Here is a 115,343-nt window from a genome sequence, read left to right as displayed (position 1 = left end):
ATTATTATGAATTGAAACTATAGGAGGCTCTTAATGAATCCTTTTTTTCAGCAGGTGGTTAAACAACATATTGCTCAGATGACACCTCAGGATGTTATGGCTTACGGCCAGCAATATGGGGTAACAGTAAGCAGAGAGGAAGCAGTTAAGCTCCTGACACTTGTAAAAACAGAGCCATGGGATTTTAATGATAAGCAATCACTTCATGCTGTGCTTCATAAAGCAAAGAGCAACGTTTCACCGGCAACTGGAGAACTGCTTGAAGCCCTTTTTGCTCAGTATATCCAATAATTGTGGAGTCTTTTTTCCGAAGAATCCTGATTTTCCCAGTGTCATCCTGGCATGCAATAGATAGTGAGGCTTTCGGTTCCCCCTGATGCCTAGCGCGGCATAGAAGACACCGTGAATGCGAATGAAATGAAGCTTGAACGGATGTCGCACTTGTGCCTTTTAGGTGCATAGAAGACACCGTGAATGCGAATGAAATGAAGCTTGAACGGATGTCGCACTTGTGCCTTTAGATGCATGCCAGTGTATATTTGAACAATCAACCAATAGATTACTGAAACAAAAAGAGCTCCCACCGATTTGGTGAGGGCTCTTCCCTTTCGCTGGTTTTTGTCCCTGTCTCTTTTTCTTTAACAACATGACGTTATTCGCTTTACTGGTTAAATACTTCGTCTTTTAAATTTTCATTAAATGCTTTTTCCTTCAGCATATTGATTTCAAATTTGTAAGGTGGTTTTTTATTTTTCTTGTCTGTTCCAACATAAGGAGTTTCAAGGATCTTAGGAACCTCTGTAAAGGAGGGGTGATGAACAATATAATTCAACGCCTCAAATCCTATATAACCGCACCCTATGTTTTCATGACGGTCCTTTGCTGCCCCGCACTCATTTTTGCTGTCGTTGATGTGTAGAACTTTTAACCGGTCAATACCGATCATTCGGTCAAACTGATCTAAGACTCCATCGAAATCATTTACAATGTCATAACCTGCATCATGAGTGTGGCATGTATCAAAGCATATGGACAATCTCTCATTATGAGTAACTCCGTCAATAATCTGAGCCAGCTCCTCAAAAGATCGGCCGCATTCAGATCCTTTCCCTGCCATGGTTTCCAAAGCAATCTGTACCTTACTCTGCGGATCAATCACTTCATTTAGTCCCTCTATAATTTTCTTTATTCCTTTGTCTGCTCCTGCTCCCACATGTGCACCCGGATGAAGGACAATCTGGGTAGCCCCAAGAGCTTCCGTCCTTTCTATTTCCGAACGAAGAAAGTTGACGCCAAGTTCAAAGGTTTCAGGCTTTGATGTATTCCCAATGTTGATTATATACGGGGCATGCACCACTACCTCGTTTACCCCGTGTTCAGCCATATGCGCTACTCCAGCCTCAATATTAAGTTCTTCTATTGGTTTTCTTCTTGTATTTTGAGGAGCTCCTGTATAAATCATCATAGCCGTTCCACCATAGGATGCGGCTTCCTCACTTGATCCTAAAAGCATCTTTTTCCCGTTCATTGACACGTGTGATCCTAAAAGCATAGTTATCTCTCCCGTTTCACTGTAAACCTGTATTATTTTTTGTTGTTTCTCTTCGTTTCAATTCTTCTTTGTCGTTTAGCCTCTTGTGCAAATTGCTGCTTCGCTTTTTTCTTATATCCAGGCTTAACCTTTTTCGGTTTTTTTGTGCCCGTGGCCGGTTTCATGCCGGCGGCCGGTGAAGCTGTTGACCTTGTCCGGTTTTTCTTTGTCACAGTCATATTTTCTACAGAGACCCATTCTCCCCGTCTTAAATCTTTATACTCAAATGAGATTCTCTTTTTAGCGAGCTTTTGCAGAGGCTCCTGCTCATTTTTTTCTACAAGAGTATACGCTTCCCCTGTATGACCGGCTCTAGCTGAACGTCCAACACGGTGGACATAAAATTCAAGCTCCTTTGGAAGAGCATAATTGATGACATGAGTGACCCCTTTAATATCGATTCCACGGGCCGCTAAATCAGTAGCAACCAGATACTGAACCGAAGCATCATTCACCCGCTTCATCACTTGTTTTCGTTGACGGGGGGCAATCCCGCCGTGTAGCAAGTCCACATTCAGCCCTTCTTCTACCATCGCAGCAAACACTTCATCGGCTTCTTCTTTTTTATTCGTAAAAACGATGGCAAGATAAGGATTTAACGACGCTGCAACCTTCACTGTCAATTCCGTCCGGTCCCTATGGCGGAGAGGTACTAAATAATGATCGATTTTTGCTGGAGTGGCTTCCTCGGGCTTCACGTGAACATGACGTGGCTGGCTCATATATTTTTTCAAAAATGGCTGAAGCTTTTCAGGAATAGTAGCTGAGAAGACCATCATCTGTAAATCTTCTGGCATACTGGAAGCAACCTGATCCACCTGTTCAATGAAACCCATGTCCAGCATTTGATCAGCTTCATCTACAACATAGAATTTTGTTTTATGAACATCCAGAGCCTGGCTTTTGACCATATCATGAAGACGCCCTGGTGTACCAACAACGATATGGGGCTGATTTTTCAATTTATTCATTGTACGAAGTCGGTCAGTTCCGCCTACCACCAGCCTTGATGAAATTTTCTCCTCCTTGTCTTCTCCAAGAAGCTTCAGTAATTCATCGTACAGCTGGCCGGCAAGCTCTCTTGTCGGAGCTGTGATTACAGCTTGTGTATAATTGTGTTTTGTATCAATTTCAGATACAAGCGGAAGCAGAAAGGAAAGGGTTTTTCCTGACCCCGTCTGCGACTGCCCTATAACATCCTTGCCATTTTTGATAGCAGGAATCAGCCTCTCTTGTATTTCTGTCGGTTTTTGAATGTTTTGTTTTTGTAACGCTTGTATTAGAAATGGGGGTAAGCCAAATCGTTCAAATGCTTTCACTTTGTTTCCGCCTTTCTTTTTCAATACCTATATTTCTCACTATAACCAGGTCATGTCACGTTCCTGTAGGCATCATCATATTTTATCATAAACCATCTTTAAACACAGCAATTGTCTACGTAATCTGTAACTTGAAAGGGTGAAATTCATCATGTACCCGTCACCATTTTATTTTCCCTCGCCGTTTCCTGCCTCCCCGGTAACTTCACCTCATACAATGGCAGGGTTTTTACCTCCAGCAGCAAGGTCCCTTCCTTTTGGAAAATTGCTTTCTGGTCTTGGCTTTAATCCAGCTATGGGTGGAGGAATGATGGGCGGTGGAGGGATGGGACCAGCAATGATGGGAGCTGCTCAAGGCGGAGGGATCATGCCTTGGATTCAATCTGCCCAAAAGATGTTAGGTATGATGCAGACTGTAACTCCAATGGTCCGCCAGTACGGCCCGATTGTCAGACAGCTTCCTGCCATTTGGAAGGTAATGAACAGCAGTCCTCCTGCAAACCCATCCGAAGAAGCAGAGCCTATAGATAAGGAAGAAACCGCTTCTTCCCCAATGACACCAACGACACAAGAAATACCGGTAAAGTGGGAAGAGAAAGAAGTTTCCTCTTCTTATTCGTCTACTGTGCCCCGGCCTAAGTTATATATTTAAGTTTTTAGCCTGATCCTTAAATTTGTGAGGCATCATAACCAGGTAGAATCCAAGACTGAACAGAAGAAAAAAAGACAATTTTCTCCTAATAACTTTCTTTCAGCCTCTATCCTTTCATTTTTATTATGCAAATAGTATAATGACCCTAGTCTAAAAAGGATAACTCTTTTTAAGAGGAGGCAGTTATGAAAGTACTAAAAATTTCTCCCCGCGGATATTGTTATGGTGTGGTAGATGCAATGGTTCTCGCACGCCAAACAGCTAATAACCTGGATTTGCCAAGGCCCATCTATATTCTGGGGATGATTGTTCATAATAAGCACGTTACTGATGCGTTTGAAGAAGATGGCATTATTTCTCTGGACGGACCTAACCGTTTAGAAATTCTTCAAAAAGTTGACAAAGGCACTGTAATTTTTACAGCCCATGGTGTATCCCCTGAAGTAAGGGAACTTGCACGTAAAAAGGGACTGACTACTGTCGACGCTACATGCCCTGATGTTACACGAACCCATGACCTGATTAAAGAAAAGAAAGCAGAAGGTTACCAGGTAGTGTATGTCGGTAAAAAAGGCCACCCGGAGCCTGAAGGTGCCATTGGTGTTGCACCTGATATTGTCCACTTAGTCGAATCGGTGGAGGATGTAGAAAAGCTGAATCTTGATTCTGAAAAAATTATCGTGACCAACCAAACCACAATGAGTCAATGGGACGTTTCTGATATTATGAATAAAACGCTTGATAAGTATCCCCACGCTGAGATACACAATGAAATTTGCATGGCTACTCAGGTAAGGCAAGAAGCAGTAGCTGAGCAAGCGAAAGAAGCAGACTTGCTTCTTGTAATTGGGGATCCGAAGAGCAATAATTCCAACCGTCTGGCACAGGTTTCTAAGAAGATAGCGGGCACGGAAGCATACCGCATTGCAGATGTTTCTGAAATTAACCTGGATTGGTTTGAAGGTGTAGAAACTGTGGGTGTTACCTCAGGAGCTTCAACTCCTACACCAATTACAAAAGAAGTCATCAGGTTCCTCGAACAATACGACAAAAATGACCCATCAACATGGGTAACTGAAAAGAAAGTACAGGGAACCAAAATTCTCCCGAAAGTAAAGGCTAAAAAGTAAAGTAATAAGAGGGCTGCCCCATTCTGGGCAGCCTCCTTTTTTTCCTATTACCCTTTTTATAAAAAGGTAAATGGATCTGTATTTACGTCAGAAGCCAACACTTCAACTTCATAACCTTTCTTTTGCATTTCTTCTTTCAATCGCTTTTGAACCCCGACCTTCATCACTTTTTCAACATTATGGCCTGGATCAATCATTTTCAAACCGCTCATCATGGCATCATGGGCTACATGGTAATATACATCTCCTGTTAAGTAGACATCAGCTCCCATTCTTTTTGCATGACTCCAATATTTGTTCCCATCTCCTCCTAAAATAGCCACCTTTTTCACCTTGCTGTCTTTCTCCCCGACTGCTCTTACGGTGTTTACATCAAAAGCATCCTTAACATGAGAAGCAAAATCTCCAAGGGTCATTTCATTCTCCAATGAACCTATACGCCCAAGGCCCAGAACTTCTCCCTCCATGTCTGATGGATAAAGATCATATGCCGGTTCTTCATATGGGTGTGCTTTGATTAAAGCATTTACAACCTTTTTGACTTGTGATTCGGCCAGGATGGTTTCAATTCGTTTTTCTGAAACAAATTCCATTTTCCCCTGCTCTCCAATATATGGATCCGCCTCATCCCCAGGCATAAAAGCTCCTGTCCCCTCTGAGGTAAAGCTGCAATGACTATACTCGCCAATATGGCCGGCGCCCGCGTCCCCTAAAGCGTGTCTCACTGCTTCAAGATGATCCTCCGGGACAAAGGCGACCAGCTTTTTCAGTTTATCTTCCATAGTAGGCACAAGCACTTTCGTATCTTTAAGGCCAAGAGCTTCGGCCATCATATCGTTTACTCCGCCTTTAGCAACATCAAGGTTAGTATGAGCAGCATACACAGCAATATCATGCTTAATACATTTTTCAATGATAGGACCTTGTCCTGTTTTTGTATTAATGTGCTTTAAGGGTTTAAAGATCAGCGGATGATGAGCTATGATAAGATCAACTTCCTTTTCCACAGCTTCATCAATAACTTCTTCTAAAACATCTAAGGCGATCATTACCTTTTTTACCGGCTTATCCAGTGTTCCTATCATAAGGCCAATTTTATCTCCCTCGACAGCTAAGGACTTAGGCGACCAGCTTTCAAAGCTTTGTATGACAGTTTGACCATTGATCGTTTTTTTCATGATAATACCTCCTCTGTAAGCTTAATTTTTCTTTCAACTTCTTCCTTTCTGGCTGTGATTCTGTTTTCATCCGAAGCTTTCTCCAGTTCCCGAAGAACTCTTCTCCAATTATTTAATTCCCTGCTCCATTTTTTAATAAAAGCATCATTTCTTTCTTTTAATAAAAAAGGTCCCAGGAGCAAAGCAGCCTCTTTGTTTATGTCTTGGTAAGGCTTTTCGCACTCACCACATTCTGCAACGATGATTTCATATATTCTGTTATCTTCTTCTAGTATATGTTCATTTTTAATTTCCCAGCCTTCTTTAAGAAGCCACTCCCTGACATATAGAGCGTGGATGTTCGGCTGAAGAATAAGCCTTTTTACTCCAGGTAACTTTTCTTTTCCTTCCTCAAGGATTGCAGAGATAAGAGAGCCACCCATCCCGGCAATCACTATGGTATCTACGTTGTCTTCTTTTTTTATAACAGAAAGCCCGCTTCCAAGGCGTGGAATGACAACACCCCCGCAAGACGAGGTTTCTATTTGATTTTTTGCTGCTTCTAAAGGTCCCTCGTTCACATCCCCGGCAACCGCTTTTTTAATTTTCCCCTGACTGCACAAATAAACAGGTAAATAACCGTGATCTGTGCCTACATCCGCCAGAACTGCTCCCTCCTGCACTTCATCGGCAATAAATTGCAGGCGCTTTGACAACACGTCCTTATTCATGTTCAGGTCGTCCTTTCTTTGCATAATAAAAAGGAGGGGCTCCCCCTCCTTTTTTATTGGTTACTCTGAAATAGAAAGCAAGTATTCACCAATGGCTTCAGCATCTTCACCTTCAGCCCAGCCACCAGGCATGGATCCAATTCCATTTTCAGCAATATCAGCAATTTCTTCTACAGTAAAGTCTCCTTCGAGATTATCAATGGCAGGCCCCTGACCGCCTTCAAGATTGTCACCATGACAAGAAATACAGTTTGAATTTACGAGCTCTTCACCATGAGCAATTGGATCTTCAATCTCTGTTTCTTCTTCGCCATTTTCACCATTCTCTTCATCTTCGATGGAAGCTTGCTGGTCAAGTCCAACTAGAGATAGAGATAACATTAAAAGGATTCCAACTACAGCTGTTATAAAAAACGGAATAAGCGGACTTCTCTTCATCTTTATTTCCCCCTTTCCCTTCAACTTTGTACATGTCGTGGACTATGTAACCGTATCCCTTGTATATTTTACTGTAAAAACCCTTTTTAGAAAAGGCAAAATAGAATCTTTTGCTTATTTTGTCACCTGCTGTTCAATATTTCCTCTTGGCAGCAATCAATTTCCGCCTGTTCTTTTTTATTACATTTTCTACTATTGCTTTATTCCTTACGTAATATGTGTCTGTCCTACAGCTTTAACGGAAAATGAAATTTGCAATAGTAGAAGAAACTGAGTAAAATAAATATCAATTACAGCTTCCAAAAATTTGAACTTAAACAAGAACATGAAAAACGGCTACCCTTTATATAAGGGTAACCGCAATAGAAAGGTCTTACTCAAGAAAATCCTTCAGACGCTTACTTCGGCTTGGGTGTCGAAGCTTACGAAGTGCTTTCGCTTCGATCTGACGGATTCGTTCTCGCGTAACGCCAAATACTTTTCCTACTTCCTCCAGCGTTCTGGTTCTGCCATCATCAAGGCCAAACCGAAGCCGGAGAACATTTTCTTCCCGATCCGTTAGAGTGTCAAGGACATCTTCCAATTGCTCTTTAAGCAGCTCATATGCTGCAGCGTCGGAAGGAGCAAGTGCTTCCTGGTCTTCAATGAAGTCCCCTAAATGGGAGTCGTCTTCTTCACCGATCGGAGTTTCTAAAGAAACAGGTTCTTGAGCTATTTTCAAGATCTCTCGAACCTTATCAGGAGTCAGGTCCATTTCCTTTGAGACCTCCTCCGGTGTGGGCTCTCGGCCTAAATCCTGAAGAAGCTGACGTTGCACACGAATGAGCTTGTTAATCGTTTCAACCATATGGACAGGGATCCGAATGGTACGGGCCTGGTCGGCTATGGCACGAGTTATAGCCTGACGTATCCACCAGGTAGCATACGTACTGAACTTATAACCTTTATTGTAGTCAAATTTTTCAACAGCTTTTATAAGACCCATATTTCCTTCTTGAATTAGATCAAGAAACAGCATTCCGCGCCCTACATAACGTTTCGCAATGGATACGACGAGCCTGAGGTTAGCCTCAGCCAAACGACGTTTAGCTTCCTCATCACCATCCTCAATTCGCTTGGCAAGCTCTATTTCCTCCTTCGCAGACAAAAGAGGAACGCGGCCAATCTCCTTTAGATACATCCGTACAGGGTCATTAATTTTAATTCCAGGAGGCACGCTTAAATCGTTTAGATCAAGCTCTTCTTCTTTTTCTACTTGATCCATGCTTGGTACTTCTTCTCCTTCGTTGAGAATATCAACACCTTGCTCTCCCAGATATTCAAAAAACTCATCCATTTGGTCAGAGTCTTGATCATAAGGGGCAAGCTTCTCAGTAATTTCAGCGTACGTAAGCACTCCCCGTTTTTTTCCAACCTCTAATAATTGTTCTTTTACTTGATCGATGGACATTTCACCTTCCGCCAACGGGCGTATTGGTTTCTCAGCCATTCGATCCCCTCCTTCCATTCTGCACAACACTACTTGTCAGTTACCTTCCATTTATCTCTACAAAAATAATCAAAGAAGAATACTCTTCTTTATCGTGCATAAAAAAATAAATTACTAATATAAGAAATAAGAACTGGCTTCAATCTACAAACATCGACACTCTCACTTGCTTTTTAATGCTTTTTTCATTTCGACCAGTTCATTTGCTAATTGCAAGGCATGTTGGAGATCGTGCCTGCGCTCCGCCTCTTTCATTTCTTTTTCTTTTTCTTCTATTTCTACCCACTTTGGATAGTTCTTAATCTGTTTTATATAATCAGCCAACTCATTTTCTGTCAAGTTTCGATTAATGTCAAGCATTGAGAGCTCTGCAGCCAGTTTCATTAAGCTTTCATCCGTAAGACTGTGGATAAAATCGGAGCTGTTCCCATCATTGCCTGCCCCGTAAAAGGCATATAAATGTGCCGCAAGAGCGATGTGATTCTCTACATTAAACTCTCCTCCCACTTCATCTGCTACCTGATCTGTAATTTCCTTACTGGAAAGCATATGGGCAAGAAGGATTCTTTCCGCATTCAAAAAGGCAGGACGGAGTCTTTGTTCCGTCATGTATTGACTGGCTCTCCTTTTTGAAGAGTCACTTGAATGACTTGTACCTGAATTTTTATTTTGTTGTTTATTCGCTCTGAATAGCCTGTATTGTTCTTGCTTAAGAGCTTCTAAGGAAAGATCAAATTCATCGGCAACCTGCCTCAAATAATGATCTCTTTCAACAGCTTTAGATATTTTGCTTATTTCACCTACTATTTCTTCTATATACTGAAGTCTATCTCCTTCATGTTGCAGGTTTTTCTCTTTTTTAAGCTTTTGCATTTTAAAGCTCATCAATGTAAAGGGGGCTTTAATAATTTCATTCACAAATTTATCTTTGCCATGGTTCTTAATGAAATCATCTGGATCGCTGCCCTCAGGAAGTAAAGCAACCTGTACCTGGCAGCCTTCCTGTTCAAGAAGCTCCGCGCTTCTCAAGGCAGCTTCCTGTCCTGCTTTGTCTCCGTCATAACATATAATCGCCTGTTCGGCGTTACGCCGGATAATCTTAGCCTGACGGGCAGACAGCGCTGTTCCCAGTGTAGCCACACCATTGTTTACACCTGCATTCCAGGCTGAAATAACATCTGCGTAGCCTTCAAAAAGTATCGCTTTGTTTTCTTTTCGAATCGCTGGGCGTGCCTTGTGAAGAGCATACAAGGTTTCATTTTTATGGAAGATAGGAGTTTCCGGACTATTTAAATATTTCGGCTGTCCTTCTTGAAGAGCTCTGCCGCCAAAAGCAATAACTCTACCCTGATTGTTCATGATGGGAAACATCACACGGTTTCTAAAGCGGTCCATGTACTTCCAGCTGCTTTCCTTGCGTAAAAGCAGACCAGCTTCTTCCATTTCACTTTCCTCAAATCCTCTCTTTTCCAGGAGAGCTTTAAGTGCCGCGGGATTATCAGGAGCGTAGCCTATCTGAAAAGCACTGATCATATCATGGGTAAAGCCTCTATCAAGTAAGTAATCATAGGCAGCCTTGCCTTGTTCTGTCGTTGTTAATAAATGATGATAAAATTTAGCAGCAAGCTCGTGACCTAGTATTTTATTTTCATGCTTTTTTCCACTTTCATTCCCTGAAACACCTTTCACGTATTCAGGAAGAGCCATTTCAACACGTTCAGCCAGCTTCTCAACTGCCTGGATAAAATCTGCACCTTCCATTTCCATCACAAACGTAATGACATTTCCACCTGCTCCACAACCAAAGCAGTGATACAGCTGTCTTTCGGGAGAGACAGAAAACGAAGGTGTGTTTTCACCGTGAAATGGGCATAAACCTAAATAATGGCGTCCTTGCTTTTTAAGCTGAACATGGTCGCTGATGACATCCACGATGTCATTTTTATTCCGGACTTCCTCGATCATTTCTTCCGGTATTCGTTGCTTCACTACTTTCCTCACCTGATCTTCTTAAGATTCACTCTTTAAGTATCCTGCTTAACGTCTCAGTAAAATTGTTCCGGTCTGATTGGCTAAAAGGCGGAGGTCCTTTCAATCTCATCTTCTTTTGTTTTTTTGCCTGAATTCCCTGAAGCCTTCCAAGCAAAAGAGCATCTGTATCTTCATTCTTCCACTCTTTGCCTCGAAATGAAATCACCTTGATTCCATTGTGTAATAGCATAGCAGCCAGACCATTATCCTGAGTTATTACTACATCGTTTTTCTTTGCATGGTTAACGATATATAAATCAGCAGCCTCAGGTTCAGCGTCTACCGTGATAAGTTTTCCTTTATACTTATCAGACGAAAAATGAGAATAGCTGGCCACAAAAACGGCTTCCGCGTCATGCTCCACCGCTAGCTTATCAATTTCTTTTTTTACAGGACAAGCATCAGCATCAACATAAATGGTTATCGATTTTTGTCGCATTTCAGAGTATTCTACAATTGTAATGGAAATCCTCCTTGTTATTGGAAAATTACTTTTTTGATTTTACTTACTTTACTTACTTATTATCTCATTACACACAACATTTCATTATAATTTAAAAAGTGAAAAAATACCACTAGAAATTATATTATGTGTAATAAATTTTCTTAATTTTTTTTTGAAGTGAAAAGAGTGCAGAACTTGTCTTCTGCACTCTTACTTTTCTTAGGATTTTTGAAACATATTTGAAATTAAGTTAGCAGTTTCTTCTACTGCCTTATTGGATACATCAATAACCGTACAACCAATCTTATCCATGATTTTAGAAGAATATTCTAATTCATCTTTAATTCTTTCGATATTTGCATAATTAGCTTCAGCTTTTAACCCAAGTGATTTCAACCGTTCTGAACGAATCCCATTTAATTTTTCCGCACTGATTTTTAAACCTATACATTTTTTTGGAGATACGTTAAAGAGCTCTTCTGGTGGTTCAACTTCAGGAACAAGCGGAACATTCGCTACTTTTAACCGCTTGTGAGCTAAATATTGGGACAAGGGAGTTTTGGAGGTTCGCGACACACCAATCAAAACAATATCAGCTCGTATAATCCCTTTTGGATCACGGCCGTCATCATACTTCACAGCAAATTCTATCGCCTCTACTTTTCTAAAATAATCTTCATCAAGGCGATATACCAGACCTGGTTCATATTTGGGCTCACTATTTGTAATTTTGCTCATTTTCTTGAGCACAGGCCCCATAATATCTACGGTTTCTACTCCCTCTTCATTAGCTCTTCTCTGGAGATATTTGTTTTTCTCAGGGATGACCAATGTAAAGGCAATAAGAGCCTGGGCTTCTTTTGCCAGTAATATAACCTCTTCAATGGTGCCTTCATCTTCCACGTATGGAATTCGGCGAACTTCCATCCCTTTATCACCAAATTGGCTTGCAGCGGCTTTTACTACCAATTCAGCTGTTTCGCCCACTGAATCTGAAACCACGTAGACAATGGGGCGTTGATTAATCTCCTCCATTGAAATCCTCCTCATTTTTCACTATCCATCATTCATTCCTTCTATATAAGCTCATCATATGCTAAATCAACGAGCACTTTCGTAATGTTTGTTTTTGTTAATCTCCCAATAACTTCAACCTTCGTTCCTTTGTCCACTTCCTTGACCACTGGCAAAGCATCTATTTGCTTATCTATCAGCTTTTGTGCCACATCAATAATAAGATCATCTTTTTGGCACACTGTAATATTTGGCATACGTGTCATGATAATACTCACAGGCACGGCTTCCAAATCCTGTTTCCCCAGGCTGGTGCGAAGCAAATCTTTTCTTGAAAGCACCCCTATTAGTGTGGAGTATTCATCCACAACAAACAGCGTGCCAACATCCTCTAAAAACATCGTACAGATCGCATCATATACCGATGAGGACTGATTTACCACGACTGGAATTGATTGATATTCCTGCACGGTAATCTGCTTTACCTTTTCTGTTAAAAGCTGTGAACCAGTTTTGCCTGTATAGAAATAACCGACGCGCGGTCTTGCGTCCAAAAATCCAGACATAGTTAAAATGGCTAAATCTGGACGCAATGTGGCTCGCGTCAGAGACAGTTTCTCTGCAATCTGCTCCCCGGTAATAGGGCCGCTGTTTTTCACAATATCAATAATCTGTTCTTGTCTCCCTGTCAGTTCGATTTTCATCACCGCCTTCATAGCACAATGTGTTATGCTATTTCTTCATATATTATATCTTATTGAGCAGGGAGTTAAAAACTTTTCGCTTATTTTATTTTAGAAGGACATTTGTTTTTAGTTTATGGAAAGACAATATGTTGAAAGGAAGCAAACTTTTTGATTTCTTCAGACAGATGATTCATCTGGGTCAGTCTGTTTTCTTTCACCGTTTCATTTTCAGTCATAACCATTACATTATCAAAATAGTTATTAATGGTCTCTTCCAACGAAGACAACTGCTCATAAGCTTCCTCAATACGCCCTTCCTTCAAAAGGCCTGGCAGCGTAACCTTTAGCTTTTGATAAGCGGTGTATAAGGTTTTCTCTTCCTCACTTTCAAATAGGTCCTCCTCAATGGAGTTCTCAAAATGTTGAGCTTTTTTAGCGATATTGGTGATTCGGCTTAAAGCTTCAACCGTTTGTTTGAACTCGTCTTCATCTGCTTTTTTATTTAGAAACTCTGCTTTGCTGAGAAGAACATCAAGCTTTCCGTATTGCCCGGGAAGTACGGCATCAACAATATCATAACGAACTCCACGTTCAGTAAGCAGATTTTTGATACGCAGGCCAAAGAATTCAAGTACTTCTTTTGCTGTGACTTTACGATCCATTTTTAAAAGTCCTGCCTGCTCTGCTGTAGTAAGAGAGAGCTGGATAATTTCCTCTAAATTAAGATCCAGGCGGAATTCTACCGCGGTCTGGACAACACCTGCCGCCTGTCGTCTCAAACCATAAGGGTCCTGGGAACCGGTAGGAATTAACCCTATACCGAAACATCCAACGATGGTATCAATCTTATCAGCAATCCCTACCAATGCTCCCTGAATACTTTTTGGCACGCTGTCACCGGCAAAGCGAGGACTGTAATGCTCGTTTACAGCAGCGGCGACTTCCTTTTCTTCTCCTGCCAAGAGAGCATACTTTTCGCCCATAAATCCCTGAAGTTCAGGAAACTCATCTACCATATGAGTTACCAGGTCAAACTTGGCCAGGTGAGCCGCTCGTACCGCCTGGCTGACTACAGTGTCGCTGAGATTAATGCCATTTCCAAGTGCAGATGTAAGTTTTTCGACTCGGCTGACTTTATCACCGATTGAGCCTAAGTCTTCATGGTAGACAATATTGTCTAATTGCTCTACACATTGGTCAGGCTTCTTTTTCTGATCTTCTTTATAAAAGAAAGCAGAATCTGAAAGTCTTGCCCGGAGTACTTTTTCATTTCCTTTTTGTACATTCTCCAGGTGTTCATCATTCCCATTTCTCACTGTAACAAAATGGGGAAGGAGCTTTCCTTCTTGATTCTCCACTGAAAAATATCGCTGGTGCTCTCGCATTGATGTAATCAGGACTTCATCCGGTATTGCCAGAAAATCTTCATCAAAACTTCCGTACAGTGCTGTTGGATATTCAATTAAATTATTGACTTCTTCAAGCAACTCTTCTTTAACAGGAATCTTCCAGCCTTTTTCTTCTTCGATCATTTTTATTTGCTTTCTGACAGCTTCTTTTCTTTCTTGTGGATCAGCGATGACAAATTCGCTTAATAAGGCTTCTTTATATTGTCCGGGCTCTTCGATAACTTTCTCATTCCCCAAAAAACGATGTCCTCTAGTCATGTTTCCTGTTTGTACATCTGTAATAGAGAAAGGAATCACTTCAGCGCCATATAAAGCAATAATCCAATGGATCGGCCTTACATAACGTAGTTTTTGTGTTCCCCACTTCATATTCTTTGGAAAATTCATACCTGTAATTAAACTTTCCATCTGAGAAAGAAGCTCTTTTGTTTCTTTGCCTGCAATTTCTTTTTTGGCAAATAAGTACTCCGTGCCTTTTACTTCTTTTACAAATAATTGATCAGGATCTACCCCTTGACCTCTGGCAAACCCTTGTGCTGCTTTCGTCCAGCTTCCGTCTTCAGCCACAGCTATTTTCTTCGCTGGTCCTCTTGCTTCTTCGACTACATCTCCCTGCCTGTCTGCAAGGCCGGTTACCACAACAGCAAGACGCCGAGGAGTAGAGAAAGCCTGGACCTCGGAAAATTCCAGCCGTTGTTCATTCAGCCAGTCAGAAACTTTTTCTTTTAATTGATACATTGCTCCGGTTACAAAACGGGCCGGCATTTCCTCTAGCCCGATTTCTAATAAAAAATCTTGATTACTCATAAGTTGTCCCCTCCTTATCGTTTAACAAAGGAAACCCTAAACGTTCTCTTGCCTCTAAATGAGTTTTTGCGCATTTCCTGGCAAGATTTCTTACTCTCCCTATATAACCGGTTCTTTCCGTCACAGAAATGGCTCCGCCTGCGTCTAGAAGGTTAAACACATGGGAGCACTTTAAAACGTAGTCATAGGCCGGATAAACCAGACCTTCCTGTAATGCTCTTTCGGCCTCTTTTTCGTATGTGGTAAATTCATTAAAAAGCATTTCATGATCAGCAATTTCAAAGGTATATTTAGAATGTTCATATTCAGGCTGCAAAAAGATATCCCCATAGGTGAATCCGTCCACCCACACCAAATCAAAAACGTTTTCTTTATCCTGAATATACGAGGCGAGCCGCTCAATACCATACGTTATTTCCACAGCGACAGGGTCAGCATCAACTCCGCCTACCTGTTGAAAATATGTAAATTGAGTGATTTCCATTCCATCAAGCCATACTTCCCATCCTAGTCCCCAGGCACTCAAAGCAGGGTGTTCCCAGTTATCCTCAACAAAGCGAATATCATGTTCTCTTGGGTTGATACCCAGCTGTTCCAGGCTTTGCAAGTACAGTTCCTGGATATTGGATGGAGAAGGTTTCATAATTACTTGGAATTGATGATGCTGGTAAAGCCTGTTAGGATTTTCTCCATACCTACCATCCGCAGGACGTCTAGATGGCTCTACATAAGCCACATTCCACGGTTCCGGCCCTATGCTCCGCAAAAAAGTCATTGGATTTAGCGTGCCAGCGCCTTTTTCTACATCATATGCCTGCATTACGAGGCAATTTTGTTTAGACCAAAAGTTCTGCAATGTTAAGATCATATCTTGTACATTCATCGCTATCCCTCCTTAAGGGGTATATTTATACTCATACGATGGAGTGGCTGTTACTTGGCACTCTCCTGAAATAGAGTTCTGTCATCACAAAAAACCCGTCCCTATGCCAAATCATGGCATAGGGACGGGTTTCGTCTCGACCCGCGGTTCCACCCTACTTGCTGTTTCATCAGAAAACAGCCGCTTCTCATCGTCTGTGCTCAAGAACGCCTTCACTACCATTTACCGCGCGGCTTCCACCATCCCACGCTCGCTTTTAGGTAAAGAGGGTACTTACTACTCTCTGTCTTCGCACCAATATGAATTTATTTGAATCATACTTGAAAGGTTCATAGGCTGTCAAGTTTTCTTATAAGTCCTTACAGCTTCCATTTTTCAAGTTGATTAAGAAACCTTTTGCTCTTTAAGTGAAGCCCGGAGTATTCGTCATAATATGTCTCAAGTACAGTCTTTAGCTGATCCTTTGTTTCCTGCTTTAAAGAAACTGTGCCAAGCCTTGCGATATCCATATAAAAGAAAAGACGCAGCAGCCTGACGGTCTGCTGGCTGATAGGAATTTTCTTTTCATCAATATGAACACACTGTCTGCAAAGAAAGCCTGCTTCCTTAACGGAAAATGAAAACTCCCCTTCTTTGCTCTGGCAGCTTGCACAATGGTCTAATTCAGGTTTTATTCCAGCAACTGCTGTCATTTTTGTTTCAAAGATGCGCATCAGCACTTCTTCATCCATTTCTTCATTTAAGTATTGAAGCAGCTGCAGAAGCAATTCGAACAAATAAGGATTTCTTTCCTTCTCTTCGGTGAGTTTATCGACCATTTCTACAAAGTAAGAGGCATAGGCAGTTTTATTAATATCTGCCCTGACCAGTTTAAAGGAATTCACAGGATCACCTTGGCTTAACGTACTCATTCCAGATCCTTTGTAATATAAAAACATTCCATACATAAAAGGCTGAGTAATGGAGGCAAGCCTGCTTTTTGGCTTTTTTGCCCCCTTAGCCATTACGGCTATTTTACCTGCTTCCCTCGTGAACAACGTGACTATGACATTTGATTCCCCATATGAAATGGTGCGAAGAACTATTCCTTCCGCTTTATCAAGCATAAACTACTTCTCCTCATTCTTCGTAAGTGACGGCAAACGAGGGTTAATTCGGTGTACTATCAAGTGGTGTGTTTTCCTCACTAAGAGGCAGGGCCTCCTCAGTTCCCATGTCTTGTTCAATCTCCTTAATCAATAGGTACGTATCTACATTCCCAGTTATGGAAAATACCTTCCAAGAGAAATCCAACATGTTCTTAACACTCCTTTTTTGAAGCAGTTAAAAGTAAGCCTGCACTCTTAGGATGACCTCGTTTACCTGTAACAATGTTATGGAAAAATTGACAACTTTACTTGCGCATAAAATACAGAAAAAAGAATAACATATAATGTTTGATAAGTTGATGGTTTCTTATTTCCCTATTTGTATAGTTTTACACCAAAATACAAAAAATTTTGAAAACAAAAAAGTATTACTATCAATGTTTATTTAACATTATCATAATAATTTTTTTATAAAAAGACAATGGCATCCAAATGTTGCCATTGTCTTTTTTCTCTTAATATTCGTCTTCACGATAGCCATGCTCACTTAAATGGAACTTTTTATTACGCCAATCTTTTTGTACTTTTACCCATAAATCTAAAAATACTTTCGAGCCAAGGAGAGCTTCAATATCCTCCCGTGCCCTCTGGCCTATTTCTTTAAGCATTTTCCCCTGCTTTCCTATAATGATTCCTTTTTGAGAGCTTCTTTCCACAATAATGGTGGCAGCAGCATAAATTGTGCCTTCCTCCCGCTCTTTCATTTCTTCGATTCCTACTGCTATGGAATGGGGGATCTCATCTCTTGTTAAATGAAGAACCTTTTCTCTGATTAACTCACTGACCACAAACCGCTCTGGATGGTCCGTAATTTGATCGGCGGGATAAAATTGAGGCCCCTCCTCAAGGTAGGTTTTTATTTGATCAATGAGAGTAGGAACATTGTTTCCTTGCAGAGCAGAGACAGGAATGACCTCTGCAAAGGGGAAACGATCCTTATAGGATGCTATTTTTTCAAATAGTTCGTCAGGGTGGATTAAATCAATCTTATTAATAACTAAAAACACCGGGGTTGAACTGCTTTCCAACCGGGACAAGATAAATTGCTCCCCCGAGCCAAACGGTTCTGTTGCATCGACGAGGAACATAACCAGATCCACTTCTTTGATTGTTGTGGTAGCTGCTTTTACCATGAAGTCGCCAAGTCGATGTTTGGGTTTATGAATTCCTGGTGTATCTATAAAAATAATTTGAGCATCGTCTGAAGTATAAACTCCCTGGATTTTATTTCTGGTTGTTTGCGGTTTATCGCTCATAATGGCAATCTTTTGTCCAATGACATAATTGAGAAGCGTTGATTTACCAACATTAGGACGACCAATCAATGCTACAAATCCAGATTTAAATGGCTGGTTACTCATAAAAATCCTCCGCTCCAAAAGCTCCTGGCAGCAGCTCATTGATCGTGGTCGTTTCTGTGTCTCCCTTTAAATTGGTTAATATAACCTTACCATTTGGAGGGAGAAATTCAGATAGCACCTGGCGACATGCCCCGCAAGGCGAAACAGGACCATCCGTATCTGCCACAACGGCTACTGTTGTAATATTGCTGCTTCCCTCTGAGACCGCTTTAAAGACTGCCGTACGTTCTGCACAATTTGTTAAACCAAATGAAGCATTTTCAATATTACAGCCAATATAGACTTCTTTATTTTCAGTCAGCACAGCAGCACCTACAGGGAAATGTGAATAAGGGACGTATGCATTATTTCGTGCTTCGATTGCTTTTTGGATAAGTTCTTTATCATTCATCGCGATTTCTCCTTTCTTTCTTGCCCTTCACGTTAATGACTAACCTTTTGTTTTTTAAATCTTCTTCAACGTAAGTATCTCTTTGTGGCGTCTCTGGGTCAGGAGGAACAACGACACCTCCTGAAATAATAAATTTTAACCCTTGTTCCACTGTCATTTCAAGAATTTTCACATCTTCTTTTGGTACAAGGACAAGCCAGCCCGATGTTGGATTTGGTGTAGTAGGGAGAAAAACATTAATGCACTCTTTATTTGTCAGCCTCTGAACCTCTCCCTTTGATTCCCCGGTTAAAAATCCAAGGGTATATAAGCCTTTTCTGGGGTACTCCAACAGAACAACCCGCTGAAACGAAGAGCGTTCCTGGGCAAACGCATGGACGACCTGCTCCACCGACGTGTAAATGGAGCTTGCAATCGGTATCTTTCTAAACGTACGGTCAATGGAAGTAAATACAGGGGCTCCCTGGCCTTTGATACGCATCGAACCGATCCACGTGATTAAAATGATTGTCAACACAAAGCCTATACCGAGAAGACGTTCTGTGAAGGGAGTGTAAATTCCCAGAAAATGAATGCTTCCATCTTCTACTGTTATGACGTTCAACGTCCGAAGGACATCAGTGATAAATGAACCGAGAAAAGCATCAATTAAAGAAAAAAGAAATTGCAGGACGTATATTGTAGCAATCGCAGGCAGTAGAAATATCAAGCCGGCAAGAATATTTTTTTGAAAGCTTTTCCACATGAATGTTTTCTCGACTCCTCTCCCTTTATCGTAACAGCAGCTGATCTTATACTTTTATAGCTCTGTGAACGCTTGTACGCTTCACATTTGCTGCATTCTGTCTCTTTTTACGGACAGGGAGGGATAACAGCAGGACTGCACAAGAACAAAACAAATACCTTTCACAGAGCTTACTTTATAAATAAATTTCTAAGCGGCTCCAGGAAGATCACGATACCAACAATGACAGCTATCAAGCTAAAAACAAATACTCCGGCTGCTGCAATGTCTTTGGCGGCTTTTGCCAATGGATGATACTCATCGGTAACCAGGTCTACTGTTCGTTCTATGGCCGTGTTTAATATCTCTAAAGACCAGACTCCTCCTATAGTGAGGAGTAACAGTAACCAGTGAACTTTTGGGATCCCTAACAAAAAACCTGCGAGCAAAACTAAGATACCAGCTGCCAGGTGAATCCTCATGTTTTGTTCGTGTATGATTACATGCTTTATCCCGTAGGAAGCAAATCTAAAAGAGTGAAATAGTCGCCGCCACCTTATGTTGCCTTTACCTTTCAAGCCCATAAGCATTCAGTATTTCTTCCTGACGGGAAATCATTTTCTTTTCCTGTTCTTCAGTCTCATGGATGTAGCCTAATAGATGGAGCACCCCATGAACGGCCAGAAAGCCAAGCTCTCTTTCAAAGGAGTGCCCATAGGCGGCAGCTTGTTCCTCTGCTTTAGGAACACTGATGATTATATCTCCTAAAAGGTTGGGAACGGATGGATCAACAGGACCTTCTTCTCCTTCGTCTAAAGCAAAAGAAATAACATCTGTTGCGTAATCTTTTCCTCTGTATTCACGATTAATGTCTTGTATCGCCTGATTATCGACAAATGTTACCGAAACCTCTGTTTCAGCTGGAACGTTTTCCTGTAGACAGGCAGATTCAACTATTTGTCTCACCAGTTCCTGTTTCTCCTGAGCCAGGCTCTCCGTTTCATCTAATAGGTCTATGATGTAGGTCATTCTTTTCCTCCTTTGTCCTTGCCTTTATTCTTCCCTTCCTCTGGGTACTCAATGCGTGAATGGAAGGTTCCCTGAAGTGTTTCACAGATAGATTTAGCTATGAGGTCCAGCTCTTTTAACGTCAGATCGCATTCATCAAACTGGCCATCTTCAAGCCTTTCTCTAATAATTTTTTTAACGAGCTGTTCGATTTTATCAGGCGTTGGTTTTGTCATCGACCGGACAGCTGCCTCTATGCAATCTGCGATCCCTACAATAGCAGACTCTTTAAATTGTGCTTTAGGTCCAGGGTATCTAAATTGAGACTCTGGGACTTTCTGCTGACTTTGTTCATTTGCTTTGAAATAGAAGTACTTAAGCAGACTTGTGCCGTGATGCTGTTCTGCAATGTCTATTATTTCTTTTGGCATCTTGTACTCCTTAAGCATTTTCGAACCATCATATGGATGAGAAATGATAATCGTTTTACTTAATTGCGGTGAAATTTTGTTATGAGGATTGTCAATCTTCATCTGATTTTCAATAAAAAAGTGCGGGCGTCTCGTTTTACCTATATCATGGTAATACGCACCTACCCTGGCCAGGAGTCCATGTGCTCCAATAGCTTCACAGGCAGAATCCGCAAGATTTGCAACCATCACACTGTGGTGGTAAGTTCCTGGTGCTTCAAGCAGGATCTTACGCAGCAGGGGATGGTTAGGGCTGGAAAGTTCAATGAGCTTTGTTCTGGAAAGAATGCCAAACCCGGTTTCAAAAAATGGCATGAGCCCCAGGGTAAGCACTGCAGCAAAAAAACCTGAAATAAAAGCAAAGGAAATGACAGTTCCGTAATCAAACCAGCTGCCAAACCCTCCTTTCATCATGTGAAGGGCTGTAATAGTAATGATATTGATTAAGGATACAAACAACCCTGCTTGAAGGATTCTTACGATACGATTATCTTTTCCCAGAAAAAAAGCCCCGGCAAAACAGCTGAATAAGATATAAACCCCTATAGTAAAATTTAACGTCCCTACGGCACCATGGTTAAAAATGACACTGGCAACCAAAGCAAACATCATGCTGGTCATGAGGCCTACCCTAAAGTGGATAAGACTGGTGATTAACATACTGCCTACTGCTGCCGGAACAATTAGTTCCAGGGAGGCAATATCAAGATTTTCAAGGAGGCTTATTGATTTCATTACCACTACAGTCACTAAAAAAATAAGAACATACATTAATAAATGGCTGTTGTTATTCTGTAAAGTGGTATTAGCTTCTTTAAAATAATAAGCAAGGGTTCCAACAATCAGGAGAACAAATAAAGCCAGGCCGATGTATGGGAAAGAATTAAAGGTATCATCAAGAAGACCTGCAAGCCTCAGCTGTTCATAGACGCCATGATTAATAATTTCCCCTTCTTTAACAATCAGCTGACCCTCGCTTATCAATACCGGTTCAATAGATTGAACCATCTCCTGTCTCAGTTCCTCCGTTGCTTCATCATCGTATAAATAATTTGCTGTAATGGATATCCTGGCTGTTTCAAGCATAGCTTCATATAGCCGTTGATTTACGCTCGTGAGCGCTAGTTTTTCAGCAACTTCATCTCTTGCAGAGGAGATATCATCTAAAGCGATAACTCTGCTCATGGACTCATAGACAGCGTTCTTTACGGTTTCTCTGGCAATCTGCAGCTGACTGTCTGTAGCGTCTAAATATGTTTCCAGAGATTCTTCAGAAAGCCCCCGGTTAGACCCGGATGAAAGTATTTCTTGGATATAAGAGAGCTGGTCTTCTATTTGCGGATCTGTGACTGTTTCTCCATCAATAGTCAGCACTTCCTCAGTTCTAACTTGTTCAACGAGCTCAAACACATCATTAACCTTTTCTACTTGATTTTGAGCATAGTCACTCTTGTGGACGTACACAGGATCCACACTATTTAATGCTTCCTGATATTTAGACTCTGTCTCAGCTTTATTTTCCACAGTGACCGGAGAACGGATATCTTCCTCCGCAACACTCGACAGGCTCACTTCATAGGTGTCAGGGATCACGTTGCCGAGCATGGATACATACAAAACAACAGCCAATAAGACGTATAGCAAAATTCGTATATAGCGCTGATTTTTGACTTTTTTCCACCATCCAACATGTTCTATGGATGTTCTCTTTTTCAACCTTTTTCACCTCTTACCAAAAGCCTCTCCAAATAAACAGGCCAGTAGACAACAAACCATGTATCCCCGTCAATATGTAAGACGAGGCCGGCCCCAAAATGGAACCGGCCTTGTGAAAGATCATAGATGTTACTTTTCTTTTTTGGATTGGTCCGTAGTTTCATAAGCATCCAATATACGCTGGACTAACGTATGTCGCACGACATCAGCCTGCTTAAGATAAATAAACCCAATGTCTTCAATATTCTTTAAAATACCAATGGCTACCTTCAATCCTGATTGTTGACCTCTTGGAAGGTCAATTTGCGTTAAATCTCCGTTTACTATCATTTTTGAACCAAATCCAAGTCTCGTTAAAAACATCTTAATTTGCTCTTTTGTAGTGTTTTGAGCTTCGTCTAAAATAACAAAGGCATCTTCCAGCGTTCTTCCTCGCATATAGGCAAGAGGTGCAACTTCTATGGTTCCTCTTTCCATTAGACGAGCAGTATGCTCAACACCAAATATATCATGAAGAGCATCATAAAGCGGACGAAGATATGGGTCAACCTTTTCTTTTAAATCTCCTGGAAGAAAACCAAGGCTTTCCCCTGCTTCTACAGCAGGACGTGTCAGAACAATACGTTTAACATGTCCTTCTTTCAAAGCGTTCACTGCCATGACCACTGCAAGATAGGTTTTTCCGGTACCGGCAGGCCCAATACCAAAAACCATATCACGCTGTCGAATCGCTTGAATATACTCTTTCTGTCCAAGGGTCTTAACCACAATAGGTTTTCCCTTGGAGTTAACTGCTATCTTCTCCTGATAGAGATCAAGCAGCTGATCTAACTGCCCGGCCTGCTCAAGTTGAATAGCATAAACCACGTCTCTCTCAGAGACATTTACTCCCTTGCGTATCAATTCCACTAATGCTTCAAGTACATTTGAAACCAGACCTGCTTCCTCTTTCGTGCCGGCAACCATTAACGACTCTCCTCTGGTAATGAGCGTGACGTCTAGCTTTTCTTCTATACGCTTTAAATGTACATCACCAGGTCCAAATAACGCTTGAGCTTCATTACTATCTTTTACATCAAGCTGGATGACTTGTTTTTCCGTCAATATTCTCAATCCCCTTGAATGATCGGTGCTTCCGATGTAATATCTTCAATTACCTGATAGTGAATTACTAATTTCACTTTACCATTCTCTTCAATTTCGTGCAAAACTTTTTCCCCAATTATTTCCGCATCCTCTGGAAGCCTTGAATGTAATTCATGCCTGCCCATGATTTCAGCAACTTTTGATGCTTCTTCCTTGCTGTTTTCCTTTATAATCTGCTCTGTCTCCCTATATTTTATTTTTTGCCATGAGAAGGGAAGATTAAAACCTTTTATTGTTATTGTTGATTGATTTTTTTCTTCTTTCGCATTTTCAAATGCCTCTTTGCTTGTAAACCCCCACAAAGGGATGTCCACATCGAATGCTGTAATAAGGTACTTTCTTTTTTCCTCTCCTGTCAGCCCTTCCATGACAACTTTTTTTGGAACCTCCACCTCAGCCTTGTACCATATTTCTCCTAGAATCTGGCCTTTCGCTGCTACCAGGCTTGTGTATTCTCCCTTTCCAACAAATCCAGATACAAGCATATCCCCTTTGTTTACAAAGTCGTTTGGCTTTACCTGAGCCTGTCCGTGTTCAACAAATATATCGTGAACGACTGCTTTCTTTTTAGCAACCAAATGTCTTGGATTCACATATTGTGCTTCTTCAGGCAGAGTTTGCTCAACAACGTGAAAATGGTAGGTTGTGCCTTTGACTTCGACTCCTATCCATGTTGCTTCTTCAATGCCATTTGTGACTTGCAGCTGCAGTTCTTCAGGAGAGGGAAGTGTAAATTGAAACGCTCCCCTGGTGACTCCTATCTCTTCTGTCAACTTTCTTAATTCATGCTCTACTTGAGGGGAAGCCCCGTCAATTTGAACGTCCCATACCATATTTGATAATAAATACAGCAAAACTACAAATAAGCATGCTCCTGCAGTAAATCCCAGCCTTCTTCTGAACCATTGAAGCAAAAAAGGCAGCCCTTCTCTTTTTTGAAATTGGAAGCGGCACTCTGTTTCTTTTGCTATTTGTCTTAAATGCTTAATGTCCTTTACATTAACTTGACATGTTATCATCTCGTTGCCTGCTTTTGTAACAGACCAGACAGGAATACTGCGGTGCAGACAGCTGTTGATAAACCTCTCAGGGTGAAGACCCTCTACCTTAATCACAACCGTGCCGTTCCATTTCCTCTCTATCCATTGATTTTTCATTAGCGCTCCCCACCGTTTTGTTCAGTAATATATGTTACCTTATCTATTACTCCCTCTAACAACAGTTCTTCTGGAAGGATTGACTTAATCACAAACTCTTTCCCTTCTACCAAAAGCTCTCCCTGTGTTAAGCGGAGGCGGATTTGTGTCTTGGTAAAGTGGAGCACCCCGCGATGATTTTCTATATATAAATGCAGCTGACCAATCATAGTTATACGCGGAACGTCCATTAACACATCGGCAGGAAGGTCCATCTCTCTTGTAAGCCACTGTTTGAATGTCTGCTTCCATCGTTTCATGGTCCCCTCGCCCTCCTCTTCCACCATACTTATGTAAAAAAAACAGGACCTAGCACAATTATTAAACTGAGAGGGGATTTTCCTGCCCGGTTGTTGTGATCCCGCTTTTTTTTGTATATCGAAAGCAGAGAATAAAAAAAAGAAGCTAAGTCACTCGACTTAGCTTCTTCTCTGGCGTCTATAAAGAGATGCACTTCGATGGGGTTGATTTGCCCTTGGTTTCCCTAAAACCTCAGACCAAATCACGCCTTGCATAGCTTCTTTTTTGGAAATACGGCTGAATTGAAGATCCACCTTCGATTTTTGAGAAGAAGGGGAAGAAAGTTCATTTCCGAAAATAGGAGAATCCGAAATTTCACCTATTTTTTCTTCTGCTTGTTTCTTTCTACGCTGTATTTCTTCCAATCGCTGTTCATACTCACTTTTAGCATTTCGGGTCTCTTCCTCAACGCCTGCAGGATCTGAAGCAGCCGTTCGGCTGCCCTGCTGAGGACCTGAAGAACCGCCCGGGGGGGTAGGACGAGGGGAAGGCTGACCTCGTCCCGGATCATTTTCTTCCTGCTTGAAAATTTCTTTCCAATCTATTTCCCCCTGCTTGCGCTGCTCTCCCTGCCCTTGTCCTCTTTGTTGGTTCCCTCCACCCTGCCTGGAGATCATGCTGATGATTCCCCCGACAATTAAGAGAATAATAAAGAGGTTTGCAAAAATAAATTCTATGATCGCTTCCATATCCTCACCTCATTGCCCTTTCAGGGAAGGTGCTGCCCAACTTAGTAACGGCGATTTCCGCTATTAGAATCGCCGGAAGATGAGTTATTATCATCTTCTCCAGTTGCTTTACCGATATTTTCTCTCATGTCAGTATCGGCCATGACATTTTGGATATTCATATAATCCATTACGCCAAGGTTACCGGATCGAAGCGCTTCCGCCATAGCAAGAGGTACCTCTGCTTCAGCTTCCACAACTTTTGCACGCATTTCTTCAACGCGGGCTTTCATTTCCTGCTCATGAGCTACCGCCATTGCACGACGCTCTTCGGCCTTCGCTTGAGCAATTTTCTTATCTGCTTCAGCTTGGTCAGTCTGCAATTCAGCTCCAATATTTTTGCCGATATCAATGTCCGCGATATCAATGGAGAGAATTTCAAAAGCTGTCCCAGAATCCAACCCTTTAGACAATACTGTTTGTGAGATCCGATCTGGGTTTTCTAATACATCTTTATGTGCCTCTGAGGAACCAATCGTGGAAACGATCCCTTCCCCAACCCTTGCAATAATTGTTTCTTCACCAGCACCACCGACAAGACGGTCTATGTTTGCACGCACAGTGATACGCGCCTTAGCTTTCACTTCAATTCCATCCATTGCCACACCGGCAATAAAAGGTGTTTCAATTACTTTAGGGTTAACACTCATTTGAACGGCTTCTAGAACATCTCTTCCAGCAAGATCAATGGCTGCACAACGCTCAAAAGTCAGTTCAATGTTTGCTCTTTGTGCAGCAATTAACGCATTGACCACCCGATCCACGTTACCCCCAGCCAGGTAATGACCTTCTAATTTGTTCAGGGTAATCTTCAGCCCTGCTTTTTCTGCCTTGATCAGCGGGTTAACCACTCGCGCAGGGATTACCCGGCGGAGCCTCATTCCTACTAATTGAAAAATACCGATTTTTACGCCGGCTGCAAGTGCCGAGATCCAAAGCATTACTGGCACGAACGTAAATAGAACGGCTAATGCAATGATGACAAGAGCCACTACGATTAATAATGATAACTCTACTGGCATTTTCTTTCCTCCCAACTAAAATACAATTTATTCCTCGTCTTTCAACTCTCTTACCACAACACGTGAACCCGAAGTGGCGACTACCTTAACTTTCCTGCCCTGTTCAATATATCCTCCTTCCGACACAACGTCAAGGCGTTCATTGTTCATTACTACAGAACCTGACGGCCTTAATGGAGTTAACGTTCTTCCTGTCTGATTGATCAGCTCTTCTCTTGTAACACTTGAAATATAGCCTTCTTCCGTAGTCGTAGAATCATGTAATACCATTTTTTTCATTGGCCCTCTTTGACCAAAAAACTTAAAGAGCACTATAGCTGCTATGGCTGCCACTGCTACTGCAATCAAGATAGAAACAAGTATGTTGAATGTGGAGAACGAAGCAAGGATCATTCCACCAATCATTGAAGCAATACCAAGGATCCCAAATATCCCAAATCCGGGCACAAATATTTCAATAAGCATCAAAATGATTCCCGCCCCAAAAAGAATAAAGGTTTCCATCCCGGCAAAACCTGCAAACATATGGCCGAAAAAGAACAAGAGAAGCGCGGATATTCCCATAATCCCAGGTATTCCAAAGCCGGGAGAGTATAGCTCCAGTATGAGCCCTAAGCTTCCCATGGATAGTAAAATAGGGATAACAACTGGATGAGTTACAAACCGGGCCAGCTGTTCAGAAAAAGATACGTCCATTTCTTTTGCCACAACGTCTTCGATGCCCATCCATTCAACTACCTCTTCACGATTGGAAGCTACAGCTTCAGCATACCCTACCTCCAATGCTTCCGAAGCAGTGAGGCTCAGTAAATCCCCTTCCGGTGCCCTGTAATCAGGAAGGTCTACACGGGGATCGGCCATTGCTTGTGCATAAAGAGGATCTCTGTCGTTCAACTCTGCTGCACTAATCATGTTGGCTACCCAGGCAGACTGAGCCTTATCATCAGCAGCGTTGCCGGTTCCGTCTATTACCTGGGCAGCGCCCATTCTAGAACCTGGACTCATGACTATATGATCAGCATTCAATGAAATATAAGCTCCGGCTGACATTGCTTCTCCTGTAACAAAAGCAATAAGGGGAGTATCTGTTCCTTGAAGAAGATTAGCAATATTTCCTGCGGCATCAACGGCCCCGCCAGGAGTGTCGATTTCAAGCACGATGAATTCTGCCCCTTCTGCTTCTGCATCTTCAATGGATCGTTGTAAGAAAGCCTCTAATCCTCGTTCAACAGTCTGCTCTACTGGGATAAAATAAACAATTGGCCCTTCCTCATTTTGCTCCTCGTCTTCTGCCCATAAGCTTGCCGCCGGGTAAAAGAGTGCAGTCGCAATAAGAAGGAGATATATAAACAAACGAAGCATTTTAAACATATTTTCCCCTCGCTTTATCGCCATCACAAAGTTGTGTTATGACTCTTATTAACCTTACTATAATTTAATCATGAACAAAGCCTGTTCACAAGAAACTAGTAAGGCATTTTAGTGTCTCTACGGCTGACAGCAGATATTGTTTCACTTTATTATTAGATTGGGTATGAATAAAGGAAGTATGTGTCTCTAGATAAAAAAATTCATAAAACAGAAAACGAGGATGTGAAGGCATCGGAATCCTATCTTTTCAATATAGCACAAATGATACTTCATCTTTAAAAAAAGGCACCTCCATGGTGGAGATGCCTTTTTATTTTATTTTAAGATAACTGCTTCTGCACGAGTTGATTTACTTTGCCGCCATCTGCTTTGCCTTTTACTTTCGGCATGATGGCTCCCATGACCTTTCCCATATCGGCTTTGGTGCTGGCACCTACTTCATCAATTGTTTCCTTTATGACCGTTTCCAGCTCCTCATCAGAGAGCTGTTCAGGTAAATAGTCAGACAGGATTTCAATCTCGAGTTTCGCTTCATCTGCTAAATCATTTCTTCCTGCTTTTTCAAACTCATGGAGGGAATCTTTCCGTTGTTTCACTTCACGGTTCAAAACTGAAAGAGCATCCTCTTCACTAAGTTCTTTGCCTAACTTGATTTTTTCATTTTGCAAAGAAGATTTGACTCCGCGAATAACAGAAAGCCGTTTCTTTTCCTTTGCCTTCATGGCAGATTTCATATCTTCATTCAAGCGTTCCATGAGTTCCAATGATTAGCACCTCTCTTAAAACTTACGCTTTCTAGCCGCTTCAGATTTTTTCTTACGCTTAACACTAGGCTTTTCATAATGCTTGCGTTTACGAACTTCACCCATTGTGCCTTCTTTAGAAACCGTCTTTTTAAAGCGACGAAGAGCGGCGTCAATGGACTCATTCTTGCGAACACGGGTCTCAGCCATTTGATTCCCTCCCTCCGGACAACCAATACCACCAATAAACTCTAAAGAGTTTTTTTAGCAGAAACACCACTAAAATGTGATTGGATAGTTTATCAAAGTATAAAACAAAATGATATAAAATGCAATCATATGTCTACTATTTATTTCAGAAGCAGACTGTATTATTTTATACTGATTCACCAAGCATGACAAGCCTTTTCCTATCATAAAAATGAAAAGGAAGGGAGGATCTCATGTTTGATTGGGTGACGACACTATTTGTTTATATAGGAATTTTCCTATTTGGTATTGCTCTTTTGCGTACAGGATTAAATAATGCAGCAAAAAATAAGATAGAAAAACTGCTGCAAAAAGGGGTCTCCTCTCCTTTATCAGGCCTTATTTTAGGAACTGCTGTCACTGGGATTCTGCAAAGCAGTTCCGCAGTGATTGTCATGACTGTTGGTCTTGTTTCAGCGAAAATTCTAACTTTTCGCCAGTCTATCGGCATTATTCTTGGTTCAAATATCGGTACATGCCTCACCCTGGAGATGCTCGCCTTTTCAGTTGAGGAGATGGGCTGGATACTTTTGCTGGCAGCGGCTGTTTTGCTTATATTGCCTTCAGACAAAACCTTTCATCTTGGTACTGTATTGTTTGGTTTAGGCTGCGTTTTTGTTGCCATGCACAGCTTAAAAAATATAGGGCCTATGGTTTCCACTATGCCCTATTTTACGGATCTTCTCTCTCAGGCAAACGACCATTTGCTATGGGCTCTGGCAGCAGGAAGCAGTTTGTCTGCCATTATTCAATCAAGTACAGCTTCTACAGCGCTCATGATGACAGCCCTTGGTTCTGAATGGCTTACGCTGGACACGCGTATTACGGTAATGCTCGGCGCTAACATTGGCACATGCATGACTGCACTATTAGCAGCCCTACTTTCGTCAAAGGAAGCGAAATTAACCGCTCTTGCACATCTTTGGATTAACATAGCTGGTGTATTGGTTTTTATTCCGATTCTTCAGCCCTTTACCACTATTGTAACCTATTTAAGCCCGGATCCATCTGTACAGCTCGCTCATGCTGCTACACTGTTTAACGTACTGACTTCTATGCTGTTTCTCCCTTTTGCCTACAGAATTGCCCAGCTTATAGAATTCTTTCATAATGGATTGTTTAAACGCCTTTAACTTATCGGGCTCACAGTTTGTTTGAGTACTCGCACCTGCGAGTGCTCAAACATATAAGAGGTATCGTTAATAGTCTTTGCTGTCCCCACTCGTATTGGTCACGATAGCCACTCCAGAACTTGTCCCGATTCTGTCAGCACCTGCTTCTGCCATTTCAAGAGCTGACTTGTAATTTTTTACCCCTCCGCTTGCTTTTACTTTTGCTTTATTTCCTACTGCTTCTTTCATTACCTTGACATCGGCCACGGTAGCACCGCCCCCGGCAAATCCTGTAGAGGTCTTAACAAAATCAGCTCCTGCTTCAACAGCAAGTCTGCAGGCTCTTGTCTTCTCCTCTTCCGTTAACAGCACTGTTTCAATGATAACCTTGGTAAGAGCTTTTCCTTCGGCGGCCTCTACAACTGCAAGTATGTCTTTTTTTACCGCTTCATCTTCCCCCGCTTTTAAAGCTCCTATGTTGATTACCATATCTACTTCCTCAGCACCTCTTTTAATGGCATCCTCCGTTTCAAAGGCTTTCGTCTCTGAGGTAGAAGCGCCTAAAGGAAATCCTATCACCGTACAAACTTTCACCTCTGTTCCTGTTAATATCTCATAAGCTGTTTCTACCATAGCAGGATTCACACATACAGAAGCAAACTTGTGCTCTTTTGCCTCTTTTGCAAGGTCAATCACTTGTTCTTTAGTGGTTTCTGGTTTTAACAATGTATGGTCTATCATGGATGCTACGTTTATAGCCATATTTTCCACCCTTTCTGAATCTGAATTGTATCTTGTTATGTACTTCATTACCCTATCATATTTTCCTTGAAAGAAAAAACGTCATACCAAGGCACACAGACTGTCTGATTGTTTTCAAAGGTTTGTTTTGATGAGTACATCCATATCCTTTGTCAAAGACAAACACCCCAAACGTTAGGTTTATTACATCTAACATTTGGGGTGCAGCACCGTCTTATATCATTATAATAGATCTTTCCTTCTATAAGTGAGAGAGATGTTGTCTCTACCTGTTGTATGACGCTCTTTCATATGAAACTGTGCTTTATCCGGAAATCGTTTCAGGAGACACTTCACTCAATACCCTCACAAATTCACCTTCATTATATGGGTAGCCTGCTTTGATAATTTTCACCTTGACGAGCTTCCCGATCAAATCTTCAGTACCTGCGAACTTCACTTTCATATAATTATCGCTGTACCCTGTCAAAAGGCCGCTTTCTGGATTTTCTTTGTCCCTTTCTTCCGGGATGACCTCCAGCACTTCCCCTTCAAAACCTGAAGCATACTCTTTTGCCAGTTGATTAGACAGCTCAATCAAGCGATGGACACGGGTGTTTTTGATTTCCTCATCAACTTGATCGTCCATTCTTGCTGCTGGTGTTCCTGTCCGCTTTGAGTATGGAAACACGTGCAGTTCTGAAAACTTATGGGTTGAAATAAAATCGTATGTCTCCTGAAATTCTTCTTCTGTTTCTCCTGGAAAGCCAACAATAACGTCGCTCGTTACTGCAAGATCCGGAAGCACTTCTTTGAGTCGGTTTAACCTTTCCCCGAAAAATTCCATCGTGTACTTACGACGCATTCTTTTCAGTACAGTGTTAGACCCTGACTGAAGAGGTATATGAAGGTGATTTACAATCTTATTGGACTGATCAATCACCTCGATTACTTCGTCAGTAATCTGGCTTGCTTCAATGGAAGAAATGCGAATCCTTTTTAGCCCTTCCACTTTTTCAAGCTCCCGAAGTAAATCAGCAAGATTGTATTCTTTTAAATCTTCCCCGTACCCGCCAGTATGGATACCTGTTAAGACGATTTCCTTATAGCCGGCCTCCACAAGCTGTTTTGCCTGTGTAATAACATCTTCGGGGTTTCTGGAACGAAGCAGACCTCTAGCCCATGGGATAATGCAGAATGTACAGAAATTATTACAGCCTTCTTGAATCTTTAATGAAGCCCTTGTACGGTCTGTGAAAGAAGGAACTTCAAGTTCTTCATAAACGCGGGCTTTCATTATGTTTCCTACTCCATTGATCGGCTCACGCTCTTTCTTGAATTCCTCTATATAAGAAAGCATTTTTTTCCGGTCCTGAGTTCCAACTACAATGTCAACACCAGGAATATCCATTATTTCTGCCGGTGATGTCTGTGCATAGCAGCCTGTCACACAAATAATAGCTTCAGGATTTCTGCGTATGGCGCGTCGGATCACCTGGCGGCTTTTTTTATCCCCTGTATTTGTAACCGTACAGGTGTTGATAACATAGACATCGGACCGCTTTTCAAATTCTGCTTTCTCATAACCTTCTTCTTTAAACAACTGCCAAATTGCCTCAGTTTCATAGTGATTTACTTTACATCCTAATGTATGAAAAGCCACAGTTGGCATCTTCTTCACCTCGATATTTCAAAATGATACGAAATGGCTGATAAAATATATAATGGAGCCGTTTCACTTCTTACGATTCTCGGTCCCAGACTGACAGATAAAAATCCGTTTTTTTCAGCTTCCGCAGCTTCCTGGGGAGAAATTCCGCCTTCAGGACCGATAATAACAAATAAAGATTCCCCTTGTTTTACTTCTTGAAGGGCGCGAAACAGCACAGGATGCTTTCCTTCTTTTGCAGTCTCTTCATAAACAAGAAGCTTGTGGGCAAACTGCTTCCCTGTTTCTATAATCTCCTTGAATGTATGGTGGCCTTTTACTACAGGCATATAGTCTCGATGAGATTGTTCAGCTGCCTCTTTTGCTATCTTTTCAAGACGTTCCAGCTTTTTTGGTTCTTTTTTATCATCCCATTTTACCACAGAACGCTGAGCAGCAAAGGGGTAAAAACAGGAAGCACCCAGCTCCGTCCCTTTTTGGACGACCGTCTCTACCTTATCTCCCTTGGATAATCCATAAGCTATATGCACATTGACTGGAAGTTCATGGTTTACATTCAGCTGCTCAATGACCTTTGCTGTCACTTTTTCTTTGGAAAGCTCATTAAGCTCACACCTTGCTGAAAAACCGTCATTATCATTGCAGATAATCTGATCGCCAGGTTCCATGCGCATAACCTTTGAAATATGCTTTACATCCTCACCGGTTATAGTGACGACACCATCTGAAACGGCTTCTTTATTCACGAAGTATCTTTGCATGCCATCCTCCACATATTGACGATTATTGCCGAATTTATTTTACGATGTTTTAGCTATAAAAGCTACCCAATCTTCAAGCTCTATGGTTTCTTTAATTTCAAAGCCGCTGCTCTCAAGTTTGTTTTTTACTTCATCCTTCTTTGCAGCTATGATGCCTGACGTAATAAAAGTACCTCCCGGCTTAATAACCTTTCGGGCATCCTCAACCATGCGAATGATAATCTCTGCCAAAATATTTGCTACGACCACATCGTACTGTTCATCAATTGTTTTAAGAAGATTATTCTGTCTGGCAGATACAATGCTGTCTACTTTATTCACCTGAGCATTTTCCTGTGCAATGCTTACTGCCATATCGTCCACGTCAAGGGCTGTGACAGACGAAGCACCAAGCTTGGCTGCTGCTATGCTAAGAACTCCGGAGCCGGTTCCAACATCAACTACCGTATTGTTTTTCTTCACTTCTTTTTCCAGTGCCTGCAAACAGAGAACTGTAGTAGCGTGCGTGCCTGTGCCAAAGGCCATGCCAGGGTCCAGCTCAATAATATGTTCGTTTGCATCAGGCGTGTAATTCTCCCATGTAGGAACAATAGTGATCGTCTCTGTAACCTTGACTGGCTTATAGTATTTTTTCCATTCATTGGCCCAATCTTCCTCATCAACTTCGGACAATTCAATTTTACTGCTCCCGGCATCTATCCCATAATCCGTGAGCCCATTAATCTTCAATTTTATCTCTTCTATTGTCTCTTCCAATTTGTCATTTAGAGGAAAATATGCTTTCAGAACTGCACCTTCTGCAGGGTAGTTGGAAGGAGAAAGAGCAAAAATTTCATCTTCTGCCCCCTCCCATTTTTTTGTTAAGTCGGCAGTATCCTCTATCACCACGCCACTTGCTCCACTATCATTTAAAATACTTGATACCGGCTCGATTGCTTGTGGAGTCGTATGCACACTGCATTCCATCCATTTCATTATTATCAACTCCATATTTGCCCAGGATTATCAAAAGAAAATTCAAAGTGTCCTGGGGAATTCAGCACAGCTTTATAATAAAGAAAAATGCGGGCTCTCCCTTAAAACGCATGACGTTAAAGAAAGAGTGTTCCGCTTTTTCTTTGCTATCCATTTTCTGTTTAAAAGGCCTTTGTTTAGGTCTTGTAGTTGAATTTTGTTAAAAGACACTCCCTTATACTAAAGGGCAAGCTTCAGCTTTCTCGGGAAAAACCACCTTCGTGAACTCCGGCTCATGCCTAATACTCTCCCCGTAGGAACAACTTTTAAAAACTCAACCTTCCCCTTTCACAAAGCCTTTACTCTCCTCGAAAAGCTCTTTTTACTTTTGCGAAGAAATTATCATTTTGCTCATCGGCATGTGCATCACCGCTTATCTCTGAAAACTCTCTAAGCAGTTCCTTCTGCTTTTCTGTAAGCTTCTTTGGAGTAACAACCTGTACCTTCACAAATTGATCCCCGTATCCGCGGCCGTGAACGTTTGGCACTCCTTTTCCCCGGAGCCTAAATTGCACGCCGGACTGCGTGCCAGCAGGGATTTTCTGCTTGACTCTTCCATGAAGAGTCGGCACTTCAATTTCATCCCCCAAAGCTACCTGGGTAAAGGTGAGAGGCATATCACAGTATATATCGTCGCCGTCACGCTTAAAGAATTCATGGGGACGGACATTAAATACTACATAAAGATCCCCGGAAGGACCGCCATTTTTCCCGCCTTCTCCTTGACCGGCTACCCGGATTTGCTGGCCGTGATCCACGCCTGCCGGAACCTGGATATTGATCTTCTTGCGTCTGCGGACCTTACCTGCTCCACCGCAAGTGTTACATTTATCCTTGATTGTTTTGCCCGTACCTTCACATTGATCACATACTCTTCGGTTCACGACTCGTCCAAACGGTGTGTTCTGTTCAATGTTAAGCTGGCCGGCTCCGCCACATTTTGAACAGGTTTCTGGCTTGGTTCCCGGCTTTGCTCCAGAGCCAGAGCATGTATTACATGCTTCTTCCCTAGGAATCTCAATTTCGGTTTCTTTTCCAAATACAGCTTCTTTAAATTCAATCGTCATCGTATACTGCAAATCGGCTCCTTGGCGTGGTGCATTAGGATCCCGTCTTCCTCCTCCTCCGCCAAAGAACATATCGAAAATATCCCCAAAACCGCCAAAGTCTCCAGCTCCGCCTGCTCCTCCAAACCCCTGGTTAGGATCTGCATGGCCGAAACGGTCATAATTGGATTTCTTTTGAGGATCGCTTAACGTATCATAAGCTTCCTTAACCTCTTTGAACTTCTCTTCCGCATCTGGTTCTTTGTTTACATCCGGGTGATATTTACGGGCGAGCTTTCGATATGCTTTTTTCACTTCATCAGTAGATGCTTCCTTACTGACACCTAGAACTTCGTAGTAATCTCGTTTACTCATTCCTCAACACTCCCGTATTCTATTCCATAACGCTAATCATATCATTCTAACAAAAAGCCAATCAACCTGCTTAAAGGATTAGCCAGGTTTCCCTTTTGTGTTTGAATCTGCTAAGCGTCATGATACCTGAAAAAAGTCAAAGCCAAGAGACCCTGACTTTGACTTTTTACTTTTTCTATTTCCAGGATATTATTTATTGTTTTTATCGTCGTCGTTTACCTCTTCGTAATCTGCGTCTACTACATTGTCGTCTTGCTGAGCTCCGTCTGCTCCCTGCTCTCCTTGAGCTTGCTGGGCTTGCTGAGCAGCTTGCTCATACAACTTGGTAGACAGCTCCTGCACTACTTCTTGCAGTTCATCCTTAGCAGATTTAATCGCTTCAACGTCTTCTCCTTCAAGAGCAGTCTTAACTTTTTCCTTTGCGGCTTCCGCTTTATCAATTTCAGCCTGCTCAACGTTGTCGCCAAGATCCTTCAATGTTTTTTCAGTAGTGAAGACAAGCTGGTCTGCTTCATTTCTTACTTCCACTGCTTCTTTACGCTTTTTATCTTCTTCAGCATTTTCTTCGGCTTCCTTAACCATATTTTCGATTTCTTCATCAGAAAGGCCAGAAGAAGAAGTGATCGTGATAGACTGTTCTTTATTTGTTCCTAAATCTTTGGCACGGACATTAACAATACCGTTGGCATCAATATCAAATGTTACTTCAATTTGCGGCACGCCACGAGGAGCCGGAGGAATATCCGTCAATTGAAAACGTCCTAACGTTTTGTTATCCGCTGCCATTTCACGCTCACCTTGAAGAACGTGAATATCTACTGAAGGCTGGTTATCAGCAGCTGTTGAGAATACTTGAGATTTACTTGTTGGAATTGTTGTATTTCTTTCAATCAGTTTTGTATTTACTCCACCCATTGTTTCAATTCCTAAAGATAAAGGAGTTACGTCCAGAAGAACTACGTCTTTTACATCGCCGGAAAGCACCCCTGCCTGCACAGCAGCACCAAGAGCAACGACTTCATCAGGGTTTACACCTTTGTGTGCATCTTTTCCTGTCAGCTTTTTAATTTCTTCTTGTACAGCCGGAATACGAGTGGAGCCTCCGACTAAAATGACTTTGTCGATCTCAGATGCGCTCAAGCCTGCATCTTGCATTGCACGGCGGGTAGGTCCCATTGTTCTTTCAACAAGGTGGGAAGAAAGCTCTTCAAACTTCGCACGAGTCAATGAAAGCTCTAAATGTTTTGGACCGCTTGAATCAGCAGTAATAAACGGCAATGAAATTTGTGTCTGTGATACTCCGGAAAGGTCTTTTTTCGCTTTTTCAGCTGCGTCTTTTAAGCGCTGCATAGCCATTTTATCCTGTGAAAGATCAATCCCGTTTTCTTTTTTGAATTCAGCCACTAAATGATCAATGATGACTTGGTCAAAGTCATCTCCGCCCAGCTTGTTATCGCCAGATGTAGATTTAACTTCGAAAAATCCATCGCCAAGCTCTAGAACAGATACGTCAAATGTTCCGCCGCCAAGATCATAAACTAAAATGGTCTGATCTTCTTCTTTATCAAGACCGTATGCCAAGGAAGCAGCTGTCGGTTCATTAACAATTCTTTCTACTTCAAGTCCGGCAATTTTCCCTGCATCCTTTGTTGCCTGGCGCTGAGAATCATTGAAATATGCCGGTACAGTAATAACTGCTTTTGTTACCTCTTCGCCAAGGTAGCTCTCCGCGTCGTTTTTAAGCTTCTGAAGGATAATTGCAGAAATCTCCTGAGGAGTATATTCCTTGCCTTCTGCTTCTACTTTGTAGCCTGTGCCCATGTGACGCTTGATGGATTGGATCGTATTTGGGTTTGTAATGGCCTGGCGTTTTGCTACTTCTCCTACTTGACGCTCACCATCTTTGAAAGCCACTACAGAAGGAGTCGTTCGATTCCCTTCCGGGTTCGGGATAACTGTCGCTTCTCCACCCTCCATAACTGCTACACATGAGTTTGTTGTTCCTAAGTCAATTCCAATTACTTTACTCATTTTTATTCCTCCTGTCCATTTTCATCTATGTAATTATGCATTCACTTTAACCATTGAAGGCCGAATAATACGGTCCTTGAGCTTATAACCCTTTTGTAATTCTTCCACGATCTCATTTGTTTCAAACCCTGCTTCTTCTACTTGCATTACAGCCTGGTGAAGGTTAGGGTCAAACTGTTGGCCCTCTGTTTGGATAACTTCTACTCCTTCGTTCTCAAGAGCTTCTTTGAGCTGGCTGTACACCATGTTCATCCCTTGAAGCAGAGATTTCGCTTCTTCTCCATCAGGTTCAATTTGAAGAGCTCTTTCAAAATTATCAAGAGCAGGGAGTAGAGATTCCACTAAACTTTGAGCCTTATACTTGGCTGCTGTTTCTCTTTCTTCCTTAACTCTTCTACGGAAGTTATCAAGGTCTGCTTGGACACGCAATGTCTTGTTCTTCCATTCATTTACTTCATTTTCAAGCTGGATGAGGCGGTTGTCTTCCTGTTCTTCACCAGCATCATCTACTTTAAAGCCATCTTCAGCAGTCTCCGCTTCTTCTAATGGCTGCTCTTCCTCTTTTTCTTCATTGACATTTTGTTGTTCTTCTTTGGCCACTAGGTTCACCTCCTGTTGTGCTTACCTCTATCATTTCTCTGAATAAACAAGCGTCTTTTCATAAAGGAATGGGAGAGAGAACTCTCCCATAACCAATTGATAATATTACCATTAAGGACCTTTATGATACAAGTCAGTAAGAACTTTGGTTAAGTCTCTTGACAAATGATCCAATAATCCAATAACACGTGGGTATTCCATTCTTGTAGGCCCGAGAATACCAACTGTTCCCACTGGCTTTCCCCCTATGGAATAAGTGGCCGTAATGATGCTGCAGTCTTCAAATGCAGCTATATTATTTTCCTGGCCTATCTTCACTGTAATTCCATTATGCGAGGCGCGAAGCAAGCGATTTACAGACTCGTCTTGTTCCAGGAACTCAAGGAGAAGACGTGCTTTTTCTACATCCTTAAATTCAGGCTGTCCCAATAAGTTGGTTTTCCCACCATAAAAAACTTTCTCAGGTTTTCCTGTCTGCAGGGACCCTTCTAAAAAGGAAAGGACACTCTTATAGTTGTCTACATTATTCTTCAGAACATCCGCTACCTCGTGCATCAGCTTTTGTTTCATTTGAAACAACGGAACTCCTTGCAGCCGTTCGTTCAAAATGTTAACTACCTTTTCAAGATCTGAATTGTTCAGACTCTCTGGAAGTGTTACTGAATGCTTTTCCACATGCCCCGTATCTGTAACTAAAATGGCGATCGCAGTTTCATCACTTAATGGAATAATCTGCAAATGCTTTAACTTCGTATCAAATACTTCCGGGCCAAGGACGATTGAAATGTAGCTTGTTAATTCTGAAAGAATTTGTGCAGATTGCTGAATAACGTGCTCTGTTTCGAAAATCTTTTCAGCAAAAAGTGCTTTAATATCTGTTAATTCCTCCGTAGACAAATGGTGCGGCATGAGGAGGTGGTCCACATAATATCTATATCCCTGATGGGAAGGAATCCTTCCTGAGGAGCTATGAGGCTTTTCTAAAAAACCAAGCCCTTCAAGGTCTGCCATTTCATTTCTAACGGTAGCCGGACTGTATCCAACGTCCTCCCTTTTTGAAATGCTACGGGAACCAACGGGTTCTGCAGATCGTATATAGTCATTTATAATTGCCTGTAAAATAAAGAGTTGTCGTTTCGTCAACATCCCCTTCATCACCTCTGTTAGCACTCATTCATTACGAGTGCTAAATCTAATGTTAAATTATCAAATGCCTCTCTTTTTGTCAACGATGACCCTTCTTAATTTTATCAAATTAGGAGAAACCTTTCGAACACTTCGTTCCCTAACAGCTTACCTCTTTGTGTTAACCTTATCGTTTCCATCTCATTTGTGATTAAATCTTCTTCCTCCAAGGAAGAAAGCTGACGAGAAAAGACTTCCTCTATTGATTTCTGATATTTTCTCAAAAAACGCTGTTTATCCACGCCTTTATCCATTCTCAGTCCCATAAACATTTCCTCTTCCATTTTCTCTTGGAGAGTAACGTTATGCCTTTCTTTAATTGGAAGGTTCTTCTCTTGTACAGCCGATAGGTAATGTCGCAAAGGGCCGATGTTTGCATATCGGACTCCTGCTAAGTAGCCATGGGCCCCTGCTCCAAATCCGTAGTATTCTTCATTTGCCCAATACGTTTGATTATGGAGGCTTTCATAGCCTTCTTTAGCAAAATTGCTGATTTCATAGGGATGAAGAAGTGAGCGATTCATTTGATGCAAGAGAATCTCATACATTTCTGCTTCATCATCCTGAGGAACGAGTGACAGTTTTCCTTTTCTCATCATGTTATGAAAGATTGTCTTCTCTTCAATCTTTAGAGAGTAGGCAGAGACATGTGGAAGGTTGAGAGCCACTGTTTTTAAAATACTTTCTCTCCACTGCTCTATCGTCTGATTTGGGAGTCCAAACATTAAATCAATGGAAATATTACTAAAGCCGTTTTTCTTAGCTTCTTCTATTGTAAAATAAACATCTTTTTCACGGTGAGTGCGGCCGATTGCTTTTAGTAAGTCATCATCAAAGCTCTGAACTCCCAGGCTTAAACGATTTATACTGTACTGACTCATTACCTTCAGCTTCTCAGCATCCGCCCCTCCTGGATTTATCTCCACAGTATATTCCTTTACAGGCTGACCAGAAAGCATTTTATCTACCGCTCTTAACAGTTTATCCAACTGGGCCGAGGACAATGCTGTAGGAGTGCCTCCTCCGATATAAACGGTTTCAATCTGCTCAGGAGGCTGTGATAAAAACACCATTTCTATTTCGGTAATCAGCGCGTCAATGTAAGCATCAACTGGCTGATTTTCAACATATACCTTGTTAAAGTCACAATAAAAACAAATATGCTCACAAAAAGGAATATGAATGTATATTGATTTTGCCATACCTCTTAAACGCTTCCTTTGCTCATTAGTATTTTCTGATTTGGAAAAGCCGCAGGGTTTCCCTGCGGCAAGTGGCCTTACTTCTTATTGCTGTCGTCCATTTTCAGAACGGACATAAATGCTTCTTGAGGAACGTCAACCTTCCCGACACTTTTCATTCGCTGTTTTCCTTCTTTTTGCTTTTCCAGCAGCTTCCGTTTTCGAGAAATGTCGCCCCCGTAACATTTTGCAAGCACGTTTTTCCGCATGGCCTTAATTGTATTTCGGGCGATGATCTTGTTTCCAATACTCGCTTGAACTGGGACTTCAAACTGCTGCCTTGGTATCAATTCTTTCAATTTATCCACAATCGCTTTTCCTCTTTCATAAGCAAAATCCCGGTGGACAATAACCGATAAAGCGTCAACTGTTTCCCCGTTTAACAAAATGTCCATTTTTACAAGCTTGGAGGTCTTATAACCAATCAGCTCATAATCAAAAGAAGCATAGCCTTTCGTACTTGACTTCAGCTGATCAAAGAAATCATACACAATTTCGGTTAAAGGTATTTCATATACAATATTAACGCGGTTCTCATCCATATACTGCATATCAATAAAGTCGCCTCGTTTCCCTTGGCAAAGCTCCATGACTGCACCTACATACTCATTAGGGACCATAACCGTTGAACGGACATACGGCTCTTCCACACTGTCAATCTTTTGCTGGTCAGGCATTTTGGATGGATTATCAATTTCAAACACTTCTCCATCTGTTAAGTACACATGATAATTAACACTTGGAGCTGTTGTAATTAGATCAATACCATATTCTCTTTCAATTCTTTCCTGGATAATTTCCATATGAAGGAGCCCAAGAAAGCCGCAGCGAAAACCGAACCCAAGCGCCTGTGAGGTCTCTGCCTCAAATTGCAGAGAACTGTCGTTTAACTCAAGACGTTCCAGGGCATCTCGAAGGGGATTGTAATTGTTGGCATCAATCGGGTAAAGACCGCAGAAAACCATAGGGTTCATCCGCTTATACCCAGGGAGCGGCTCGGCAGCAGGTGAGTGTACATGGGTAATCGTATCCCCCACCCTGGAATCGCCAACGTTTTTAATGGCAGCCGTAATAAATCCAACGTCTCCGACCGTTAATTCATTACAGGCAACCGGTTTGGGTGTAAAAACCCCCACTTCCGAAACTTCAAACTCCTTACCGGTTGCCATCATTCTAATTTTCTGTCCGGGCTTTACCGTGCCTTCTACAATCCGGACATAAGCAATGACTCCCCGGTATGTATCATATAAGGAGTCAAAAATCATGGCCTGAAGGGGCGCCACTGGATCTCCTTCAGGAGGCGGTACCTTTTCTACAATCTGGTCAAGAATATCATCAATTCCAATGCCGCTCTTCGCAGATGCCAAAACCGCATCAGAAGCATCAAGACCAATAACATCTTCAATTTCCTGCTTTACTCTTTCTGGCTCTGCACTTGGAAGATCAATCTTATTGATAACAGGAATAATCTCCAAATCGTTATCCAGCGCAAGATAAACATTGGCAAGAGTCTGGGCTTCGATCCCCTGAGCAGCATCTACAATTAAAAGAGCTCCTTCACAAGCTGCCAGGCTTCGGGAAACTTCGTATGAAAAATCGACGTGGCCTGGTGTATCAATCAAATGAAAAATATATTCTTCTCCGTCCTTATGCTTGTGCTTAAGCTGGACGGAATTCAACTTAATCGTAATGCCTCGCTCTCTTTCAAGATCCATCGCATCAAGCATCTGGTCTTTCATTTCCCGCTGGCTTAACGCACTGGTGGATTCTAAAATACGATCGGCAAGAGTGGACTTGCCGTGATCAATATGAGCGATAATGGAAAAATTCCGTATTCTCTGCTGTCTTTCTAACTTTTCTTCCTTCTTCACTATAAATCACTCCCATGGTGGAATGAGCTCTTTGTCTCTATGTACTAAAGCACGATCAACCCGCTCTTTTCGGAAAGACTATCCTTTATTATAACAACCGCCCGTATTATATTCAATTGCTTGCCATGAAACTTTCTGTCCTGTTCCCTAATAGGAAATTATTTTCCTTTTTGTGTAAAAAAAAGACTCTCATTGTCCTGTGACATTGAGAGTTTTTCCTAATTTAGAGAAAAAGTTAACGGATCCTCTTTCCGCTACTTCTTCTTGCTTTTGTGTCAGGTCATCTGTGATTACTTGTCTTTCTATGCTTTTTTTCTCTTCCTTCTGTTCTCTTTCCTTCTTGGCTTGTTCGATCACAACCAATTCCCTTTCGTACTCGGCTATCTCTTTAAACTGTTCGTGCGCGTGATAATGCCCTACGAGCATTCCACTGATGAACAAGAGAGTGATAATTAACAGCCCGGCAATAATTTTCAAATTAATCATCTCCTTGTGAATCTACTTCCTCTCCATCCCAGTAAAATTCACTAATTACCTCGGCCATAATATCCGTTGAACGATAGACCTCGTCGAGGGAATTCTCAATTCCTCCCATTTCGATTAAAATCGATCGTTCCGAAAGGTCCTGATTATACCTGCCGTTGGAGCCGCCGCCGCCTTTCACAAGGACCCCCCGGCTTAATCCCGGGTAAGATTTCTCTAAACGGTTATGGAGATCTTTAGCCATGGCTAAATTCTTCTCATAATTGGCATGATTTTCACCAATGACAAAAAAGGTTCGTGCATACACTTCTCCATTGATCGTGATTGTCGTAATGTCACGGGGTTGTGAATCTCGATGAATTTCAAAAAACATGTCCAGTTTTTCATTTTCAGCGATCGCTTCTTTTACCAGGTCTCTTGAAACGTCATAGGATTGAGGAAAGTCAAGTCCCTGTTCCTGAAGCATAGCTTCGATATCGCTTGTATCTACATCGGTTTTTATTCCCCGCTTTTCTAATGCTTCTCCAAGCTTTTCACCGACTTTGGTGATGTTAACATCCGGATGAAATGCAATCTGTGTCCCCTCTTCAAGCTCAGGCAGAAATGATTCACGGCTGTGGGAGTGAATGATATGGGCGACCGCTTCCTCCCCAGGCTCTCGTACCGATTCAGGAGTCTCTTTCGTTTTTTCTGTTTCATTCATCGCGACTTCAGAGGCTTCCCGCTCTTCCATTAATACTTCCATTGGAGGAGCTGACTCAATTGGCATGGTTGTAAAATCAGTTCCTTCCCCTGCTACTACAATCCGGCCATCAAATAAAGCAAATCCAGGAAGCTCTCTCCCTAAAAACGTTCTAGGATCCTCAAAGTTTACACTGGTCATCATCTCAAAAGCCATAGCTGAAAAGGAAGGCGATGAGTGCCCCTCCGGGAGTGCTTGTCCAAAGTAAACATTTTCCATAGAAAGAAATTCAACAAGGACATCATTATGGACCTTATTTGTCCATCCATGAACAGCTGTTGATGAAAAATGCTTATTATGCTCAAAAGAGGTTAACATTGCAACCAAAATAAAAGTCATCATTAGGCCACACACAACAAAAAGGATAAAGCTTTTAATGCTTGTCCGTTCCACAGCAAAAATAGGATGGATACGCTGCTTTTTGAAATTTTTCATAACATCCCTCCCATAGCTTTATTTTATGTACTCATTCCTTTGCCGTAGAACAGATTTCTATTAAATTTTGATAGGTTGATCTCTACTATGTAGATAAGGCTTCCAATGAGTTCTTTTTCGTTAGACTCTAAGGGGGATGTTGATCTTATGAGTCAATTGTATTGTAGATAAACGGATAAATAGCATGATCCGAAGATCCCGCAGGGGGGTCCTGAGGAATCGCAGGCTCTGTCTGTATCGTGAACACGAATGAGGGGGATTGGTTTATCACGGGTCTGCCGGAATATCCAGAGGCTCAAGAAAACAGTGGCGCAAGGAGAAATCAAATTTTTATGGACAATAGGGAAGGAAAAGCAGGCATATAAAAAAGCATCTCTAAACAAAAAAACCTACTCTTGATTAATGAGAGTAGGTTCCAGTATTATCCTGATCAATTGATTTGTGTAAAGCAGCATTCAGACCTTCAGCAATAACATTGGCCATATCTTCCATAAAAACGTCTACTTCCTTTGGAGTAACCATCAGGTTATGGCCAAGAGGAGCAAGAACTTCCTGAATCAACTGTCTCTTTTCATTTTCCTCAAGGCTGCCAATCATCCCAAGAATAGATTCTCTTTTTTCTTTCTCCGGCATATCCTCGTCTGTGAATTCTTTCTTTTCACCAAAGGTCATCCCTGCTGGAGCTAACGACCTTGAAGGCCGATTGCCTTCTTTCATTTCTCTTCCCAGGTGCTTTAGCAAAAAGTCGATCGTATCGCTTGTAATGGAAACTGCATCCACAACAGTTGGAATGCCTACAGCTATAACTGGAATTCCCAGCGTTTCTTTACTAAGCTCTTTACGTTTGTTCCCCACCCCTGATCCCGGATGGATCCCTGCATCAGAAACCTGGATCGTCGTATTCACTCTCTCAATGGAACGAGAAGCTAAGGCGTCAATAGCTATCACAAAATCCGGCTTCGTTTTTTCTATAATTCCCATGATAATATCACTCGTTTCAATACCTGTAAGCCCCATCACACCAGGCCTGATCGCACTAATGGAGCGAAACCCCTCCTCCACCTGTTCAGGAGCCTCTTTAAACAAGTGCTTTGTTACAACAAGCTTTTCAACTACCATTGGCCCTAAGGCGTCAGGTGTTACGTTCCAGTTTCCAAGTCCTACTATTAGACAGCTGGCCGAATCCTCTACCCCGATATTATTTAAAAATGCGTTGAACTCCCTGGCAAAAATTCTCTCTAAATTTTTCTGGAGTTCTGTGTCTTTCTTTCTAATTCCCTGTGCTTCAAAAGTTAAATACTCTCCTGCCTTTTTTCCTATTCTCTCTGAGCCCTTACTGTCGATGGTTACATTTACCATTTTCACTCCATCTTCAGTTTTCTCTTTTACTATCACACCATTGATTTCCTTTGCGGGCTCTTTTGTACTCTGCTCCCTTTCCTTTACCATCTGTTCTGCTTCCATTGCCAGGTCCGTTCTTACAGAAAAGCGAGATAAATCTAGATCTTCACCCACTTCTATCCCCCCTTGTAAAATGATAGCCAAAAATATTTTGTTTATATTTTTCCTATCGTGTCCTGTTTTAGCCGTTTTATTCTTGTATTGCATAGGCTGCGCTTTTTTGGTAGAATCCATTATGTTGTATTGATTTAAAAAGAACCAATGGATCCCCATCAAGGAGGTGAAGTAAATGGCAAATATTAAATCTGCCATCAAACGCGTTGAGCTTAATGAACAACAGCGTGTGAAGAATCAAGCGTTCAAATCTGCTATGCGTTCTGCAGTTAAGGAATTCTACAAAAAAGCAGATAACAACGATGTTGAGGGAGCAAAAGAATTGTTCTTCCTTGCTACGAAAAAATTGGACAAAGCTGCAGGTCAGAATTTGATTCATACAAATGCTGCATCTAGAGAAAAATCTCGTCTGCAAAAGCGCTTAAACGAGATTGCTCAATAAATTTTTGAGTAACAATGCGAAAAAACGACTCACTGGAGTCGTTTTTGTTCGTATGTAGAGAAATCTTTACTTATACAAAAAAGCAAGGCTCCTAGCGGGGCCTTGCTTTTTTTGGCTCTTTTTTTAACTGGGTAATAAATAATTCCAAAATCAGCTTCTTGTCCATTTTACCCATTTTCATTTGATAATCCATTTCTGCCAGTTCCTTCAAAATAGAGGCCAGTTCTTTCTCGGAAAAACCCTTTGCCTGCTGTTCAGCCATTTTAACAGCATAAGGGTGGAGCTTTAAATGGCCTGCGATTTTTTGCCGGGAATACCCACGTCTGCTTAACTCTTTAATATGAAGAATAATTCGAAACTGACGGGCAAACAAGTTAAGGATCTTTACAGGCTCTTCATTCTGTTTTAAAAGGTCATAATAAATACGTAGTGCCTTCTCTGTCCGCCCATATACAACATTTTCTACCAAAGCGAATATATTTTCCTCCAACGTGCGTGCAATAAGCATTTCAACTGATTCTACAGTAATGGACTTGCTTTCTCCGGCATAAAGAGCCAGCTTTTGAAACTCAGAAGCAAGCTGCATCAAATCTCTGCCCGCCAGCTGAAGAAGCTTTTCCTTAGCCTCTAAAGGGAGGGACAGGTTCATTTCTTCTGCTTTCTCCTGAAGCCATTTTGCTTTTAATTGATCGTCAAATGAATCTGCCTGGAGTACTTCTCCACCGCTTTTTAATTTCTTCACTAACTTTTTTCGTTCATCAAGCTTGGCATACGGAGCGATGATAATAAACAAGGTTTCACGAGGCGGGTTTTCTATGTATTCTTCGAGCACTTTCAGGTTATGTTCTACCTTATCTTTACCTTTTGCTCCCGTTAAAAACGAAGCATTTTTTACAATCACCACACGACGGTCACCAAAAAAAGGAAGGGTCTGCCCTTCTTCTACAGCTGAATCGACAGGCTGTTCCTGCATATCATATACCGAGAGGTTAAAATCCCTTTCTTCATCGGTCAATGCCTTGCTAAGAAGCTGCTGTGTAATTTCATCTATTAAGTAATGTTCAGTACCATAAAGCAAATACAAAGGAGCTAACTGTCCTTTTTTTATCTTTTCTTTCAGTTTTATATAAGACATACAGCTTCAGCCTCTTTAGTTGATTTTTCTTATCATGCATACCTGTATAAAACAAGGCAGGACAAGAATATTTATTTTTATACTATCTTTTCTACTCTTATTTATCAATCATAACTTAAAGGACTCCACCTTTCTCAGGAGGAGTCCCATTCAGTAAGTAAAAGGAAAGTACCAGCACGGAAAGGCGGCACTTTCCATTTATGATAAACGTTAAGAAAAAGACCTAGGAACCCTCTTTCTTAACGGTTGAGCGTTCTTTCTTTCTCTCTTATGGTATCCTATGCGGCAGCAAACTATAGGTGACAACTCTTTACAATCAGGGGAATACACTCCTTCCTGTGTTATATTCTTCAATCAGACTTGTCCTGGAGCTTTCAATGAGGGAAATTCTGTTTGTGAATTTAGTGAACGTTATGGATTTTTAAAATAGCTTCGCTTATACTAAAATGTGTACGAGGAGGGATTAAATATGAATCATTTTGAAAAAGATGTTCAAAGTAAGCGGAATGACGCTATTGATTCAGCTGTTGGATTTATTGTTTCATTTGTATTTTTTACCCTTATCTTTGTTGTGGCCACGGTCGTTGAAGTGGTTGGCAACCTGTAAGGCATAAAAGGACTGTCACCGGGACAGTCCTTTTGTATGTTATGAACAGTTCACTTCCCCTTCTTCTGACAACATTACCTCCCATCCTTTCACTCCCATTTCCGTAAATGTAAATCTTACCGAGCCATGAACGTCGGTGCGAAAAACCATGACATCCTCTTGTTCCAATGTTTCAAGGACAGAGGAATGGGGATGCCCAAATCGGTTGCATCTCCCCGCTGGAATCAGAGCTGCTTTCGGCTGAATTTGTTTTATGAATTCTGGCGAAGTTGACGTCTGACTGCCGTGATGTGCGACTTTTAAGATATCAGCCCTTACGTCTCCATGTTCTTCTATAAAGCGCTTTTCACTTTCTCCTTCCATATCACCCGTAAACAGCCAATTCTCTCCATTCATTTTCATCCATAAAACAATGGATCGGTTATTTACACTGCTTTCATTTCCTTTTGGCGATAAAATAAGAAAATCAACTCCCGATGTACTCCACCTGTCGCCTTCCGATACAGCGTATACAGGTATTTTCCGTTCGCTCATTGCGGTAAACAACTCTCTTTCTCCCTCTCCTTCAAGAGGAACATTTCCATATAACACTCTTTTTACTTTTGTTTCTTCCATCACAGCAAACATCCCGCCATAATGATCCCAATGTCCGTGAGAGACGATCATTTTGTCAATTTGCTTAATTCCTCTGTGCTGCAAATATGGAACCACCACCCTGGCACCTGGATCATAAACTGACGACCGCTCCTGCCACTCTTCTCTTTCAAAAGCTACGTGACCGCCCGCATCAATTAAATACACACCTTCCCTTAATGGAAGCTCAATAAGAATACTGTCTCCCTGCCCCACATCAAGCAGCGTTACATATCCATTTTTATCAAGATAAGGCACAGCCAGCTGAATACCTGCAGCCATCACCCATAGTGAAGAAGCAGCGACAATTGCTCTTTTTTTCTTTTCAAAAGATAGAAACAGGACATAAGTGGTTATTATAAATAATCCCATTATGACCAAGGAGGGCTTGCCAAACACGGCTTGGGCCTCTGGAATACTTGCTGCCAGATTCAGCACCTCGTGTGATAACGTGACAATGGAAGTAAAAGGAATAATAAAGAGGTTGTAGGCTGGAGGAAACCAAAGGGAAAGGAAAAATAAAATAAAGGAACCTGGAAGAACGAAAAGAGAGATAAACGGTATAAAAAACAAATTAAGCGGATAGCTGAGGAAAGAAACCGAGTAAAAATGGAGAACCAGTAAAGGAAAAGAGGAAAGCTGGGCAATAAGGCTGACAAAGCAAAGTTGAAAAGCCGCTCCCTTTACTTTTGAAAAAATTTTATGACTTGAGACAAGCAGGGAAAAGCTCACTAGAAAAGACAGCTGAAAGCCGATATGAAAGAGATAATAAGGGTTGTGCCACAATAAAAAAATAAATACCCAGGCTATTGTATCTATAGGTGAAATGGGAAGCTTCGATTTTAAGCAAATCAACACAAGTAACGTCATCATGGAAGCTCTTATCACTGAAGGAGCACCGCCTGCTAAAATAATGTACGCCGGGAGAAACGCAATTAGAAGACTGTACGTATGTTCCCGGGTGATTCCCAGACGGATGAATATGTAGAACAAAGTTCCAGTGATAATACCAACATGAAGGCCTGATACTGCGAGCAGGTGGACTAGTCCCAACCTTTGATAAGATGAAAGAAGGTCAGGTTCCAATAGGGTTCTTTCTCCAAAAATGAGAGCTGCTATTAGTCCTTGTACGTCCTCAGGAAAAACGTTTTCAATCCAGTGAATGCCCTCGTGCCTCCATACTTTCAGCCTGTCCTTCATATCAGTAACCTCGGAAAGACAGTGGGATGCTGTGAAATGATCCGGCGTAAAAACCCAATGTGCAGATTGCCTGTACAGATATTGCTGATAGTCAAAGGCTCCGAAATTGGAAGGTTTTGAAGGAGGAGATAGTGAACCATGCAGCCGGCAGTGAAGTCCCGGCGTAAGAGTTTGCAGTTCTTCTTTTTCTTCTGGGGAAGAAATAATATAGCTTACAGGAAGGGTTTCTTTGTGAGGAAGAGAGAGGGTCATCGTCAACAGGTTACCATCTATATCAGGGCCTGCCATAATCTTTCCGTCAACAAAGGAGGTTTCAGGAGAGAGTGAAGTTACGTTATTGCTGTCTGCAGCCATCCCTCTAAAGAGGGATATAAGAAATATGCAGACAATAAAAAGACAAACGCTATGTTTTTCTTTTTTTAGAAAGCAAAGGACAAGAAGAAGGAAAAATCCTCCTCCTGCCGCCTTCGCCGAAATTTCAATCGCTGCAGCTGTACCCAAGCATGCTGCCAGCGCCAGCAAGTAAACCTTGCCTTTCACCCATTCATCACCTGCTTTTCTCAAGAGGATGTGAATAACTGGTTTGCTCTTTCATGCAAATCCTTCATTTCACCGGAATCTACACCGGCTTTTTCTAATTTCTTGAGCAGGTCTGCGGTAAAGGAAAGTTTTTCACTTTTATTATAGTCCAGAACTGTATCTTCAAGTTCTTCCTGCTCGACACTCACACCCGCTTTTTGAAGGATATCCTGTGCATACGGGTGATTTTTGTAGTCTGTAGCATAAATGACTTTTTTTATTCCGCTTTGGATAATTGCTTTGGCACAATGAACGCACGGAAAATGAGTGACATAAAGTTCCGCTCCCTCTGTAGCCACCCCAAACTTGGCGCATTGTAAAAGAGCATTCATCTCAGCGTGGATCGTACGAATACAGTGACCATCCACGACATAACAGCCTTCATCCAGACAGTGATCTCCGCCTGAAATTGACCCATTATAGCCCCCTGCGATAATCCTTTTATCTCTGATAATCGTGGCCCCTACCATCAATCTCGTACATGTACTCCGTAAAGCAAGCAAATGACTTTGTGCCATATAATATTGATCCCAGGAGATTCTCTCCATGCTTTTCACTCCTACACAATCTATTTCAGATAATAGTGTAGAGCAGGAACGTCCAGCCGTCAAAGCTTTCTTTACTCCTGGCTTCTTTTTATGGCTTGATCAAGGTCAGCGATAATATCGCTGCTATGCTCAATGCCCACTGAAAGACGGATAAGATCAGGGGTAACACCTGCAGCTTTTTGCGCCTCCTCGGTTAATTGCTGGTGAGTGGTGCTTGCAGGATGAATCACAAGCGATTTAGCATCTCCCACGTTTGCAACATGCGAATGAAGCTTTAAAGAATCAATCAGTTTCTTGCCTTCTCTTAACCCCCCTCGTATTCCAAAGGTCAAAATAGACCCCTGCCCTTTAGGTAAATACTTCCTGCCAAGCTCATATGTTCTATGAGATTCAAGGCCTGGATAATTTACCCAGTCCACTAGTTCATGGCCTTCTAAATATTGTGCTACCTTAACGGCATTCTCACAATGGCGCTCCATGCGAAGGTGGAGAGTTTCAAGCCCTTGAAGTAATAAAAAGGAATTCATTGGAGCAATAGCCGGACCCAGGTCTCTGAGCAATTGGACTCTTGCTTTAATAATATATGCCAGGTCACCGACTGCTTCTGTATAGACTACGCCATGATAACTTGGATCCGGTTCGGTCAGCCCAGGAAACTTTCCATTCTTCCAATTAAACTTGCCGCTGTCCACAATAACTCCTCCAATAGAAGTTCCATGGCCCCCAATAAACTTCGTTGCAGAGTGAACAACGATATCTGCTCCATGGTCAAAGGGCCGGCATAAATATGGCGTAACCAGCGTAGCATCAATTATTAAAGGAATGTCATGACTATGTGCCACCTCGGCTATTTGTTCAATATCAAAAATATCACCATTTGGGTTGCCTATCATTTCGCCAAAAACAAGTTTTGTTCTTTCATTGATCTTTTCCTCATAGGCTCCTGGGTTGTTTCCTTCGACAAGGTGAACCGTAATCCCTAGCTTAGGTAAAGTGTGCATAAACAAATTATAAGTACCGCCATAAAGCCCGCTGGATGCTACAATTTCATCCCCGCTTTCACATAAATTTAAAATAGCAAGGTGAATGGCTGAGCTTCCGCTTGCCGTTGCCAAAGCTCCCACACCGCCTTCCATTTCAGCTACTCTTTTTTCAAACACATCCTGGGTAGGGTTCATTATTCGGGTGTATATGTTCCCAAATTCAGATAAGGAAAAGAGATTAGCAGCATGGTCAGTGTCTTTAAAACCATATGACGTTGTCTGATAAATAGGCACTGCCCTTGCCTGAGTAGCAGAGTCAACTTCCTGACCGCTATGCACGGCCATTGTTTCTAATTTCCATTCATTCTTACGTTCCACCACTTCTCCTCCTCATGCAGCAAGCTGCAATTCTATTAATCTACAGAAATATACTCCTTCATTTGTTCTATTGACTTTGGTCCAATTCCTCCTACTTTTTCTAAATCAGTAATTTCACTAAACCGTCCATGATCCTCTCTATAGGTAATAATCGCTTGAGCTTTAGCCGGGCCAATCCCGGGAATGGCTTCGAGTTCTACAGCATCAGCGTAATTCACCCGGATTTTAGTGGGACCGCTGTCAGTCCCGAAATGAAGTTCTCCTTCACCATGCTCCCCTTCTCTCGGTACATAGATCACCATTTCATCCCGTAATGTTTCTGCTAAATTCACGTGTCTCTCATCTGCTTCATCTGTTAACCCCCCTGCTTTTTCAATCGCATCAATAACTCTCTTTCCTTCCTCCATTTCATAAACCCCTGATACTTTCACTTCTCCTTTTATGTCTATTTTAATCCATAGCGGGTCAGCCTGTATGTGTTCCTCCTTGTTGACCTCCTCATCTGAATAAATATCTTCTTCCTGGCTCCAATGTGAAAATTGCAGCTCTTCTGTATTGTCATTAGAAAGAAACCAAAGTACACTAAGTGTGGTTAAAATACACCCGCCGGCTATATAGCTTATCCATTTAACCTTTTGCAGCAAAACAAAACACCTGCCTTTGTTGAAAATAGGAGGAATATAACATGAGTGTTCATCAAGCGATATCAGGACAAATAGAGAAACGTTTACTAAAAGAAAAAGAATTTTTGGCACTTGACCTGCGTAGAGAAGAGGCAATTGAAGAAACACTGACACAGGCCAAAAAAGACCCTGGAGAAATTTCAGTACAGCGTATTAACCAAATTACAAAGGAAATGAATCAAATTGCGGCACAATACCGGTTTCCTCAGCGAAAAAACGTGACAAAAGAAATGATTCAGTCATACATTAATCGAAAGTCATAAAAAAAGTCACTTTCTCATATCGTTGAGATAGTAAAGAATAAGGGAAAAGTATGGGGGTCATACTGAGCCTTTAAAGGAGGCATATAGTATGCAGGTGGGTGTCATTGGGACTGGAAACATGGGAAGGATATTAGTGGAAACTATTGTGGAAAGCGGAGCTGCTCAAAAGGAAGAAATGATTATTACAAATCGCACGCTGGATAAAGCCAAAAAGTTGGCAGATGCTTATCCCGGCATAAAGCTGAAAAAGAAGATCTCTGATGTAGTAAAACAAAGCAACTTACTATTTGTTTGTGTAAGACCTTTACAATTTCCAGATGTTCTTCAGGAGATCGCTCCCTATGTAACAAGAGATCACATTGTTTCCTCAATCACAAGTCCGATAGAAGTCAGTCAGCTGGAACAATCGCTTCCCTGTAAGGTTATGAGATCTATACCAAGCATAACAAATCGTGCTGGTAAAGGCGTCTTGTTGTTGACCTACGGTTCGAACTGGGAAGATCACGAAAAAGAAAAGATCGCAAAATGGTTTTCGGATTTCAGCCACCCTCACGAGATTGAAGAAAAAGTAACTCGTGTAGCAAGCGACATAGTAAGCTGCGGGCCTGCTTTCTTTAGCTATCTGCTTCAGTCTTTTATAGATGCTGCGGTAAGTGAAACGGAAATTGAGAGAAAGGATGCAGAGTACCTGACTGCAGAAATGATCCAAGGGTTATCCTCTCTTTTTGAAAAGGGATTTTATACACTTCCTTCCTTGCAGAAAAAGGTCCACGTTCCAGGTGGAATTACTGGTGAGGGACTTAAAGTTCTCCATAGACAATCAGAGGGAATGTTCGAAGATTTGTTTAAGGCAACACATGAAAAGTATTACGAGGATAAAGAACTGCTCGCTGATAAATTTACGAAGAGACAGGACTCTTAAAGAGCCTGTCTCTATCTTACTGAAAAGTCTTATTATTGTAAATCTTTTTTAATTGCAGTAAAAAATAACCTGTCACTGCCTTGACCGGGAGGTTGGTCCGTAAAATCAGCAGTAACTCTTACATTTTTAAATCCCTGTGCCCTGAGCATATCTTCATACTCCTGCTGAGAAAAGGTCCGCTGATAGTGAAATTCGTCAAATCTTCTATATCTGCCGTCTTCTTCTTTAATAAAAAACGTCAGTTCATGCTCCACTGAGTATGGGTCCTCGCCATTATAACAATTCCATATACAGCTTCGATTTTCTAACGATTCAGCAAACTGAAACCCTGCAAGTTCATCTTCCATGTACGAAAGAGAATGAACGTCAAATAATAACAGTCCTCCTGTTTTTAAATGAGAATAAAAGGAAGCAAAAGCTTTTTCCACATCCTTTTTTGTTAAAAGGTAATTTAAAGAATCGCACGTTACTATAACAGTATCAAAAACTCCTAACCCTTCGAGTTCTCTCATATCCTGGCAAAAAAGTCGGGATCCCTGATCTTTTGGCATTTTCTCGTTAGCGACTGCAAGCATTTCCTCTGAAGCATCAACACCATCTATTCGGTATCCTTTTTTTATCAAATCAGTCATGATCGTACCTGTACCGCAGCCCACATCTAACAAATGAGGAGCTGTCACTTCATTTGCAGTTAATGTTTTTTCTATCCATACTACCCACTCTTTATAAGGAGCCTCCTCCATTAATTCATCATAATAATAAGCAAAGCCTTGGTAGGCGCTCATTTTGGTCTCCTCCTTACTTTTATAAAATATTACTTATATACAATTATCCTTGTCTGTGAAGGCAGGAACTCCGGCCGTCAAAAAACGCCGACCCCGCTTTAGGATCGGCGTTTTTTATAATTAATTTAACACCTTTTCAAGCTCTACATATTGGGCATCTCCCCAGAGTTTTTCAAGGTTGTAGTATTGGCGGTCATCCTTGTGGAAAATATGCACTACAACGTCTCCAAGATCAACTAATACCCATTTCGCTTGCTCATACCCTTCAAGGCGTTTTACCTCATATCCTTCTTCCTGGGCTGCTTTCTTAATTTCGTGAGCAATAGCCTGGACCTGCTTATGGGAATTACCATGACAGATAACAAAATAATCTGCGATTAGGGAAATTCCTTTCATATCTAGCGCTACAATGTCCTCAGCTTTTTTATCATCTGCTCCCTGCACAGCCATTTGAAGAATAGTATTATCTTGCATTTAAACACCTGACCTTTCGATTTTTATTTTTTTTCTAACACCAGTTCGTTATATGCAGCCAGTGTTTCCGGAAAAACAGGCTGGCCTTTTTGCAGTAAAAATTGAATGGTATTGCGAAGAGACATAATAATTGCACTGTCCAGATTGTTGTATGCTTCTTTCCTGACCTCTTCCACTCCTGGAAAAGAACGATTAGGCTCGATATAGTCGGCAATAAAAATAACCTTCTCCAGTAATGTCATTCTCGCTTGTCCGGTAGTATGCCAGTATATAGCAGAAAGTATTTCCTTATCCTTAATACCTGCTTCCTTTTCAACTAAAAAGGCTCCTGCAGGTGCATGAAGAAGAGCATCTCCATACCTTGGGAATTCTTTACTGACTTTCTGCTCCTCAATGATATCAAGCATTTCACTTTTTGAACGAAACTTCGCATAATCATGGAAAATAGCAGCTGTCTCAGCTTTTTGTACGTCTGCCCCGTATAATTTCGCCAACTCCACGGCAGTTTCTGTAACTCCTAATGTATGCGTGTAACGTTCACCTGTCAACTGTTCCTTTACAATTTCAAGAGCAGTGGCTCTATTCATATAATCCCCTCTCTTTAATATATTCTCTCACTGAATCAGGGACTAAATATTGAATATTTTTTCCCATTTTAACCCTCAAACGAATATCAGTGGAAGAAACATCAAGCTGCGGGGCTTCCATTATTAAGATCCCTTCCTGAAAAGGTGGTGATGATTTATATGGCGGACGGGCGGCTACCGTAAAAGTGACCAATTTCTTAAGAGCATTAATTTCATGCCACGTATCCAGCTGCTCTGCCATATCGCCCCCTATAATAAAATAGTATTCATGAGACGGGTTTTCTTTCTTAAGTTGTTTAATTGTATCTATTGTAAAGGAAGGACCACCACGTTCAAGTTCTATAGTAGAAAGTTTAAAGAAGGGATTATCATTTATAGCAAGTTGAATCATTTCTTTTCTTTGACGATTACTCGTCGTCGAAGATCTCTGTTTATGAGGAGGTACATTTACTGGTATAAACCAAACCTCGTCGAGCCCGCATTCCGTTAAAGCTTCCTGAGCTATCATCAAGTGAGCATGATGAGGTGGATCAAACGTTCCTCCGAGTATTCCAACTTTTATTGCCACTGAGATTCACTCCTTAGAATTTAAGGAAGCTCTATAGATTTATTTTCCTTTGATTCCTTATATAAAACAATTGTATTGCCGATCACCTGGACAATTTCTGCTTTTGCTCCTTTACCTACTGCTTCTGCTACCTCATGTTTATCATCCATGCAATTTTGAAGTACGCTTATTTTAATTAATTCCCGTGCTTCCAGGGCATCAATCACCTGTTTTATTAAATTCTCATTTACTCCTCCTTTTCCAACTTGGAAAATAGGCTTTTGGTGATGAGCCTGGCTCCGGAGAAATCTCTTTTGCTTACCAGTTAACTTAGTCATTTTTGCCTCCTAATTGTTGTAACACGGTCTTGGTCATGATTTCCAGGTCAGCTTCCTGTCCCGTCCACTTTTTAAACGCCAGAGCGCCCTGCCTCACGAACATTCCAATTCCGCTGTGGGTCACGGCACCTCGTTTCTCCGCTTCAGCCAGCCACCTTGTTTGTAAAGGATTGTATATAAGGTCGCTTGCAATTGTCTTTGGTTTCATCCCTTCTACACTCATCGGCATCTCGTCAGTGTTTGGACTCATACCAATTGAAGTGGTGTTAATAATAACATCAAATTCTGAGAGCATTCCTTCTGCTTTTTCCTTGCTGATTACCTGACCTCCGCAGTCCTTGGATAGGGCTTCAGCCCTTTCCTGGGTTCTGTTTGTGATCATTAGATCGTTTACCCCGTAACGGCATAAAACGGTAACTACCGCTCTTGACGCTCCCCCAGCACCTATTACAAGGATCTTATAATCAGAAATATCAGGACCAGTCACTTCAAGAAGTGATTCAAGATATCCCTGTCCATCTGTGTTATATCCAGTTAATACACCATTTTCATTTACAATGGTATTGACAGCTCCAATGATCCTGGCTTCTTCATCAATATGATCCAGATGCTTCATGATTTCAACCTTGTGGGGAACCGTGACATTAGCTCCAGCAATGGAAAGGGCCTTGATTGCCTCCACTGCTTCTTTTATTTTTCCAGGCTCCACGTCAATAGCGTGATAATGATGAGGCATATTCAGCAATGAAAATTGTTCATTGTGCACAATCGGCGACATAGAATGACCAACCGGGTGGCCAAACAACACATACAAGTTTCCCATTTCTTTTTTCCTCCCCCGAACCTCTCTATTTAAAGAATTGTATTTCATTTTATTTACGAATGAGGCTCGCTCGCTTATCTATATTAAAAAAATCAACACTCTTCATAACAGAACCAAAGGATTAAATAATACCCTCACGTATGGTGACATGAGACCCCTCTGGTACATATACAGCAATTTTTGCCCCCGCTTCACTTACATTAATCCATCCCAAGCCGGAAATCACCACGTCCGTTTTCTCCTCTTTAATGGTGATCTCCTGGCGTTTTAAAGGCGGAAACTCTTTGGCTGTTTCCTTACCAGGAGGAGACAGCATATCTCCTAAGTGATTTTCATAAAGCTCGTCAGCTTTTTCTGTCTTTGTCCTGTGAATCGAAAGATCGTTTGCAAAATAACAAACAAAGGAGTTTCTTTCTCCTTGAAGGAAATCCAACCGTGCCATGCCGCCAGCATAAAGAGTTTGTCCTTCATTAAGCTGAAAAATCTTTGGCTTGATCTCTTTCCTGGGAGTGATTTCCTTTAATTCCTTTTGGCTGACAAAATGAGCCATTTGATGGTGATTAATAATCCCAGGGGTATCGAATAGGCTCTTTCCATCTTCTAACGGTATATCAATCATATCAAGAGTCGTTCCTGGAAAGTGAGAGGTCGTGATTAGCTCCTCATCTCCCCCTCCGAATTGCTTAATAAGGGAATTTATGAAAGTGGATTTACCTACATTTGTACAACCTACAATATAAACATCACGATTCTTCCTATATTGTTCAATTGCTTCTGCTACTTTGTCGATGTCGTATTTCTTTTCAGCACTCATGAGCATGACATCAGCCGGCTTCAGTCCCAGTTCCTTCGCAGACTTTTTCATCCATTGGATCACTTTATTTTGCTTTACAGATTTAGGGAGCAAGTCAGCTTTATTTCCGACGAGAAGGACTTGATTGTCTCCTACGAAACGATGAAGGCCGGGGAGCCAGCTTCCGTTAAAATCAAAGATATCTACAATTTTTACTATAAGAGCATCTGTCTGCCCTAACTGATTTAAAATCGCAAGAAAATCATCATCTGTTAAAGGCACATCCTGCACCTCATTATAGTGTTTTAAACGAAAACACCTTTGACACGTAATAACATCCCGCTCTAATGCTGATGGCGGGGTATAACCAATTCCCTGCTTATCTTCAGTTTGAATCGTTACCCCACACCCTGTACATACAATTTCCTGTTCACTCACGATTGGAATCCTCCCATTGGATAAGCCCTCTTTTTTTCAAACGTTTAAGCACTCTGCGCTCAACCCTTCTGTTAATCTTCGTAAAAAAACCATCAGTGGAAGCTACCGGAACCACTAATATTGTCTTAAACCTGGCTCTGTTGCCTCCAAATACATCCGTCAGTACCTGGTCTCCCAGTACAACAACCTCTTCTCGCTGCAGCCCCATCTCTTGACAGGCTTTTACAAAAGCTTTTCTGCTTGGTTTCTTGGCGGAATGAATAAAACCTATCCCTGTTGGCTCAGAAAACAAACGGACACGTCTTTCGTTATTATTAGAAACAATAGTGATCTTGAATCCACTGTCCCTTACTTTTTTAAACCATTCAAGAAGTTCAGGCGTAGCCTCAGGCCTGTCCCATTCCACTAACGTATTATCAAGGTCCGTAATGATCCCTTTAATGCCCTCTTCTTTCAGTTTAACCACATCAAGTTCATACACACTCTCAATAAACTCATCCGGCATAAATTGTCGCAGCACTCAATTCACCCTCATTCTTAGCATTCTCCGTCATTATGTTTTTCTTAACCGTACCATTATGTAACTAAACTGAAAGTATAACGATAATAGGCTCTTTTTTCAAATATGCTAACTTTTTTCCAAAACTTTTCGACAAAAACCAAGCTCGTTTCATGGTTGTGGATAATTATATCCCCAAATTAACAACCGACAGTACCCTGAAAAATGAATTTATATACAGATTGTACACAATTTATCCACGGGAAATTGTGGATAAATCGAACGATTGTTCTCTTACCCATTACATGATAACATTTGATTTAACAAATTGAATCTGATTCCCACCTACATACATGAATAAGTCATAAAAGTGAATAAATGAAGGAGGTGACCATCCGCTTATCAAGCGGATTTACCTATGGAACAATTGCCAGATGATTTGCTAGTGGAAGCATATCTGAAAGCCGTATCCCTTCGTCTTAATGAAGACTTTATTCAATTAATTGAATCTGAACTTGAGCGCCGTTCACTTCATGTCCGTCTTCCAGTGACAAACAGAATGTCATCTTGAGTTCATTTAAAAAAGCAGCCGTTTCTTTTTAAACGGCTGCTTTTTTATGAACTCTGCTCATCTTCAATCCCCTGATAAATTCGAATGTATTCCCTTGGGAGAAAGGGTTCAGGCCTGGCATCAGTCATTGGGGTCTCCACTTGAAAAATCTCAAACTCATTTTCATTGCTCTCCGGGGGCATACTAGGAAATGGCCGGGAGGTGTACGAATTTAATGCAAAGGCAAGACTGAAAAGAGAAACAAAGATTGCAATTGAAACACCAGCTTTTCTTTTCATATTGAAAAATTCCTTCCACCAATACTATTTTAGCGTTAGGTTCGCCTTTTTCGACACTTTTTATACGTCTTGAGAGTAAGGAGGATAAGGAAGAAATAAGACAATCAGTTTCCAAACTTTACTTTCACAAAACCTTCAATATAAAAAAAATTCAGCTTGGAACAGCGTATTTCTTCCTATATATAAATCCTGTAAACCCGAAAGGAGTCGCAATGCACCAAGGGTGCAACAACAAAAATTTTAGGTTATAATTTGACATAGCTTTGCAATTGTTCGGTCTATTGGAGTAAAGAACACCTAGTTCATTTCACCCGAGGAATTGAAGTTCTCTTATGCAGGAAGCTGATTTTCTACAGTTAGCGCATTGTTTTGTCTGCATAATTTTACATTTTTTTGCATTTTCCATTAAAAAAATAAAAGGAGGTTTTTTTGTTCATGACTCTGCTGCACTGGGCTGTCTTATCACCATTCTTGCTAGCTATACTCATTCCATTCTTATATAGATATGCAAGAGCTGTTCATACCGGCTGGTTTGTTATGATTCTTCCAGCTGTGTTATTTATCTACTTTTTAACCTTTCTTCCTGTTACCTCTGGGGGAAGTGTAGTAGAACAAACTGTTCCATGGGTTCCTTCCCTTGGCATCAATTTTACGGTTTATGTTGATGGATTGAGCTTACTATTTGCTCTCCTGATTTCGGGTATTGGTGCTTTGGTTGTTCTTTATTCCATTTTCTATTTATCAAAGAAAACCGAACGATTAAATAATTTTTATGTGTACCTTCTTATGTTTATGGGGGCAATGTTTGGAGTAGTCCTCTCAGACAATTTAATTGTGCTTTATGTTTTCTGGGAGTTGACAAGTCTTGCTTCTGCTCTGTTAATCAGCTACTGGTACCATAGAGAGAAGTCTACATACGGTGCCCAAAAGTCTATGCTGATTACAGTATTTGGCGGATTTGCAATGCTTGGGGGCTTTATCCTGCTTTATGTTATGACTGGAACCTTCAGCATACGCGGGATTATTGAACAAGTGGATGTAGTGGCAGCAAGTCCTCTATTTCTGCCGGCTATGCTGCTGGTACTTCTTGGTGCGTTCACCAAATCAGCTCAGTTCCCGTTTCACATCTGGCTTCCAGATGCTATGGAAGCTCCAACACCGGTCAGTGCGTATCTGCATTCAGCCACGATGGTTAAAGCAGGTATTTATTTAGTTGCCCGCTTAACACCTGTGTTTGGCGGATCGGCTGAGTGGTTCTGGATACTGTCCAGCTTTGGTATTGTGACCTTGGTGTGGGGATCTATTTCTGCGGTCCGGCAAAAGGATTTAAAAGGAATCTTAGCCTTTTCCACGGTCAGTCAGCTTGGATTGATTATGACACTTCTTGGTCTTGGTTCTGCTTCTCTTGCTTTTGGTTTCGGAGAAGATACTATGCTTTACAGTGCTGCTACACTCGCTGCCATCTTTCATTTAATTAACCATGCAACCTTTAAAGGAAGTTTGTTTATGGCTGCGGGGATTGTGGACCACGAAACAGGTACAAGGGATATAAGAAAGCTGGGCGGCCTGATGTCTATTATGCCGATTACTTTCACTGTTTCCTTAATCGGTACGGCTGCTATGGCTGGTCTGCCTCCATTTAATGGATTCCTCAGTAAAGAGATGTTCTTTACCGGAGTTTTAAATGCGATGTCTTTTGAAGGCTTCAATATGCAGACCCTAGGACTCTTGTTCCCTGTCTTTGCCTGGATCGCCAGTGTATTTACTTTCTTGTACTGTTTGATTATGTTCTTTAAAACCTTTACAGGTGACTTTAAGCCTGAAAACTATGACAAGCATGTACACGAAGCTCCTGCCGGTATGCTCATCAGCCCGGTGGTCCTTGCGTCCCTCGTCATTATTTTCGGTCTGTTTCCGAATCTATTAGCGTACTCAGTTATCGAACCGGCGATGGCTTCCATTTTGCCAAACCTTCTGGCTGAGGGAGAAACGTTTTATGTAAATATTTATCATTGGCACGGATTTAATACAGAGTTATTTATGACGCTAGGTGTTGTTGCTTTTGGCTCCCTTCTTTACGTGAACATGAACAAATGGTCCGCCATGAAAGTCTATATGAAAGAAAGAGACCCTCTTAACGGTTTATATGATAATTCTTTGGACTGGTTAATTGTCGGTTCTCAAGGTGTGACTCGTGTTCAAATGACTGGGCTGCTGAGAGACTACTTTGCCTATATGCTAGCGTTTATGATGCTTTTGTTTATTTACAGCTTCATGAGATATGATGCTTTTGCTATTGACCTGGAAAACGTAGCACCGATTTCATGGTATATGTGGATCCTTACAGGAATTTTTATAGCGACAACAGTCGTGATTCCATTTATAAACAAACGAATCACAGCCATTATTGTCGTAGGCGTTATCGGATTTTTACTGGCTCTATTCTTTGTTATATTCCGGGCACCGGACTTAGCACTCACACAGCTTCTTGTGGAAACTGTTATGGTTGTTCTGTTCCTTCTTGTCTTTTATCACCTGCCTGAACTTAGAAAAGAATCGTTCAAACCGGCTTTCAAGGTTACTAATGCGATTATCGCCGTAACAGTTGGTACTGTCGTCACACTCATTGCTTTCAGTGCCCATGCGATGCGCCATCAAAATGGTTTTGAAGCGATCTCCCAATTCTTCATTGATAACTCCTATGAGCTCGCAGGCGGTCTGAATATGGTTAACGTTATACTTGTTGACTTCCGTGGTCTCGATACGTTACTGGAAGTACTCGTTCTTGCCGTTGCTGCCCTAGGTGTTATCACAATGATTAAACTTAAAATGACGGGGAGGGAAGATGTGTGAAGACAAATAACGTAATGCTTCATACTGTTACGAAAATTGCTGCCTTTATCATTCTTACCTTCTCTGTGTTTCTCTTTTTTGCAGGACACAATAATCCAGGAGGCGGTTTTATTGGAGGCTTAATGACTGCCTCTGCCCTCCTGCTTTTATACGTAAGTTATGATATTAAAAGTATCCGGAAAGCTATTCCGTTTAACTATGTTCATATTATTGCAGCCGGCATGCTGATTGCCATCGTAACAGGTATTGTCGGTATGTTTATAGGAGATCCTTTTCTCACCCAGTACTTTGATTATTTTGACCTTCCAATATTGGGGGAGACAGAATTAACTACCGCTCTTCCATTTGATTTAGGTATCTATATGGTCGTTGTCGGTATTGCACTTGTCATTATTTTAACGATTGGAGAGGATACTTAATGGAAATTTTAATGTCCATCACTGTGGGTGTCCTCTTCATGGTTGGCACTTACATGATATTAACGAAGAGTATCTTACGTGTTGTACTCGGTATTGTCCTGATGTCTCATGGAGCTCACCTTCTGCTTCTTACAATGTCTGGTTTAAAAGAAGGGGCTCCGCCATTATTAGGAGAAGAAGCTACCTACTATTCAGACCCGCTTCCTCAAGCTTTAATTCTGACTGCCATTGTAATCAGCTTTGGTGTTACAGCTTTCTTACTGGTTTTGGCATACAGGACATACAAAGCTCACAAAACGGATGATCTTGATAAATTGAGGGGTACTGCCGATGAATAGTTTAGTCTTATTACCAGTTCTGCTCCCTTTTCTAATGGGGACCATTCTCATATTCTTTGTCAAAAAGCATAAGGTTCAACGAGTCATCAGCGGATTAACTGCCATTGCCCTTCTGGCCATTACCATTACTCTTGCGATTGTCGTTTATCAAGATGGCATTATGACGATGGAGATGGGTAACTGGCAGCCTCCGTTTGGTATCGTTCTTGTAGCTGATATGTTTGCTACTATGATGCTGATTTTATCAAGTATCGTCGGTATTACGTGTCTGTTCTTTGCCTTTAGAACCATAGCTACTGAACGAGAAAAATACTATTTTTACCCGTTTTACTTCTTCCTTTTAACAGGGGTAAACGGCTCCTTTTTAACGGGTGACCTGTTTAACTTGTTTGTATTCTTTGAGGTTATGCTCATTTCTTCCTTCATTCTTATTGTTATAGGGGGAACAAACTACCAGCTCAGGGAATCCTTTAAGTACGTCGCTATTAATATCTTTGCTTCCATCTTCTTTGTAGTCGGAGTGGCATATATCTATGCGGTAACAGGAACTCTGAACTTTGCTCACCTTGCTGAAAGAGTCGGTGAAGTAGAACAGCAAGGAATTATTAATACCATTGCTATTCTCTTTTTGGTTGTGTTTGCTATGAAGGGTGCTTTATTCCCCCTTTATTTCTGGCTCCCACGCTCCTACTACGGGCCGCCTGCAGCTATTGCAGCCTTATTTGGCGGTTTACTTACAAAGGTTGGTATTTATGCGATAATTAGAGTGTTCACCTTAATTTTCACTCATGATCCAACCTTTACACACAACATTATTCTTGCACTAGCAGGGTTGACCATGTTCTTTGGAGTCCTTGGAGCTGTATCCCAATTTGACTTTAAACGGATTCTTTCCTATCACATTATCAGTCAGGTTGGATACATGGTTATGGGGTTAGGAATTTACACACCATTAGCGATTGCAGGGGCAATCTATTATATTGCCCACCATATTATCGTTAAAGCTGCTCTGTTCTTATTTGCAGGTGCTGCCGAGAAAATAACTGGGACAACTAATTTAAAGAAAATGGGAGGGCTCCTCGGAACTCACCCGTGGCTTGCATGGCTGTTTTTTATCTCAGCTATCTCACTAGCCGGCATTCCCCCTTTAAGCGGGTTTTTCAGTAAATTTGCTTTGATGGTCGCCGGTTTTGAAGAACAGCGTTATATTATAGTGGCTGTTGCCTTAATTGTTGGGCTCCTTACACTATTTTCAATGATGAAAATCTTTATTTATGCGTTCTGGGGAGAACAAAAGCATTCAGAGGAACAAGCTAAAATCAAAATCACGGATGTCTTGCTCCCTATCGCTCCTTTAGTCGCTCTAACTATCGTTTTAGGATTTGCCGCTGAGCCTATCTTTAGCTATTCACTAGAAATTGCTGAGGAACTATTGGACCCATCGGTTTATATTAATTCAGTTCTAGGGGAGGAGTAGAAGGTATGGCATTTCAAGTTTTATTAAACGTCATTCTTGCCATCATATGGGTTCTGCTGCAAAACAGCTTTACTCTTATCGATTTTTTCCTTGGCTATATTGTCGGGATTTTCATTCTCTTGATGCTGCGCGGTGTAGTCCCCTTTGACTTCTATATCCGGCGGGTTTATGCAGCCTTTAAGCTTGTATTGTTGTTTAGTAAAGAATTAATTTTAGCCAACATTGATATGATCAAAATTGTGCTTAGCCCGAAGATGAATATCGAACCAGGTATTGTTGCTGTTCCCACTGAACTTGAGACAGAATGGGAAGTAACACTGCTCGCTTCTCTCATTTCTTTAACACCCGGTACATTATCAATGGACTTCTCAGAAGATAGTAAGATCCTTTACATTCATAGTGTTCATGTACCTGACAGAGAAGAAGCGATCAAACAAATTCACGATACCTTCGAAAGAGCGATTAAGGAGGTAACCCACTAATGTTAGATATCATCTTGCTCGTTTCACTTGTGATTATGGCTATTTCCCTAGGGGTATGTTTTCTGCGTGCGGTGATGGGCCCAACAATGTCAGACCGTGTCGTTGCATTAGACACATTTGGTCTAATGTTAATCGGCTTTATTGGGGTCTTAATGATGATGCAGGGTACCTCTGCGTATGCTGAGGTTGTGCTGGTCATTGGGATCCTTGCCTTCATTGGGTCAGTAGCCCTGGCTAAGTTCCTGGAAGGAGGTGTCGTCATTGACAGAGGTACTGATTAGTATATTCGTCCTCATTGGAGCTTTTTTCAGCCTCCTTGCAGCCATAGGGATTATACGGATGCCTGATGTTTATGGACGGCTCCACGCGGCAACGAAAAGCGCTACACTAGGGGTTATCTCTCTTATGACAGGCACCTTTTTATACTTTCTGCTTGTTGAAGGCCTATTTGTAGCCAAATTTCTATTAGTTATTTTGTTCGTCTTCCTGACTGCTCCGTTAGCGGCCCAAATGATTTCCCGCTCTGCACACCGTATCGGGGTTTCCTTATGGGAAAAGAGCTCTATGGACGAACTTGAAGACAGCTATCCTGAAGATGTAAAGAAAAAAAGAAAACAGCAGACTTCCTGAATACCAGCTGGGATTGGCTATCAAGCCTTTCCCAGTTTTTTTCTTTCCCCCACTCATCAGTAGACTGATTTACACTCCTTGGTTAGCAGTCCTCTCTTTTACTTTTCCCAGTTAAAACATAGACGTATGTATCCTTCGAGCATCCTTTCTTGTTTCATATTTTGCCCTATGCCCCCTTGCTGTTTCAGAGCGTAACGAAATCAGGGGAAAACAGACTACATTACAGAAAGTAAAAATAATGAATGGAATAGGCCATTTTGGATGCTAGAGCTTTCTTCTTTCACAGACTGGTTCGGCGTAACCCTTACTTTTACTGCTTTTTTTTATAAAAATAAAAATTCGACATCATTCTGTTACTAAAACCTCCAATATTTGGTTATAATAGATTCCAAATACCATCAATTTTCTCGTTTTCCCTGCAAACACTTGACATGACAGGGTTTTTAAGAGTAAATTTGTAATGTACAAGCTCTATATAATTAGGAATGAAAGGGAGTTTTTTCATGAACAAAACAGATTTGATTAATGCGGTAGCTGAACAAGCAGACCTTTCTAAAAAGGATGCTTCTAAAGCAGTAGATGCAGTATTCGACAGCATTACTGATACTTTGAAACAAGGTGACAAAGTTCAGCTTGTTGGCTTCGGAAGCTTTGAAGTACGTGAGCGCGCTTCCCGTAAAGGCCGCAACCCGCAAACTGGAGAAGAAATTGAAATCCCGGCTACGAAAAACCCTGCATTCCGCCCAGGAAAGCAGCTTAAAGACAGCGTAAACTAAGATAATAATTGAATTTGAAAAGACCCTCTCTGGATTTTCCTTTGAAGGGTCTTTTCATCATTCCCCTGCAGCCTTTCCACAAAATAAAAAGAGGAGAGCCTTTGCACTCTTCCTCCTTTACAACTAATGATTAAGATTTACCTGAATTTTTCTGGTGTCTGTAAAACTCCTGAAACAGTTTAAACAGCGCCCGTTTTTCAATACGAGAAACATAGCTTCTTGAAATGCCAAGCTCCTTGGCAATCTCTCTTTGTGTTCTTTCTTTTTGCATATCCAAACCAAATCGTCCTATAACCACTTCTCTTTCTCTTTTATCAAGGGTATCCAAATATGCAAGAACTTGTTTTTTTTCCATTTTTAATTGGATAGCATCTGCGATGTCGGGCCCCTCTTCCTGTAATACATCGATGAGTGAAATCTCATTTCCTTCTTTGTCGCTTCCAATCGGATCATGAAGAGATACATCTTTTTTTACCTTTTTTAATGCACGCAAATGCATGAGGATTTCGTTTTCTACACACCTGGCTGCATAAGTTGCTAATTTTGTCCCTTTATCAGGGGAATAGCTTTCTATGCCTTTTATCAGGCCGATAGTACCTATGGAAATCAGATCTTCTGTATCTTCCCTGGTATTTTCAAATTTCTTTACAATATGAGCAACTAAGCGCAAGTTATGTTCAATTAGAATATTCCGAGCATGCTGGTCGCCTTCCTGCATCCTTTGAAGGTATTCTTTTTCTTCTTTTTTTGAAAGAGGCTGAGGGAAAGCATTATTTTTTACATAAGAAACAAAAAGAAGAATCTCTTTCATTGCATAAGCGAGAGCTGCAAGTACACCGGACAAACGCCGCACCTCCTCTTGCATGCATTTAATACAATGTATGCAAACATAAGCTTGGCTTTGTCTGTCCCAGTCCTTTTCGTTCAGAAAATACAACAGCTACTCTTTGTCAGGCTCTTCCGCCTCCCCTGCCAGTTGCGATTCGCTCATTTCTTGAATTATCTTTTTTTCCTCTTCTGTCAGCGGTCTTCCTAATCGCTCTTCAAATTCTTTCTTTATGGTGTAATACAACAACGATAAACTAGACAAATGATCACCTTATCAATACATTATTCAATTACCTAATCCTAAACTCCCTTAATATTACCAAAAAAGGAAATGAGATAGTATGAAATTGTGTATTTTTTAAAAGTTTTTGATATAAAACTAATCCACCATTGCTTTTCTTTGATGTTAAAGATCAATTTTCGCTATAATGATGGAATAGACTTTATGACAACATTCAGGAGTGAACAAAATGGAGATAACAATCAGTCAGCCGGCACTCAAATGGTTTGAAGAAGAAATGGAGCTTAAACAAGGAGATTCGATCAGGTTTTTTGTCAGGTACGGAGGACATGCTCATATACACACAGGATTTTCTCTTGGGGTGGGAAAAGAAGCTCCCTTTGAGCCTGCAGCATCTCTAGAGAAAAATCATTGCCTGTTTTATGTTGAAGAGAAAGATATGTGGTTTTTTAAAGATCATAACCTTCAAGTAAAATACAGCCGTAAGGCGGGCGAAATTGAATTTGAATTTCCTCCTCGATCCTGATGACAGTGCAAAGATGGCACTGTCTTTTTTATCAATTATCACGAGCCTATTATTTTATTATCACCCCAGCCATTTTCTGCTAGCTCCATTACTGTCTTTCAGACAATAAAGCCTGACCAAAGAAAACAGTAAACCTGAATTCGAAAAAAAACTGCTTGCCATACAGTTGGCAAGCAGCATCAAGGGGAGAGAGTAGTGTTCGGAGAGTGTTCATGAACCCAATGGCCGCATTCAACTCTATTCATATACCCGCTGGGTGGGAACGGGTCTACTATATGAGCAGGAGAGCATCACGTACGTAGAATGAAAACGATAAGTTGAATGGCCTTGAATCACCCTGTATTTGTAGTGTAATCGAAGAAGCTGAATTGTACATTGTTTATGGAAGATCTTCTTACAGAAAAATTAAGTGTCCTGTAGAAAGCTTCAAGATTTGTATATTGCATAGGATTCAGTTGAGTTTGGAAAGCTATAGTACAAATACAAAATAGCTTTTTCTTTATATACTCAAACTTCCTTTGTTCGAAACGTGTTACTTGGATGCTTATTTAAACTATTCTTACTGTTTGAGTTTTTTTAAAACATTTACTATACTTGATAGCACAAAGGCCAAATTAACATGTAATAATAGATTGCTAAACAGTACACTTATGTCCTCGTTTTGCAGTCATGCCCAGAAGAACATATTACAGGCAATACATAAGGTTTTTGCTTTTCGCAGCGGAGCCAATAGATAAGGGGGAAAATATATGGGACTAAATAAAAGACCTATTACAGCTGACGATTTAAAAAGAATTTCAGTAGTTGGAGACCCGCAGATTTCTCCAGACGGTGAAAGGTATGCTTATGTCCAAACTCACATTGATGAAAATGAGGAATACCGCTCTCATTTGTACATTCATACCTTAGGAGATGACATTCCTGTTCAATGGACTTTCGGCAATGTGAAGGATCAGTCACCAAGATGGTCTCCGGATGGCTCAGAAATGGTGTTCTCGTCTAATCGGAGAGGCACTTCCCAGCTATGGATCATGTCAACAAGCGGTGGAGAAGCCAGACAGCTCACCACTTTAAAAAATGGAGCTCATTCCCCTGTCTGGTCACCTAATGGCCGTTATATTCTCTTTTCCACTCTAATGGATCCAGACGGTGTTCCTGAAGAAGAAACAAAAGAAGACGGCAGCAAAAAGCAAAAGCCTAAACCGCTTGTTGTCGAAAGATTAAAGTATAAATCTGACATGCGTGGATTCCATGACGAAAAGCGAAATCACCTTGCTTTGTATGATCTGAAGGCCCAGAAAGTTATTCAGTTGACCTCAGGACAGTTTGACCACACTCCTGGCAGCTGGTCACCTGACAGCAAGCATGTAGTGTTTACAGCAAACAGGGAAACAGATGAGGACAGGACCTTATATCAAGACCTGTTTACCATAGACATTGAAAGCAAAGAAGTAACAAAGCTAACCGATACAACTGGTGCATTTTCTCTTCCAAACTGGTCTCCTGATGGCCAAAAAATTGCTTGTTTTGGTCATCAATATGAATTTAAAGGAGCTACGTTAAACCAAGTCTGGATCATTGACGTAGATACAAAAGAAAAAACTTGCATGACGTTGAAATGGGACGTTCAAATTGGCGATGCGATGATTGGCGACATTCGTTCCACCAGCCCCAATCCGGGGCCGGTTTGGTCTCTTGAACAAGAATATATTTACTTTACTGCCAGTGACCACGGCAATACAGGATTGTATCAAATGGACATGGAAGGCGAAATAACAACTATTCACGAGGAAGAAAATCATGTTTTTGGATTTACTTATCACAGAAACACAGACAGGTTTATCGCTGGCATCAGTGACCCTTCCAACCCAGGAGACTTCTTTAAGATCCGGAGAAACGAAAGAGGAAAAATACGCCTTACTGACGTCAACGAGAAATTTTTAAGAGAGGTTCATCTTTCCATACCCGAACCCGTTACCACAAAAGCTGAGGACGGCTGGGAAATCCATGGCTGGATCATGAAGCCTGCTGATTTTGAGGAAGGCAAAAAGTACCCTCTTGTGTTAGAAATACATGGCGGTCCTCATGCCATGTACGGAAATACGTTTTTTCATGAGCTCCAGTTGTTGGCTGCTCAGGGATATGTGGTACTTTATACAAACCCACGAGGAAGTCACGGATATGGTCAGACGTTTGTAAATGCCTGCCGGGGAGACTATGGAGGCAGAGATTATACTGATCTAATGAACGCCGTGGATCACGTACTAGAAGATTTCGACTGTATTGATCAAGAACGACTAGGTGTCACTGGCGGGAGTTATGGAGGGTTTATGACGAATTGGATCGTCAGCCACACTGATCGTTTTAAAGCGGCGGTTGCCCAGCGCTCTATTTCAAATTGGCTGAGCTTCTATGGAGTAAGTGACATTGGTTATTTCTTCACCGAATGGGAAATTGGGTATCATTTGTTTGATGATCCTGAAAAGCTGTGGCACCATTCTCCTCTCCGTTATGTAAAAAACGTCAACACACCTCTTTTAATCTTGCATGGAGAGCAGGATTACCGTTGTCCAATTGAACAAGGTGAACAGTTATTTATCGCTTTGAAGCATTTGGAAAAAGAAGTGAAATTTGTCCGCTTTCCAGAAGCAAATCATGAATTAAGCCGCAGCGGTCCTCCAACATTGCGGCTGGAGCGCTTAAATCACATTTGCAAGTGGTTTAAACAATATATCTAAAAATGAGAAAAAGAGGGGGGCTCCCCTCTTTTTCTCATTCTATCCTTAATACGGTCTATATTTTTTTTCCGTTGCAGATGTGTCTTTTGTTTTATCCTTTTTGCGATGGTCTTCCTCTTCAATCTTTTGTTCTTCAAGAGGAAGTTCATCTACAGGCATTGTTGACTGGTCACGTTCCATCTGCTTGTCCTTATCTTCTCGGAAAACCTTAGCATCACTCTCAGAAGCAGCTTTTTTATTTTGTTCTGCCACTGAAATCACCTCACTATTTTAATAGGATCACTTTGTACACTCATACCACTTATGGCGTTTTTCAAACATCCTGGTAAATAATATCAGCTTGTATTAGAAGATAAATTTTTAATAGAAAGAATATGATAAGGGGGAGGAGCCTCATTTGAATAAAAACATGGAAACTATAAAAAAGAATCTTTTAGGAAGAAAGCAAGGTGTCATTGGGGAAAAGACATCCTCAAAATTCAGTGTAGTTATTCCACTTATTCAAAAAGATGGAGAACTCCACATTCTTTTCGAAGTAAGATCTCCCTATTTAAATAGCCAGCCAGGAGAGATATGTTTTCCCGGAGGAAGAGTGGACCCCGAAGACCCATCAGAACAACACGCTGCGGTTAGAGAGCTTTGTGAGGAAGTCGGGCTAGAGGAAAAGGATGTAGAGATCATCGCCCCGCTCGATCGTTTTGTACCGCCGTTTAACCGAATCATCTATCCATATGTTGGCTTGATTGGAGAAAGTGCTAATCTTTCAGCCAATGAAGCAGAAGTAGCAGAACTGTTTACTGTCCCCCTTCATTTTTTTCAAGAAAACGAACCAGAAAAACATGAAGTATTTCTCCAAGTTAAGCCTGATGATAGTTTTCCTTATCACTTAATACCAGGCGGTGAAAATTATTCATGGCGTGTCGGCAGTATCCCAGAGTATTTTTATATATATGAAAGCTACGTCATCTGGGGACTGACAGCAAGAATTCTGATGCATTTTCTTGAGGAGGCATTTTAGTGGATTGATACTTTTCAATCACCTTTACCTCTGTTCCTTTTAAGGAGTTGTAGACTATTAACCGCAATAACCGTAGGCACCTTCCTGCTTCTTAACAACAAACAAGCAAGATCCTTATTCAGGGACCTTGCTTGTTTGTTTATAATTCCGAATCTTTTTCTTCCCAGCATTTCATGCTTATTCTATGAAGAACTATTGCAGCACCACATAACATAAATACTGTTAAAATCGTAATTTGCGGATACTCAGTGAATCCCGTATTAGTATCTGGAAGAAAAAAACCTATTGTAATAAAAGCAGCAAGAGAAAGCAATATGAAACTAAACCTCTTGTAATCCCCGGCTTTTGCCTCTATCTGCTCTTGAGAGTGTTCGGCTGATTTTCTGTCTATCTTTCTGTTGTCCATTATCCATGCACCCTTTTCTTTAATATGCATTCCTACATATTTTAACATGGAAAAGTAGTCAGTGAGTGAATAATTATTTCCAGATTCGGAAATAATTCCCTTAAGATTTTTGTACTAAACCTTTTTATTGTATTTCTTTTACGATTTTCATTACTAAATTAGCTGAATGCACGGATGCTTTTTCAAGAAATTGATCATATGACATCTTTGCATCCTTGCCTGCGACATCACTTAAAGAGCGGATAATCACAAATGGAACCTCAAATTGGTGGCATACATGGGCTATTGCTCCTGCCTCCATTTCAGCGCATTGGGGTTCCTTGAATGTTTCTTTTAACAAGGCTACTCTTTCTTCTTCGCTCATAAATGAATCACCTGAGACAATTAAACCAGTAACCGATGGAATGCCGATTCCCTGGGCACATCGTTGAGCCGCTTGAACCAGGCGGGTGTCTGGAGAAAACTCGGCAGGCATTCTAGGAACCTGGCCAAACTCATAGCCAAAAACAGTCGCATCAACATCGTTATAGCGAACTTCACTTGAAATAACAAGGTCTCCAGTCTGCAGAGCGGGATCGAGCCCTCCGGCTGATCCTGTATTAATGACAGCCTCCGGTTTATAAAGCTGCAGGAGGAGAGTGGTCCCTATAGCAGCATTTACTTTTCCGATACCAGACTTTAGAAGTACCACATCCTGGCCCTCGAGTGTTCCATGATAGAAAAGCGCTCCTCCCACCGATGTCTCTTCTACGTCATCCATCTTACTACGTAATAGTTCTACCTCTTCTTCCATAGCACCTATAACAGCAATTCTCATTATGTAACCTCACAATCGAAATTATTATATTTTCTTCACAAGTCATGAATACTATTTTATAATACAAAAGCAGCAGCGAAAAGAGCAAGTAAAGGAGGAGTAACTGTTGAACCTGAACCTACAACCTATACACGATAAGGTAGAATTTTTCGAAGCAGAAAGCTTAAAAAAACTGGAGGAAAAAATTTCTTCACAAATTGAAACCAATGACGCCATCATGCTGGAGGTTCATCATGTTGGACACCATGTCTCTATTCATCCGAAAACATCTCAGCCATATTATACAGCAGTCGTTCATTTTAAGGCTAAAACCAGCAAATAAAAAGGTAATTGAAAAGAGGAAGCTTTCTCTCATTTTTTCATAAGCAGGCTTCTTATTCTGTTCCCTAAGCTTTACCTCAGGGCTCAAGTAAGACGATCCTTTGTGGTGAAAAAAGGCCTGCAAGCAGACATCTAAATAATAGGCTTTGTTACATCTGTTGGTGCTTTCTGTAAAACACTCCCTAACACAGAAAAGTACAAGTGCGACATCCATTCATGCCTCGCTTCCTTCCCATTCACGGGGTGTCTTCTATGCCTGCGACATGGCCTCAGCTTCCTTGAGACAACCACTATGCTGGATCTTTGCCTCCTGCTATGTCCGATTATTTATAAACAGAGCCAAATATTGAAAACAGGCTGTTGAGAGATTGTGCTCAACAGCCTGTTTGTCCCCTTTACAGGGTTTATTTAATTAATTGGTGTAAGGGTTGCCGTCCAGTACTTCTACGTTTACCGGCTTCCACCCTTCCCCTTCAATGAATTCGATCGTTACACGGTAAGGCTGATGCCTTTCCTCATAGATTCCGACAGTACCCACAGCCGTAGTAGCATTTCCGCCGTTTTCTAGTCGCCAAATTGTCATGTCGTCACGGCTTATGCCTGTTGCATATTCCATAGCCATTTCCATTTCATTCCAATTTTGACTTCCGCTGCTGAAATTATGGGTAAATGATCCAGACTGCTCTGTTCCGATGGGTTCCCAGTCACCTTCATTTTCTGGGATTCCAGGCTCATCGCTTTCACTGCCTTCTTCCTCAGAATCTTCACGTGCTTCCTCTTCTTCTCTTTCATCAGCTGCGTCATCTCCGTCAGAATCCGTTTCTTCTTCCTCTTCCTCTCTCGCTTCCTCGTTTTCTTCTACAGCCTCATCATTTTCCTCTTCTTCATATGCTACTGTGTCCGCTTCTTCTGGCACAGCATGCTCTTCACTTTCATTCTCTTGCATTGTATCCTCGTTCAGGTTCTCATCATCTGCTTCCTCTTCGGTTGTAACGTCATCTGCAGGATCTGGAGAATCCTGCTCAGCTACCTGTTCATTTCCCCCGAAAAATAGAGTTCCCCCAAAGAAAAGGACTAGAGCTGCCACAATTCCGATAGCCGTGTTAAGAATTCGGTTCATTTTCCTTCTTTTCCGCAATTCAAAACGTGTGTCCTCACCAAATCCTCTATTATTATTATTATTATTATTATTCATTTCACTTATCACCTGCACTATTTCTATTTGATATCTTGATAAGCCGTGAATTTGCCTGACTCTTAATACCCTGTATATATCATAAAAGATTTTGTTAGAAGAATCGAGTGATTTTCGACCTTTTTTTCATTCTTTGACACATTTTGATAAAGAAAAAGAGAGTGGCTCAAAAGTCAGACTTTTTGATCCACTCTCTTTCTTTCATTAACTTACTTCAATAATTTCAACCTTTAGTTCACCGCCAGGTGTGTTAACCATGACTTTGTCACCGACTTTGCGTCCTAACAGGCTTTGTGCCATTGGAGAGGAATTGGAAATCTTACCTTCTAAAGGATCAGACTCGGCACTTCCGACAATGGTATATACCTCCTCATCTCCGTCAGGGAGTTCTTTGAATTTTACTGATTTCCCAAGCGCTACTTCTGAATTGTTGGAAGCATCTTCTTCAATTATTTCAGCATTTTTCAGCATCTTTTCAATTTGGGCAATTCTTCCTTCTACGAAGGCTTGCTCATCTTTTGCTGAATCATACTCAGAATTCTCGGAAAGGTCACCAAAGCTTCTCGCTACTTTAATCCGTTCAACCACTTCTTGGCGGCGCTCTGTTTTAAGAAACTCTAATTCCTCTTCCAGCTTTTTTCTTCCCTCTTCCGTCATATAATGCTTTTGATCTTCAACCATATCTTTCACTCCTCTTAAGTGCTTTACATCTTATCTAGGTAGTTATGAGAAATAACATATTTGGGAGTAATCGTCAGCGCCTGCCCTTCCACAAGGAAAACACAATCCACTTGAAATCTCCGCCTATACAATAAGATAAGAAGAAAAGCAAGGTTACCCTCGCTTCTCTGAAAACCCTTTAAAATATTATTTCTGCCATATATCATACGCAGAAACAAGCATAATTACAATTATTTTTTTAATTAATTCTCTGATTAACCATTTTTTTCTTTTTTGGACTATGCCTGACTTTTGTCCTTCCTCATCATATTGTAGGGATTCACAGGCTTATCCACTTTAAAAGAGACTGTTTGAAGAGGATGGCGGGCTGCATCAATGCTTTCTCCCTCTTCATCATAAAGTTCTGTAACCACTTGGGAAAAGGGCTCAATATCCGGTCCGAAGAATTCAACAATATCTCCCGGTTTAAAGTAGTTTCGCTGCTGAAGAGTCACCATTTGATCCTCTTCATTATATGAAAGAACTAAACCGGCAAAATCAAAGGTAGTTTTCTTAGAATTCCCACCCCACAATTGTTCTTTGTAGGATGGGGTATTTTCAAAGAAAGCAGGAGCTGTATCTCTATTTGCACACTTATCAAGCTCCCTCAGCCACTCTTTGTTAATCCTAAAATTATCGGGATCAGCACAGTATGCATCGATTACTTTTCGATACACGGAAGCCACAGTAGCCACATAATGTATAGATTTCATTCTTCCTTCCACTTTCAAACTGTCAATTCCGGCTTCAATCACTTTCGGGATGGATTGGATGAGATTTAAATCTTTCGGGCTCATTGTAAAGTTTGCGTCATCTTCTGCAAACAAAGGATTCTCAATTCGTCCTTCCCCATCTGCTCCTTCTTCATACAAATCGTAATTCCAACGACAGGACTGACAGCAGCCTCCACGGTTGGAATCACGAGCCGTCATATGATTGCTCAATACACACCGTCCTGAATAAGAAATACACATGGCTCCATGAACGAATGCTTCCACTTCAATATCTACATGTTTCTTTATTTCAAGCATTTCTTCCATGCCTACTTCTCTTGCCAGAACCACTCGTTCAAGCCCTTGCTCTTTCCAAAACTTCACAGCAAGCCAGTTAGCTAATGACTGCTGGGTTGACAAATGGACCTCAAGTTTTGGAGCCGACCGGCGGCATGTCTCAATTATTAAAGGGTCAGCTACAATGATGCCCGTAACCTCAACCTCTTCCAGGTCCTTCAAATATTCCTCGAGCCCGTCCATATTTTCATTGTGAGCGTAAATATTTGTAGTCACATAAACCTTAGCCCCGTACTTTTTAGCAAATTGTACACCCTCACGCATCTCTTCTTTAGAAAAGTTATCCGCGTTTGAGCGCAGACCAAATTCCTGTCCGCCAATATATACAGCATCTGCTCCGTAATGAACCGCTATCTTTAATTTTTCGAGATTTCCGGCCGGAAGCAAAAGTTCAGGCTTTTTTGTAATAACCCGTTTTCCTGCTTTGCGTTCTGCAATAGCTTCCATCATTTTTCCTCCTTTAATATACCGTTTCTTTAAAGAAGAAGCCGGTATCTAAACTGCGGTGCTCAGGCTGCAACGCCTCCGCTGCTTTAAGAAAATCTTCTCGTTTCTCATTATATTCATCCGGCGAATTTCTATAGAGATCAATGGCTTCTCTGTACAAGGCTGTAATATTTCTAATATACTCAGCATTTTTAAGAATTCCATCTATTTTAAAACTGTCAACTCCAGCATCAAGCATTTCATCGAGCTCATCAATGATACACATATCGTTTGGACTCATGATATGGGTCCCATTACTGTCTTCAAAAATAGGATATTTCGCATCTCGTTCAGGGTCATATAAGAACATACCCCGGTCCTTGCTCCTGCGCTCTACTTTTAAGCTTTTCCCTTGGTATTCCATATAATTGCCGACTAACCGTCGTTTTGACTGGAACATGGCAGTCATTCCATGGACCTGGACTTCTATTTCCACGTTAGCATTTTCTTTTGTTTCAACGACGGCATCCAAATTAATCTCTCTAGCAAGGACTGCACGCTTTGCTCCTTTTTCTCCCCAGTAGTTGGCTGTAAACCAGTTGGTTGCTGTCGTTTCAGTATTCCAATGAAGAGGAAGATCTGGAGCCGCTTCTCTGGCTGCCATCAGGACTGCCGGATCTCCAAATACGACAGCATCTCCTTTGATCTCTTTCACATAACGCAAATAATTAAACAGGTCGTTAACCTGGTCATTATGATAAATGGCATTCATAGCAACATAAGCTTTGATTCCTGCTGTATGAGCTGCTTCCACTGCTTTCTTTAATTCACCTCTGTCAAATTCTCCTGCTAAACGCAGACCATATGCCTCCTCGCCAATCAGGACTGCGTCCGCACCAGCCTCAGCAAGGGGGGCGATATCCTCAACTGACAATGGAGTCACAAGTAATTCGGGTCCTTTATCCATTATCATCACCAGCTTTCCTTTCTTGTGGTTACTGCAATTCCATCACCAACGGGAAGAATTGCTGTAGTATATTCAGGATGATTTATTAACCATTCGTTGTATTCTTTTACTTTACGTATCATCGTCTTCATTCTTTTCGGGCTCTTCTCAGGATCAGTCACATACCCTTTAAAAAGAACATTATCTGTAATGATGATCCCGTGATTATTTAGCTGCGGGGTATACATAGTAAAAAAATTCTTATACTGGCCTTTGGCAGCATCAATAAATAATACATCATATGGAGCCATTTCTTCAAGTTTTTTACGTTCTTCTAATGCATCACCATACACCATGGTAATCCTATCCTCTGCTCCGCTGCGAGCGATAAATTCCACTGCCTGGTTATATCTTTTCTCATCCCGCTCGATGGTTGTTACAGTTAATCCCTTGACCCCTTTTGCCATACGTAAAGCAGAATATCCAATAGCCGTTCCAATTTCCAGAACTTTATTTGCATTATGCACTCTCAAAAGCTGCAGTACTGCTTCGAGGGAGATTGTGTCAATTATAGGGACATTCTCCTGTCTCGCTGTTATTTCCATCTCCTTTAAGAGATCTTTCTGCTCAGGGTACAATGAGAGTAAATATGCTTCTATGCTGTCACCGTTCATTACTGTCTCCTTTACACTTTCTTATCTTGCGTCATTTTACCATAGAATATCTTTAATTTCTAAGCGCCGCAGCATTTTCCTTGCAGAAAAGAGATGATAGGGCGACAGCATAAAAAAGGCTGCCCTTTCTGGACAGCCTGCCGAAATTACTCTGCTTCTTCTTCCTGGTCTCCTCCGCCTTCTACCCATTCATGACGATACTCCTGATGTACCCGATTATGCTCTTCATAAGTCTCATTATAAATAACTTCTCCGTTATACCGGGCATAGAAATATAAATAGCTGCTATCTTCAGGATTTAGCACAGCTTCTATAGAATCCCGTCCAGGACTTGCAATCGGGCTTGGAGGCAGTCCTCCGTACATGTACGTATTATATGGTGAATCCTCGGCGGTGTGGTCAAAGGTTGTCATATATTGATGCTCTCCAAGGGCATAAGATACCGTAGGGTCTACCTGCAATCGCATGTCTTCATCTAATCTATTAAACAAGACGCCAGCAATTAACGGCCGGTCTTCATCCTGCTGTGCTTCTCTTTCCACAATGGAAGAAAGAGTGAGCAATTCATGAATGGTCAAATTACTATCTGCCATTTGCTCTTCATAATCACCAAGGACATCCTCAGTTCTATCTAACATTAATTCCACAACTTCTTCGATTGAAGGGTCTTCTTCATAGAAATCATACCTTGATGGAAAGAAGTATCCCTCAAGGGCATAACGAATTTCCTCATCCAAAATATCATCAGTTAAAACATCATAGCGGTCAATCAATCCTTCTACGTATTCTTGATCCTGTATCACATCCATAATGTCCTCTACATCATGGGAAGTATATTCAGCAGCCGTCTCTACAATAGACTCAAGCCAATATCCCTCTGGTATAGTAAAAATGATTTCTGGTTCTTCATCTAAACGGCCTTCTTTAAGCTCTTCAATAATCTCGTCAAGATCCATGGCTCTTGAAAGCTCATATTCACCAGCCTGAAAGCCTCCTTCGTTTTGATAGCGGACATAGTATCGGAAAAAGGTTCCATTCTGAATGATATTTTCTTCTTCTAATATGTCTCCAATCTGTGCGGTCGAAGAACCGATAGGTATTTCGACAATTTGCCCTTCCGCATCTTCCTCCTGGGGACCAATAGCAGATTGTACATACATGTACCCCCCTGCGAGTATTCCTGCTATAGCAATTACAATAATAAGCAGGGAAATCATTACAATTTTCCGAATAATTCTGGCTTGTTTCGCTTTTTTCGTCATTGATTTTTCTACTTCTTCTTTGTCAATATCCCGCACTCTTTTCCCCTCCCCGTACTATTATATAATATTAGTCAAATTTCGCTAAAGTCGGAGCTTTTTTATGTATGAATAAAAAAGCCTTTCTGCTTATGCAGAAAGGCTGAAATTCACTTAAATCTGATCTTCCGCGCTTAAAGTTTCAATCATCTCTTCTACCATATCCCACTCTTCATCTGATTCAATTGGATAAAGGGCCTGCTCCGCATCTTCTCCATCCTTTTCCTCGTAACGAAAAGCGTAAACTTCAATTTCTTCTTCCTCTTCTTCTTCTTCTTCATCCTGCTGCTCACCAGCTGAAGTTAAAACCATATATGAATGGCCTGTCTGCTCCAGGTCAAAAGTAAACAGGATATCTAAAAGATGCTCATTACCTTCATCATCAGTTACTGCGATTGTTTTATTTTCTTCTGCCATATCATACACCTCCTACTCTTTGTGTACCCTGATTCATTTTAGTTTACCCATGTTGATCCAAATATCCTTGTAAAATCATAACTGCTGCCATTTTATCAACTACTTGTTTTCTTTTCTTACGGCTTACATCAGCAGAAATAAGGGTTCTTTCCACCGCCTGGGTGGTCAATCTTTCATCATACATTACCACTGGCAGTGAAACCTCTTTTTCCAGAGACTGGGCATATTCCTGGCATTGTTCCCCTCTTGGACCGATGGTTCCATTCATGTTTTTAGGGAGCCCGACAACAATTTTTGATATTTCATACTCCTTGATAAGCTCTTTAATGCGAGGAAACGACGTCTCAACATCTTCATCTTTGAGATGAATAGTCTCTACCCCTTGGGCAGTCCACCCCATTGCATCACTAACAGCGATGCCAATCCGCCGTGTCCCTAAATCTATGCCTAATACTTTCATTTTGATTCCTTTCTCGTGTGGTTCAAATAAGAACGTACTAATTCCTCAATCAACTCATCACGTTCCAGTTTCCTAATAAGAGAACGCGCTTCTTTGTACCTGGGAATGTATGCTGGATCTCCAGACAACAGATACCCTACAATCTGATTAATGGGATTATAGCCTTTCTCTTCTAAAGCTTCATAAACTGTTAAAAGTACATCTTTTGCCTCTGCATCAAAAGAATCGTCGGGAACGTTAAATTTCATTGTGTTGTCATTCGAACCCACTGCACACACCTCTTTCTTCTTAGGTTAACGGTGAAGGCAACCAAGGAACAAACCGTACCTTTATATCATGAAAGTCCTGCTTTGAGACTGATATGGCATTAAAAGAGAATTTCCCATACATACAGTAACCTGTCCAAAGTGAAAGCTGCAACGTTAACCTATCCTCTTTTTTCCATTGTACATCAAATAATTCGGTTTAGGAAATGGCGCTGATTATACCAGGAACAGCGGCAAGGGCTTCTTGTAATTTTTCTGGCTTCTTTCCGCCTGCTTGAGCCATATCTGGGCGGCCCCCGCCGCCTCCGCCGCAAATGGAAGCTGTTTCTTTCACTATTACGCCTGCTTTATAGCCATTTCCTATTAAATCTTTTGTAACGCCTGCGACTAAATTTACTTTCCCGTTATTTTCAGCTCCTAATACCACAATACCAGATCCAAGCTTGTTTTTCAGTTCATCTACTGTATTTCTCAAAGCATCCATGTCAGTTGCTGTTACTTGTTTTGCAATGACCTTAACCCCATTTACTTCCTCGGCTTCTTCAATCAGGCTTCCTGCTTCCATGTTACCCAGCTTAGCCGAAAGAGATTCATTTTCTCTTTGAAGATCACGTATTTGCTGACGAAGGGCTTCTACACGCAGTGGAACATCTTCTGGTTTTTTCGCTTTTACTATATTCTCTGTTTCCCTTAGTACTTGTATTTGATCATTCATGACTTCATAAGCTTTTTTTCCTGTCACAGCTTCTATTCTTCTGACCCCAGCACCAATACCTGCTTCAGAAACAATCTTAAACAACCCTATTTCAGCAGTGTTTCTTACATGACAGCCCCCACAAAGTTCAACGCTGTAGTCCCCAACTTGCACCACTCTGACTCTTGAACCGTACTTTTCACCAAATAAAGCCATAGCTCCCATCGCTTTTGCTTCTTCAATATCTTTTTGCTCTATGACTACAGGAATTGCTTTCCAGACATGTTCATTTACAATGGCTTCAATCTTTTCCAGCTCTTCTTCTTTTACTTGTCCAAAATGAGAAAAATCAAAGCGGAGACGTTCTTGGCTCACAAGGGAACCAGCCTGATTAACATGCTCTCCAAGTACATCTTTTAAAGCTTGATGGAGCAAATGAGTGGAAGTGTGGTTCTTAATAATGTCAATTCTTTCCGTTTCTTCCACTGTAGCCTGGACTGTCATTCCCTTTTTTAAGGTCCCTTCCTTCACTTCAATCGTATGAAGGTGCTGCCCATTTGGAGCTTTTTGTACATCTTTTACTAAAGCGTATACCCCGTCGCCTGTTAAAGATCCCTGGTCAGCGACCTGTCCTCCGCTTTCGGCATAAAACGGTGTCTTGCTTAAAATGACTTTCGCTTTACGACCGGCTGAAAGCGCATCTACTGCTTCCTTTTGATACACAATCACTTCCACTTCTGATTCAGCAGATAATTGTTCATAACCGGTAAATTCACTTGCAATTTTCACATCAGAGAGCACAGATTCCTGCGTCTGCATAGAGCCGCTGTCTTTTCGAGCCGCTCTTGCCCTCTCTCTTTGTTCAGCCATTTCCTTTTCAAACCCGGCTTCATCAATGGTAAAGCCTTTTTCTGTGACGTATTCTTCTGTTAAGTCTGCCGGAAATCCGTACGTATCATATAACCTGAAGACCTCTTTTCCAGAAATAACCGTTTCTCCATTTCTCTTCGCTTCTTCCATCACATTAGACAGGATGGAGAGCCCTTCACTTAACGTTTCATGGAAACGCTCTTCTTCATTTTTTATTACTTTTTGAATAAAGGTTGATTTATCCTCTACTTCCGGATAGTACTCTTTCATAATTTCTCCTACTACCGGAACAAGTTCATACATAAAAGGACGATTGATATCTATTAATTTTGCATAGCGGACGGCCCGGCGGAGCAGCCTGCGCAGGACGTACCCTCGACCTTCATTTGAGGGGAGAGCTCCGTCACCGACAGAAAAGCTAACAGTCCGTACATGGTCGGCAATAACTTTAAAGGACTCATCTATTTGTTTGTTCTCCCCGTATTTTTTCCCCGAGATTTCTTCTGTTGCACGAATAATAGGCAAGAACAAATCAGTATCAAAATTCGTCTCAGCATCTTGAATGACAGAGACTATTCGTTCAAGGCCCATCCCAGTATCAATATTTTTCTTCGGCAGCGGTGTATAGGTATGGTCTGGATTGTGGTTAAATTGAGAAAATACAAGATTCCAGATTTCAAGGTACCTCTCATTTTCTCCTCCAGGGTATAATTCAGGGTCATTTGAATCATCTCCGTACTCTGGTCCACGATCATAGAATATCTCTGTGTTCGGACCGCTCGGACCCTCGCCAATGTCCCAGAAATTTTCTTCTAAACGTATAATTCTTTCTTCAGGAAGGCCTATTTTGTTTTTCCAATATTCAAATGCTTCATCGTCTTCAGGGTGAACGGTAACTGACAGTCGTTCAGGATCAAACCCAATCCACTTTTTGTCAGTTAAAAATTCCCACGCCCACTCAATGGCTTCATTCTTAAAATAATCTCCTATGGAGAAATTGCCCAGCATTTCAAAAAAAGTATGGTGTCTGGCAGTTTTTCCTACGTTTTCAATATCATTGGTCCGGATTGATTTCTGGGCATTTACGATTCTAGGGTTCTCAGGAATCACTCTTCCGTCAAAATATTTCTTTAACGTAGCTACCCCGCTGTTGATCCAAAGCAAGGATGGATCCTCATGGGGAATTAAAGATGCACTGGGTTCTACTGAATGGCCTTTTTCTTTAAAGAAATCTAAAAATTGCTGTCTAACTTCTGCAGCTGTAAGTCTTTTCATATATATCCTTCCTTTCATTTTTCAATTACGTGTCTCGCTTCTGGGACTAATAAGAAATCAGGCCAGATTGCGGCTGTTCGCTGTTTTAGAAAGCTCCAGTAAACCTGCTAAGCTGTTTCAAGCACAAAAAAATCCCGTCCCTCATTCAGGGACGAGAATATATCACGCGGTACCACCCTGGTTACGGATACAAATCATCCGTCAACTCAGTCGGCCGTAACGTGGCCAGCGGCAGGGTTTTCCCGCACTCTGGAGTAGCTATTATGCCAATCTTCGCCTAGATTCCTTTCAGCCTCGGGAATCACTCTCTGTTAGACGGGCTTTGGCTTTTCATTCCGTCATCGTATTATTATTTCTTTACATTTATCCTCTCTTATATATTAAACAATATTTATCCCCTATATTTCAAGTTTCCATTAGTTTTTTACCGAATTGAATTCATCAATAATCTCTTGCACTGGCTTTCGGTCCATGAGACTGACTGCAATAATCATTAATCCTCCAAATATAAAGCCTGGCACGATTTCATAAAGGTCAAACAGACCTCCGCTTAGATTGCTCCAAATAATAACCGTTACTCCCCCGGTTACCATCCCAGCCAACGCTCCCCATTTGGTCATCCTTCTCCAAAAAAGAGACAGTAAAATAACCGGACCGAATGCAGCACCAAATCCTGCCCATGCATATCCAACCAGGTCTAATATAGTGCTGTCTGGATTGTAAGCGAGAAGTGTAGCGATTAGGGCAATTCCCACGACTCCAATTCTCCCTATCCAGACAAGCTCTTTTTCCGTGGCAGCCGGCCTTAGAAGCCCTTTATAAAAGTCTTCTGCCAGCGCACTTGAAGAAACGAGGAGCTGGGAGTCAATTGTGCTCATGATCGCCGCTAAAATGGCAGCTAGTAAAAAGCCAGCTACCCATGGATTAAATAAAACCTGGGTAAAAAGTATAAAAACCGTTTCTTCCGCACCCTCTGCAATAGGTGTACCTGGTCCGCCCCCTGCAAAGTAGGCAATTCCTGCAAATCCAGTAAATATGGCACCAAATAAGGCTAAAACCATCCAGCTCATTCCAATAAAGCGAGCTTTCCCCACTTCCTGGACAGATTTAATGGCCATAAACCTCGTAATAATATGAGGCTGGCCAAAATAGCCCAGTCCCCAAGCAAGAAGAGAGATTATTCCAATGGCTGTGGTTCCTGCAAATACGTCTAAATATGCAGGGTCCACTTCTCCTACAGCCTGAACACTTTCTCTCCATCCGCCCATTTCATAAATGGAAACAACAGGAACAATAAGCAAGGCTAAAAACATAAGGATACCTTGAAAGAAATCGGTCCAGCTGACCGCTAAAAATCCTCCAAGAAAAGTATAGGAAATGATAACCGCCACTCCGATCCAAAGGGCGGACTCATAGGTCAGACCAAAGGAAGCTTCAAATAACCGAGCGCCTCCGACAAGTCCTGCAGAGGTGTAAAAAGCAAAGAAAAGAAGAATAAACAGGGCAGAAATAATTCTCAGGATCTTCGTGCGATCATGGAACCTGTTTTCCAGAAAATCAGGAATCGTAATGGAATCCTTTGCTACCTCTGTATATTGTCTAAGCCTTTTTGCTACAAACTGCCAATTTAAGTAAGCTCCTATAGCCAGGCCGACTGCAATCCATATTTCACTCATGCCTCCGACATACAACGCTCCAGGAAGACCTAACAAGAGCCAGCTGCTCATATCTGATGCCCCTGCACTTAAAGCAGCGACTCCTCCACCAAGAGACCTTCCTCCCAGGACATAATCCGACAAATTATGAGTGAGACGATAAAAAATAAGGCCGATAACAAGCATCCCTACTAGATAGACAATAAAAGTAATGAGTGTAGTTGTTTCCATTTCTAGTCCCCCTTTCCTCGTGAAGGATCAAACTTCCAAGTAATAAAAGATAAAATGATGAGCATCGGCATAGGCACTAACAACCAAAACCATGTTGCTGCAGTTAGCGTGTACTCCACAAAACTCCCCCCTTTTGATCACGTCTACTATCATTGCAAGAACAATGCCAAGTTTCAACTATATCCTTTCCTTCTTATATATGCCAGAGCCTCGTCTGTTATTTCCCCTTGTCATGTGAATGAGTAAATTATAAAATAAAGCAAAATGTTTTGCATTTACTGAAAATTTTGCACTTTTGTTCTGCATCAGCAGTCTCTTGTCATACAACTATACCTGCGAGGTGAGGAAATGGAAGAAAAAATAAAGAGCGAGTTAATCGAGCCCCTTATACATCAAACAATCCTGGATAATATTGACCTAGGAATTAGAGTTGTAGATTCCGAGGCAAAGCCTATTATTTATAATAAAAAGATGCGTTCCATTGAATCCATGACCATGGAGGATTTTTCGAAAAAGAAAATTACTGATGTATTTCGATTTAAAAATAAGCTGGACAGCAGGCTTCTTCAAGCATTACACCATGGAAGATCCTTTCACAATGAAAAACAAAACTATTTTAACAATAAAGGTGAAGAGATTACCACTATTAATAATATATTTCCGATAAAAAAAAGAGGAAAAACCATTGCAGCTGTTGAAATCGCTAAAGATATCACCCAGGTGGAGAAGCTGATTAGAGAAAATATAAAACGTAAGAGTAACACTACCTACACATTTGACAATCTAATCGGTGATTCACCACCGTTTAAAGAAGTGATTGAAAATGCTAAGAGAGCTACAAGGACCTCTTCTTCTGTTTTGATTGTTGGGGAAACTGGAACTGGCAAAGAATTATTTGCTCAAAGCATCCATAGTGGCAGTGAGAGAGCAGCTGGGCCGTTTATTACTCAAAACTGTGCCGCATTACCAGAATCTTTAATTGAAGGCATACTTTTTGGCACAGTAAAGGGGGCCTTTACTGGTGCAATTGAACGCCCTGGGCTGTTTGAAGAAGCTGAAGGAGGGACTTTACTTCTTGATGAAATTAACTCTCTCCCCACTTCTCTTCAAGCTAAGCTCCTGCGAGCCATTCAAGAAAGAAAGGTAACAAGGATAGGAGAAACAAAAGAACGTCCCATAAATACACGTATACTAGCGACTATTAATGAAGACCCCATCGATGCAATTGCAGAAGGACGTTTACGAAAGGATCTTTATTATCGTTTAAGTGTCGTTACTCTTTTTATTCCGCCTCTTAGGGACCGAATAGATGACACTTTCCCACTGGTGGAAACTTTCTTAAGAAAATATAACTACCTTTTTCAAATGAACGTCAGCGGGATAACCGATGGCGTACGCGAGACCTTCCACTCCTATCATTGGCCTGGAAACGTCAGAGAACTTGAGCACGTGATAGAAGGGGCTATGAACTTAATTATTGAAGAAGAAAAAATTTCACATTCTCATCTTCCACCACACTTTCAGAATAAAATGAGGTTTGCTCACCACAGCCTGAAAGATGAAAATACCCTTCCCTTTTCATTAAAAAACGGAAACACTATGCCTCAAATGCTTAAAGAAATGGAAAAGTCCATGATCAAACATGCACTGCAAAATAATGAATATAATATAAAAAGATCAGCCAAAAAGCTAGGAATAAGCAGACAAAGCCTTCAATATAAGCTTGAAAAATTCAAAATTAATAAACAGGAATAGGAATGTTGTCTGCTTTTACCTTCCTTCTCTCGTTTACAATTCGATTACCCGGCCTTCCTAGGAAGGTTTTTCTTATAACTTACATTTTCTTTTCCTCTACGCAAAAAAATTTGCACTTAAATGCAATGTATTTTTGCACTTTTCGGTCTCTTCTTGTTTTTCCTCACTGTTTTATTAACTTTTTATTTTGGCACGCTTTTTGCATTATTAAGTGGTGAAATCATTTATTAACGTAAAGGAGCTGATTTGTCATGGTATGGGCATATAGACATGAGCCATTCACTGATTTTACTAATCCCGCTAATAAAAAAGAGTTTGGTGAAGCCCTAACATTGGTTAAGCAGGAGCTTGGAAAAGAATACCCCCTTATTATAGGCGGAGAACGAGTCATGACAGAGGATAAAATAGTTTCTGAAAATCCATCTGACAAAAAAGAAATTGTCGGTTATGTATCAAAAGCGACAAAAGATCATGCAGAGAAAGCACATCAAAGTGCTCAGAAAGCTTTTGAATCTTGGAAAAAGTGGAAGCCAGAAGCACGGGCTAATGTTCTTTTTAGAACAGCAGCGATTGTTAGAAGAAGAAAGCATGAATTTTCTTCTTACCTCGTATATGAAGCAGGAAAGCCGTGGAAAGAAGCAGACGCCGATACAGCCGAGGCCATTGACTTTCTGGAGTACTACGGACGTCAAATTCTTACATTGAAAAATGGTGTTCCTATTCACAGCAGGGAGGAACTTGAGTTTAACCAATTTACTTACATCCCCCTCGGTGTGGGTGTGACGATTTCCCCATGGAACTTTGCTTTTGCCATCATGGCCGGTACGACTGTCGGCCCCATGGTCTGCGGAAATACTATCTTGCTCAAACCAGCAAGCACAACACCTGTTATAGCATACAAATTTATGGAAGCTTTAGAGGAAGGCGGAATGCCTAAAGGGGTTGTCAATTACATCCCTGGAAGCGGCTCGGAAATTGGTGACTTTTTAGTTGATCATCCAAAGACAGCCTTTATTAATTTTACCGGTTCAAAGGATGTAGGAGTGCGTCTTTATGAGCGGGCAGCTAAAGTACAGCCAGGACAAAAATGGTTCAAGCGGGCCAGCATAGAAATGGGCGGAAAAGACACGATCATTGTAGATAGTGAATGTGATATTGATACGGCCGTTGAATCTATCGTTTACTCTGCCTTTGGATTCTCCGGGCAAAAGTGCTCCGCCTGCTCTCGTGCCGTTGTTCATGAGGATGTATATGAGGAAGTGCTTAACAGAGTGACTGAACGAACGAAAGAATTAACTGTTGGAAACCCTGAAGAACCTGATAACTTCATGGGGCCGGTGAACGACCAGGCTGCCTATGATAAGATCATGGACTATATTGAAATTGGAAAAAGAGAAGGCACCTTAAAAGCAGGTGGCTCTGGTGACGACTCAAAAGGCTATTTTATCAAGCCTACTGTCTTTTCTGATGTGGAGCCTGAAGCGAGAATTATGCAGGAAGAAATATTTGGTCCTGTTGTGGCTTTTTCTAAAGCCAAGGATTTTCAGGAGCTCTTAGACATTGCCAATAATACGGATTACGGTCTTACTGGTGCTGTGATTTCAAATAATAGGGAACACCTCGAGAAAGCCCGTGAGGAATTCATGGTTGGAAACCTTTATTTTAACCGCGGATGCACAGGAGCTATTGTAGGATACCAGCCATTTGGAGGATTTAATATGTCCGGTACAGACTCTAAAGCCGGAGGTCCTGATTACCTTCTCTTATTTATGCAGCCAAAAACTGTGACTGACCAATACTAGAACATATAAAGGGGGTGTCCTATTAGGCAAACAGGGTATCGTTTTAACTAACCTAGGCTGAAATACAGGTAGACTCCAGGCCCGCAGGCATAGAGGGTATCGTGGAGGCACATGAAGTGAGCGTAAAAAAGTTGATGTACTTGTGCCTTTATGAAAAGTGAATCGTATATCTGCTGAAAAGAGCCTTTTGAGGACACCCCAGTTGTTCACTCATACCATGGTTACTTAAATTCATCGGTGCGTGGAGGGGATGTAATTGAAAAATGTATCCAGAAGTTTCTTCCTTTATCTTTCACAAAGTAAAACTTTAAATAAAAGTGCCAAAAGATGGGGGCTTCGATTAGGGGCCTCCAAGGTTGTGGCGGGGACGACAATTGAGAGTGCCATGTCCACAGTCAAATCCTTAAATGCACAAGGCATTATGTGCACGGTTGATCACTTAGGTGAGTATGTAACTGATGCAAAAGAAGCTGCGGAAGCTCGAGAGTACTGTATCAATATACTACAAGCAATAGCTTTAGAAAAAACTGACTGCCATCTATCTTTAAAACTGACTAAGCTTGGCCTGGACATTGACCGGTCTCTTTGCTTAAACAACATGAAGAGCATAGTTAGTGAAGCTAAAGAATATGGTTTGTTTGTAAATATTGACATGGAAGACTACGGCCGTTATCAAACAACATTAGAAATTCTGGCAGAGCTCCGAAAAGAATTTGATAATGTCGGCACAGTAATTCAAGCCTATTTATACCGCGCAGAAAGTGACCTCGATGCATTAAAAGGCATACCGCTGAGGTTAGTAAAAGGAGCCTACAAAGAGCCTCCCACCGTTGCCATGCAATCAAAAAAAGATATAGACGCCAACTTTTTAAAGCTAATAAAAAAACATCTTTTAAATGCCAGCTATACAGCCATTGCTACCCATGATCATGTAATTATCGAAGAAGTAAAGAAATTTGTGGATGATCACAATATTCCAAGAGATCTATTTGAATTTCAAATGCTGTATGGCTTCCGCAATGAACTTCAACTTCAACTGGTTGGGGAAGGATACCGTTTTTGTTCCTATGTTCCTTTCGGTAATGATTGGTATGGCTACTTTATGCGCAGGCTTGCCGAACGGCCTCAAAATGTAAGCTTTGCAGTTAAGGGGCTGTTTTCCAGGTAATTTTTTGTTCATTAAAGGCCCGTATCACTTTGCTTATAATAACAAATACAGGTACAGCCAGAATCAGCCCAAGAACACCTGCTACTTCAAATCCTAACAGTAAAGCAAATATAATAAGCAGGGGATGTAAATGCACGCTCTTACCTACTATTAGAGGTGAAAGAACATTCCCTTCGATTTGCTGAATAATCAGGAGGGTAATGCTTGTAATAATCAGTACCCTTAATGAGACCGTAGCTGCAACAAGGAGGGCGGGGATTGCTCCCAAGAATGCTCCAAAATAAGGTATGAGCTCCATTAAGGCAGCAAAAATCCCTAATAAAACAGGGAAAGGAACTCCGATAAGCCACAAGGCTGACGTTGTAATCAGCCCTACTGCCAAAGCAACAAGTACCTGTCCTTTTATGTACCCACCCAATGCTTCATCTACTGCTCTTACTAATAAAAGACCCTCATCTCTCCACTTCTTTGGTGTAATTTGAACAACTGTTTTTTCAAAAGCCTCTAGATCTTTTAATAAATAAAAGACAAGAAACGGAAGCAAAAAGATCACAATCATTCCATCAAACATTAGCTGCCAGCTTTCAAGCAAAGAACCAAGCCCTCTTTGAATACTTTGTTCTACTCGATCAATTCCTTCTTCCATTGCATCATGAAGAGCCGGGGGGAACTGGTCCGCTCTTTGGTGAATCCATGTCATAGTTTGACTGAACTCCTGACTCCACTCTGGAATCTGCGTGATTAAACTTTCCACTTGATCAAATAAATAGGGCCCCCCCTTAATCACTCCCCACACGGTCCCGCCGATAAATAAACCATAAATCAGGAGAATGGAAAGAAACCTTGGGACTTTCCATTGTTCTATCTTATCTACTAAGGGGTGCAGAAGATAAGTAATCAATCCGGCAAGAAGAAAAGGAAGAAGAATCTTTCCTGCTTTCTTTACTCCTTCCACCCACCAGGGGGAAAGAAGCATTAACAAATAAAAGCCTATCAGGATCAAAACAATGATTAAAATTCTAAGAAGCCAGATTGTTTCTTTCTTCCTTTCCATCTTTCACCACCTCTATTTCCTAGCATGACTTTTTTTCACAAAAGTATGTACTCCCTCTAAATTAACTTGATATAGGACAGCAAACAGACAACATCCTGAAGCCGCTTCAACGCTCCTGTCTTTCTTCATCGGAAACTACTGCCAAAGGTCAAAAAAACACCCTTTCCCGCAGGAAAGAGTGCATATATTTGTTAAATAGCCTTATTTACTCTTCGTCTGATACGCTGCATTGCTGAGCTACGAGCCGGCATCCATTCTTCGACATCGAAATTCATCATTGGCTCCATCATACGCTGCCACATGTTCTTTCTTCTTCGCCCTTTAGTCATGGCGTATGCCGCAGAGGTTACCCCCAAGGCAAGCATTGAAGTCCACATTGTTGTGCGCATGCTGTTTTGCCTCCTTTACCCTTCAGCTTCTATTTTCATCTCTTCTTCTTCAAATAGATCATCCAAAGAACTTAAAGAGCCGTCTTCTTCCACTTGGTATAAAGAGCAAACACCATCAATGACAGTTAATTCAACAAAACAATTCCAGCAATAATATTGATTTGCGCTTAATTTCCCCAGGTCTTTACGCTTACAATTGGGACATTTCATTACAGTCACCTCTACCTAGAGGCTCTCTAGAGCCTCTTTTTGGTAACCATCATGTCCTCTTTGCTGGAATTATATACTTATTTTTACAAATGAATCTCCTGTGCTCCATACTCCAACTGCTGAACTCGGAGTATGTTTAGAATGTGACAATAAGTGATTACTCATGCTGGTGAGTATCTTCCAGCAGGGCTTCCTGGAGTTTTTCCTTCAAACGAGTCAAACGGCTGTCCTTATTATGCTGGCTGATGCCAAATTCCAGTGCCCTGCTTTCCCCGCAAAGGATCAAGTAATCCTTGGCCCTTGTGACTGCTGTATAAATAAGGTTTCTTCTAAGCATTCGACGGTAGGACATCACCATTGGCAAAACAACGATGGGAAACTCACTACCCTGGGCTTTATGAATTGAGGAACAATAAGCAAGTGTAATCTGTTTAAGATCTTGTTTTGTATATGTTACCTCTATGCCATCAAAAGAAATCACGATTTGAATTTGCTTATCGACTGTTTCTTTTGCCGTAAATATCGCTACAATTTCTCCTCGATCCCCATTAAAGACCTGTTCTTCAGGGTTGTTTACAAGCTGAAGAACAACATCACCAGTGCGGTATATCTTTTCACCAAACAGCACTTCGCGCTTCCCTTCTTTTGCCGGGTTAAACAGTTCTTGGAGGCTCTCGTTTAGCATATCCACTCCCGCAGGGCCCCTGTACATGGGAGCAAGCACCTGTATTTCTTTTGGTTTGTAGCCTCGTCGCACTGCCCCCTCACAGACCTGTTCAATCACTTGTGCTACCTGGTGTTTTCCGCAAGGAAAAAATCTCCGGTCACTTTTAGGCTGTTCCAGCTTCTCAGGAAATTCACCATTTTTTATGATATGGGCCAAATCAATAATGGAAGACCCTTCTGCCTGCCGATAAACAACAGACAAGGAGACAACAGGCACGCATTCAGAATGAATTAAATCTCCCAACACCTGTCCAGGACCTACGGAGGGAAGCTGATCCTCATCACCCACTAAGATCACCTGCATGTCATCTGGCACTGCTTTAAATAATTGATTGGCCAGCCACATATCGACCATGGACACTTCATCAATAATAAGAAGTTTTCCTTCTAACTGCTGCTCTTCACTTTTTTCAAAACCTTCCTCTTCCGCTTCTCCTTTATAGCCTAGCAATTTGTGAATAGTGGTGGCAGGCAGTCCTGTCGATTCTTTCATTCGTTTGGCAGCGCGTCCAGTCGGTGCTGCCAAAAGGACCGGAAAGGGTTCATCATTTTTGTAATCGTTTTGTTCTAAAGAGTACCCATGCAGACTAGCAAATATTTCCACAATGGCACGTATAACAGTGGTTTTGCCTGTCCCAGGGCCGCCTGTTAGGACCATAAGGGGGGAATGTATGGCTTTTTGTATAGCCTCACGCTGTTGATTTTCATATTCAATGCTAAACCGTTCCTCTGCTTCACCTAATGCTTTTAAAAATTCCGCTTCAGGGAATGGATCTTCTTCATCCTTTGTTAATAATCTCCGGACATTCGTGACAAAACCCTTTTCAGCAAAATATAAAGAGGTAATATAAGCTCTTTCATCCTCAACAGCAACTTTTCCGTCTTCAGCAAGTTCCAGAAGACCGTTCCACACTTCATCTTTTGATATAGCTTCTGAATCCTCACTAAGAAGTTCAACAGACTTCTCTTCAAGAAGATGCTGTGGCATATACACGTGACCGTCCTGCATAGTATGCTCGTACAGGCCGTACAGCACACCTGCCTTAATCCGTTCAATGTTATTATCCTTAATTCCCATCTTTCGTCCCAGTTTATCTGCTTTATGAAAGCCAATTCCTTCTACATCCCAGACAAGTTGATAAGGGTTACTCTGAACAGTTTCCAAGGTCTGGTCTTTATACGTATTATAAACCTTGACTGCAAGATCAAGGCCAAAGCCATAACGGGTCAACAAGAGCATCGCTCTCTCCATCCCCTGAGTTTCCATCAATTGATCAAATAAGAGGGTACGCTTTTTTTCGTTTAATCCTTGTACTTCCCTTAAAACGTCTGGATTATCAAGGATTTTATTTATGGCATCATTACCCAGGCTTTGTACGATCGACGCAGCTGTTTTCTTCCCGATCCCCGTGAAACGGTCGCTGGCTAAATAAGAGATGACAGCTTCTTCTTCTGTAGGAATATCCTTACGATATGATTCTGCCTGGAGCTGTTTTCCAAACCGTGGATGCTCTTTGAAAGATCCTTCAAATTCATACGTTTCTTCTGGTTCAATGACTGGAAAAAACCCGACCACGGTAACCGTGTCACCTTCCACAGAAGGCTGGGCCTTTTTCACCTTCACTTTTGCTACTGTGTAGCCATTATCGTCGTTTCGAAAAATAACATGAAGGACACTGCCCCGAATATAGGGACGGTCTTCTTCCTCTGTATTCAATTGAGAAGAATGATCCACCATTACTTTTTCCTCCACTTAATTTCCCAGCAGCTCTTCTACTCTTTTTTTCCCATTGGCAGCAAGCATGTGATCTGGCTGGATCTCCAAAGCTTTTTCAAAATGGTTCAGTGCTTCTTTTGCTTTCTCTTGGTAAATCATTGCCACACCAAGGTTAAAGTGGGCATCTGCATGCTCTTCATTTTCATTGATCACTCGCTCAAATTCCAAAATGGATTCTTCTATCTGGTCCGACTGGGCCAGACATAAACCATAGTAAAAGCGCGCTTCTGTATCCTCTTCATTCTGCTCCAGAGCTCTTTTCAGTGAAGCCAGGGCCCTTGGAATCCTTCCAGACTGATAATACACAAGGCCCATCATATAATGTAAATTTGGATCATCCAAACCTGCTTTTAATGCCTGCTGGTACATGGTAAGAGCTTCTGCCATTTTATCTTGATTATATAATACATTGCCTGAGCCGTAATAGGCAGTAGCAGCATTTTCATCCAGCTCTAGTGCTTTTTGATAAAACTGCAGAGCCCTGTCTTCCTCTCCCACGCCGGCTAAGAGGTTGCCAAAATTAATAAAGTTAACCGGATCGTTTGGATCTTCCTCAATAGCTTTATGTAATGCTTTTGCCGCTTCCTCCATATTTCCTTCCTGCAGCGCTTGTCTCGCTTTTTCATTTTCGTGCATGTTGCTTCTCCTTTCTTCATCAAAGAACTTTTCAAAAATTGTCCTTTTGCATCTGTACGATGAAAGAGGAAAAGGGAAAACGCCTAAGAGTGCACGCTTTCCCTTTTTTTAATGGCTCGTTCAATTGTACCTCCGCCCAGGCACACTTCGCCGTCATAAAAAACCACGGCTTGGCCTGGAGTAATCGCACGCTGAGCTTCCTCAAATATCACTTTTATCTCTCCGTTATCCAGTGGATGGACGGTTACTTTTTCATCAGTTTGGCGGTATCTGAATTTAGCTGTACAAGAAAACGGCTCATTGAATTCCTGACCGCTGATCCAATTCAGCTCTGAAGCATATAAACCTTCAGAGTATAACGCTTCGTGGTGATAACCCTGGCCTACCAATAGAATATTATTTTCCAGGTCCTTGTCGAGAACGAACCATGGCTCTCCTGCTCCGCCAATACCAAGCCCTTGCCTTTGTCCAAGGGTATAATACATTAATCCCTCATGAGTTCCTTTTACGTCGCCGTCGAGTGTCTGCATTTCTCCAGGCTGTGCCGGCAGGAAGGATTGTAAAAACTCCTTAAAGTTTCTTTCTCCAATAAAACAGATGCCCGTACTGTCTTTTTTCTTTGCTGTAGCGAGCCCTCGATCTTCTGCTATTTCACGGACTTCCTTTTTGGGCAGGTGACCAAGTGGAAACATCACCTTGCTTAGCTGTTCCTGGTTTAATTGATTTAAGAAATAAGTTTGGTCCTTGTTATCGTCAACCCCGCGGAGCATTTCTACTTTCCCGCTGTTGTTTCTGCGAACTTGAGCATAATGGCCCGTCGCAAGATAATCAGCTCCCAAAGACATCGCATGCTCTAAAAATGCTTTAAACTTAATTTCTTTATTACACATGACGTCAGGGTTAGGTGTCCTTCCGGCTTTGTATTCATCAAGGAAGTATGTGAATACTTTATCCCAATACTGCTTTTCAAAGTTCACAGCATAATAAGGAATGCCTATCTGGTTACACACCTGGATAACATCCTCATAATCTTCTGTAGCCGTACACACACCATTTTCATCGGTGTCATCCCAGTTTTTCATAAAAATACCGATGACTTCATATCCTTGTTCCTTCAAAAGAGTGGCTGCAACAGAAGAATCTACCCCTCCTGACATCCCAACGACCACACGGGTATTTTCCGGTGACTTTTCTTTTGTTGAATTCATGTTCTTTCACCCCGTTTTCATTCAGCCTGAGCGCTCAAACGCTCAGTAATCTTTTTCAACTCCTCAGTAACGTACTCAATTTCTTCCGCGGAATTGCCGTACCCAAGGCTAAACCGAATAGAAGAATAAAGTCTTTCTCCTTCTTTGTACATTGCAGCCAGCACATGAGATGGTTCAATAGATCCTGCCGTACAGGCTGAACCACTAGAAGCAGCAATCCCAGCTAAATCCAGGTTTACAAGCATGGACTCTACATTTATCTTAGGAAAGCTGAGATTTAGAATATGAGGGAGTGACTTATTTCTATTTCCATTAATATATCTTCTTACTTCCTTCTCTTCAAGACGGTCCAGAAAAAGATCAGTTAACTGTCTGTATTTGTTCCATCGCTCTTCTTGTTCCTTAACGGCCAGCTCAGCAGCCTTGGCAAAGCCTACAATCGACGGAACGTTTTCTGTTCCAGCCCTTCGTTTCCGTTCTTGTTCGCCCCCCGTTACAGTCGGGGAGATATTTATCCCGTTACGGACATATAAAAAGCCTGTCCCCTTGGGTCCATTAATTTTGTGCGAGGACACAGACAGCATATCCACAGGCAAAGTCTTCATAGTAAGAGGAAGAAGACCGTATACCTGAACTGCATCAGTATGAAAGGCTACCTCTTTTTCCCTTAATAAGGCCCCTATCTCTTCAATAGGCTGGAGAGTGCCCACTTCGTTATTACCATACATGATCGAAACTAGAATTGTATCCTCCCGGAGAGATGATTCTATTTCCTGTACAGAGACAAGTCCCTCTTCAGAAACAGGGAGATACGTCACATCATATCCCATTTTTTCAAGCCTTTCACAAGTATGAAGGATAGCATGATGCTCAATTTGAGTGGTAATAATATGCTTCCCTTTTCCTTGATTGGCTTCTGCATAACCTATTAAAGCAAGGTTGTCCGCTTCTGTTCCGCCGCTTGTAAAGATGATTTCTTCTGGAGAGGATTCAATAGATTGTGCAATCGTCCTTCTTGATTCATCTAATGCTTGACGAGATCGCCTTCCAAATTGATGAATGCTGGATGGGTTTCCAAAGTGCTCTTTCATGAAGGGCAGCATTGCGTCAATTACCTCTTCCCGGACCGGGCTGGTGGCAGCATGATCCATATATATCGGCTTCATTATTTACATACCCTCCTTCATTCACCATGAACGGCCTGTTTCTTGCAAGTATTGACTAAAGACTGTTCATGTAATGAAGTCTATTTCATTTTTCTATTATTATCTAAATATAAAACATAAAGTATTCCTGATCACCTTTATCTTCATATGTTGCTAAATCATGAAGCGTGGTATTATCAAGGACCTCTTTCACTGCATCTCGAATTTGAATCCAGAGATTTCGTTTCGCTGGCTCTTCATTTTCCATAACTTCCACAGGACTAATGGGGCCTTCAAGCACCCTAATAATATCACCTGCTGTAATTTCCTCTGCGCTTTTTGCAAGCATATAGCCACCATAAGCGCCTCTAACGCTTTTTACAAGCATAGCATTGCGAAGAGGAGCAATAAGCTGCTCAAGGTAATGCTCTGATAAATTATGCTCTTTTGCAATAGACTTTAAAGAAACAGGCCCTTCACCGTACTTCTTTGCCAGCGCCATCATAATGGTCAGCCCGTATCGTCCCTTTGTTGAAATTTTCATCCATACCACCTCTTTTAATCAATCGATCAACAAATTGCTGGCATTGTGGCAGTGTAATACCCACTACTGCTCCAATTCCAAAACAAAATAATATTGTCCCCAGAAAAACTGGTCCTCCCAGGAGCCAGCCGACTGTTAAAACAACGATTTCCATAATGCCCCGAACTCGTGATACCTTCCAGCCTGTCTTTTGAGTCAGGGCAAGCATCAGACTATCCCTCGGACCAGCTCCGCAATTTGGAGCAATATACAAACCTATTCCATAAGCAATGACAATGATCCCGCCAAGCAGCATTAGAAGCTGCCATAAAAAAGTTCCTCCTGCCGGGAGTACAAAGAGAAAGACATCTATAAAAACCCCGACAAGCACCATGTTAACGATTCCGCCAAGCTGGGGACGTTCTTTTGTAAGCAGAGACGTGAATCCAATGATAAATATCCCTATAATGATGCTCCATGTTCCCACTGTTAATCCTAATTGAAGAGTAAGTCCTATATGGAGGACATCCCACGGGGCGCTTCCTAATTCGGCCCGAATCATCAAGGCAATACCAAAAGACATAATAATTAAGCCAATCATAAAGATCAGCCACCTTAAAGTTAAAAGCTGGGCTTTCCCCATTATCCCTTCCATGGTAAACCTTCTCTCTATTGTCTCAAATTGCACATAACGCTTTTCGTCCCTATGAATTCCCTGCTATTATAGCATGGATAAATACCAAATTGCATGATTCTGTTCCCGATATTCTTTATATGTTTACAAAGATATTAAAAGGAATTAGAATAGAACTAATGTTCGATGTACAGAACGGAGGCACGAAGATGAGGAAAAACCAGCCCCTCGCTTACCGTATGCGCCCTCAAAGCATTGAGGAGATTCTAGGGCAGGAACACATTACAGGAAAAGGCAGGCTATTGCGGAGAATGGTTGACGCTCGCAAGCTCTCATCCATGATTTTGTATGGTCCTCCCGGCACAGGGAAAACATCTATTGCACGGGCAATTGCTGGAAGTACGGACACTTCTTTTAAAATGCTGAACGCTGTGGTCAATAACAAAAAAGATATGGAGATTGCAGTAGAAGAAGCAAAGATAAGCGGCCAATTGATCGTTATCATGGATGAAGTCCATCGGTTAGACAAAACCAAACAAGATTTTCTTCTTCCTCATTTGGAAAAAGGCTTGATTATTTTAATAGGAGCCACTACAGCTAATCCTTATCATGCAATAAATCCAGCTATTCGAAGCAGATCTCAGATCTTTGAGCTCCGGCCTTTATCCGAAGATAACGTTAAAACAGCATTAAAAAGAGCCGTCGAAAATAAAGAAAACGGGTTAGGAAATATGCCGGTAGCCGTCGATGAGGAAGCTCTGAACCACCTTGCCACAGCCAGCGGCGGTGATTTGAGGTCTGCATTGAACGCCCTGGAACTTGCTTCTCTTTCCACCCCTCAAAATGAAAATGGGGAAATCCCCATTACATTAGAAACCGCTGAGGAATGTATACAAAAAAAGAGCTTCACTCATGACAAAGATGGAGACGGTCATTATGATGTTTTATCGGCCTTCCAGAAATCAATTCGTGGAAGCGATGTCGATGCAGCTCTACATTATCTTGCCCGTCTTGTTGAAGCAGGTGATCTTGTGAGCATCGGGAGAAGACTAATTGTAACAGCTTATGAAGATATTGGGCTGGCTAATCCTCAGGCAGGCCCCAGAGCCCTTGCTGCAGTCGAGGCAGCTGAACGTTTAGGTTTCCCGGAAGCACGTATTCCTCTTTCCAATGTTATTATTGAACTCTGTCTATCACCGAAATCTAATTCAGCCTATAAAGCTCTGGATGCGGCAAGGCAAGATCTCCTTGACTCAGCCACTCCTGAGATCCCACTTCATTTGAAAGATGCACACTATAAGGGAGCGAGCAAGCTTGGAAGAGGGGTCACCTATAAATACCCCCATGATTATACAAATGGTTGGGTTGCTCAGCAGTACCTTCCAGATAAGTTAAAATATAAACAATACTATCATCCTAAAGACAATAGTAAATTCGAACAGACATTACAAGAGATCTATGTAAAGCTCAAGCCTAAACATAAATAAAAAAGACGTGCTCTGGCAATCTGCCAGGTCACGTCTTTTTTATGAGAAACATCATACTAGAAGCTAAAATACTCGAGCATACCCAGTCTTCCTCTTCAAGTTTTCCTTATACAAGGGGAATACCTGTCTAAAAAGGTATAAAAAAAGAAATGTTTGTCTACATTAAGAGACTAATAAGGTGTTTCCTGATTGCTATATTCATTTTTTGTATTCTCTTATTTTTCATCAAATTTATATATTAAATCCTGAAAGCATATAAGGAGTGATGATTGTGAAAATCAGGCAAGATGCATGGTCCCATGAAGACGATCTATTATTAGCTGAAACAGTTCTCAAGCATATTAAAAACGGAAGTACTCAGCTCCGTGCGTTTGATGAAGTCGGAGACGAACTAAACAGAACTTCTGCTGCATGTGGTTTCCGATGGAATGCAGTGGTAAGAAACCAATACGATAATGCGATCCAACAGGCTAAACGGGAAAGAAAGCAGAGACAGCGTCAGGTTGCTATTCAAGCAGTCGCCCCTCAGAGCTTCTCTTCTCCCCAGACCAGTTTTTCTCCTCCAATGGAAGAAGAGATGAGTTTGCACAAGGTTATTACCTATTTATCTTCTCTTTCCTCCCAGTCAAATGATAGATACGCTGTTAACCAGGAAAACAGTCAATTAAAAGAGGAGATTACTGCCTTAAAAAAACAAATTACTTCCTATCAAAATGAACTAAAGCAACTAAAAGAAAAATATACTTCTGTAGAAGAAGATTATAAATCACTTATTGAAATTATGAACCGCGCTCGCCGGATGGCTTTTTTAGGTGACGAAGACAGAAACATGACCTCCAGTTTCCGGATGGATAAAAACGGTAACCTTGAAAAAATCGCCAAAGCGGAATAGGCAGGGAAACTATAGTGAAAAGGGTAACCCGTTTGTCCGGGTTACCCTTTTTCCTTATCATATCTCTGAATTTCAATGGGCTCCAAAAGACGGCTCATGACATGGCCCGTAGCAATTAATCCAGCTACCGAAGGAACAAAAGCATTGGAAGAAGGAGGGATCTTTGCTTTTCGTATTTCTGCCTTTTCAGGAGCAATTTCTTTTCTTACTTCCTCTCTGATCTGAATAGGAGACTCTTCTGAAAAGACTACATCTATTCCCCCGTAAATTCCCTCTTTTCTAAGCTTTCTTCTTATCACTCGTGCCATCGGATCATAAGATGTTTCGGAAATATCTACAACTTTCAGCTGCGTCGGATCCATTTTGTTTGCAGCACCCATGCTTGAAATAATAGGAATATCCCTTGTTAAGCACTCTTTCATTAAATGGACCTTATAGGAAATGGTATCAGAAGCATCAATAACGAAATCGAGCCCATGTTCAAAAAAAGCTTCATAGGTCTCTTCTGTGTAAAACATTTTTAAGGCAACAATGTCACACTCAGGATTAATATCTAAGAGTCGTTCCTTCATCACATCTACTTTCGGTTGTCCGACAGTGGAAAGTAAAGCGTGTAGCTGGCGGTTTACATTTGTTATATCTATATTATCCTTGTCTACCAACACTACTCGTCCTACGCCTGAGCGAACCAGTGCTTCAGCTGCAAAAGAACCTACTCCCCCGATTCCAAGCACAGCTACAGTTTTATTTTTTAATAGCTCCAGCCCTTCTTGTCCGATAGCTAATTCATTTCGCGAAAATTGGTGTAACATGCTTTTCTCCTCTCCCTTTATCTTCATACGGTGACAAAATAAAAAACCCGGGGATTCCCCCTCGGGTTTGTTCGTTATGTAGGTCAAAAAGTCCCGCGGTGCCGTAAAATTGACCTTGTTTTGAAGCCTGCTCCTGGCAGGTGGGTGCCTTGTTCAGATCTTCATACTTCCACAAAAAGAGGCGTGTACTCCGAAAAGAAACGACAGGCTCCCGATGTTGAAGTGTTGGCTCAAAACGTATAGTACCCTACGTACACCTCAGGACTCTCTTATTGCTTAAATATATGATAGCATGAGAACCATAGGCGGTCAATATAATTTGCTCTTTTACGAAGAACACTAAATAGGTCCTAATTTCTCAAAAAAGGAGGAATTTTGGTTTATTTTTTTCAACCTTTGGGTATAAATGTCACTTGCTGATTGAAAGGGAGGTGAATGAAAAAAGAGTTCTTCTCTTTTCAGAACCTATGACCATGGAACCGTTAGCTATCCAAGAAGTGCTGTATATTGAACAAAAAATTGAATGGACTGAAAAATTTACCGTAGAACACATTGAATCAATGAAGCTTTTTGATGACAGGATATTAGTATTTGACCAGGAATATTATCTCAACCATATATTTGATATTTCTTATCGTCAGGAAAGCTGTAAGATGGGGTTTTTATACCTTCATACGAGCAAGGGCGTACGAACCTATTATATTCGAAAGGATCCTTCCTCTTTTATTCAGGCATTTAAACAGCAGCAATCTTAAAAAAGAAGATTGAGCAAAACAGTCTCGTTAAGGATAAAAATGTTTCGATCCTCTTAATCCGAAGAAGAAAATAAAGCCTTTTCCTTGATTCGCCTTTGTGGAAAGCGGCACTAGCAGCCGTTGTCAATCATTTCCTGAAACGAAACAAGTGACCCGCCTGTTTCAGGAAACAAAGCAGACTGCATAAAAAAATCCAGGATAATCCATATCCTGGATTTTTCTCTATCTTCATGTGATTTTAAGACAGCCTCATTCTTTTTCTCGGTTGTCTTCCTTCTCTTTCTTTATTCTTTCTTTCCTTTGGATACTATTTTTAAGTTAAGCTCCTTTAACTGCTTCTCGCTTACGTCTGATGGAGCTTTTGTCAAGAGGTCGCTGGCACTTGCCGTTTTAGGAAAAGCAATAGTATCCCGAAGGTTGGTGCGGCCTGCTAAAATCATAACCAGTCTGTCGAGGCCAAGGGCAATCCCGCCATGTGGCGGAGTACCATACTCAAAAGCTTCTAACAAAAAGCCAAATTGGTCTCTCGCTTCTTCTTGAGAAAAGCCAAGAGCTGTAAACATTTTTTCCTGGAGTTCCCGTTCATAAATACGCTGAGAACCTCCTCCAAGTTCGTAGCCGTTAAGGACAAGATCATATGCTTCTGCTCTCACCTGAGCCGGATCCTCATCCAGTACATTAATGTCTTCTTTTACCGGACGTGTAAACGGGTGGTGCATAGCAACATGGCGGTTTTCATCCTCATCGTATTCCATAAGAGGAAATTCAGTAACCCATAGGAAATTAAATACAGACTTATCAATTAAGTTAAGTTCTTTTCCAAATTTCAAGCGCAAAGCACCCATAGCATCGAATACTACTTGCGGCTTATCTGCTCCAAAGAAGAGAAGGTCCCCCGGCTCCGCATCTAAAGCCTCGCGGATCGCTGCTGTTTCATCCTCACTGAAGAACTTCGCTATTGGTCCTTTTAATGCGTTCTCCTCAACCTTCAGCCAAGCTAGACCTTTCGCTCCATAAATGGCTACAAAGTCGGCAAGATCGTCTATTTCCTTACGAGACATATTATCAGCCACACCTTTTACATTCAGGCCTTTTACGATGCCACCATTTTTTACTGCCTGGGCAAATACTTTAAAATCACTGTCTTTGACGATCTCTGAAAGCTCTACAAGTTCCATGCCAAAACGTGTATCCGGCTTGTCCGATCCATAACGATGCATTGCTTCTTCATATGTCAGACGAGGGAAAGGCGTTTCAATTTCTACACCATGTATGTCCTTAAGCAAGGTAGCCATTAACTCTTCCATCATGGCAAGAAGATCTTCTTTATCCATGAAGGAGGTTTCAATATCGACTTGCGTAAATTCAGGTTGGCGATCGGCCCGTAAATCTTCATCTCTGAAGCAGCGAACAATTTGGTAGTATCGCTCAAGTCCAGATACCATTAACAACTGCTTGAATAGCTGCGGTGATTGAGGAAGAGCATAAAACTCACCATGATGCACCCGGCTTGGCACTAAATAATCTCTCGCTCCTTCAGGAGTGCTTTTTGTAAGCATTGGTGTTTCCACATCAAGAAATTCATGGTTGTCGAGGAAGTCACGAATGATCTTGGTAGTTTTATGACGAAGCTTGATTGTCTCTGTCATTTCTGGCCTTCTTAAATCTAGATAGCGGTATTTCAGGCGAACATCCTCCGTAATCTCCCCGTCGCTGTCGACAGCAAAGGGCAGAGCTTTTGAAGGGTTAAGAATTTCAATTTCATTTACCTGGACTTCCACCGTACCGGTCGGAATTTTGTCATTATAGGTTTCTTCTTCTCTTTTAATTACTGTCCCTTTTATATCTAACACATATTCACTTCTCACCCTGTCTGCTGTCTGAAGAGCCTCCTCAGAAATCTCCGGATTGAAAACAATTTGAACAATACCGGATCGGTCACGTAAATCAATAAAAATAACCTGTCCTAAGTCCCGTCTTGTTTGAGCCCAGCCTTTCAACTGCACTTTTTCTCCAATTAATGCTTCTGATATTTCCCCGCACTGATGTGTTCTTCCAATCATATTGATTCCTCCATATTCTCTTTCATGTAAGTAATAAAATCACTAAGTGCTATTTCTTTTTGTTCACCTGTTTCCATATGCTTTACATTGATCTTTTCCGCTTCCAATTCATTTTCACCGAGAATGGCAGTGTATCTGGCCTTTAAACGATCTGCTGATTTAAACTGACCCTTAGGTTTTCGGTCAATGTAATCCTTATCAGCCGTCAGGCCCTCTTTTCTTAATTCGTATAAAAGAACTGCTGCTTTATCTTTAGCTTTTTCTCCCATAGCAACTAAATAACAATCTATGGATTCTTTTATTTCAAGATTAATTTCCTGAGCTTCAAGAGCCATAAGGAGTCTCTCTAAGCTTAACGCGAACCCTATACCAGGTGACTCGGGTCCCCCAAGCTCTTCCACAAGGCCGTTGTAGCGGCCTCCGCCGCTTAACGTCGTGATTGCCCCAAACCCTTTTCCTTCAATCATAATCTCAAAGGCTGTATTATTGTAATAATCTAATCCCCGCACCAACGCAGGATCAACCTCATAAGAGACTCCCATCTGGTCAAGGAGGAATTTAACCTTTTCGAAATAAGCCGATGATTCTTCATTTAAATAATCCAAAATAGAAGGAGCTGTTTTCATTAGCTCATGGTCCGCATCCTTCTTACAATCCAAAATGCGCAAAGGATTTTTTTCTAATCGCTCTTGGCAGTCACTGCAAAATTCATTGATTCTTGGTTGAAAATGATCAATTAGTGCCTGGCGGTGAGCGTCCCGGCTCTCTTTATCTCCTAAGCTGTTAATCACCAATTTTAATCCTTTTAAACCAAGTTCGCTATAATAATCCATAGCAAGTGCAATTACTTCAGCATCTACAGCAGGATCGGCACTTCCAATTGCTTCAACACCAAACTGTACAAACTGTCTCATCCTTCCGGACTGAGGTCTTTCGTAACGAAACATTGGCCCGATGTAAAAGAGCTTTGTCGGCTGCTGTGCTTCCCCGTGCATTTTATTTTCCACATAGGACCGTGCAACAGACGCGGTGCCTTCAGGGCGAAGTGTCAGGCTTCTCCCGCCTCTGTCTTCAAAGGTGTACATTTCTTTTTGTACAATATCAGTTGTGTCGCCAACACCTCTTTGAAAAAGCTCAGTTTGCTCAAAAACAGGAGTTCGTATTTCTTTGTAATTATACCTTCTGCAAAGGTCGCGGGCTTTTTCTTCAATATATTGCCACTGTTCGACTTTTCCAGGAAGAATATCTTGTGTTCCTCTAGGGATGCGTATATTCATGGTCAGTTCTCCTCTCTAATTTATACTTTCTTGATATCATTTCTTCCTTTCCAACGGAATACACCTTAATTTTCCTATGTAAATAAACAAAAAAGTCCCGTCCCCTCGCAAAAACGAGGGACGAGACTTACCCGTGGTGCCACCCTTTTTGAAACATATAGTTTCCACTTTTACAGTTAACGCCTGCTTACGGTGCTTTTTACTAAGATATCTTTTCAAAAGCACACCTAAGGAGTGTTCTTTCATCAAGTTATTCGCAGAAGGGCTTTCAGCCTCGGGCACCTTCCTCTCTGACCGACTTGTACTTGACTACTTTTCTCCCTCATTGGTTCATTTCGTCTAAACTATTTGCTGTTTTCTATCATACGAATGAAGAGAAAACTTGTCAACAACTTCTCTTTTGCAGAGCTACCGAAGCCTAGACTTCTTCTTGCAAGCTGTCCTCTCTATAGGAGCAGTAACTCCCCAAGGGGAAAGACCACTTTCTTCTAATTCCATCTTTTCATATGGAAAAGGGTCAGCTTTTATGCTCCCTTGATACGATTCATTAGAGACAGCTGTAGACATTGGAACCTTCACTACTCTCACCCTTTTAAAGTATTTAAAAAGTAGTATAGCCCCTTTGTTTTTTTTTAATCAAGGATTTTCAACAATCAATGTTACTGGGCCATCATTGTTTAATTCAACATCCATCATTGCTCCAAATTCCCCAGTTTCAACCTTGATGCCTTTTTCTCTTAATGATTCATTGAAATGTTCGTAAATATTAACAGCATGATCTGGTTTGGCTGCACTCATAAAATTAGGACGCCGGCCTTTTTTGCAGTCGCCATAAAGAGTAAATTGAGAAACCGATAAAACCTCTCCATTCTGATCTAAGAGAGAACGATTCATTTTCCCCCCTTCATCTTCAAAAATGCGAAGGTTGGCTATTTTTTCTGCTGCCCAATCTGCATCCTGTTCCGTATCCTCATGAGTAATACCCACCAAAGCAACGATCCCTTTCCCTATCGAACCGATCACCTCGTTCTCAACTGTTACTTTTCCGTAACTCACACGCTGAATAACTACTCTCATGTTATTTAAACCCCTGTCCTGCTATTCAATAAATTTAATTCATTACACGGCGAACAGAATATATATCTGACAGCCTCTTAATTCTTTCCACCACTTGATGAAGGTGATCTACGTTGTGAATGGCAATACTCATATCAATCACTGCAAGTTTGTTTTTGTCAGAGCGGCCAGATACAGCATTAATATTCGTTCTTGTTTCGGTGACAGACTGTAGAACTTCATTTAGAAGACCCCGGCGGTCATACCCTGTTATTTCTATATCAACATTGTAATTTTTCCGCTTTTCATCTGCTTCCCACTCTACAGGAAGAAGCCTTGTTTTTGCTTCTTCGGTATTTACGTTAGGACAGTCCTCACGGTGTATGGTGACCCCTCTCCCCTTTGTGATAAAGCCTACTATATCATCTCCCGGGACGGGATTACAGCATTTAGAAAGACGGATTAACAGGTTGTCTACCCCTTTAACTCTCACACCAATACTTGTTTTTCTTCCAGAAGATTGAGGAGTCAGCTCTTTTACTGCCTCTGCTAGTGATTTCTCTTCCTGCTCTTCCTCTTTCCTTTGGCGGTATTTTTCAGTTAAGCGAGTTACCAGCTGTTTAGGACTGATTCCATTATAGCCAACTGCCGCAAACATGTCCTCTTCACCTGTAAAGCTGAACTTATTGGCAACTTCAGCAAGATTTTGTTCCGTCATAATTTCCTTCGGGTCAAAATCCTGTGTCTTAAGTTCCTTTTCAACCATTTCTCTTCCTTTATTGATGTTCTCCTCACGACGTTCTTTTTTGAAAAATTGCTTGATTTTGTTCTTGGCATGAGAACTCTGTGTCAGCTTCAGCCAATCCTGGCTCGGGCCGTATGAATGCTTAGACGTGAGCATTTCCACAATATCCCCGGTTTTGAGTTCATGGTCCAGGGGCACCATTTTGCCATTTACTTTAGCGCCGATCGTCCTGTTCCCAATTTCGGTGTGAATCCGGTAGGCAAAGTCAATAGGAACGGACCCCCGTGGGAGCTCGATAACGTCCCCTTTTGGCGTGAAGACAAACACCATATCAGAAAACAAGTCGATTTTTAACGACTCCATAAATTCCTGGGCATCAGAAGCTTCGTTTTGCCACTCTATTATTTCCCTGAACCATGTCAGCTGGTCGCCTAAGGATTTTGATTCAGTTCCCCCTTCTTTATAAGCCCAGTGAGCAGCAACCCCGTACTCTGCCACTCTGTGCATATCTTCGGAGCGAATTTGAACTTCCAATGGTTCTCCTTTAGGTCCCAGTACAGTAGTGTGAAGGGATTGATACATGTTTGCTTTTGGCATGGCAATGTAATCTTTGAAGCGTCCTGGCATCGGCTTCCAACAGGTATGAATGATGCCCAGAACCGCATAGCAGTCTTTAATGCTTTTTACAATAATTCTCACTGCAAGTAAATCGTAAATTTCATTAAACTGTTTCTTTTGCTTGACCATCTTATGGTAAATACTGTATATATGTTTTGGGCGTCCTTGTATATCTGCTGAGATATGAATGTCCTGCAGACTATTATTAATATTATCTATAACTTCCTCGATATATTGCTCTCGCTCTGCTCTCTTTTGCTTCATCAGGTTTACAATCCGATAATACTGTTGAGGGTCAAGATAACGAAGGGCAGTATCTTCAAGCTCCCATTTTATAGTTGATATCCCTAAACGATGAGCTAACGGAGCAAAAATTTCTAACGTTTCATTAGAAATGCGACGTTGTTTTTCCGGAGGAAGATGCTTTAACGTTCTCATGTTGTGAAGCCTGTCTGCCAGCTTGATTAAAATCACTCTTATATCTTTGGCCATCGCAACTACCATTTTGCGATGGTTTTCTGCCTGTTGCTCTTCTTTTGATTTATATTTGATCTTTTTCAGTTTGGTGACTCCATCAACCAGCATGGCCACTTCACTGTTAAATGCTTCTTTCAACTGTTCAACCGTTACATCAGTGTCCTCAACAACGTCATGCAAAAAAGCACCAGCAATTGTGTCCGGGTCCATCTCTAGATCAACCAATATCCCTGCCACCTGGATAGGGTGGAGGATATAGGGCTCCCCGGACTTGCGATATTGATCCTTATGGGCTTCTTCTGCATACTTATAGGCTCTGTCTAAAAAAGAAACATCCTCTGCCGATAGGTACACTTTTGCCTTTTCCAACACTTCATCGATGGTCATGGAATCACCCTGCAAGCCTTTCATATTTCTTTATATTATCTTTAAGTTTATCATTCCTGTAAAGTACCATGCTTCTTAATATAAAACAAAGAGCGCTCCTAAGAGAGCACCCTCTGACGGCAGTCTATCATTAAAAATCAACCAGTGAAAATAGTTCGTATTGATCCAAACCGCTCCGTCCTTCAAGATAGGTGAGTTCGATCATAAAGGCCAGCCCTGCAACGATGCCTCCAAGCTCCTCTACAAGCTTGACAGTGGCCTTGACTGTTCCACCGGTGGCAAGAAGATCATCTGTAATAATAACTCTTTGTCCCGGTTTAATAGCATCCTTATGAATGGAAAGAGAATCGCTGCCATATTCCAATCCGTAATCCGCATCAATGGTTTCACGAGGAAGCTTTCCTTTTTTTCTTACTGGGACAAACCCTTTTTCCAATTCATAAGCAATCGGACAGCCGACCACAAATCCTCTTGCTTCGGGCCCTACTATAACATCTGCGTTTTGTTTTCGGGCGAACTCAGCCATCTCATTTATAGCTTGCTTATATACCTTTCCCTCTTGCATTAACGTTGTAATGTCTTTAAAACGAATGCCAGGTTTCGGATAATCTTCGACTACTGTAATATGTTCTTTAAAATCCATGTTCTACCTTCTCCTTATTATCTTTTTCTCCTATATATAAAGAAACCTGGTTTTTTAATTCTTTATAGGAAGCGTATAAAAGTTCCTGTTCAACACGCGTGCGCTCTTCATAATTGCGATACGTGGGGGAATCTTTGAGGTCTCTTTTAGCCGGAGCATCTTGCACTGTTATTAATCCGTTATTCATTGTAACAAAATCCAGCTCAGAAAACACCTTTGCCATTAATGAAACAGTGGAAGAAGACCACCCTTTCTTCTTAGCAAGAAGTTCTCCATGCTTTTTCAAATCAAAGGTGCCCTGCTTCTTTAAGAAACCGTAAAACCATTTAAAGTGATCCCTTGTAAGCCTGGTTTCAAAAAAGAAGCCGCCATGGTCTTTGAAGAGCAGATAGACCCTTTCAATCTGTTTAAGGTGCTTTAAAGCTTTGGAGAACTCTTCCATAGTCTTAGGCAAATCAACCATCACGATATACGTTTCCTTTTCTTTTTGAGGTAAAACATCGATTTCACTAACATGTATGATATCCAGATCTGAGACTTCTCTTCCAAATACCTCTATTGTTTCTCTTTCAAATGCTACACCTATTGTCTTATCAGAAGGAAGGGTCTTCAATAATTCAGCTGGTTTTTTCTCCCGACGGCGGTCAAAAAGCTGCCATTCTCTCACAGCAAGATCTTCTAAAAAGATCTGTGGCTTTCGGTAACCATTCCATTCATTTACAGAAAGCTCCCCTACCGCAGAAACTTTTGTACCCGATTCAACTTCCTCACATAAATATCCAAGATGAAAGCCTACCCCTTCTAATTGATAATTTTCTTTTCCGAATAGCATTTTAAGATGGTTTTGGTTAGACCCGATCTTCTTTGCCGATTTAAGATCAACATCTTCAAGCATAATCTTCGGCTTAGGATTAGCTATTCCATAGGGCTCAAGCTGCTTCATTTCTTCGATCACAGCAAGCGTTGCTTGTTCAAGAGGCACAATCATGTCCACAGAAGTGACAGGAATAAAATCCTCCTCGCTCATTTCTACATTTGCCTGAGAAATCAAGCGTGCTCTCAAGTCCTCAATATCTTCAACTTTCATCGTAAGACCGGCAGCCATCGGGTGGCCTCCAAAGTGTGGAAGGATGTCTCTGTTCTTGGACAGGTTTTTAAACATATCAAATCCCTTAATACTTCGGGCTGAACCTTTGGCTTCGCCTTTTTCCGGGTCAATCGCCATAACAATTACCGGCCGGTAAAACCTCTCTGTAAGACGGGATGCCACAATCCCAATTACGCCAGGATTCCAGCCTTCCTTTGCTATAATAAGCACAGAGTTCCTTTCCGGAGGATAAGCGCTCTCTACTTCCTCTACTGCTTCTTTAGTCATCTCACTGACAATTTCTTGTCTTTCCTTATTTAAATCATCGATCACTTCAGCCCACTCTTCGGCTTCTGCCGCGTTTGAAGTGGTAAGAAGGTGAACAGCAGGATCAGCAGAGTCCATCCGGCCGGCAGCGTTTAAACGGGGGCCAAAAGCAAAGCCTACGTTATCTGCTTCCATGACCTGTCCATCTACCCCGCAGAGTTTCTTTAAAGCCTGAATCCCTGGCTTGGAAGAGGATGTTAACTGTCTCAACCCGTAGGTTGCGAGCGCACGATTTTCGTCTATAAGAGGCACTAAATCACTTATCGTGCCTATCGCTACAATATCCAGCCATTCCTCAGGAAGCCGTCCTAACAAGGCATGAGCAAGCTTGAAGGCAACCCCGACCCCAGCCAATTCTTTAAAGGGATACGGGCATCCAGGCTTCTTAGGGTTGATAATACAATATGCCTCAGGTAATTCAGGAGGGGGTTCATGGTGATCGGTTACAATGACGTCAATTCCCAGCTCTTTGGCTGCTGCAATTTCTTTTACGGCAGCAATACCGGTATCAACAGTAATGACAAGTGAAACCCCTTCTTCTTTCGCTTTTTCGAAAGCTGGAATGTTTGGCCCGTATCCTTCCGTGAAGCGGTTGGGAATATACCATCCAAACTCAGCTTTTAATTCCTTAAGCAGGAAAATCATAATAGAGGTGCTTGATACACCATCAGCATCGTAGTCCCCGAAAACCAATATTTTTTCCTTATTACTGACCGCTTCTTTTATTCTGTTAACCGCAGTCTCCATCCCATCCATAAGAAATGGATCGTGCAGCTGTGATATTTCTGTATGTAAAAACTTCAAAGCTTCTTCGGCACTTCTGATCCCGCGGTTCCATAATAACCGTGCGGTAACCTCTGAAATTTGCAGTTCTTTACTGAGTCGTTCAATGTTTTCATTGGTCTCTTGTTCAACAATCCATTTTCGTTTCGATTGCAGCATAATAAAACACCCCTTGACCCACCTATTATACTAAAGGGGACAAGGGGAAACAATTGTTATCTTATTTCATTTTCGTTATTTTCTTGAGCTTCTTCCTGCATTTGCTGTATCTTCTGCTCCTCCAGTCCTTCTGCTGTTCTCACGGGCATTCTTCTCACTTTTTGAATGACTGTCTGTACCAGAAGCCTGTTTTAATTGCTTATTTTCTTGCTGGAGACGATATACTTTTACCATTCCTACAAAACCGACAAGCAGTCCTCCCATTAAAACAGATCCTAAAATAATCAGCACTAAAGGCCAGTCAGCTGTGCCAAATAAATAGTTCACTTCTACCGGATCGACATTTATTACTGCAAACACAGCAATTAGCAAAGCGATGATAAGGCCGATAATTAACCCGTATTGCCCCTTCATAGTACTCGCTCCTCCCAAATCAGCGGTTCTCTTTTTCTTCGGCTTCTTCGTATGGATTTACATGGACTAATACGTTATGCACATAATTTTCTTTCATTAAAATTCGTTTTACTTCTTTTCCGATTGCATGACCTTCTTCTACTGTAATTTTCGGATCAACCGCTATTTTTATATCAATAATGACATAGTGGCCATGTTCTCGCGCAAAGAATTCATCAATCTGAAGAACACCAGGCACCCCTTGTGCTTCTTTTTCCATTTTCTCAGTATCTTCTGGATGAAGAACATGATCAAGAGCATTGTGAATCGATTCTTTTCCAAGCTTCCAGGCCATTTTCATAATCAGGCCTGCAACAAAGATCCCGGCAGCCAAATCGGCGTAGGCAAGCCAATCGATTCCATAAGCTCCTCCAGCAATGGAAGCGCCAATCCCGATTAAAGCAGCTAACGAAGAAAAGACATCAGATCTGTGGTGCCAGGCATCTGTCATCAACGCCTCGCTTTTATACTTTTTACCCAATTTATATTTATAGCGAAACATTAATTCCTTTACAATAATAGAAACGATAACTGCGTATAAAGCCAGCGTCTGCGGGACAGTTACAGGTTCAGTCATGTCCTGAATGGAGGAAAGAGCAATTTCGAAACCAACAACAAACAACAATACGGCTACAATAATTGCTGCAACGGATTCAGCTTTCCCATGTCCATAAGGATGATCTCGATCTGGAGGCAGCTTTGCAGCCCGGACTCCGATTAAAACGGCAACCGAACCTACCACATCAGAGGCGGAATGGACGGCGTCAGCTACTAAGGCACGGCTGTCAGCGATTACGCCAATCACTCCTTTTAAAATAGCCAATACAATGTTTCCAATGATTCCTACCCAGGCACCAAATTTCACTTTACTATAACGTTCTTCTTCAAATGTGGACATCGCAGCCTCCCTTCATCTCTTTTCACCTTTCTTTATTTTATCTAATATCGATGAACTTACGCAGAAATTTTCAATCTCTCCAATCCCCTACCATCTGGTTAAATCTCCCATTTTATGAAGGCAGATAAAAAGCCATGGCTGCCGTACCATGGCTTTTTTATTATTTTTGATTTATGCTTCCCTCTCTGCTGTTTCTGCAGGCTCAGGGCTCTTAAATTTCCGTCTTTCAATTTGCTTCCACTTCCAAATGAGCCATACCTGTGAGGCAAGAAACAGAGACGAATACGTTCCTGCTACAAGCCCTACTAGCAATGCAAAGGAAAAGGATCGAATAGCTTCTCCTCCAAAAAGAAAAATAGCTCCTGCGGCAAACACGACAGTCAGGACTGTATTAATCGAGCGTGCTAAGGTCTGTACGAGACTTTTGTTTACCACCGCAGACAGGTCTTCAAAGGTTTTGATTTTCTTTGCAAACTTCATATTTTCCCTTATTCTGTCAAAGGTAACAATTGTATCATTAATTGAATAGCCCACTATAGTCAGTACTGCTGCTATAAATGGTACATTCACTTCAAACTGAGTAATGCTGAACACCGCAATAATAAAGAAGGCATCGTGGACCAGGGCAAGGATAGCCGCTAATCCATA

The 115,343-nt window shown here is 41.4% G+C and carries 118 protein-coding genes, 1 other RNA gene and 1 other annotated feature (1 of these 120 running past the window's edge); of the genes, 27 read left to right on the top strand and 92 right to left on the bottom strand.

The window, feature by feature from the left end:
• The first annotated feature begins 33 nt into the window (after positions 1-33).
• Entirely contained in the window at positions 34-291 is a 258-nt protein-coding gene (locus CEF17_RS03630) for a DUF2624 family protein (RefSeq protein WP_054635466.1), read from the top strand.
• Between the two features lie 370 nt (positions 292-661).
• On the opposite strand, the gene CEF17_RS03625 is transcribed toward CEF17_RS03630, so the two are convergent.
• Together CEF17_RS03625 and CEF17_RS03620 are read right to left on the bottom strand one after the other, a co-directional pair.
• Complete coding sequence (locus CEF17_RS03625; RefSeq protein ID WP_100398320.1) at positions 662-1,552, bottom strand: deoxyribonuclease IV; 891 nt, start codon at positions 1,550-1,552, stop codon at positions 662-664.
• A 32-nt stretch (positions 1,553-1,584) separates the two neighbouring features.
• Positions 1,585-2,910, bottom strand: a complete 1,326-nt coding sequence (locus tag CEF17_RS03620) for a DEAD/DEAH box helicase (protein ID WP_100398319.1) — start codon at positions 2,908-2,910, stop codon at positions 1,585-1,587.
• A 151-nt stretch (positions 2,911-3,061) separates the two neighbouring features.
• On the opposite strand from CEF17_RS03620, the gene vrrA reads away from it, so the two are divergent.
• Positions 3,062-3,562, top strand: coding sequence for a VrrA/YqfQ family protein (vrrA, locus tag CEF17_RS03615; RefSeq protein WP_100398318.1), 501 nt, complete (start codon positions 3,062-3,064; stop codon positions 3,560-3,562).
• A gap of 185 nt (positions 3,563-3,747) precedes the next feature.
• Positions 3,748-4,692 carry a 4-hydroxy-3-methylbut-2-enyl diphosphate reductase gene (locus CEF17_RS03610; protein ID WP_100398317.1) on the top strand — a complete coding sequence of 315 codons (945 nt, stop codon included), beginning with the start codon at positions 3,748-3,750 and terminating at the stop codon, positions 4,690-4,692.
• 56 nt (positions 4,693-4,748) lie between these two features.
• On the opposite strand, the gene CEF17_RS03605 is transcribed toward CEF17_RS03610, so the two are convergent.
• The 26 genes from CEF17_RS03605 to rpsU form a co-directional block, all read right to left on the bottom strand.
• Complete coding sequence (locus CEF17_RS03605) at positions 4,749-5,870, bottom strand: Nif3-like dinuclear metal center hexameric protein (protein ID WP_100398316.1); 1,122 nt, start codon at positions 5,868-5,870, stop codon at positions 4,749-4,751.
• The gene (locus CEF17_RS03600; protein ID WP_332835277.1) at positions 5,867-6,604 is read right to left on the bottom strand and encodes a tRNA (adenine(22)-N(1))-methyltransferase; all 738 of its coding nucleotides are present in this window, start codon (positions 6,602-6,604) and stop codon (positions 5,867-5,869) included. The genes CEF17_RS03605 and CEF17_RS03600 overlap by 4 nt, the downstream gene beginning before the upstream one ends.
• A gap of 36 nt (positions 6,605-6,640) precedes the next feature.
• Positions 6,641-7,018 carry a cytochrome c550 gene (gene cccA, locus CEF17_RS03595; protein WP_054635469.1) on the bottom strand — a complete coding sequence of 126 codons (378 nt, stop codon included), beginning with the start codon at positions 7,016-7,018 and terminating at the stop codon, positions 6,641-6,643.
• A gap of 373 nt (positions 7,019-7,391) precedes the next feature.
• Positions 7,392-8,507 (bottom strand): RNA polymerase sigma factor RpoD, encoded by a 1,116-nt coding sequence (rpoD, locus tag CEF17_RS03590; protein WP_100398315.1) that lies wholly within the window; start codon positions 8,505-8,507, stop codon positions 7,392-7,394.
• A 162-nt stretch (positions 8,508-8,669) separates the two neighbouring features.
• Positions 8,670-10,496, bottom strand: a complete 1,827-nt coding sequence (dnaG, locus tag CEF17_RS03585) for a DNA primase (RefSeq protein WP_100398314.1) — start codon at positions 10,494-10,496, stop codon at positions 8,670-8,672.
• Between the two features lie 28 nt (positions 10,497-10,524).
• Entirely contained in the window at positions 10,525-10,977 is a 453-nt protein-coding gene (locus CEF17_RS03580; protein ID WP_100398313.1) for a YaiI/YqxD family protein, read from the bottom strand.
• Between the two features lie 225 nt (positions 10,978-11,202).
• Positions 11,203-12,018, bottom strand: coding sequence for a pyruvate, water dikinase regulatory protein (locus CEF17_RS03575; protein ID WP_100398312.1), 816 nt, complete (start codon positions 12,016-12,018; stop codon positions 11,203-11,205).
• Positions 12,019-12,059: 41 nt separating this feature from the next.
• The gene (locus tag CEF17_RS03570) at positions 12,060-12,701 is read right to left on the bottom strand and encodes a helix-turn-helix transcriptional regulator (RefSeq protein WP_100398311.1); all 642 of its coding nucleotides are present in this window, start codon (positions 12,699-12,701) and stop codon (positions 12,060-12,062) included.
• 113 nt (positions 12,702-12,814) lie between these two features.
• Positions 12,815-14,899: a glycine--tRNA ligase subunit beta gene (gene glyS / locus CEF17_RS03565; protein ID WP_100398310.1), complete on the bottom strand. Its 2,085-nt coding sequence runs from the start codon at positions 14,897-14,899 to the stop codon at positions 12,815-12,817.
• A complete protein-coding gene (gene glyQ, locus CEF17_RS03560; RefSeq protein WP_198508874.1) occupies positions 14,892-15,782 on the bottom strand; it encodes a glycine--tRNA ligase subunit alpha in 891 nt (296 codons plus the stop codon). The genes glyS and glyQ overlap by 8 nt, the downstream gene beginning before the upstream one ends.
• A 359-nt stretch (positions 15,783-16,141) precedes the next feature.
• Complete coding sequence (recO, locus tag CEF17_RS03555; protein WP_100398308.1) at positions 16,142-16,888, bottom strand: DNA repair protein RecO; 747 nt, start codon at positions 16,886-16,888, stop codon at positions 16,142-16,144.
• Positions 16,889-16,931: 43 nt separating this feature from the next.
• Positions 16,932-17,078: a YqzL family protein gene (locus tag CEF17_RS03550; RefSeq protein ID WP_083465269.1), complete on the bottom strand. Its 147-nt coding sequence runs from the start codon at positions 17,076-17,078 to the stop codon at positions 16,932-16,934.
• A 307-nt stretch (positions 17,079-17,385) separates the two neighbouring features.
• Complete coding sequence (era, locus tag CEF17_RS03545; RefSeq protein ID WP_100398307.1) at positions 17,386-18,291, bottom strand: GTPase Era; 906 nt, start codon at positions 18,289-18,291, stop codon at positions 17,386-17,388.
• The gene (locus tag CEF17_RS03540; protein WP_100398306.1) at positions 18,284-18,682 is read right to left on the bottom strand and encodes a cytidine deaminase; all 399 of its coding nucleotides are present in this window, start codon (positions 18,680-18,682) and stop codon (positions 18,284-18,286) included. Before CEF17_RS03540 ends, era begins: the two co-directional genes overlap by 8 nt.
• Entirely contained in the window at positions 18,675-19,427 is a 753-nt protein-coding gene (locus CEF17_RS03535) for a DUF502 domain-containing protein (RefSeq protein ID WP_100398305.1), read from the bottom strand. The genes CEF17_RS03540 and CEF17_RS03535 overlap by 8 nt, the downstream gene beginning before the upstream one ends.
• A gap of 170 nt (positions 19,428-19,597) precedes the next feature.
• Entirely contained in the window at positions 19,598-19,990 is a 393-nt protein-coding gene (locus CEF17_RS03530; protein ID WP_054635478.1) for a diacylglycerol kinase family protein, read from the bottom strand.
• Positions 19,974-20,435 (bottom strand): rRNA maturation RNase YbeY, encoded by a 462-nt coding sequence (ybeY, locus tag CEF17_RS03525; RefSeq protein WP_100398304.1) that lies wholly within the window; start codon positions 20,433-20,435, stop codon positions 19,974-19,976. The genes CEF17_RS03530 and ybeY overlap by 17 nt, the downstream gene beginning before the upstream one ends.
• Complete coding sequence (locus CEF17_RS03520) at positions 20,432-22,600, bottom strand: HD family phosphohydrolase (protein ID WP_100398303.1); 2,169 nt, start codon at positions 22,598-22,600, stop codon at positions 20,432-20,434. Before CEF17_RS03520 ends, ybeY begins: the two co-directional genes overlap by 4 nt.
• Positions 22,601-22,729: 129 nt before the next feature.
• A complete protein-coding gene (locus CEF17_RS03515) occupies positions 22,730-23,707 on the bottom strand; it encodes a PhoH family protein (protein WP_385941939.1) in 978 nt (325 codons plus the stop codon).
• Between the two features lie 2 nt (positions 23,708-23,709).
• Complete coding sequence (yqfD, locus tag CEF17_RS03510) at positions 23,710-24,903, bottom strand: sporulation protein YqfD (protein WP_100398301.1); 1,194 nt, start codon at positions 24,901-24,903, stop codon at positions 23,710-23,712.
• Positions 24,903-25,202, bottom strand: a complete 300-nt coding sequence (yqfC, locus tag CEF17_RS03505) for a sporulation protein YqfC (protein WP_054635481.1) — start codon at positions 25,200-25,202, stop codon at positions 24,903-24,905. The genes yqfD and yqfC overlap by 1 nt, the downstream gene beginning before the upstream one ends.
• Positions 25,203-25,361: 159 nt before the next feature.
• Positions 25,362-25,931, bottom strand: coding sequence for a hypothetical protein (locus CEF17_RS03500; protein ID WP_100398300.1), 570 nt, complete (start codon positions 25,929-25,931; stop codon positions 25,362-25,364).
• Between the two features lie 41 nt (positions 25,932-25,972).
• Entirely contained in the window at positions 25,973-26,992 is a 1,020-nt protein-coding gene (floA, locus tag CEF17_RS03495) for a flotillin-like protein FloA (protein ID WP_054635483.1), read from the bottom strand.
• A gap of 27 nt (positions 26,993-27,019) precedes the next feature.
• On the bottom strand, positions 27,020-28,363 hold the full coding sequence (locus CEF17_RS03490) for an NfeD family protein (protein ID WP_232725408.1): 1,344 nt from the start codon (positions 28,361-28,363) through the stop codon (positions 27,020-27,022).
• 320 nt (positions 28,364-28,683) lie between these two features.
• Positions 28,684-29,127: a GatB/YqeY domain-containing protein gene (locus CEF17_RS03485; RefSeq protein WP_054635484.1), complete on the bottom strand. Its 444-nt coding sequence runs from the start codon at positions 29,125-29,127 to the stop codon at positions 28,684-28,686.
• A 15-nt stretch (positions 29,128-29,142) separates the two neighbouring features.
• A complete protein-coding gene (gene rpsU / locus CEF17_RS03480; protein ID WP_054635485.1) occupies positions 29,143-29,316 on the bottom strand; it encodes a 30S ribosomal protein S21 in 174 nt (57 codons plus the stop codon).
• Positions 29,317-29,549: 233 nt separating this feature from the next.
• On the opposite strand from rpsU, the gene CEF17_RS03475 reads away from it, so the two are divergent.
• Positions 29,550-30,488 (top strand): Na/Pi symporter, encoded by a 939-nt coding sequence (locus tag CEF17_RS03475; protein ID WP_100398299.1) that lies wholly within the window; start codon positions 29,550-29,552, stop codon positions 30,486-30,488.
• A 66-nt stretch (positions 30,489-30,554) separates the two neighbouring features.
• Here CEF17_RS03475 and deoC read toward each other — a convergent pair whose 3' ends face one another.
• The 13 genes from deoC to gpr form a co-directional block, all read right to left on the bottom strand.
• Complete coding sequence (gene deoC / locus CEF17_RS03470) at positions 30,555-31,229, bottom strand: deoxyribose-phosphate aldolase (protein WP_100398298.1); 675 nt, start codon at positions 31,227-31,229, stop codon at positions 30,555-30,557.
• A 304-nt stretch (positions 31,230-31,533) separates the two neighbouring features.
• Entirely contained in the window at positions 31,534-32,880 is a 1,347-nt protein-coding gene (gene mtaB / locus CEF17_RS03465; RefSeq protein WP_100398297.1) for a tRNA (N(6)-L-threonylcarbamoyladenosine(37)-C(2))-methylthiotransferase MtaB, read from the bottom strand.
• A gap of 5 nt (positions 32,881-32,885) precedes the next feature.
• Complete coding sequence (locus CEF17_RS03460; protein ID WP_100398296.1) at positions 32,886-33,638, bottom strand: 16S rRNA (uracil(1498)-N(3))-methyltransferase; 753 nt, start codon at positions 33,636-33,638, stop codon at positions 32,886-32,888.
• A gap of 39 nt (positions 33,639-33,677) precedes the next feature.
• Positions 33,678-34,613: a 50S ribosomal protein L11 methyltransferase gene (prmA, locus tag CEF17_RS03455; RefSeq protein WP_100398295.1), complete on the bottom strand. Its 936-nt coding sequence runs from the start codon at positions 34,611-34,613 to the stop codon at positions 33,678-33,680.
• Between the two features lie 338 nt (positions 34,614-34,951).
• Positions 34,952-36,073 (bottom strand): molecular chaperone DnaJ, encoded by a 1,122-nt coding sequence (dnaJ, locus tag CEF17_RS03450; protein ID WP_100398294.1) that lies wholly within the window; start codon positions 36,071-36,073, stop codon positions 34,952-34,954.
• Between the two features lie 189 nt (positions 36,074-36,262).
• Positions 36,263-38,104, bottom strand: coding sequence for a molecular chaperone DnaK (dnaK, locus tag CEF17_RS03445; protein WP_100398293.1), 1,842 nt, complete (start codon positions 38,102-38,104; stop codon positions 36,263-36,265).
• A 33-nt stretch (positions 38,105-38,137) separates the two neighbouring features.
• Positions 38,138-38,704: a nucleotide exchange factor GrpE gene (gene grpE / locus CEF17_RS03440; RefSeq protein ID WP_100398292.1), complete on the bottom strand. Its 567-nt coding sequence runs from the start codon at positions 38,702-38,704 to the stop codon at positions 38,138-38,140.
• Positions 38,705-38,815: 111 nt separating this feature from the next.
• Complete coding sequence (hrcA, locus tag CEF17_RS03435; RefSeq protein WP_157842912.1) at positions 38,816-39,850, bottom strand: heat-inducible transcriptional repressor HrcA; 1,035 nt, start codon at positions 39,848-39,850, stop codon at positions 38,816-38,818.
• A gap of 104 nt (positions 39,851-39,954) precedes the next feature.
• Positions 39,955-41,091, bottom strand: a complete 1,137-nt coding sequence (gene hemW, locus CEF17_RS03430) for a radical SAM family heme chaperone HemW (protein WP_100398290.1) — start codon at positions 41,089-41,091, stop codon at positions 39,955-39,957.
• Between the two features lie 77 nt (positions 41,092-41,168).
• Positions 41,169-43,001, bottom strand: a complete 1,833-nt coding sequence (gene lepA / locus CEF17_RS03425) for a translation elongation factor 4 (RefSeq protein WP_442857427.1) — start codon at positions 42,999-43,001, stop codon at positions 41,169-41,171.
• 189 nt (positions 43,002-43,190) lie between these two features.
• Complete coding sequence (locus CEF17_RS03420; protein ID WP_198508873.1) at positions 43,191-43,487, bottom strand: DUF3679 domain-containing protein; 297 nt, start codon at positions 43,485-43,487, stop codon at positions 43,191-43,193.
• Positions 43,480-44,661 carry a stage II sporulation protein P gene (gene spoIIP / locus CEF17_RS03415; protein WP_232725407.1) on the bottom strand — a complete coding sequence of 394 codons (1,182 nt, stop codon included), beginning with the start codon at positions 44,659-44,661 and terminating at the stop codon, positions 43,480-43,482. Before spoIIP ends, CEF17_RS03420 begins: the two co-directional genes overlap by 8 nt.
• A gap of 399 nt (positions 44,662-45,060) precedes the next feature.
• On the bottom strand, positions 45,061-46,176 hold the full coding sequence (gene gpr / locus CEF17_RS03410) for a GPR endopeptidase (protein WP_100398287.1): 1,116 nt from the start codon (positions 46,174-46,176) through the stop codon (positions 45,061-45,063).
• A gap of 175 nt (positions 46,177-46,351) precedes the next feature.
• Here gpr and rpsT point away from each other — a divergent pair, with 175 nt between their 5' ends.
• Complete coding sequence (rpsT, locus tag CEF17_RS03405; protein WP_054635495.1) at positions 46,352-46,618, top strand: 30S ribosomal protein S20; 267 nt, start codon at positions 46,352-46,354, stop codon at positions 46,616-46,618.
• A 91-nt stretch (positions 46,619-46,709) separates the two neighbouring features.
• Here the strand turns inward: rpsT and holA are convergent, their stop codons facing one another.
• Positions 46,710-47,753: a DNA polymerase III subunit delta gene (gene holA, locus CEF17_RS03400; protein ID WP_100398286.1), complete on the bottom strand. Its 1,044-nt coding sequence runs from the start codon at positions 47,751-47,753 to the stop codon at positions 46,710-46,712.
• A gap of 469 nt (positions 47,754-48,222) precedes the next feature.
• Here holA and CEF17_RS03395 point away from each other — a divergent pair, with 469 nt between their 5' ends.
• Positions 48,223-48,360 carry a YqzM family protein gene (locus CEF17_RS03395; RefSeq protein ID WP_083465272.1) on the top strand — a complete coding sequence of 46 codons (138 nt, stop codon included), beginning with the start codon at positions 48,223-48,225 and terminating at the stop codon, positions 48,358-48,360.
• Positions 48,361-48,399: 39 nt separating this feature from the next.
• Here the strand turns inward: CEF17_RS03395 and CEF17_RS03390 are convergent, their stop codons facing one another.
• The 4 genes from CEF17_RS03390 to CEF17_RS03375 form a co-directional block, all read right to left on the bottom strand.
• Entirely contained in the window at positions 48,400-50,757 is a 2,358-nt protein-coding gene (locus CEF17_RS03390) for a DNA internalization-related competence protein ComEC/Rec2 (RefSeq protein ID WP_198508872.1), read from the bottom strand.
• A complete protein-coding gene (locus tag CEF17_RS03385) occupies positions 50,754-51,320 on the bottom strand; it encodes a ComE operon protein 2 (protein WP_100398284.1) in 567 nt (188 codons plus the stop codon). Before CEF17_RS03385 ends, CEF17_RS03390 begins: the two co-directional genes overlap by 4 nt.
• Positions 51,321-51,391: 71 nt before the next feature.
• The gene (locus tag CEF17_RS03380; RefSeq protein WP_442857445.1) at positions 51,392-52,648 is read right to left on the bottom strand and encodes a homocysteine synthase; all 1,257 of its coding nucleotides are present in this window, start codon (positions 52,646-52,648) and stop codon (positions 51,392-51,394) included.
• A gap of 68 nt (positions 52,649-52,716) precedes the next feature.
• Positions 52,717-53,325 carry a helix-hairpin-helix domain-containing protein gene (locus tag CEF17_RS03375; protein WP_100398282.1) on the bottom strand — a complete coding sequence of 203 codons (609 nt, stop codon included), beginning with the start codon at positions 53,323-53,325 and terminating at the stop codon, positions 52,717-52,719.
• A 41-nt stretch (positions 53,326-53,366) separates the two neighbouring features.
• On the opposite strand from CEF17_RS03375, the gene CEF17_RS03370 reads away from it, so the two are divergent.
• Both CEF17_RS03370 and comER read left to right on the top strand, forming a co-directional pair.
• Complete coding sequence (locus tag CEF17_RS03370; protein ID WP_100398281.1) at positions 53,367-53,627, top strand: DUF2533 family protein; 261 nt, start codon at positions 53,367-53,369, stop codon at positions 53,625-53,627.
• 88 nt (positions 53,628-53,715) lie between these two features.
• On the top strand, positions 53,716-54,549 hold the full coding sequence (gene comER / locus CEF17_RS03365) for a late competence protein ComER (protein ID WP_100398280.1): 834 nt from the start codon (positions 53,716-53,718) through the stop codon (positions 54,547-54,549).
• 32 nt (positions 54,550-54,581) lie between these two features.
• On the opposite strand, the gene CEF17_RS03360 is transcribed toward comER, so the two are convergent.
• The 8 genes from CEF17_RS03360 to CEF17_RS03325 form a co-directional block, all read right to left on the bottom strand.
• Positions 54,582-55,364, bottom strand: a complete 783-nt coding sequence (locus CEF17_RS03360; RefSeq protein ID WP_332835312.1) for a class I SAM-dependent DNA methyltransferase — start codon at positions 55,362-55,364, stop codon at positions 54,582-54,584.
• 90 nt (positions 55,365-55,454) lie between these two features.
• Entirely contained in the window at positions 55,455-55,808 is a 354-nt protein-coding gene (gene rsfS, locus CEF17_RS03355; RefSeq protein ID WP_100398278.1) for a ribosome silencing factor, read from the bottom strand.
• 23 nt (positions 55,809-55,831) lie between these two features.
• A complete protein-coding gene (yqeK, locus tag CEF17_RS03350; protein ID WP_100398277.1) occupies positions 55,832-56,395 on the bottom strand; it encodes a bis(5'-nucleosyl)-tetraphosphatase (symmetrical) YqeK in 564 nt (187 codons plus the stop codon).
• The gene (locus CEF17_RS03345) at positions 56,388-56,963 is read right to left on the bottom strand and encodes a nicotinate-nucleotide adenylyltransferase (protein ID WP_232725406.1); all 576 of its coding nucleotides are present in this window, start codon (positions 56,961-56,963) and stop codon (positions 56,388-56,390) included. Before CEF17_RS03345 ends, yqeK begins: the two co-directional genes overlap by 8 nt.
• Before the next feature lie 20 nt (positions 56,964-56,983).
• Positions 56,984-57,280, bottom strand: a complete 297-nt coding sequence (gene yhbY, locus CEF17_RS03340; RefSeq protein ID WP_054635506.1) for a ribosome assembly RNA-binding protein YhbY — start codon at positions 57,278-57,280, stop codon at positions 56,984-56,986.
• Positions 57,273-58,103, bottom strand: coding sequence for a shikimate dehydrogenase (aroE, locus tag CEF17_RS03335; RefSeq protein WP_100398276.1), 831 nt, complete (start codon positions 58,101-58,103; stop codon positions 57,273-57,275). Before aroE ends, yhbY begins: the two co-directional genes overlap by 8 nt.
• Before the next feature lie 121 nt (positions 58,104-58,224).
• Positions 58,225-59,334, bottom strand: a complete 1,110-nt coding sequence (yqeH, locus tag CEF17_RS03330) for a ribosome biogenesis GTPase YqeH (protein ID WP_100398275.1) — start codon at positions 59,332-59,334, stop codon at positions 58,225-58,227.
• Positions 59,327-59,854: a YqeG family HAD IIIA-type phosphatase gene (locus CEF17_RS03325; RefSeq protein ID WP_198508871.1), complete on the bottom strand. Its 528-nt coding sequence runs from the start codon at positions 59,852-59,854 to the stop codon at positions 59,327-59,329. Before CEF17_RS03325 ends, yqeH begins: the two co-directional genes overlap by 8 nt.
• Before the next feature lie 397 nt (positions 59,855-60,251).
• On the opposite strand from CEF17_RS03325, the gene CEF17_RS03320 reads away from it, so the two are divergent.
• Positions 60,252-60,404: a sporulation histidine kinase inhibitor Sda gene (locus CEF17_RS03320; RefSeq protein WP_100398274.1), complete on the top strand. Its 153-nt coding sequence runs from the start codon at positions 60,252-60,254 to the stop codon at positions 60,402-60,404.
• A gap of 44 nt (positions 60,405-60,448) precedes the next feature.
• Here the strand turns inward: CEF17_RS03320 and CEF17_RS03315 are convergent, their stop codons facing one another.
• Positions 60,449-60,682 (bottom strand): hypothetical protein, encoded by a 234-nt coding sequence (locus CEF17_RS03315; protein ID WP_100398273.1) that lies wholly within the window; start codon positions 60,680-60,682, stop codon positions 60,449-60,451.
• A gap of 435 nt (positions 60,683-61,117) precedes the next feature.
• On the opposite strand from CEF17_RS03315, the gene CEF17_RS03310 reads away from it, so the two are divergent.
• The 8 genes from CEF17_RS03310 (at position 61,118) to CEF17_RS03275 (ending at position 67,657) form a co-directional block, all read left to right on the top strand.
• Positions 61,118-63,535 (top strand): Na+/H+ antiporter subunit A, encoded by a 2,418-nt coding sequence (locus CEF17_RS03310; RefSeq protein ID WP_100398272.1) that lies wholly within the window; start codon positions 61,118-61,120, stop codon positions 63,533-63,535.
• Positions 63,532-63,954 (top strand): Na(+)/H(+) antiporter subunit B, encoded by a 423-nt coding sequence (locus CEF17_RS03305; protein ID WP_232725405.1) that lies wholly within the window; start codon positions 63,532-63,534, stop codon positions 63,952-63,954. Before CEF17_RS03310 ends, CEF17_RS03305 begins: the two co-directional genes overlap by 4 nt.
• Positions 63,954-64,292: a Na(+)/H(+) antiporter subunit C gene (locus CEF17_RS03300; RefSeq protein ID WP_054635510.1), complete on the top strand. Its 339-nt coding sequence runs from the start codon at positions 63,954-63,956 to the stop codon at positions 64,290-64,292. Before CEF17_RS03305 ends, CEF17_RS03300 begins: the two co-directional genes overlap by 1 nt.
• Complete coding sequence (locus CEF17_RS03295; protein ID WP_100398271.1) at positions 64,285-65,769, top strand: Na+/H+ antiporter subunit D; 1,485 nt, start codon at positions 64,285-64,287, stop codon at positions 65,767-65,769. The genes CEF17_RS03300 and CEF17_RS03295 overlap by 8 nt, the downstream gene beginning before the upstream one ends.
• A gap of 5 nt (positions 65,770-65,774) precedes the next feature.
• Positions 65,775-66,251 carry a Na+/H+ antiporter subunit E gene (locus CEF17_RS03290; protein WP_100398270.1) on the top strand — a complete coding sequence of 159 codons (477 nt, stop codon included), beginning with the start codon at positions 65,775-65,777 and terminating at the stop codon, positions 66,249-66,251.
• Positions 66,251-66,532: a Na(+)/H(+) antiporter subunit F1 gene (locus tag CEF17_RS03285; protein ID WP_054635512.1), complete on the top strand. Its 282-nt coding sequence runs from the start codon at positions 66,251-66,253 to the stop codon at positions 66,530-66,532. The genes CEF17_RS03290 and CEF17_RS03285 overlap by 1 nt, the downstream gene beginning before the upstream one ends.
• Positions 66,513-66,881: a monovalent cation/H(+) antiporter subunit G gene (gene mnhG, locus CEF17_RS03280; RefSeq protein WP_100398269.1), complete on the top strand. Its 369-nt coding sequence runs from the start codon at positions 66,513-66,515 to the stop codon at positions 66,879-66,881. Before CEF17_RS03285 ends, mnhG begins: the two co-directional genes overlap by 20 nt.
• A 503-nt stretch (positions 66,882-67,384) precedes the next feature.
• On the top strand, positions 67,385-67,657 hold the full coding sequence (locus CEF17_RS03275) for an HU family DNA-binding protein (RefSeq protein WP_054635514.1): 273 nt from the start codon (positions 67,385-67,387) through the stop codon (positions 67,655-67,657).
• 130 nt (positions 67,658-67,787) lie between these two features.
• Here the strand turns inward: CEF17_RS03275 and sigK are convergent, their stop codons facing one another.
• Together sigK and CEF17_RS19820 are read right to left on the bottom strand one after the other, a co-directional pair.
• Complete coding sequence (gene sigK, locus CEF17_RS03270; protein ID WP_100398268.1) at positions 67,788-68,501, bottom strand: RNA polymerase sporulation sigma factor SigK; 714 nt, start codon at positions 68,499-68,501, stop codon at positions 67,788-67,790.
• A 96-nt stretch (positions 68,502-68,597) separates the two neighbouring features.
• A complete protein-coding gene (locus tag CEF17_RS19820) occupies positions 68,598-68,747 on the bottom strand; it encodes a hypothetical protein (protein WP_157842910.1) in 150 nt (49 codons plus the stop codon).
• Between the two features lie 208 nt (positions 68,748-68,955).
• Between CEF17_RS19820 and CEF17_RS03265 the strand changes: the two genes are divergently transcribed.
• Positions 68,956-69,252: a HesB/YadR/YfhF family protein gene (locus tag CEF17_RS03265; RefSeq protein ID WP_100398267.1), complete on the top strand. Its 297-nt coding sequence runs from the start codon at positions 68,956-68,958 to the stop codon at positions 69,250-69,252.
• Between the two features lie 749 nt (positions 69,253-70,001).
• A complete protein-coding gene (locus CEF17_RS03260; protein ID WP_100398266.1) occupies positions 70,002-71,990 on the top strand; it encodes a S9 family peptidase in 1,989 nt (662 codons plus the stop codon).
• A 45-nt stretch (positions 71,991-72,035) separates the two neighbouring features.
• Here CEF17_RS03260 and CEF17_RS03255 read toward each other — a convergent pair whose 3' ends face one another.
• Positions 72,036-72,242 carry a hypothetical protein gene (locus tag CEF17_RS03255; protein WP_232725404.1) on the bottom strand — a complete coding sequence of 69 codons (207 nt, stop codon included), beginning with the start codon at positions 72,240-72,242 and terminating at the stop codon, positions 72,036-72,038.
• A gap of 145 nt (positions 72,243-72,387) precedes the next feature.
• Between CEF17_RS03255 and CEF17_RS03250 the strand changes: the two genes are divergently transcribed.
• Positions 72,388-73,008, top strand: coding sequence for an NUDIX hydrolase (locus CEF17_RS03250; RefSeq protein WP_232725403.1), 621 nt, complete (start codon positions 72,388-72,390; stop codon positions 73,006-73,008).
• Between the two features lie 139 nt (positions 73,009-73,147).
• Here CEF17_RS03250 and CEF17_RS03245 read toward each other — a convergent pair whose 3' ends face one another.
• Positions 73,148-73,462 (bottom strand): YrhC family protein, encoded by a 315-nt coding sequence (locus tag CEF17_RS03245; RefSeq protein WP_100398265.1) that lies wholly within the window; start codon positions 73,460-73,462, stop codon positions 73,148-73,150.
• Between the two features lie 76 nt (positions 73,463-73,538).
• Entirely contained in the window at positions 73,539-74,231 is a 693-nt protein-coding gene (gene mtnN / locus CEF17_RS03240; RefSeq protein ID WP_100398264.1) for a 5'-methylthioadenosine/S-adenosylhomocysteine nucleosidase, read from the bottom strand.
• A gap of 106 nt (positions 74,232-74,337) precedes the next feature.
• On the opposite strand from mtnN, the gene CEF17_RS03235 reads away from it, so the two are divergent.
• Entirely contained in the window at positions 74,338-74,553 is a 216-nt protein-coding gene (locus tag CEF17_RS03235) for a DUF2536 family protein (protein ID WP_054635519.1), read from the top strand.
• A gap of 411 nt (positions 74,554-74,964) precedes the next feature.
• Here the strand turns inward: CEF17_RS03235 and CEF17_RS03230 are convergent, their stop codons facing one another.
• The 11 genes from CEF17_RS03230 to putP form a co-directional block, all read right to left on the bottom strand.
• Positions 74,965-75,747, bottom strand: a complete 783-nt coding sequence (locus CEF17_RS03230) for a YrrS family protein (protein WP_100398263.1) — start codon at positions 75,745-75,747, stop codon at positions 74,965-74,967.
• A gap of 204 nt (positions 75,748-75,951) precedes the next feature.
• Positions 75,952-76,428, bottom strand: coding sequence for a transcription elongation factor GreA (greA, locus tag CEF17_RS03225; RefSeq protein ID WP_100398262.1), 477 nt, complete (start codon positions 76,426-76,428; stop codon positions 75,952-75,954).
• A 278-nt stretch (positions 76,429-76,706) separates the two neighbouring features.
• Entirely contained in the window at positions 76,707-77,984 is a 1,278-nt protein-coding gene (locus CEF17_RS03220; protein WP_100398261.1) for a peptidase U32 family protein, read from the bottom strand.
• Positions 77,985-77,997: 13 nt separating this feature from the next.
• Complete coding sequence (locus CEF17_RS03215) at positions 77,998-78,930, bottom strand: peptidase U32 family protein (protein ID WP_100400774.1); 933 nt, start codon at positions 78,928-78,930, stop codon at positions 77,998-78,000.
• Positions 78,931-78,935: 5 nt separating this feature from the next.
• Positions 78,936-79,583, bottom strand: coding sequence for an O-methyltransferase (locus tag CEF17_RS03210; RefSeq protein ID WP_100398260.1), 648 nt, complete (start codon positions 79,581-79,583; stop codon positions 78,936-78,938).
• A gap of 146 nt (positions 79,584-79,729) precedes the next feature.
• On the bottom strand, positions 79,730-80,881 hold the full coding sequence (gene mltG / locus CEF17_RS03205) for an endolytic transglycosylase MltG (protein WP_232725402.1): 1,152 nt from the start codon (positions 80,879-80,881) through the stop codon (positions 79,730-79,732).
• A gap of 114 nt (positions 80,882-80,995) precedes the next feature.
• On the bottom strand, positions 80,996-81,298 hold the full coding sequence (locus tag CEF17_RS03200; RefSeq protein WP_100398259.1) for a DUF1292 domain-containing protein: 303 nt from the start codon (positions 81,296-81,298) through the stop codon (positions 80,996-80,998).
• 43 nt (positions 81,299-81,341) lie between these two features.
• Positions 81,342-81,758 (bottom strand): Holliday junction resolvase RuvX, encoded by a 417-nt coding sequence (ruvX, locus tag CEF17_RS03195; protein ID WP_100398258.1) that lies wholly within the window; start codon positions 81,756-81,758, stop codon positions 81,342-81,344.
• The gene (locus tag CEF17_RS03190; protein WP_100398257.1) at positions 81,755-82,027 is read right to left on the bottom strand and encodes an IreB family regulatory phosphoprotein; all 273 of its coding nucleotides are present in this window, start codon (positions 82,025-82,027) and stop codon (positions 81,755-81,757) included. The genes ruvX and CEF17_RS03190 overlap by 4 nt, the downstream gene beginning before the upstream one ends.
• A 196-nt stretch (positions 82,028-82,223) precedes the next feature.
• Entirely contained in the window at positions 82,224-84,863 is a 2,640-nt protein-coding gene (gene alaS, locus CEF17_RS03185) for an alanine--tRNA ligase (RefSeq protein WP_100398256.1), read from the bottom strand.
• Between the two features lie 416 nt (positions 84,864-85,279).
• Positions 85,280-86,749, bottom strand: coding sequence for a sodium/proline symporter PutP (gene putP, locus CEF17_RS03180; RefSeq protein ID WP_100398255.1), 1,470 nt, complete (start codon positions 86,747-86,749; stop codon positions 85,280-85,282).
• Between the two features lie 348 nt (positions 86,750-87,097).
• On the opposite strand from putP, the gene CEF17_RS03175 reads away from it, so the two are divergent.
• The 3 genes from CEF17_RS03175 (at position 87,098) to CEF17_RS03165 (ending at position 91,474) form a co-directional block, all read left to right on the top strand.
• A complete protein-coding gene (locus CEF17_RS03175; RefSeq protein ID WP_100398254.1) occupies positions 87,098-88,504 on the top strand; it encodes a sigma-54 interaction domain-containing protein in 1,407 nt (468 codons plus the stop codon).
• A gap of 251 nt (positions 88,505-88,755) precedes the next feature.
• Positions 88,756-90,306 (top strand): L-glutamate gamma-semialdehyde dehydrogenase, encoded by a 1,551-nt coding sequence (gene pruA, locus CEF17_RS03170; protein WP_100398253.1) that lies wholly within the window; start codon positions 88,756-88,758, stop codon positions 90,304-90,306.
• A gap of 256 nt (positions 90,307-90,562) precedes the next feature.
• Complete coding sequence (locus CEF17_RS03165; protein ID WP_100398252.1) at positions 90,563-91,474, top strand: proline dehydrogenase family protein; 912 nt, start codon at positions 90,563-90,565, stop codon at positions 91,472-91,474.
• Here CEF17_RS03165 and CEF17_RS03160 read toward each other — a convergent pair.
• The 9 genes from CEF17_RS03160 to CEF17_RS03120 form a co-directional block, all read right to left on the bottom strand.
• Positions 91,452-92,528, bottom strand: a complete 1,077-nt coding sequence (locus tag CEF17_RS03160) for an AI-2E family transporter (RefSeq protein WP_100398251.1) — start codon at positions 92,526-92,528, stop codon at positions 91,452-91,454. The genes CEF17_RS03165 and CEF17_RS03160 overlap by 23 nt on opposite strands.
• A 191-nt stretch (positions 92,529-92,719) precedes the next feature.
• Positions 92,720-92,917, bottom strand: coding sequence for a hypothetical protein (locus CEF17_RS03155; protein WP_054635533.1), 198 nt, complete (start codon positions 92,915-92,917; stop codon positions 92,720-92,722).
• 15 nt (positions 92,918-92,932) lie between these two features.
• On the bottom strand, positions 92,933-93,127 hold the full coding sequence (locus CEF17_RS03150) for a hypothetical protein (protein WP_054635534.1): 195 nt from the start codon (positions 93,125-93,127) through the stop codon (positions 92,933-92,935).
• Between the two features lie 157 nt (positions 93,128-93,284).
• Positions 93,285-95,606 (bottom strand): SF1B family DNA helicase RecD2, encoded by a 2,322-nt coding sequence (gene recD2, locus CEF17_RS03145; protein ID WP_232725401.1) that lies wholly within the window; start codon positions 95,604-95,606, stop codon positions 93,285-93,287.
• Complete coding sequence (locus CEF17_RS03140; RefSeq protein ID WP_100398249.1) at positions 95,607-96,266, bottom strand: tetratricopeptide repeat protein; 660 nt, start codon at positions 96,264-96,266, stop codon at positions 95,607-95,609.
• An 83-nt stretch (positions 96,267-96,349) separates the two neighbouring features.
• The gene (mnmA, locus tag CEF17_RS03135; protein WP_100398248.1) at positions 96,350-97,474 is read right to left on the bottom strand and encodes a tRNA 2-thiouridine(34) synthase MnmA; all 1,125 of its coding nucleotides are present in this window, start codon (positions 97,472-97,474) and stop codon (positions 96,350-96,352) included.
• 17 nt (positions 97,475-97,491) lie between these two features.
• Positions 97,492-98,640 carry a cysteine desulfurase family protein gene (locus tag CEF17_RS03130; RefSeq protein ID WP_100398247.1) on the bottom strand — a complete coding sequence of 383 codons (1,149 nt, stop codon included), beginning with the start codon at positions 98,638-98,640 and terminating at the stop codon, positions 97,492-97,494.
• Between the two features lie 103 nt (positions 98,641-98,743).
• Positions 98,744-99,163 (bottom strand): cysteine metabolism transcriptional regulator CymR, encoded by a 420-nt coding sequence (cymR, locus tag CEF17_RS03125; RefSeq protein WP_054635536.1) that lies wholly within the window; start codon positions 99,161-99,163, stop codon positions 98,744-98,746.
• Positions 99,096-99,797, bottom strand: a complete 702-nt coding sequence (locus CEF17_RS03120; protein ID WP_100398246.1) for a YczE/YyaS/YitT family protein — start codon at positions 99,795-99,797, stop codon at positions 99,096-99,098. The genes cymR and CEF17_RS03120 overlap by 68 nt, the downstream gene beginning before the upstream one ends.
• Before the next feature lie 188 nt (positions 99,798-99,985).
• Here CEF17_RS03120 and CEF17_RS03115 point away from each other — a divergent pair, with 188 nt between their 5' ends.
• Positions 99,986-101,263: a replication-associated recombination protein A gene (locus tag CEF17_RS03115; protein ID WP_100398245.1), complete on the top strand. Its 1,278-nt coding sequence runs from the start codon at positions 99,986-99,988 to the stop codon at positions 101,261-101,263.
• 271 nt (positions 101,264-101,534) lie between these two features.
• Positions 101,535-102,155 carry an RsfA family transcriptional regulator gene (locus CEF17_RS03110; RefSeq protein ID WP_100398244.1) on the top strand — a complete coding sequence of 207 codons (621 nt, stop codon included), beginning with the start codon at positions 101,535-101,537 and terminating at the stop codon, positions 102,153-102,155.
• Between the two features lie 41 nt (positions 102,156-102,196).
• Here the strand turns inward: CEF17_RS03110 and CEF17_RS03105 are convergent, their stop codons facing one another.
• Positions 102,197-102,967 (bottom strand): tRNA threonylcarbamoyladenosine dehydratase, encoded by a 771-nt coding sequence (locus CEF17_RS03105; RefSeq protein ID WP_100400772.1) that lies wholly within the window; start codon positions 102,965-102,967, stop codon positions 102,197-102,199.
• Between the two features lie 86 nt (positions 102,968-103,053).
• Positions 103,054-103,235, bottom strand: a non-coding RNA gene (gene ssrS, locus CEF17_RS03100) — 6S RNA.
• A gap of 205 nt (positions 103,236-103,440) precedes the next feature.
• Between ssrS and CEF17_RS03095 the strand changes: the two genes are divergently transcribed.
• Positions 103,441-103,722 carry a hypothetical protein gene (locus CEF17_RS03095; RefSeq protein WP_100400771.1) on the top strand — a complete coding sequence of 94 codons (282 nt, stop codon included), beginning with the start codon at positions 103,441-103,443 and terminating at the stop codon, positions 103,720-103,722.
• 284 nt (positions 103,723-104,006) lie between these two features.
• Here the strand turns inward: CEF17_RS03095 and aspS are convergent, their stop codons facing one another.
• The 10 genes from aspS to secF all read right to left on the bottom strand — a co-directional run.
• Positions 104,007-105,785 (bottom strand): aspartate--tRNA ligase, encoded by a 1,779-nt coding sequence (gene aspS, locus CEF17_RS03090; protein ID WP_100398243.1) that lies wholly within the window; start codon positions 105,783-105,785, stop codon positions 104,007-104,009.
• Positions 105,782-107,062: a histidine--tRNA ligase gene (gene hisS / locus CEF17_RS03085; protein ID WP_100398242.1), complete on the bottom strand. Its 1,281-nt coding sequence runs from the start codon at positions 107,060-107,062 to the stop codon at positions 105,782-105,784. Before hisS ends, aspS begins: the two co-directional genes overlap by 4 nt.
• 113 nt (positions 107,063-107,175) lie before the next feature.
• Positions 107,176-107,397: a binding site (T-box leader), on the bottom strand.
• 73 nt (positions 107,398-107,470) lie between these two features.
• Positions 107,471-107,650 carry a hypothetical protein gene (locus CEF17_RS19815; RefSeq protein ID WP_232725400.1) on the bottom strand — a complete coding sequence of 60 codons (180 nt, stop codon included), beginning with the start codon at positions 107,648-107,650 and terminating at the stop codon, positions 107,471-107,473.
• A gap of 48 nt (positions 107,651-107,698) precedes the next feature.
• Positions 107,699-108,139 carry a D-aminoacyl-tRNA deacylase gene (dtd, locus tag CEF17_RS03075; RefSeq protein ID WP_100398240.1) on the bottom strand — a complete coding sequence of 147 codons (441 nt, stop codon included), beginning with the start codon at positions 108,137-108,139 and terminating at the stop codon, positions 107,699-107,701.
• Positions 108,140-108,173: 34 nt separating this feature from the next.
• A complete protein-coding gene (locus tag CEF17_RS03070) occupies positions 108,174-110,345 on the bottom strand; it encodes a RelA/SpoT family protein (RefSeq protein WP_100398239.1) in 2,172 nt (723 codons plus the stop codon).
• 130 nt (positions 110,346-110,475) lie between these two features.
• Complete coding sequence (locus tag CEF17_RS03065; RefSeq protein WP_054635539.1) at positions 110,476-110,988, bottom strand: adenine phosphoribosyltransferase; 513 nt, start codon at positions 110,986-110,988, stop codon at positions 110,476-110,478.
• Positions 110,978-113,344 (bottom strand): single-stranded-DNA-specific exonuclease RecJ, encoded by a 2,367-nt coding sequence (gene recJ, locus CEF17_RS03060; protein ID WP_100398238.1) that lies wholly within the window; start codon positions 113,342-113,344, stop codon positions 110,978-110,980. The genes CEF17_RS03065 and recJ overlap by 11 nt, the downstream gene beginning before the upstream one ends.
• Before the next feature lie 75 nt (positions 113,345-113,419).
• Positions 113,420-113,758: a LapA family protein gene (locus CEF17_RS03055; RefSeq protein WP_100398237.1), complete on the bottom strand. Its 339-nt coding sequence runs from the start codon at positions 113,756-113,758 to the stop codon at positions 113,420-113,422.
• Positions 113,759-113,777: 19 nt separating this feature from the next.
• The gene (locus CEF17_RS03050; protein WP_100398236.1) at positions 113,778-114,695 is read right to left on the bottom strand and encodes a cation diffusion facilitator family transporter; all 918 of its coding nucleotides are present in this window, start codon (positions 114,693-114,695) and stop codon (positions 113,778-113,780) included.
• Between the two features lie 171 nt (positions 114,696-114,866).
• Positions 114,867-115,343, bottom strand: the 3' portion of a protein-coding gene (gene secF, locus CEF17_RS03045) for a protein translocase subunit SecF (protein WP_100398235.1). The gene runs 471 nt beyond the window's last position; 477 of the gene's 948 nt are visible here — the last part of the coding sequence; the start codon falls outside the window, past its right edge — the gene reads right to left on this strand; the stop codon is at positions 114,867-114,869.

The organism is Bacillus sp. FJAT-44742, assembly GCF_002797315.1.
GTDB classification, from domain to species: Bacteria; Bacillota; Bacilli; order Bacillales; family Marinococcaceae; genus Thalassorhabdus; species Thalassorhabdus alkalitolerans.
Note: the sequence above shows the minus strand (reverse complement) of the source record. Positions and strands in the feature narration are given on the sequence as shown.

Excerpts from the sequence above, each read along its gene's own strand:
- CEF17_RS03630 (WP_054635466.1), top strand. The coding sequence starts at position 34 with ATGAATCCTTTTTTTCAGCAGGTGGTTAAACAACATATTGCTCAGATG.
- CEF17_RS03625 (WP_100398320.1), bottom strand. The coding sequence starts at position 1,552 with ATGCTTTTAGGATCACACGTGTCAATGAACGGGAAAAAGATGCTTTTA.
- vrrA (WP_100398318.1), top strand. The coding sequence starts at position 3,062 with ATGTACCCGTCACCATTTTATTTTCCCTCGCCGTTTCCTGCCTCCCCG.
- CEF17_RS03610 (WP_100398317.1), top strand. The coding sequence starts at position 3,748 with ATGAAAGTACTAAAAATTTCTCCCCGCGGATATTGTTATGGTGTGGTA.
- CEF17_RS03605 (WP_100398316.1), bottom strand. The coding sequence starts at position 5,870 with ATGAAAAAAACGATCAATGGTCAAACTGTCATACAAAGCTTTGAAAGC.
- CEF17_RS03600 (WP_332835277.1), bottom strand. The coding sequence starts at position 6,604 with ATGCAAAGAAAGGACGACCTGAACATGAATAAGGACGTGTTGTCAAAG.
- cccA (WP_054635469.1), bottom strand. The coding sequence starts at position 7,018 with ATGAAGAGAAGTCCGCTTATTCCGTTTTTTATAACAGCTGTAGTTGGA.
- rpoD (WP_100398315.1), bottom strand. The coding sequence starts at position 8,507 with ATGGCTGAGAAACCAATACGCCCGTTGGCGGAAGGTGAAATGTCCATC.
- CEF17_RS03580 (WP_100398313.1), bottom strand. The coding sequence starts at position 10,977 with ATGCGACAAAAATCGATAACCATTTATGTTGATGCTGATGCTTGTCCT.
- CEF17_RS03575 (WP_100398312.1), bottom strand. The coding sequence starts at position 12,018 with ATGGAGGAGATTAATCAACGCCCCATTGTCTACGTGGTTTCAGATTCA.
- CEF17_RS03570 (WP_100398311.1), bottom strand. The coding sequence starts at position 12,701 with ATGAAAATCGAACTGACAGGGAGACAAGAACAGATTATTGATATTGTG.
- glyS (WP_100398310.1), bottom strand. The coding sequence starts at position 14,899 with ATGAGTAATCAAGATTTTTTATTAGAAATCGGGCTAGAGGAAATGCCG.
- glyQ (WP_198508874.1), bottom strand. The coding sequence starts at position 15,782 with ATGAATGTACAAGATATGATCTTAACATTGCAGAACTTTTGGTCTAAA.
- recO (WP_100398308.1), bottom strand. The coding sequence starts at position 16,888 with ATGCTTGATAAAGCGGAAGGAATAGTTCTTCGCACCATTTCATATGGG.
- CEF17_RS03550 (WP_083465269.1), bottom strand. The coding sequence starts at position 17,078 with ATGTTGGATTTCTCTTGGAAGGTATTTTCCATAACTGGGAATGTAGAT.
- era (WP_100398307.1), bottom strand. The coding sequence starts at position 18,291 with ATGAGTAACCAGCCATTTAAATCTGGATTTGTAGCATTGATTGGTCGT.
- CEF17_RS03540 (WP_100398306.1), bottom strand. The coding sequence starts at position 18,682 with ATGAATGATAAAGAACTTATCCAAAAAGCAATCGAAGCACGAAATAAT.
- CEF17_RS03535 (WP_100398305.1), bottom strand. The coding sequence starts at position 19,427 with ATGTGGAAAAGCTTTCAAAAAAATATTCTTGCCGGCTTGATATTTCTA.
- CEF17_RS03530 (WP_054635478.1), bottom strand. The coding sequence starts at position 19,990 with ATGGGCTTGAAAGGTAAAGGCAACATAAGGTGGCGGCGACTATTTCAC.
- ybeY (WP_100398304.1), bottom strand. The coding sequence starts at position 20,435 with ATGACCTACATCATAGACCTATTAGATGAAACGGAGAGCCTGGCTCAG.
- yqfD (WP_100398301.1), bottom strand. The coding sequence starts at position 24,903 with ATGAAAAATCAATGGATAGAGAGGAAATGGAACGGCACGGTTGTGATT.
- yqfC (WP_054635481.1), bottom strand. The coding sequence starts at position 25,202 with ATGAAACGATGGAAGCAGACATTCAAACAGTGGCTTACAAGAGAGATG.
- CEF17_RS03500 (WP_100398300.1), bottom strand. The coding sequence starts at position 25,931 with ATGGAAGCGATCATAGAATTTATTTTTGCAAACCTCTTTATTATTCTC.
- floA (WP_054635483.1), bottom strand. The coding sequence starts at position 26,992 with ATGCCAGTAGAGTTATCATTATTAATCGTAGTGGCTCTTGTCATCATT.
- CEF17_RS03490 (WP_232725408.1), bottom strand. The coding sequence starts at position 28,363 with ATGTTTAAAATGCTTCGTTTGTTTATATATCTCCTTCTTATTGCGACT.
- rpsU (WP_054635485.1), bottom strand. The coding sequence starts at position 29,316 with ATGGCTGAGACCCGTGTTCGCAAGAATGAGTCCATTGACGCCGCTCTT.
- CEF17_RS03475 (WP_100398299.1), top strand. The coding sequence starts at position 29,550 with ATGTTTGATTGGGTGACGACACTATTTGTTTATATAGGAATTTTCCTA.
- deoC (WP_100398298.1), bottom strand. The coding sequence starts at position 31,229 with ATGGCTATAAACGTAGCATCCATGATAGACCATACATTGTTAAAACCA.
- mtaB (WP_100398297.1), bottom strand. The coding sequence starts at position 32,880 with ATGCCAACTGTGGCTTTTCATACATTAGGATGTAAAGTAAATCACTAT.
- CEF17_RS03460 (WP_100398296.1), bottom strand. The coding sequence starts at position 33,638 with ATGCAAAGATACTTCGTGAATAAAGAAGCCGTTTCAGATGGTGTCGTC.
- prmA (WP_100398295.1), bottom strand. The coding sequence starts at position 34,613 with ATGAAATGGATGGAATGCAGTGTGCATACGACTCCACAAGCAATCGAG.
- dnaJ (WP_100398294.1), bottom strand. The coding sequence starts at position 36,073 with ATGAGTAAACGAGATTACTACGAAGTTCTAGGTGTCAGTAAGGAAGCA.
- dnaK (WP_100398293.1), bottom strand. The coding sequence starts at position 38,104 with ATGAGTAAAGTAATTGGAATTGACTTAGGAACAACAAACTCATGTGTA.
- hrcA (WP_157842912.1), bottom strand. The coding sequence starts at position 39,850 with ATGTTGACGAAACGACAACTCTTTATTTTACAGGCAATTATAAATGAC.
- hemW (WP_100398290.1), bottom strand. The coding sequence starts at position 41,091 with ATGGCAAAATCAATATACATTCATATTCCTTTTTGTGAGCATATTTGT.
- CEF17_RS03420 (WP_198508873.1), bottom strand. The coding sequence starts at position 43,487 with ATGATTAATTTGAAAATTATTGCCGGGCTGTTAATTATCACTCTCTTG.
- spoIIP (WP_232725407.1), bottom strand. The coding sequence starts at position 44,661 with ATGAAAAATTTCAAAAAGCAGCGTATCCATCCTATTTTTGCTGTGGAA.
- rpsT (WP_054635495.1), top strand. The coding sequence starts at position 46,352 with ATGGCAAATATTAAATCTGCCATCAAACGCGTTGAGCTTAATGAACAA.
- holA (WP_100398286.1), bottom strand. The coding sequence starts at position 47,753 with ATGTCTTATATAAAACTGAAAGAAAAGATAAAAAAAGGACAGTTAGCT.
- CEF17_RS03395 (WP_083465272.1), top strand. The coding sequence starts at position 48,223 with ATGAATCATTTTGAAAAAGATGTTCAAAGTAAGCGGAATGACGCTATT.
- CEF17_RS03385 (WP_100398284.1), bottom strand. The coding sequence starts at position 51,320 with ATGGAGAGAATCTCCTGGGATCAATATTATATGGCACAAAGTCATTTG.
- CEF17_RS03380 (WP_442857445.1), bottom strand. The coding sequence starts at position 52,648 with ATGGCCGTGCATAGCGGTCAGGAAGTTGACTCTGCTACTCAGGCAAGG.
- CEF17_RS03370 (WP_100398281.1), top strand. The coding sequence starts at position 53,367 with ATGAGTGTTCATCAAGCGATATCAGGACAAATAGAGAAACGTTTACTA.
- comER (WP_100398280.1), top strand. The coding sequence starts at position 53,716 with ATGCAGGTGGGTGTCATTGGGACTGGAAACATGGGAAGGATATTAGTG.
- rsfS (WP_100398278.1), bottom strand. The coding sequence starts at position 55,808 with ATGCAAGATAATACTATTCTTCAAATGGCTGTGCAGGGAGCAGATGAT.
- yqeK (WP_100398277.1), bottom strand. The coding sequence starts at position 56,395 with ATGAATAGAGCCACTGCTCTTGAAATTGTAAAGGAACAGTTGACAGGT.
- yhbY (WP_054635506.1), bottom strand. The coding sequence starts at position 57,280 with ATGACTAAGTTAACTGGTAAGCAAAAGAGATTTCTCCGGAGCCAGGCT.
- aroE (WP_100398276.1), bottom strand. The coding sequence starts at position 58,103 with ATGGGAAACTTGTATGTGTTGTTTGGCCACCCGGTTGGTCATTCTATG.
- CEF17_RS03320 (WP_100398274.1), top strand. The coding sequence starts at position 60,252 with ATGGAACAATTGCCAGATGATTTGCTAGTGGAAGCATATCTGAAAGCC.
- CEF17_RS03315 (WP_100398273.1), bottom strand. The coding sequence starts at position 60,682 with ATGAAAAGAAAAGCTGGTGTTTCAATTGCAATCTTTGTTTCTCTTTTC.
- CEF17_RS03310 (WP_100398272.1), top strand. The coding sequence starts at position 61,118 with ATGACTCTGCTGCACTGGGCTGTCTTATCACCATTCTTGCTAGCTATA.
- CEF17_RS03300 (WP_054635510.1), top strand. The coding sequence starts at position 63,954 with ATGGAAATTTTAATGTCCATCACTGTGGGTGTCCTCTTCATGGTTGGC.
- CEF17_RS03295 (WP_100398271.1), top strand. The coding sequence starts at position 64,285 with ATGAATAGTTTAGTCTTATTACCAGTTCTGCTCCCTTTTCTAATGGGG.
- CEF17_RS03290 (WP_100398270.1), top strand. The coding sequence starts at position 65,775 with ATGGCATTTCAAGTTTTATTAAACGTCATTCTTGCCATCATATGGGTT.
- CEF17_RS03285 (WP_054635512.1), top strand. The coding sequence starts at position 66,251 with ATGTTAGATATCATCTTGCTCGTTTCACTTGTGATTATGGCTATTTCC.
- CEF17_RS03275 (WP_054635514.1), top strand. The coding sequence starts at position 67,385 with ATGAACAAAACAGATTTGATTAATGCGGTAGCTGAACAAGCAGACCTT.
- CEF17_RS03265 (WP_100398267.1), top strand. The coding sequence starts at position 68,956 with ATGGAGATAACAATCAGTCAGCCGGCACTCAAATGGTTTGAAGAAGAA.
- CEF17_RS03260 (WP_100398266.1), top strand. The coding sequence starts at position 70,002 with ATGGGACTAAATAAAAGACCTATTACAGCTGACGATTTAAAAAGAATT.
- CEF17_RS03245 (WP_100398265.1), bottom strand. The coding sequence starts at position 73,462 with ATGTTAAAATATGTAGGAATGCATATTAAAGAAAAGGGTGCATGGATA.
- mtnN (WP_100398264.1), bottom strand. The coding sequence starts at position 74,231 with ATGAGAATTGCTGTTATAGGTGCTATGGAAGAAGAGGTAGAACTATTA.
- CEF17_RS03230 (WP_100398263.1), bottom strand. The coding sequence starts at position 75,747 with ATGAATAATAATAATAATAATAATAATAGAGGATTTGGTGAGGACACA.
- greA (WP_100398262.1), bottom strand. The coding sequence starts at position 76,428 with ATGGTTGAAGATCAAAAGCATTATATGACGGAAGAGGGAAGAAAAAAG.
- CEF17_RS03220 (WP_100398261.1), bottom strand. The coding sequence starts at position 77,984 with ATGGAAGCTATTGCAGAACGCAAAGCAGGAAAACGGGTTATTACAAAA.
- CEF17_RS03215 (WP_100400774.1), bottom strand. The coding sequence starts at position 78,930 with ATGGATAAAGGACCCGAATTACTTGTGACTCCATTGTCAGTTGAGGAT.
- CEF17_RS03210 (WP_100398260.1), bottom strand. The coding sequence starts at position 79,583 with ATGAACGGTGACAGCATAGAAGCATATTTACTCTCATTGTACCCTGAG.
- CEF17_RS03200 (WP_100398259.1), bottom strand. The coding sequence starts at position 81,298 with ATGGCAGAAGAAAATAAAACAATCGCAGTAACTGATGATGAAGGTAAT.
- ruvX (WP_100398258.1), bottom strand. The coding sequence starts at position 81,758 with ATGAAAGTATTAGGCATAGATTTAGGGACACGGCGGATTGGCATCGCT.
- alaS (WP_100398256.1), bottom strand. The coding sequence starts at position 84,863 with ATGAAAAGACTTACAGCTGCAGAAGTTAGACAGCAATTTTTAGATTTC.
- putP (WP_100398255.1), bottom strand. The coding sequence starts at position 86,749 with ATGGAAACAACTACACTCATTACTTTTATTGTCTATCTAGTAGGGATG.
- CEF17_RS03175 (WP_100398254.1), top strand. The coding sequence starts at position 87,098 with ATGGAAGAAAAAATAAAGAGCGAGTTAATCGAGCCCCTTATACATCAA.
- pruA (WP_100398253.1), top strand. The coding sequence starts at position 88,756 with ATGGTATGGGCATATAGACATGAGCCATTCACTGATTTTACTAATCCC.
- CEF17_RS03160 (WP_100398251.1), bottom strand. The coding sequence starts at position 92,528 with ATGGAAAGGAAGAAAGAAACAATCTGGCTTCTTAGAATTTTAATCATT.
- CEF17_RS03155 (WP_054635533.1), bottom strand. The coding sequence starts at position 92,917 with ATGCGCACAACAATGTGGACTTCAATGCTTGCCTTGGGGGTAACCTCT.
- CEF17_RS03150 (WP_054635534.1), bottom strand. The coding sequence starts at position 93,127 with ATGAAATGTCCCAATTGTAAGCGTAAAGACCTGGGGAAATTAAGCGCA.
- CEF17_RS03140 (WP_100398249.1), bottom strand. The coding sequence starts at position 96,266 with ATGCACGAAAATGAAAAAGCGAGACAAGCGCTGCAGGAAGGAAATATG.
- mnmA (WP_100398248.1), bottom strand. The coding sequence starts at position 97,474 with ATGAATTCAACAAAAGAAAAGTCACCGGAAAATACCCGTGTGGTCGTT.
- CEF17_RS03130 (WP_100398247.1), bottom strand. The coding sequence starts at position 98,640 with ATGAAGCCGATATATATGGATCATGCTGCCACCAGCCCGGTCCGGGAA.
- cymR (WP_054635536.1), bottom strand. The coding sequence starts at position 99,163 with ATGAAAATTTCAACAAAGGGACGATACGGGCTGACCATTATGATGGCG.
- CEF17_RS03120 (WP_100398246.1), bottom strand. The coding sequence starts at position 99,797 with ATGGAAGGGATAATGGGGAAAGCCCAGCTTTTAACTTTAAGGTGGCTG.
- CEF17_RS03115 (WP_100398245.1), top strand. The coding sequence starts at position 99,986 with ATGAGGAAAAACCAGCCCCTCGCTTACCGTATGCGCCCTCAAAGCATT.
- CEF17_RS03105 (WP_100400772.1), bottom strand. The coding sequence starts at position 102,967 with ATGTTACACCAATTTTCGCGAAATGAATTAGCTATCGGACAAGAAGGG.
- CEF17_RS03095 (WP_100400771.1), top strand. The coding sequence starts at position 103,441 with ATGGAACCGTTAGCTATCCAAGAAGTGCTGTATATTGAACAAAAAATT.
- aspS (WP_100398243.1), bottom strand. The coding sequence starts at position 105,785 with ATGATTGGAAGAACACATCAGTGCGGGGAAATATCAGAAGCATTAATT.
- hisS (WP_100398242.1), bottom strand. The coding sequence starts at position 107,062 with ATGAATATACGCATCCCTAGAGGAACACAAGATATTCTTCCTGGAAAA.
- dtd (WP_100398240.1), bottom strand. The coding sequence starts at position 108,139 with ATGAGAGTAGTTATTCAGCGTGTGAGTTACGGAAAAGTAACAGTTGAG.
- CEF17_RS03070 (WP_100398239.1), bottom strand. The coding sequence starts at position 110,345 with ATGACCATCGATGAAGTGTTGGAAAAGGCAAAAGTGTACCTATCGGCA.
- CEF17_RS03065 (WP_054635539.1), bottom strand. The coding sequence starts at position 110,988 with ATGGATTTTAAAGAACATATTACAGTAGTCGAAGATTATCCGAAACCT.
- recJ (WP_100398238.1), bottom strand. The coding sequence starts at position 113,344 with ATGCTGCAATCGAAACGAAAATGGATTGTTGAACAAGAGACCAATGAA.
- CEF17_RS03055 (WP_100398237.1), bottom strand. The coding sequence starts at position 113,758 with ATGAAGGGGCAATACGGGTTAATTATCGGCCTTATCATCGCTTTGCTA.
- CEF17_RS03050 (WP_100398236.1), bottom strand. The coding sequence starts at position 114,695 with ATGTCCACATTTGAAGAAGAACGTTATAGTAAAGTGAAATTTGGTGCC.